General features: G+C 56.1%; 104 protein-coding genes, 1 tRNA gene and 2 pseudogenes (1 of these 107 only partly in view). 61 read left to right on the top strand and 46 right to left on the bottom strand.

All coding sequences use genetic code 11. From position 1 onward, the window contains the following. The 5 genes from GXP72_RS01040 to ghrB all read left to right on the top strand — a co-directional run. Positions 1-249, top strand: the end of a protein-coding gene (locus GXP72_RS01040; RefSeq protein WP_109845849.1) for a LacI family DNA-binding transcriptional regulator. It extends 768 nt beyond the left edge of the window; 249 of the gene's 1,017 nt are visible here — the last part of the coding sequence; its start codon lies off the left edge, out of view; its stop codon occupies positions 247-249. 103 nt (positions 250-352) lie between these two features. Beyond that, positions 353-1,102 (top strand): xylose isomerase, encoded by a 750-nt coding sequence (locus GXP72_RS01035; protein ID WP_032650802.1) that lies wholly within the window; start codon positions 353-355, stop codon positions 1,100-1,102. A 3-nt stretch (positions 1,103-1,105) separates the two neighbouring features. Continuing rightward, positions 1,106-2,044 (top strand): sugar kinase, encoded by a 939-nt coding sequence (locus tag GXP72_RS01030; protein WP_024909078.1) that lies wholly within the window; start codon positions 1,106-1,108, stop codon positions 2,042-2,044. 129 nt (positions 2,045-2,173) lie between these two features. Further along, complete coding sequence (locus GXP72_RS01025; protein ID WP_061716177.1) at positions 2,174-3,454, top strand: MFS transporter; 1,281 nt, start codon at positions 2,174-2,176, stop codon at positions 3,452-3,454. A gap of 26 nt (positions 3,455-3,480) precedes the next feature. Continuing rightward, positions 3,481-4,455 (top strand): glyoxylate/hydroxypyruvate reductase GhrB, encoded by a 975-nt coding sequence (gene ghrB / locus GXP72_RS01020; protein WP_090420459.1) that lies wholly within the window; start codon positions 3,481-3,483, stop codon positions 4,453-4,455. A 58-nt stretch (positions 4,456-4,513) separates the two neighbouring features. On the opposite strand, the gene cspA is transcribed toward ghrB, so the two are convergent. Both cspA and GXP72_RS01010 read right to left on the bottom strand, forming a co-directional pair. Further along, positions 4,514-4,726: an RNA chaperone/antiterminator CspA gene (gene cspA, locus GXP72_RS01015; RefSeq protein ID WP_003860775.1), complete on the bottom strand. Its 213-nt coding sequence runs from the start codon at positions 4,724-4,726 to the stop codon at positions 4,514-4,516. 245 nt (positions 4,727-4,971) lie between these two features. After that, on the bottom strand, positions 4,972-5,682 hold the full coding sequence (locus GXP72_RS01010) for a DUF3053 domain-containing protein (protein WP_024909075.1): 711 nt from the start codon (positions 5,680-5,682) through the stop codon (positions 4,972-4,974). Positions 5,683-6,013: 331 nt separating this feature from the next. On the opposite strand from GXP72_RS01010, the gene GXP72_RS01005 reads away from it, so the two are divergent. Continuing rightward, entirely contained in the window at positions 6,014-6,301 is a 288-nt protein-coding gene (locus GXP72_RS01005; RefSeq protein ID WP_008502755.1) for an HTH-type transcriptional regulator, read from the top strand. Between the two features lie 39 nt (positions 6,302-6,340). On the opposite strand, the gene GXP72_RS01000 is transcribed toward GXP72_RS01005, so the two are convergent. The 4 genes from GXP72_RS01000 to GXP72_RS00985 form a co-directional block, all read right to left on the bottom strand. Then, positions 6,341-7,960, bottom strand: a complete 1,620-nt coding sequence (locus tag GXP72_RS01000; RefSeq protein WP_090420455.1) for an ABC-F family ATP-binding cassette domain-containing protein — start codon at positions 7,958-7,960, stop codon at positions 6,341-6,343. A gap of 229 nt (positions 7,961-8,189) precedes the next feature. After that, on the bottom strand, positions 8,190-10,259 hold the full coding sequence (gene glyS / locus GXP72_RS00995) for a glycine--tRNA ligase subunit beta (RefSeq protein WP_024909072.1): 2,070 nt from the start codon (positions 10,257-10,259) through the stop codon (positions 8,190-8,192). Positions 10,260-10,268: 9 nt separating this feature from the next. Next, positions 10,269-11,180 (bottom strand): glycine--tRNA ligase subunit alpha, encoded by a 912-nt coding sequence (gene glyQ, locus GXP72_RS00990; protein ID WP_003860141.1) that lies wholly within the window; start codon positions 11,178-11,180, stop codon positions 10,269-10,271. A 160-nt stretch (positions 11,181-11,340) separates the two neighbouring features. After that, positions 11,341-11,646 (bottom strand): YsaB family lipoprotein, encoded by a 306-nt coding sequence (locus tag GXP72_RS00985; protein WP_024909071.1) that lies wholly within the window; start codon positions 11,644-11,646, stop codon positions 11,341-11,343. A 183-nt stretch (positions 11,647-11,829) separates the two neighbouring features. Between GXP72_RS00985 and GXP72_RS00980 the strand changes: the two genes are divergently transcribed. After that, complete coding sequence (locus GXP72_RS00980; protein ID WP_061716181.1) at positions 11,830-12,825, top strand: acyltransferase; 996 nt, start codon at positions 11,830-11,832, stop codon at positions 12,823-12,825. Here the strand turns inward: GXP72_RS00980 and GXP72_RS00975 are convergent. The 4 genes from GXP72_RS00975 to xylA form a co-directional block, all read right to left on the bottom strand. Further along, entirely contained in the window at positions 12,818-13,738 is a 921-nt protein-coding gene (locus GXP72_RS00975) for a helix-turn-helix domain-containing protein (protein ID WP_061716182.1), read from the bottom strand. The genes GXP72_RS00980 and GXP72_RS00975 overlap by 8 nt on opposite strands. Then, complete coding sequence (locus GXP72_RS00970; RefSeq protein ID WP_061716183.1) at positions 13,738-14,277, bottom strand: isochorismatase family protein; 540 nt, start codon at positions 14,275-14,277, stop codon at positions 13,738-13,740. Before GXP72_RS00970 ends, GXP72_RS00975 begins: the two co-directional genes overlap by 1 nt. Before the next feature lie 103 nt (positions 14,278-14,380). Continuing rightward, positions 14,381-15,835, bottom strand: coding sequence for a xylulokinase (xylB, locus tag GXP72_RS00965; RefSeq protein WP_208763397.1), 1,455 nt, complete (start codon positions 15,833-15,835; stop codon positions 14,381-14,383). A gap of 60 nt (positions 15,836-15,895) precedes the next feature. Beyond that, positions 15,896-17,218 (bottom strand): xylose isomerase, encoded by a 1,323-nt coding sequence (gene xylA / locus GXP72_RS00960; protein WP_090420479.1) that lies wholly within the window; start codon positions 17,216-17,218, stop codon positions 15,896-15,898. Between the two features lie 371 nt (positions 17,219-17,589). Here xylA and xylF point away from each other — a divergent pair, with 371 nt between their 5' ends. From xylF to xylR, 4 genes are all read left to right on the top strand, one after another. Then, positions 17,590-18,582, top strand: coding sequence for a D-xylose ABC transporter substrate-binding protein (gene xylF / locus GXP72_RS00955; RefSeq protein WP_157188450.1), 993 nt, complete (start codon positions 17,590-17,592; stop codon positions 18,580-18,582). Positions 18,583-18,654: 72 nt separating this feature from the next. Continuing rightward, positions 18,655-20,196: a xylose ABC transporter ATP-binding protein gene (locus tag GXP72_RS00950; protein WP_208763396.1), complete on the top strand. Its 1,542-nt coding sequence runs from the start codon at positions 18,655-18,657 to the stop codon at positions 20,194-20,196. Beyond that, the gene (gene xylH, locus GXP72_RS00945) at positions 20,174-21,355 is read left to right on the top strand and encodes a xylose ABC transporter permease XylH (RefSeq protein WP_090420442.1); all 1,182 of its coding nucleotides are present in this window, start codon (positions 20,174-20,176) and stop codon (positions 21,353-21,355) included. The genes GXP72_RS00950 and xylH overlap by 23 nt, the downstream gene beginning before the upstream one ends. A gap of 33 nt (positions 21,356-21,388) precedes the next feature. Further along, entirely contained in the window at positions 21,389-22,567 is a 1,179-nt protein-coding gene (gene xylR, locus GXP72_RS00940) for a D-xylose utilization transcriptional activator XylR (RefSeq protein WP_021242460.1), read from the top strand. A gap of 39 nt (positions 22,568-22,606) precedes the next feature. On the opposite strand, the gene GXP72_RS00935 is transcribed toward xylR, so the two are convergent. Next, on the bottom strand, positions 22,607-23,431 hold the full coding sequence (locus GXP72_RS00935) for a protein bax (protein ID WP_032645431.1): 825 nt from the start codon (positions 23,429-23,431) through the stop codon (positions 22,607-22,609). 314 nt (positions 23,432-23,745) lie between these two features. Between GXP72_RS00935 and GXP72_RS00930 the strand changes: the two genes are divergently transcribed. From GXP72_RS00930 to GXP72_RS00915, 4 genes are all read left to right on the top strand, one after another. After that, positions 23,746-25,776: an alpha-amylase gene (locus tag GXP72_RS00930; protein WP_208763395.1), complete on the top strand. Its 2,031-nt coding sequence runs from the start codon at positions 23,746-23,748 to the stop codon at positions 25,774-25,776. Between the two features lie 195 nt (positions 25,777-25,971). Beyond that, positions 25,972-27,228, top strand: coding sequence for a valine--pyruvate transaminase (avtA, locus tag GXP72_RS00925; RefSeq protein WP_048992863.1), 1,257 nt, complete (start codon positions 25,972-25,974; stop codon positions 27,226-27,228). A 305-nt stretch (positions 27,229-27,533) separates the two neighbouring features. After that, on the top strand, positions 27,534-28,652 hold the full coding sequence (locus GXP72_RS22510) for a collagen-like triple helix repeat-containing protein (RefSeq protein ID WP_228117547.1): 1,119 nt from the start codon (positions 27,534-27,536) through the stop codon (positions 28,650-28,652). Positions 28,653-28,760: 108 nt separating this feature from the next. Further along, positions 28,761-30,479 (top strand): POTRA domain-containing protein, encoded by a 1,719-nt coding sequence (locus GXP72_RS00915; RefSeq protein ID WP_148770364.1) that lies wholly within the window; start codon positions 28,761-28,763, stop codon positions 30,477-30,479. Here the strand turns inward: GXP72_RS00915 and GXP72_RS00910 are convergent. Continuing rightward, positions 30,463-30,918 (bottom strand): 4Fe-4S dicluster domain-containing protein, encoded by a 456-nt coding sequence (locus tag GXP72_RS00910; RefSeq protein WP_061716192.1) that lies wholly within the window; start codon positions 30,916-30,918, stop codon positions 30,463-30,465. The two genes, GXP72_RS00915 and GXP72_RS00910, sit on opposite strands and share 17 nt — an antisense overlap. Before the next feature lie 3 nt (positions 30,919-30,921). Next, a complete protein-coding gene (gene yiaJ / locus GXP72_RS00905; RefSeq protein WP_021242452.1) occupies positions 30,922-31,740 on the bottom strand; it encodes an IclR family transcriptional regulator YiaJ in 819 nt (272 codons plus the stop codon). A 224-nt stretch (positions 31,741-31,964) separates the two neighbouring features. Here yiaJ and yiaK point away from each other — a divergent pair, with 224 nt between their 5' ends. The 8 genes from yiaK (at position 31,965) to araD (ending at position 39,561) form a co-directional block, all read left to right on the top strand. Next, positions 31,965-32,963 carry a 3-dehydro-L-gulonate 2-dehydrogenase gene (yiaK, locus tag GXP72_RS00900; protein WP_090420430.1) on the top strand — a complete coding sequence of 333 codons (999 nt, stop codon included), beginning with the start codon at positions 31,965-31,967 and terminating at the stop codon, positions 32,961-32,963. Between the two features lie 10 nt (positions 32,964-32,973). Next, the gene (locus tag GXP72_RS00895) at positions 32,974-33,441 is read left to right on the top strand and encodes a YhcH/YjgK/YiaL family protein (protein ID WP_090420426.1); all 468 of its coding nucleotides are present in this window, start codon (positions 32,974-32,976) and stop codon (positions 33,439-33,441) included. 26 nt (positions 33,442-33,467) lie between these two features. Beyond that, positions 33,468-34,394 (top strand): DUF4862 family protein, encoded by a 927-nt coding sequence (locus tag GXP72_RS00890; RefSeq protein WP_090420423.1) that lies wholly within the window; start codon positions 33,468-33,470, stop codon positions 34,392-34,394. A 44-nt stretch (positions 34,395-34,438) separates the two neighbouring features. Continuing rightward, positions 34,439-35,758, top strand: a complete 1,320-nt coding sequence (locus GXP72_RS00885) for an MFS transporter (RefSeq protein ID WP_024909052.1) — start codon at positions 34,439-34,441, stop codon at positions 35,756-35,758. Positions 35,759-35,853: 95 nt separating this feature from the next. Then, entirely contained in the window at positions 35,854-37,359 is a 1,506-nt protein-coding gene (locus GXP72_RS00880) for an FGGY-family carbohydrate kinase (protein ID WP_090420476.1), read from the top strand. Continuing rightward, positions 37,356-38,009, top strand: a complete 654-nt coding sequence (gene ulaD / locus GXP72_RS00875) for a 3-keto-L-gulonate-6-phosphate decarboxylase UlaD (protein WP_090420417.1) — start codon at positions 37,356-37,358, stop codon at positions 38,007-38,009. Before GXP72_RS00880 ends, ulaD begins: the two co-directional genes overlap by 4 nt. Positions 38,010-38,011: 2 nt before the next feature. Beyond that, complete coding sequence (locus GXP72_RS00870; RefSeq protein ID WP_090420414.1) at positions 38,012-38,872, top strand: L-ribulose-5-phosphate 3-epimerase; 861 nt, start codon at positions 38,012-38,014, stop codon at positions 38,870-38,872. Further along, on the top strand, positions 38,866-39,561 hold the full coding sequence (gene araD / locus GXP72_RS00865) for an L-ribulose-5-phosphate 4-epimerase (RefSeq protein ID WP_090420411.1): 696 nt from the start codon (positions 38,866-38,868) through the stop codon (positions 39,559-39,561). The genes GXP72_RS00870 and araD overlap by 7 nt, the downstream gene beginning before the upstream one ends. Here the strand turns inward: araD and GXP72_RS00860 are convergent, their stop codons facing one another. Beyond that, the gene (locus tag GXP72_RS00860; protein WP_208763394.1) at positions 39,562-40,371 is read right to left on the bottom strand and encodes a helix-turn-helix domain-containing protein; all 810 of its coding nucleotides are present in this window, start codon (positions 40,369-40,371) and stop codon (positions 39,562-39,564) included. Between the two features lie 225 nt (positions 40,372-40,596). On the opposite strand from GXP72_RS00860, the gene GXP72_RS00855 reads away from it, so the two are divergent. Both GXP72_RS00855 and GXP72_RS00850 read left to right on the top strand, forming a co-directional pair. Then, complete coding sequence (locus tag GXP72_RS00855; protein ID WP_090420405.1) at positions 40,597-41,997, top strand: MFS transporter; 1,401 nt, start codon at positions 40,597-40,599, stop codon at positions 41,995-41,997. A gap of 10 nt (positions 41,998-42,007) precedes the next feature. Beyond that, positions 42,008-43,957, top strand: coding sequence for a glycoside hydrolase family 127 protein (locus GXP72_RS00850; protein WP_090420402.1), 1,950 nt, complete (start codon positions 42,008-42,010; stop codon positions 43,955-43,957). Positions 43,958-44,026: 69 nt separating this feature from the next. Here GXP72_RS00850 and GXP72_RS00845 read toward each other — a convergent pair whose 3' ends face one another. Continuing rightward, positions 44,027-44,767, bottom strand: coding sequence for a MipA/OmpV family protein (locus tag GXP72_RS00845; protein ID WP_024906593.1), 741 nt, complete (start codon positions 44,765-44,767; stop codon positions 44,027-44,029). A 117-nt stretch (positions 44,768-44,884) separates the two neighbouring features. Between GXP72_RS00845 and GXP72_RS00840 the strand changes: the two genes are divergently transcribed. Then, the gene (locus GXP72_RS00840; protein WP_071994444.1) at positions 44,885-45,850 is read left to right on the top strand and encodes a LysR family transcriptional regulator; all 966 of its coding nucleotides are present in this window, start codon (positions 44,885-44,887) and stop codon (positions 45,848-45,850) included. Here the strand turns inward: GXP72_RS00840 and aldB are convergent. The 6 genes from aldB to GXP72_RS00810 all read right to left on the bottom strand — a co-directional run bounded on the left by aldB (position 45,847) and on the right by GXP72_RS00810 (position 52,999). After that, the gene (aldB, locus tag GXP72_RS00835; protein ID WP_024906595.1) at positions 45,847-47,385 is read right to left on the bottom strand and encodes an aldehyde dehydrogenase AldB; all 1,539 of its coding nucleotides are present in this window, start codon (positions 47,383-47,385) and stop codon (positions 45,847-45,849) included. The two genes, GXP72_RS00840 and aldB, sit on opposite strands and share 4 nt — an antisense overlap. An 86-nt stretch (positions 47,386-47,471) precedes the next feature. After that, positions 47,472-49,319 (bottom strand): selenocysteine-specific translation elongation factor, encoded by a 1,848-nt coding sequence (gene selB / locus GXP72_RS00830; protein WP_208763393.1) that lies wholly within the window; start codon positions 49,317-49,319, stop codon positions 47,472-47,474. Further along, on the bottom strand, positions 49,316-50,701 hold the full coding sequence (selA, locus tag GXP72_RS00825; protein WP_208763392.1) for an L-seryl-tRNA(Sec) selenium transferase: 1,386 nt from the start codon (positions 50,699-50,701) through the stop codon (positions 49,316-49,318). The genes selB and selA overlap by 4 nt, the downstream gene beginning before the upstream one ends. A 103-nt stretch (positions 50,702-50,804) precedes the next feature. Further along, a complete protein-coding gene (locus tag GXP72_RS00820) occupies positions 50,805-51,413 on the bottom strand; it encodes a glutathione S-transferase (RefSeq protein WP_157188431.1) in 609 nt (202 codons plus the stop codon). Between the two features lie 90 nt (positions 51,414-51,503). After that, positions 51,504-52,640 carry an HlyD family secretion protein gene (locus GXP72_RS00815; protein ID WP_024906599.1) on the bottom strand — a complete coding sequence of 379 codons (1,137 nt, stop codon included), beginning with the start codon at positions 52,638-52,640 and terminating at the stop codon, positions 51,504-51,506. Positions 52,641-52,642: 2 nt separating this feature from the next. Then, a complete protein-coding gene (locus GXP72_RS00810) occupies positions 52,643-52,999 on the bottom strand; it encodes a DUF3302 domain-containing protein (RefSeq protein WP_024906600.1) in 357 nt (118 codons plus the stop codon). A 657-nt stretch (positions 53,000-53,656) separates the two neighbouring features. On the opposite strand from GXP72_RS00810, the gene GXP72_RS00805 reads away from it, so the two are divergent. The 9 genes from GXP72_RS00805 to trmL all read left to right on the top strand — a co-directional run bounded on the left by GXP72_RS00805 (position 53,657) and on the right by trmL (position 63,812). Then, positions 53,657-55,564, top strand: coding sequence for a PTS mannitol transporter subunit IICBA (locus tag GXP72_RS00805; protein ID WP_208763391.1), 1,908 nt, complete (start codon positions 53,657-53,659; stop codon positions 55,562-55,564). An 85-nt stretch (positions 55,565-55,649) separates the two neighbouring features. Further along, on the top strand, positions 55,650-56,813 hold the full coding sequence (mtlD, locus tag GXP72_RS00800) for a mannitol-1-phosphate 5-dehydrogenase (RefSeq protein ID WP_208763390.1): 1,164 nt from the start codon (positions 55,650-55,652) through the stop codon (positions 56,811-56,813). Continuing rightward, positions 56,810-57,400 (top strand): mannitol operon repressor MtlR, encoded by a 591-nt coding sequence (gene mtlR, locus GXP72_RS00795; protein WP_047347596.1) that lies wholly within the window; start codon positions 56,810-56,812, stop codon positions 57,398-57,400. Before mtlD ends, mtlR begins: the two co-directional genes overlap by 4 nt. Before the next feature lie 58 nt (positions 57,401-57,458). Continuing rightward, the gene (locus tag GXP72_RS00790) at positions 57,459-57,821 is read left to right on the top strand and encodes a YibL family ribosome-associated protein (RefSeq protein ID WP_024906604.1); all 363 of its coding nucleotides are present in this window, start codon (positions 57,459-57,461) and stop codon (positions 57,819-57,821) included. Between the two features lie 339 nt (positions 57,822-58,160). Beyond that, positions 58,161-59,816, top strand: coding sequence for an L-lactate permease (gene lldP, locus GXP72_RS00785; protein WP_039267048.1), 1,656 nt, complete (start codon positions 58,161-58,163; stop codon positions 59,814-59,816). Beyond that, a complete protein-coding gene (lldR, locus tag GXP72_RS00780) occupies positions 59,813-60,586 on the top strand; it encodes a transcriptional regulator LldR (protein ID WP_023294814.1) in 774 nt (257 codons plus the stop codon). Before lldP ends, lldR begins: the two co-directional genes overlap by 4 nt. Further along, positions 60,583-61,770, top strand: a complete 1,188-nt coding sequence (gene lldD, locus GXP72_RS00775; RefSeq protein ID WP_008502721.1) for a quinone-dependent L-lactate dehydrogenase — start codon at positions 60,583-60,585, stop codon at positions 61,768-61,770. The genes lldR and lldD overlap by 4 nt, the downstream gene beginning before the upstream one ends. A 182-nt stretch (positions 61,771-61,952) precedes the next feature. Continuing rightward, the gene (locus tag GXP72_RS00770) at positions 61,953-63,293 is read left to right on the top strand and encodes an aromatic acid/H+ symport family MFS transporter (protein ID WP_048992829.1); all 1,341 of its coding nucleotides are present in this window, start codon (positions 61,953-61,955) and stop codon (positions 63,291-63,293) included. Positions 63,294-63,338: 45 nt separating this feature from the next. Next, positions 63,339-63,812 (top strand): tRNA (uridine(34)/cytosine(34)/5-carboxymethylaminomethyluridine(34)-2'-O)-methyltransferase TrmL, encoded by a 474-nt coding sequence (trmL, locus tag GXP72_RS00765; protein WP_048992826.1) that lies wholly within the window; start codon positions 63,339-63,341, stop codon positions 63,810-63,812. Here trmL and cysE read toward each other — a convergent pair. The 5 genes from cysE to GXP72_RS00740 all read right to left on the bottom strand — a co-directional run bounded on the left by cysE (position 63,809) and on the right by GXP72_RS00740 (position 66,918). Next, positions 63,809-64,630, bottom strand: a complete 822-nt coding sequence (gene cysE / locus GXP72_RS00760) for a serine O-acetyltransferase (protein ID WP_008502718.1) — start codon at positions 64,628-64,630, stop codon at positions 63,809-63,811. The genes trmL and cysE overlap by 4 nt on opposite strands. A 74-nt stretch (positions 64,631-64,704) precedes the next feature. Then, complete coding sequence (gene gpsA, locus GXP72_RS00755) at positions 64,705-65,724, bottom strand: NAD(P)H-dependent glycerol-3-phosphate dehydrogenase (protein ID WP_024906608.1); 1,020 nt, start codon at positions 65,722-65,724, stop codon at positions 64,705-64,707. Further along, entirely contained in the window at positions 65,724-66,191 is a 468-nt protein-coding gene (secB, locus tag GXP72_RS00750; protein ID WP_003860835.1) for a protein-export chaperone SecB, read from the bottom strand. Before secB ends, gpsA begins: the two co-directional genes overlap by 1 nt. A gap of 32 nt (positions 66,192-66,223) precedes the next feature. Further along, positions 66,224-66,475, bottom strand: coding sequence for a glutaredoxin 3 (grxC, locus tag GXP72_RS00745; protein WP_008502715.1), 252 nt, complete (start codon positions 66,473-66,475; stop codon positions 66,224-66,226). Positions 66,476-66,486: 11 nt separating this feature from the next. Further along, positions 66,487-66,918 carry a rhodanese-like domain-containing protein gene (locus tag GXP72_RS00740; protein WP_023309913.1) on the bottom strand — a complete coding sequence of 144 codons (432 nt, stop codon included), beginning with the start codon at positions 66,916-66,918 and terminating at the stop codon, positions 66,487-66,489. Between the two features lie 247 nt (positions 66,919-67,165). On the opposite strand from GXP72_RS00740, the gene gpmM reads away from it, so the two are divergent. The 3 genes from gpmM to GXP72_RS00725 are packed head-to-tail and all read left to right on the top strand — an operon-like array spanning position 67,166 to position 70,939. Then, complete coding sequence (gpmM, locus tag GXP72_RS00735) at positions 67,166-68,710, top strand: 2,3-bisphosphoglycerate-independent phosphoglycerate mutase (RefSeq protein ID WP_090420381.1); 1,545 nt, start codon at positions 67,166-67,168, stop codon at positions 68,708-68,710. 33 nt (positions 68,711-68,743) lie between these two features. Beyond that, on the top strand, positions 68,744-70,003 hold the full coding sequence (gene envC / locus GXP72_RS00730) for a murein hydrolase activator EnvC (protein WP_024906610.1): 1,260 nt from the start codon (positions 68,744-68,746) through the stop codon (positions 70,001-70,003). 3 nt (positions 70,004-70,006) lie between these two features. Continuing rightward, positions 70,007-70,939 (top strand): divergent polysaccharide deacetylase family protein, encoded by a 933-nt coding sequence (locus tag GXP72_RS00725; protein WP_045907903.1) that lies wholly within the window; start codon positions 70,007-70,009, stop codon positions 70,937-70,939. A gap of 34 nt (positions 70,940-70,973) precedes the next feature. Here GXP72_RS00725 and GXP72_RS00720 read toward each other — a convergent pair whose 3' ends face one another. From GXP72_RS00720 to kbl, 6 genes are all read right to left on the bottom strand, one after another. Further along, positions 70,974-71,888 (bottom strand): capsular polysaccharide synthesis protein, encoded by a 915-nt coding sequence (locus GXP72_RS00720; RefSeq protein WP_244319934.1) that lies wholly within the window; start codon positions 71,886-71,888, stop codon positions 70,974-70,976. A gap of 15 nt (positions 71,889-71,903) precedes the next feature. After that, complete coding sequence (locus tag GXP72_RS00715) at positions 71,904-72,752, bottom strand: glycosyltransferase (RefSeq protein WP_024906613.1); 849 nt, start codon at positions 72,750-72,752, stop codon at positions 71,904-71,906. A gap of 71 nt (positions 72,753-72,823) precedes the next feature. Beyond that, on the bottom strand, positions 72,824-74,083 hold the full coding sequence (locus tag GXP72_RS00710) for an O-antigen ligase family protein (RefSeq protein ID WP_348273148.1): 1,260 nt from the start codon (positions 74,081-74,083) through the stop codon (positions 72,824-72,826). A 66-nt stretch (positions 74,084-74,149) separates the two neighbouring features. Beyond that, on the bottom strand, positions 74,150-75,730 hold the full coding sequence (locus tag GXP72_RS00705) for a phosphoethanolamine transferase (RefSeq protein ID WP_024906615.1): 1,581 nt from the start codon (positions 75,728-75,730) through the stop codon (positions 74,150-74,152). Positions 75,731-75,906: 176 nt separating this feature from the next. After that, positions 75,907-76,932, bottom strand: a complete 1,026-nt coding sequence (gene tdh / locus GXP72_RS00700; protein WP_024906616.1) for an L-threonine 3-dehydrogenase — start codon at positions 76,930-76,932, stop codon at positions 75,907-75,909. 9 nt (positions 76,933-76,941) lie between these two features. Next, positions 76,942-78,138, bottom strand: a complete 1,197-nt coding sequence (gene kbl, locus GXP72_RS00695; RefSeq protein WP_024906617.1) for a glycine C-acetyltransferase — start codon at positions 78,136-78,138, stop codon at positions 76,942-76,944. 215 nt (positions 78,139-78,353) lie between these two features. Between kbl and rfaD the strand changes: the two genes are divergently transcribed. Genes rfaD through GXP72_RS00670 form a run of 5 tightly spaced genes read left to right on the top strand, consistent with a single transcriptional unit; the run spans position 78,354 to position 83,527 of the window. Further along, entirely contained in the window at positions 78,354-79,286 is a 933-nt protein-coding gene (gene rfaD, locus GXP72_RS00690; RefSeq protein WP_024906618.1) for an ADP-glyceromanno-heptose 6-epimerase, read from the top strand. Positions 79,287-79,288: 2 nt separating this feature from the next. Then, on the top strand, positions 79,289-80,335 hold the full coding sequence (rfaF, locus tag GXP72_RS00685; RefSeq protein ID WP_090420369.1) for an ADP-heptose--LPS heptosyltransferase RfaF: 1,047 nt from the start codon (positions 79,289-79,291) through the stop codon (positions 80,333-80,335). A 3-nt stretch (positions 80,336-80,338) separates the two neighbouring features. Beyond that, positions 80,339-81,325, top strand: coding sequence for a lipopolysaccharide heptosyltransferase RfaC (rfaC, locus tag GXP72_RS00680; RefSeq protein ID WP_157188425.1), 987 nt, complete (start codon positions 80,339-80,341; stop codon positions 81,323-81,325). Then, the gene (rfaQ, locus tag GXP72_RS00675; RefSeq protein ID WP_157188424.1) at positions 81,318-82,421 is read left to right on the top strand and encodes a putative lipopolysaccharide heptosyltransferase III; all 1,104 of its coding nucleotides are present in this window, start codon (positions 81,318-81,320) and stop codon (positions 82,419-82,421) included. The genes rfaC and rfaQ overlap by 8 nt, the downstream gene beginning before the upstream one ends. Beyond that, positions 82,418-83,527, top strand: coding sequence for a glycosyltransferase family 4 protein (locus GXP72_RS00670; RefSeq protein ID WP_090420366.1), 1,110 nt, complete (start codon positions 82,418-82,420; stop codon positions 83,525-83,527). Before rfaQ ends, GXP72_RS00670 begins: the two co-directional genes overlap by 4 nt. On the opposite strand, the gene GXP72_RS00665 is transcribed toward GXP72_RS00670, so the two are convergent. Continuing rightward, positions 83,506-84,609, bottom strand: a complete 1,104-nt coding sequence (locus tag GXP72_RS00665; RefSeq protein WP_208763389.1) for a glycosyltransferase family 4 protein — start codon at positions 84,607-84,609, stop codon at positions 83,506-83,508. The genes GXP72_RS00670 and GXP72_RS00665 overlap by 22 nt on opposite strands. Positions 84,610-84,766: 157 nt before the next feature. Between GXP72_RS00665 and GXP72_RS00660 the strand changes: the two genes are divergently transcribed. The 4 genes from GXP72_RS00660 to coaD all read left to right on the top strand — a co-directional run bounded on the left by GXP72_RS00660 (position 84,767) and on the right by coaD (position 88,344). Beyond that, positions 84,767-85,750, top strand: a complete 984-nt coding sequence (locus GXP72_RS00660) for a glycosyltransferase (RefSeq protein WP_208763388.1) — start codon at positions 84,767-84,769, stop codon at positions 85,748-85,750. Between the two features lie 66 nt (positions 85,751-85,816). Continuing rightward, positions 85,817-87,091: a lipid IV(A) 3-deoxy-D-manno-octulosonic acid transferase gene (gene waaA, locus GXP72_RS00655; RefSeq protein ID WP_024906625.1), complete on the top strand. Its 1,275-nt coding sequence runs from the start codon at positions 85,817-85,819 to the stop codon at positions 87,089-87,091. Then, positions 87,091-87,861 (top strand): glycosyltransferase family 2 protein, encoded by a 771-nt coding sequence (locus GXP72_RS00650; protein ID WP_208763387.1) that lies wholly within the window; start codon positions 87,091-87,093, stop codon positions 87,859-87,861. Before waaA ends, GXP72_RS00650 begins: the two co-directional genes overlap by 1 nt. A gap of 3 nt (positions 87,862-87,864) precedes the next feature. Next, on the top strand, positions 87,865-88,344 hold the full coding sequence (coaD, locus tag GXP72_RS00645; RefSeq protein WP_008502695.1) for a pantetheine-phosphate adenylyltransferase: 480 nt from the start codon (positions 87,865-87,867) through the stop codon (positions 88,342-88,344). Positions 88,345-88,346: 2 nt separating this feature from the next. On the opposite strand, the gene mutM is transcribed toward coaD, so the two are convergent. From mutM to radC, 4 genes are all read right to left on the bottom strand, one after another. Continuing rightward, complete coding sequence (gene mutM / locus GXP72_RS00640; RefSeq protein ID WP_032643723.1) at positions 88,347-89,156, bottom strand: bifunctional DNA-formamidopyrimidine glycosylase/DNA-(apurinic or apyrimidinic site) lyase; 810 nt, start codon at positions 89,154-89,156, stop codon at positions 88,347-88,349. A 72-nt stretch (positions 89,157-89,228) separates the two neighbouring features. Further along, positions 89,229-89,396: a 50S ribosomal protein L33 gene (gene rpmG / locus GXP72_RS00635; protein WP_003024094.1), complete on the bottom strand. Its 168-nt coding sequence runs from the start codon at positions 89,394-89,396 to the stop codon at positions 89,229-89,231. A 22-nt stretch (positions 89,397-89,418) separates the two neighbouring features. After that, positions 89,419-89,655: a 50S ribosomal protein L28 gene (rpmB, locus tag GXP72_RS00630; RefSeq protein WP_002436699.1), complete on the bottom strand. Its 237-nt coding sequence runs from the start codon at positions 89,653-89,655 to the stop codon at positions 89,419-89,421. Positions 89,656-89,873: 218 nt separating this feature from the next. Continuing rightward, positions 89,874-90,542, bottom strand: a complete 669-nt coding sequence (gene radC, locus GXP72_RS00625) for a DNA repair protein RadC (protein ID WP_048992806.1) — start codon at positions 90,540-90,542, stop codon at positions 89,874-89,876. A gap of 172 nt (positions 90,543-90,714) precedes the next feature. Between radC and coaBC the strand changes: the two genes are divergently transcribed. The 3 genes from coaBC (at position 90,715) to slmA (ending at position 93,079) form a co-directional block, all read left to right on the top strand. Next, entirely contained in the window at positions 90,715-91,926 is a 1,212-nt protein-coding gene (gene coaBC, locus GXP72_RS00620; RefSeq protein ID WP_024906629.1) for a bifunctional phosphopantothenoylcysteine decarboxylase/phosphopantothenate--cysteine ligase CoaBC, read from the top strand. Beyond that, positions 91,904-92,362 (top strand): dUTP diphosphatase, encoded by a 459-nt coding sequence (dut, locus tag GXP72_RS00615; protein ID WP_008502691.1) that lies wholly within the window; start codon positions 91,904-91,906, stop codon positions 92,360-92,362. The genes coaBC and dut overlap by 23 nt, the downstream gene beginning before the upstream one ends. Positions 92,363-92,482: 120 nt before the next feature. Further along, the gene (slmA, locus tag GXP72_RS00610; protein WP_024906630.1) at positions 92,483-93,079 is read left to right on the top strand and encodes a nucleoid occlusion factor SlmA; all 597 of its coding nucleotides are present in this window, start codon (positions 92,483-92,485) and stop codon (positions 93,077-93,079) included. An 83-nt stretch (positions 93,080-93,162) separates the two neighbouring features. Here slmA and pyrE read toward each other — a convergent pair whose 3' ends face one another. Both pyrE and rph read right to left on the bottom strand, forming a co-directional pair. Then, on the bottom strand, positions 93,163-93,804 hold the full coding sequence (gene pyrE, locus GXP72_RS00605) for an orotate phosphoribosyltransferase (RefSeq protein ID WP_048992803.1): 642 nt from the start codon (positions 93,802-93,804) through the stop codon (positions 93,163-93,165). A gap of 67 nt (positions 93,805-93,871) precedes the next feature. Further along, entirely contained in the window at positions 93,872-94,588 is a 717-nt protein-coding gene (gene rph / locus GXP72_RS00600) for a ribonuclease PH (RefSeq protein WP_024906632.1), read from the bottom strand. A gap of 125 nt (positions 94,589-94,713) precedes the next feature. Here rph and GXP72_RS00595 point away from each other — a divergent pair, with 125 nt between their 5' ends. Both GXP72_RS00595 and GXP72_RS00590 read left to right on the top strand, forming a co-directional pair. Then, positions 94,714-95,577: a YicC/YloC family endoribonuclease gene (locus tag GXP72_RS00595; RefSeq protein WP_032650708.1), complete on the top strand. Its 864-nt coding sequence runs from the start codon at positions 94,714-94,716 to the stop codon at positions 95,575-95,577. Positions 95,578-95,781: 204 nt separating this feature from the next. Then, complete coding sequence (locus GXP72_RS00590; RefSeq protein ID WP_023334014.1) at positions 95,782-96,399, top strand: trimeric intracellular cation channel family protein; 618 nt, start codon at positions 95,782-95,784, stop codon at positions 96,397-96,399. Positions 96,400-96,401: 2 nt separating this feature from the next. On the opposite strand, the gene ligB is transcribed toward GXP72_RS00590, so the two are convergent. After that, a complete protein-coding gene (gene ligB, locus GXP72_RS00585; RefSeq protein ID WP_208763386.1) occupies positions 96,402-98,072 on the bottom strand; it encodes an NAD-dependent DNA ligase LigB in 1,671 nt (556 codons plus the stop codon). A gap of 251 nt (positions 98,073-98,323) precedes the next feature. Between ligB and gmk the strand changes: the two genes are divergently transcribed. The 5 genes from gmk to recG are packed head-to-tail and all read left to right on the top strand — an operon-like array spanning position 98,324 to position 104,190. Further along, positions 98,324-98,947, top strand: a complete 624-nt coding sequence (gene gmk / locus GXP72_RS00580; RefSeq protein ID WP_008502674.1) for a guanylate kinase — start codon at positions 98,324-98,326, stop codon at positions 98,945-98,947. A 54-nt stretch (positions 98,948-99,001) separates the two neighbouring features. Further along, positions 99,002-99,277, top strand: coding sequence for a DNA-directed RNA polymerase subunit omega (gene rpoZ, locus GXP72_RS00575; protein ID WP_000135058.1), 276 nt, complete (start codon positions 99,002-99,004; stop codon positions 99,275-99,277). A gap of 19 nt (positions 99,278-99,296) precedes the next feature. Next, positions 99,297-101,411, top strand: a complete 2,115-nt coding sequence (gene spoT / locus GXP72_RS00570; protein ID WP_024906643.1) for a bifunctional GTP diphosphokinase/guanosine-3',5'-bis pyrophosphate 3'-pyrophosphohydrolase — start codon at positions 99,297-99,299, stop codon at positions 101,409-101,411. A 4-nt stretch (positions 101,412-101,415) separates the two neighbouring features. Continuing rightward, positions 101,416-102,105, top strand: a complete 690-nt coding sequence (trmH, locus tag GXP72_RS00565) for a tRNA (guanosine(18)-2'-O)-methyltransferase TrmH (RefSeq protein WP_024906644.1) — start codon at positions 101,416-101,418, stop codon at positions 102,103-102,105. A 3-nt stretch (positions 102,106-102,108) separates the two neighbouring features. Further along, a complete protein-coding gene (recG, locus tag GXP72_RS00560; protein ID WP_024906645.1) occupies positions 102,109-104,190 on the top strand; it encodes an ATP-dependent DNA helicase RecG in 2,082 nt (693 codons plus the stop codon). A 1-nt stretch (position 104,191) separates the two neighbouring features. Here recG and gltS read toward each other — a convergent pair whose 3' ends face one another. Continuing rightward, positions 104,192-105,394, bottom strand: a complete 1,203-nt coding sequence (gene gltS / locus GXP72_RS00555) for a sodium/glutamate symporter (RefSeq protein WP_061716221.1) — start codon at positions 105,392-105,394, stop codon at positions 104,192-104,194. A gap of 226 nt (positions 105,395-105,620) precedes the next feature. On the opposite strand from gltS, the gene xanP reads away from it, so the two are divergent. Both xanP and GXP72_RS00545 read left to right on the top strand, forming a co-directional pair. Continuing rightward, the gene (gene xanP / locus GXP72_RS00550) at positions 105,621-107,012 is read left to right on the top strand and encodes a xanthine/proton symporter XanP (RefSeq protein ID WP_014881972.1); all 1,392 of its coding nucleotides are present in this window, start codon (positions 105,621-105,623) and stop codon (positions 107,010-107,012) included. A gap of 119 nt (positions 107,013-107,131) precedes the next feature. Continuing rightward, complete coding sequence (locus tag GXP72_RS00545; protein WP_208763385.1) at positions 107,132-108,835, top strand: AsmA family protein; 1,704 nt, start codon at positions 107,132-107,134, stop codon at positions 108,833-108,835. Positions 108,836-108,895: 60 nt separating this feature from the next. Here the strand turns inward: GXP72_RS00545 and yicI are convergent, their stop codons facing one another. Continuing rightward, positions 108,896-111,214, bottom strand: coding sequence for an alpha-xylosidase (yicI, locus tag GXP72_RS00540; RefSeq protein WP_208763384.1), 2,319 nt, complete (start codon positions 111,212-111,214; stop codon positions 108,896-108,898). A gap of 12 nt (positions 111,215-111,226) precedes the next feature. After that, entirely contained in the window at positions 111,227-112,618 is a 1,392-nt protein-coding gene (locus GXP72_RS00535; protein ID WP_208763383.1) for a glycoside-pentoside-hexuronide family transporter, read from the bottom strand. Positions 112,619-112,906: 288 nt separating this feature from the next. On the opposite strand from GXP72_RS00535, the gene GXP72_RS00530 reads away from it, so the two are divergent. Continuing rightward, a tRNA-Sec gene (locus GXP72_RS00530) sits at positions 112,907-113,001 on the top strand. Between the two features lie 3 nt (positions 113,002-113,004). Here GXP72_RS00530 and GXP72_RS22505 read toward each other — a convergent pair. After that, positions 113,005-113,348, bottom strand: a pseudogene (locus GXP72_RS22505) (toll/interleukin-1 receptor domain-containing protein). 194 nt (positions 113,349-113,542) lie between these two features. Between GXP72_RS22505 and rhuM the strand changes: the two are divergent. Then, positions 113,543-113,769, top strand: a pseudogene (gene rhuM, locus GXP72_RS00520) (RhuM family protein); the annotation flags it as partial. A gap of 187 nt (positions 113,770-113,956) precedes the next feature. Here the strand turns inward: rhuM and GXP72_RS00515 are convergent. Both GXP72_RS00515 and GXP72_RS00510 read right to left on the bottom strand, forming a co-directional pair. Next, positions 113,957-114,244 (bottom strand): hypothetical protein, encoded by a 288-nt coding sequence (locus tag GXP72_RS00515; protein ID WP_024906650.1) that lies wholly within the window; start codon positions 114,242-114,244, stop codon positions 113,957-113,959. Continuing rightward, positions 114,241-115,305 (bottom strand): hypothetical protein, encoded by a 1,065-nt coding sequence (locus tag GXP72_RS00510; RefSeq protein ID WP_208763382.1) that lies wholly within the window; start codon positions 115,303-115,305, stop codon positions 114,241-114,243. Before GXP72_RS00510 ends, GXP72_RS00515 begins: the two co-directional genes overlap by 4 nt. Between the last annotated feature and the right edge of the window lie 38 nt (positions 115,306-115,343).

Here is a 115,343-nt window from a genome sequence, read left to right as displayed (position 1 = left end):
CTCCAGGTCGCCCGCTCGCTCAAGCGTATTGGCCTGCACTGGGGCAGCGATATCGGTCTGCTGGGGTTTGATGAGCTGGAGTGGGCGGAGCTGGCCGGCGTCGGCATTACGACACTCAAACAACCCACCTGGCAGATTGGCTATGCTGCTGTTGAACAAGTGGTTCGTCGTATTGAAGGCACCAGCGATGCCGTTCGCGAGCAGGTCTTCTCCGGCGAGCTGATCGTTCGCGGCTCCACCGCACGTTAAATTTCCCTTGTGATAGCGATCATAAATTCAACATCCTGACCTTTTCTTTGGAACCGGTTCCATCTAGCGTAATAGTATTGATATGTTGCGATGGAGTCCGAAGATGGGCAGGAAAATTATGGTGGTCACCGCCGCGTACGGTGCGGAACAGGTGCGACAGGCGGGCGGTCAGCGGGCGATGCTGCCCGTTATTGCAGGCGCAGGGGCAGACGGCGTGGAGATCCGCCGGGAACTGTTCAGCAGCGACGAGCTGCTGGCGCTGCCGGCGCTGGGAGAATCCATTGAGCTGCTCGGCCTGCTGGCGTGCTACTCCGCCCCCGCCGCCCTGTTTATGCCCGACGGCACCCTCAACCCGGACCTGACCCACTATCTCTCTGAGGCCAGCACCCTGAACGCCCTGTGGCTGAAGGTTTCCCTCGGCCATTTCCGCGACGCGCAGCCTCTCGACGCCCTGCGTAGCCTGCTGAACGCAAGCGGCATGGTGCTGGTCGTGGAGAACGATCAGACCGACTGCGGACAGCTCGCCCCCATGCAGCGCTTCCAGGCCGCTTGCCGGGAAATGGCGCTCCCCGTCACGCTGACCTTCGACATGGGCAACTGGCTGTGGGTTGGCGATTCGCCTGAAGAAGCCGCACGTCATCTGGCCCCTGCGGTGAGCTATATCCACGTTAAAGCCGCCGTGCCGCATAAAGATAACTTCCGCGCCGTGGCACCGGACCACGCCGATGCGCGCTGGCTGGATCTGCTCGGCCAGCTCCCTGCCGATGCCCCACGCGGGATCGAGTTCCCGCTGGAAGGGACGGATTTAACCGCCGTTACCCGCCATTACGTCAACCTGCTGCGCGAGGAGTAAATCATGCACAAGACGCTGGATGTCATCACGATCGGCGAAGCCATGGCGATGTTTGTCGCCACTGAAACGGGCGAACTGAGCGCGGTAGAGCACTTTATCAAGCGCGTCGCAGGCGCAGAGCTCAACGTCGCGACCGGCCTGGCGCGTCTCGGCCTGAACGTGGGCTGGGTCAGCCGCGTGGGGGATGACAGCTTTGGCCATTTCGTTCTCGATTCGCTGAAAAAAGAGGGTATCGATGCCGCAGGCGTGACCCTTGACGGACGCTTCCCTACCGGGTTTCAGCTTAAATCCAAGGTCGAAAATGGAACCGATCCCATTGTGGAGTATTTCCGCAAAGGATCGGCCGCAAGCCACCTCTCTGTTGCGGATTACCACGCAGACTATTTCGCCTCCGCGCGCCACCTGCACCTGAGCGGCGTGGCGGCAGCGCTCTCTGCCAGCTCGTATGAACTGTTGGATCATGCGGCAGCCACTCTGAAAGCCCAGGGAAAAACGATCTCGTTCGATCCTAACCTGCGTCCGGTGCTGTGGAAAAGCGAAGCGGAAATGGTCGAGAAACTGAACCGTCTGGCGTTCAGAGCGGACTGGGTTCTGCCGGGGCTGAAAGAAGGGATGATCCTGACGGGTGAAAATACGCCGGAAGGCATTGCTGATTTCTATCTGAATAAAGGGGTAAAAGCGGTAGTGCTGAAGACCGGTGCCGATGGCGCATGGTTCAAGACGGCCAACGGCGAACAGGGCGCGGTCGCGGCGGTGAAGGTTGAGAACGTTGTCGACACGGTCGGCGCGGGCGACGGTTTTGCCGTCGGCGTAATTAGCGCCCTGCTGGAAGGCAAAACGCTGCAGCAGGCCGTCGCGCGGGGCAACAAGATTGGCTCGCTGGCCATTCAGGTGCAGGGCGACAGCGAAGGATTACCCACCCGAGCAGAGCTTAACGAATAAACATTCCCCTCACCCCGCCCCTCTGGGGAGAGGGTTAGGGTGAGGGGGCATAAATCGCACTCAACAAAACAAACCACCGTGTACCCTACAGACAACGGCGGTAACAACCTCAACAACAGAGGCAAGCCTATGAACAGTTCGACCAATGCAGTAAAACGCTGGTGGTACATCATGCCAATCGTGTTTATCACGTACAGCCTGGCGTACCTTGACCGTGCCAACTTCAGCTTCGCGTCCGCGGCCGGGATCACAGAGGACCTTGGCATCACCAAAGGAATCTCCTCCCTGCTGGGTGCCCTTTTCTTCCTGGGCTACTTCTTCTTCCAGATCCCCGGCGCGATTTATGCGGAACGCCGCAGCGTGCGTAAGCTGATCTTCATCTGTCTGATCCTGTGGGGCGCCTGCGCGTCACTGACCGGCATGGTGAACAATATTCCTGCCCTGGCCGCCATTCGCTTTATCCTCGGCGTCGTTGAGGCGGCGGTTATGCCCGCGATGCTGATCTACATCAGCAACTGGTTTACCAAATCTGAACGCTCGCGCGCGAATACCTTCCTGATCCTCGGTAACCCGGTCACGGTACTGTGGATGTCGGTGGTGTCCGGCTACCTGATCCAGTCCTTCGGCTGGCGCGAAATGTTTATCATCGAAGGGGTGCCGGCGATTATCTGGGCCTTCTGCTGGTGGGTGCTGGTGAAAGATAAACCTGCCCAGGCGAAATGGCTTTCCGAAGATGAAAAAGCGGCGCTGCAGGCGCAGCTGGACAAAGAACAGCAAGGTCTGAAGGCGGTACGTAACTATGGTGAAGCCTTCCGCTCGCGTAACGTAATCCTGCTCTGCGCGCAGTACTTTACCTGGAGCATTGGCGTGTACGGTTTTGTGCTGTGGCTGCCGTCCATTATCCGCAGCGGCGGTGAAAACCTCGGCATGGTCGAAGTAGGCTGGCTGTCATCCGTACCGTATCTGGCGGCAACCATCGCGATGATTATCGTCTCCTGGGCGTCGGACAAGCTGCAGAACCGCAAGCTGTTTGTCTGGCCGCTGCTGCTGATTGCTGCCTTCGCCTTTATTGGCTCCTGGGCCGTGGGCGCAAACCATTTCTGGGCCTCTTATACCCTGCTGGTGATTGCCGGTGCGGCCATGTACGCCCCTTACGGACCGTTCTTTGCCATCATCCCGGAGATGCTGCCGCGTAACGTTGCGGGTGGTGCAATGGCATTGATTAACAGCATGGGTGCACTGGGCTCGTTCTGCGGCTCCTGGTTCGTCGGTTACCTGAACGGTGCTACCGGCAGTCCGTCCGCATCGTACGTCTTTATGGGGGTGGCGCTTTTCGCCTCGGTGTGGCTTACTCTGGTTGTTAAGCCTGCTAATAATCAACAACACCCTGTCGGCGCTCGACACGCCTGAATCCTTAAAAATCAACGGAGATTAGCATGAAGCCGTCCGTCATTTTGTATAAAGCACTGCCGGAAGATCTGCAGAAACGTCTTGAAGAACACTTCACCGTCACCCAGGTGAAGAACCTGCGCCCGGAAACCGTGGCACAGCACGCCGACGCGTTCGCCAGCGCCGAAGGCCTGCTGGGTTCAAGCGAGAAAGTGGATGTCGCCCTGCTGGAGAAAATGCCGAAGCTTCGTGCTACCTCTACTGTTTCCGTGGGTTACGACAACTTTGATGTGGACGCCCTTAACGTCCGCAAGATCCTGCTGATGCATACGCCGCATGCCCTGACGGAAACCGTGGCTGACACGCTGATGGCGCTGATGCTCACCACGGCCCGTCGCGTAGTGGAAGTCGCCGAGCGCGTCAAAGCGGGCGAGTGGACAAAAAGCATTGGTCCGGACTGGTTCGGCGTGGACGTTCACGGTAAAACGCTGGGCATTGTCGGTATGGGGCGTATCGGGCTGGCACTGGCGCAGCGCGCGCATTTTGGTTTTAACATGCCGATTCTGTATAACGCGCGTCGCCACCATAGTGAAGCCGAAGAACGCTTCAACGCCCGTTACTGCGAGCTGGATACCCTGCTGCAGGAGGCCGATTTTGTCTGCCTTGTCCTGCCGCTGACGGACGAAACCCGTCATCTGATTGGCAAAGAAGCGTTTAAGAAAATGAAGCAGTCAGCCATTTTCATCAACGCGGGTCGTGGCCCGGTGGTAGATGAGAAGGCGCTGATTGAGGCCCTGCAGAACGGTGAGATCCATGCAGCAGGTCTGGACGTCTTTGAGCAGGAGCCGCTGCCGGTGGATTCGCCACTGCTTTCGCTGCCTAACGTGGTTGCGTTGCCGCACATCGGCTCAGCCACCCATGAGACGCGCTACAACATGGCGGCCACTGCGGTCGATAATCTCATCGCCGCCCTTAGCGGAAAGGTGGAGATAAACTGCGTGAACCCGCAGGTGCAACGATAGAAACGAAAAAACCCGCCAGAAGGCGGGTTTTTGAATTTTGTGCTACTGGGTTGGAAGCTTACAGGCTTACAACGTTACCAGCTGCTGGGCCTTTAGCGCCGCTTTCGATGGTGAAGGACACTTTCTGACCTTCGTCCAGAGATTTGTAGCCATCGTTCTGGATAGCAGAGAAGTGTACGAACACGTCTTTAGAGCCATCGTCAGGAGTGATGAAGCCGAAACCTTTATCAGCGTTGAACCATTTAACCAGACCAGTCATTTTAGCAGACATAGAAATTACCTTATTAACAAATATATTGTGCCTTCCGGCTTGATGGATTGCGTTACAGATTTTTAAGCGATGAAGGAAGGGTCACAACGAAGGGTATCTATGGATAACAATCTGGACTGCTTTACTAAACTGCTTTAGGTCTGTGTAACAAACCGACGGGGATAGTTATACCGATGTGGTAGAGGAATGACAAGCGTTATTTTCGCTATGCATAAAAAACCCCGCCAGAAGCGGGGTTTTTCGGTTTATTCTGTGGCAGTGACTGCGGCACTCCAGGCCTGGCTAAAGGCCTGATGCTGGGAGGCCAGCGGCCCAATCAGCGTATTGTACTGGCTTGCCTGCTGCGAGGTCGGGAACTGAATACCGTTGGCAACAAAGCTCACCTGCGTATTCTGCTGGGCGATAAAGTCACCCACCTGGACCAGCTGCTGCGTGAAGATTTGCGCGGCCGGGATCAGCGGTTGCAGCGCTTCAGACGGCTTGGTCACCACTTTCTCATACACTTTGTCGAAGACCGGTTTGAGATCGTCGCCCTGCTTCAGCGCAGAACGTGACGCGTCAGCCTGCATTTTCGCATTCTGCAACTGCTGGCTCAGCACGCCAAGCGCACCGTTGGACTGGCGAAGCGGTTCACGCTGCGTCATATAATCCTGCGGAACGCGAATGGCGTTCACGCTATCCACCACGGGACGGATACCGGAATCCATCGCCTGGCTCACCTGCTGTGAATAACCATATAGAATGGCGTAATCGGACACGAAGGGGCCAAACTGTTTTTTCTGATCCGCAGTCAGCGTCGGCAACCGTTCGCCGCTGCGCATCACTGTATTCTGCAGAAAATCGATAAACGCTTTGCGCTGATCGCCTTCTTTATCAAAACACCCACTCAGGCTAACAACCATCAACAACGCCGCAATAGGCGCAAACCAGCGAGAGCAGGACTTTCCTGTCGCCATTTTATTACTCCTTTCACCCAAAAAAGCGCACACCGGCACACGCGTGCCCGACGCTGACAAGGATAGTCCAGGTCAGCCTTGCAAGATACTCTTTTCATGCAAAACGGCTATTGCCGATTTATTTCTTACCATTTACAAAAAAATACCTGGCGAAGCCGACATATGACTAATCAGGGAATTAGCATAACTATCCATATTGCTGAATCGGATACAGCGATCGTTACCGCACGATTAATCACACCCGTGACGATCCTGGGTTGGTATTAGGGACTATTCTTAATTGGCTCTCTGATGTTCTTGATCACGATGTGAGATTTAAGAGGAGTCCTCAATGGAATATAAAGATCCTGAGTTTGAACTGCTGAGCAGTCTGGAACAGATCATTTTTAAAGATGTACCGCAGACGATTACCCTGCAACAAAAATCCAATCCCTTTACAGAATATGAGCAATTGCGCAAAGGGACAGGACTGAAAACGGAAGAATTCGCCAGAGCGATGGGTGTCAGCGTGGCTATGGTGCAGGAGTGGGAGTCAAAACGAGAGAAACCCACCCCAACCGAGTTAAGGCTGATGCGCCTGATTCAGGCCAACCCTGCACTCAGCAAACAGATAGCGTAGTGAAGATTGAATGCCCCCGCCTTTGCGGGGGCTTGTGTTTTAAAGGCTATCACAACGCCAGCCCGCCTCTTCCCACACCAGCTCATGCGTTAATGTTAATCCTCTTAGAAAAGCCTCATCGTGTGATACCACCAGCAGAGCCCCGGGGAAACCGGCCAGCGCGGCTTCAATGGCCTGGACCGAGGCCAGATCCAGATGGTTGGTCGGTTCATCCAGCAGCAGAAGCTGCGTGGACTCCGCGCGCCACAGCACGCAGGCCAGGGCGGCCTTAAGACGCTCGCCGCCGCTGAGCTCCGCCAGCGGGAGCATCACTTTGTCAGCTCCCAGTTGAAGCTGCGCCAGACGGGTTCGCAATACCCCCTCTTCCAGAGGCGTATGATTCAGGTTGAGATGCGTCATGACCGACTGCGAAAGATCGAGCCGGGACAGATGTTGGTCGAGATAAGCGCAGCTGACGGATACCTTACAGGTACCCGAACGGGGAGCAATCTCGCCGAGGAGGGTTTTTAACAGCGTCGATTTGCCGCAGCCGTTCGGCCCCTTTAACGCCACGCGCATCGGTCCATCCATCCGCCAGTTGAGCGGAGGAACAGGCACATGCGGCAGCACCAGATCCTCCAGCACCAATACCTGCTTCCCCTCCGGGATCTGACTCCCCGGCAGGGTGAACATGACCGGGTTATCGTCTTCAACGCGTTCACGCGCCTTGTTAACCGCGGCGTTCAGCGCTTCATTTTGCTCGCTGTGCTGTTTTTTCCAGGAGCCGATCCGCTCCTTTGCCGCGCCTTTATATTTGACCCGCTCGAACGACGCGATATTCAGGGTATCGACGGTGCGCAATGTCTTTGCCGAACGCCGCTGGCTGTCGTCATGCTCTTTTTGCATGCGTACCCGAGTGCGTTTTCGCTCGGTTGCAGCATGCTCCAGCGCCGCGCGGGCCGCCTGCTGTTCGGCATCGCGCTGGGTTTGATAATCCGCATAATTCCCGCCGTAGCTGCGCAGACCCGAGGCGCTCAGTTCAAGGATACGCGGCACCTGCTCCAGAAGTTCGCGGTCATGGGAGGCTACCAGCACGCCGCCCTGAAAACGACTCAACTGGTCGCAGAACCACGCCCGGCCTTGTCGATCCAGATGGTTAGTGGGTTCGTCCAGCAGCAGGAAATCCGCTTTCGCCGTAAACGCCCCACACAGCAGGGCGCGAATGCGCTCACCGCCGCTGAGTTCAATGGCGGGCTTATCCGGATCAAACGGTGGGAGCTGCGCATTCATAAACGCCTCGCTCAGGCGCTCGGCGACATCCCAGTGGCCATCGAGCAACGCCAGATCGTCAGGCTGGTAATCGCCGCTGTCGATGCGCTTACGCGCCTTAAAAATCGCGTCATACCCGAGCAGTTCAGCCAGCGTCGTCTGCGGCGAAATAACGTGCTGCTGCGCCACCCAGGCATGCGAGCCAAAGCGTTCAATATGACCGGTAGCCGGTTCTTCCATCCCCGCCAGCAGACGCAGCAGACGCGTTTTCCCGCTACCGTTGCGGCCAACCAGCGCGCACAGGGAGGGTTCCAGCGTGAGATTCAGCGGACCAAAAAGAATATCGCCCGTCGGAAACTGACAGGTGACCTGATGCAAAATAAAAGAAGGGGACTGCGCAAAATGAGCCATAAGCACTCCTGAATGAAATCAAAACATCCCCTGCCGACGCGATGGCGTTTAGCAAGGATCGAAATTCATCAGTCGTGTTTGTTCATTTTTGGGGGGTGCTCCAGCGCGAGAAAGTTAACGGGGATAAGGATAGCGGTAATGGGTTGACCATTTCAAGGTTAAATTTTCAGCAACACACCATAAAAAAACCCGCCGAAGCGGGTTTTTAGCATTTGTCACAACGGGCACATTACTGCAGCAGCGAAATATCCGCCACGCGCAGGAACAGCTCACGCAGTTTCTCGAGCATAGAGAGACGGTTAATACGCAGCTCTTTATCTTCTACGTTTACCATCACTTTCTCGAAGAAGGCGTCGATAACGTCACGCAGCTCGGCCAGCTCCACCAGCGCTTCCTGGTAGCGACCTTCCGCGAAGTACGGCTCGAGCTTGTCGCGCAGCACCACAACCTGCATCGCCAGGGCGATCTCTTCCGGCTCTTTCAGCGTCGCGGCGTTTACGCGCTCGTTCAGCGTCTCGTCGGATTTCGCCAGAATGTTGGATACACGCTTGTTGGCCGCGGCCAGGGCAGATGCTGCTTCCAGCGTACGGAAGTGGGAAACCGCCTTCATACGCGCATCGAAATCAGCCGGACGGGTCGGACGACGCGCCAGCACCGCCTGAATGGTGTCAACGGTGTAACCTTCGTCCTGATACCACGCACGGAAACGACCGAGCATGAAGTCGATCACGTCATCCACCACGTTCGCGTTGGTCAGCTTGTCGCCGTACAGACGCACCGCTTCTTCGGTCAGGGTCTGCAGATCCAGGTTCAGGTTCTTCTCAACGATGATACGCAGCACGCCGAGCGCAGCACGACGCAGCGCAAACGGGTCTTTGTCGCCTTTCGGATGCTGACCGATACCAAAGATACCCGCCAGGGTGTCCATCTTATCGGCAATCGCTACGGCACAGGCAACCGGGTTGGACGGCAGTTCGTCACCCGCAAAGCGCGGCTGATACTGCTCGTTCAGGGCCACAGCCACGTCTTCCGCTTCGCCATCGTGACGCGCGTAGTGCATGCCCATCACGCCCTGGGTGTCGGTAAATTCGAACACCATGTTGGTCATCAGGTCGCACTTGGACAGCAGACCCGCACGCGTCGCGTGGTTAACGTCCGCACCAATTTCACGGGCAATCCAGCCGGACAGCTCCGCGATACGGTCGGTCTTGTCGCGCAGAGTACCCAGCTGCTGCTGGAACAGCACGGTCTGCAGGCGCGGCAGGTTATCTTCCAGACGTTTTTTACGGTCGGTATTGAAGAAGAACTCGGCATCCGCCAGACGTGGGCGCACCACTTTCTCGTTACCGGAGATAATCTGGATCGGATCTTTCGATTCGATGTTCGCCACAAAGATGAAGTTTGGCAGCAGCTTGCCGTCGTTGGCATAGACCGGGAAGTACTTCTGGTCACCCTTCATGGTGTACACCAGCGCTTCAGCCGGTACGGCCAGGAATTTCTCTTCAAACTTCGCGGTCAGCACAACCGGCCATTCAACCAGAGAGGTCACTTCTTCCAGCAGGCTTTCGCTCAGGTCGGCGTTACCGCCAATCTGGCGCGCCGCTTCTTCGGCGTCCGCTTTGATTTTGGCTTTACGCTGTTCGTAGTCGGCAATAACTTTACCGCGCTCCAGCAGGATTTGCGGATACTGGTCGGCATTGTCGATAGTGAACTCAGGCTCGCCCATAAAGCGGTGGCCGCGGATCACGCGATCGGACGCCACGCCCAGAATGGTGGCCGGAATAACGGTGTCACCCAGCAGCAGGGTCACGGTGTGAACCGGACGCACGAAGTGCACGTCAGACGCGCCCCAGCGCATCAGCTTAGGAATCGGCAGCTTCGCCAGAGACGTGGCAATCATGTCCGGCAGCAGCGCTTCCGCGCTTTCGCCCTTCACGTGCGCACGGTACAGCAGCCACTCGCCTTTATCCGTGGTCAGACGCTCGGCCTGATCGACGGTGATGCCGCAGCCGCGCGCCCAGCCTTCAGCCGCTTTGCTCGGTTTGCCTTCCGCGTCAAACGCCTGGGCAATCGCCGGGCCACGTTTTTCGACCTCGCGATCCGGCTGAGACGCCGCCAGATTTGCCACTTTCAGCGCCAGACGGCGCGGTGCAGCAAACCACTCAATGTTACCGTGTGCCAGGCCAGCGTTATCCAGCTCGGCAGTCACGTTCGCAGCGAAAGATTCAGCCAGGCTGCGCAGGGCTTTTGGTGGCAGCTCTTCGGTGCCGATTTCCACCAGGAAAGTTTTCTCAGACATGGCCGCCTCTTATTTGTTTCGGTTGCACATCGGGAAGCCAAGGGCTTCACGGGACGCGTAGTAAGCTTCTGCAACGGCTTTGGTCAGGGTACGAATACGCAGGATGTAGCGCTGACGTTCAGTCACGGAGATGGCTTTGCGGGCGTCCAGCAGGTTGAAGCTGTGGGCGGCCTTCAGAATACGCTCGTAGGCAGGCAGCGGCAGCGGAGTCTCCAGCGCCAGCAGCTGCTGCGCTTCTTTCTCGTACTGCTCGAAGCAGGTGAACAGGAAGTCCACGTCCGCGTATTCGAAGTTATAGGTGGATTGCTCCACTTCGTTCTGATGGAACACGTCGCCGTAGGTGGTTTTACCCAGCGGGCCGTCGCTCCAGACCAGGTCGTAAACGCTGTCTACGCCCTGAATGTACATCGCCAGACGTTCCAGACCGTAGGTGATTTCACCGGTGATCGGCTTACATTCCAGACCACCCACCTGCTGGAAGTAGGTGAACTGGGTCACTTCCATGCCGTTCAGCCACACTTCCCAACCCAGACCCCAGGCACCCAGCGTTGGGTTTTCCCAGTTATCTTCCACGAAACGGATGTCGTGGATGGTTGGATCCATACCCAGCTCTTTCAGCGATCCGAGGTACAGTTCCTGAATGTTGTCGGGTGATGGCTTAATCACCACCTGGAACTGATAGTAATGCTGCAGACGGTTCGGGTTCTCACCGTAACGACCATCGGTCGGACGACGGGAAGGCTGCACATAAGCAGTCGCCATTGGCTCTGGACCCAACGCGCGTAAGCTGGTCATCGGGTGTGAAGTGCCGGCGCCGACTTCCATGTCCAAAGGTTGAACAATGGTACAGCCCTGACGAGCCCAGTAATCCTGTAAGGTCAGGATCAGGCCCTGGAAGGTCTTGGTATCAAACTTTTGCATAGTATTTCGTGCTGGATACGTGTGGTTTTAAATGGAAGGGACCAGTATACCCGCTGGCTGCAAGATATACAGTACGAAACGGGGTTGTTTAGGGAAAATTGGGAAATAAGCCTTCCAGCCAGAACGCTGACGGCGTCTGGCTGTTGATTATACGAGCAGACTAACGCATGGAGAGGTGTAAAAACTGGCCGTCCGCATCAAACGAGCAGACAAAGCCCTCTTTGCGCGACGTATGGCCCCGCAGCTCATAGCTGCCCTGAAAACGTTCGAAGCCGGTAACGTCAATTTTCTGCACGTCCGAGTTATAGCGGCGAGCAGCCCGATCTTTACAGAGCGCTTCCATATTCAGTGAACGTTCCGGGCTCATTTTACCCTGCTGCGCTTTTTGCACAGGGGCTTCCTGTGGCGCACTGCATCCCGCCAGGATCAACAGCAGAAAGAGTGACGCCACACGCTTCATCATCATTTTTATTACCGCCCTGGTCAGTGGCTGTTATTTTTAGTATCAACGCTTTTATAGATTATGGTCCGGCATTCTGCGAATCTCGTGGCCTCCCGACAAGCCTGCGGAATAAAACTCAGAATTTTCCAAACGAAGACATTTGGACAATGGGAGTCACACTCAATTTACAGGGAATACGAGGAACTGATGCAGTCAAAAATTAACTGGATTGATAACCTGCGAGGAATAGCCTGTCTGATGGTGGTCATGATCCACACGACGACCTGGTATGTCACGAATGCGCACAGCATCAGCCCCGTTAACTGGGATATCGCCAATATTCTCAACTCTGCGTCACGCGTCAGCGTGCCGCTGTTCTTTATGATTTCCGGCTTTCTCTTTTTTGGCGAACGCAGCGCGCAGCCGAGGCACTTCATTCGCATCGCGGCCTGCCTGGGGTTCTACAGCGCCGTTGCCTTGCTCTATATCACTCTGTTCACCTCAATAAACGCCGGACTATCGCTGAAATACGTGCTGCAAAAACCGGTGTTCTACCACCTGTGGTTCTTCTTCGCCATTATCGTTATCTATCTGGTCTCCCCGCTCATCCAGGTAAAAAACGTCAGCGGTAAAATGCTGCTGGCCCTGATGGTGGTGGCTGGCATTATTGCCAACCCGAATACGCTCTCACAGAAAATCGACGGATTTGAGTGGCTTCCGGTCAATCTCTATATCAACGGCGATACTTTTTACTACGTGCTTTACGGCATGCTGGGGCGCGCCATCGGAATGATGGATACGCAAAAACGCGGTCTGAACTGGCTCTGCGGGGCGCTGTTTATCGCTGGCGTGGCGGTGATTTCACGCGGGACGCTGCACGAGCTGCAGTGGCGCGGCAATTTTGCCGATACCTGGTATCTGTATTGCGGGCCGATGGTCTTTATCTGTGCCGTCTCGCTGCTCACGCTCGCCAAAAACACCCTGAACGCGCGTCCCGTGCCCGTGCTGAGTCTGATCTCGCGGCACTCTCTCGGGATTTACGGTTTTCACGCGCTGGTGATCCACGCGCTGCGCACGAGAGGCATTGAGCTAAAAAGCTGGCCGGCGCTGGATATCGTCTGGATTTTTGCCGCCACGCTGGCGATCAGCCTGCTGCTGTCGATGCTGCTGCAAAAAATCGACGCTCGCCGCTTCGTCAGCTAATGCTTCGCTGCCGGGCGCGATGGTACTGGCGCGGGGAGGAAAACCCTGCCGCCAGTGAAGCCTGCTCCACGCCGCGCCCTTGCAATAGCCACTGCTCCGCCACCGCCAGACGCAGCTGCTCCAGATAATCGCGAACGCTAATGCCTAAATGTGACTGGAAAAGCCGGGTGAGATGACGCGGGCTAACGTGCGCCAGTGCGGCAATGTCAGGCAAGCTCCACGTTTTATGCGGCTCGGCGGTGAGCGCATCCTGCGCCCGATGAATCGCCGGATGAAGATGATTGCGGTAGCGTAGCCACGGAGATAGCTGGGGATCGTCACCGGAACGGCGGAACCAGACCACCATCTCACGCGCCACGGCCAGCGCCTTTTCGGGGCCGCACAGGCGGTTAATCATATGCAGCGCCAGATCGATGCCCGACGTGATCCCCGCGCTGGTCCAGATGTTCTCGTCCTGCACAAAGATGCGGTTTTCTTTAATCGTCGCCGTGGGAGCTGCGGTGCGTAAACGGCTGATAACGTCATGGTGGGTTGTACACTGCCGGTTGTTCAGCAGGCCCGACTTCGCCGCCAGTAAGGCTCCGGAACAGACGCACATCACCGTGATATCCCGGCGCTGAATGACCGGCTGCAGGCGCATCAGCCAGTGCTGTATCTGTAACGCCTGTGGTGTCGAAAACTGACTGCGGGAGTCGCTCACGCCGGGCAATACCAGCAGGCTCCCCTCAGGAAGCCTTTCCGGTAACGGCTGGATGCCGCTCATCGTCAGGCCTATCGACGTCGGAACCTCCGGTTGCGGGCCGATGTAATGCAGACGAAACGCGTCGCCAGCCAGCACAAAGGTCTCTGCCGGGCCGGTCATGTCTAATGACAGCACACCGGGCAACATCACGAACCAAACGTCGATGCTCATTACAGGGACTCCAGCGTCTCCGCTACCGTTTTAATCTCGGCAAAACGCCCCGAAAGTACCGTCTCGGTACGATGGCGAATTTCCGCTGCGCTAAGGGTAATGCCCCTGTACGTCATCGGAAACGTCAGCGTTGCCTCACTGACAAAGGTCACAGCATAGCCCAGATCGGATGCCACCCGGGCGGTGGTTTCGCAGCATTGCTCAGTGCGAATGCCGCAGATAATCAGCTGGTTGATATCACGCTCGCGCAGCCAGCGATCGAGCCCGGTATCCGTGAAGGCATTATGGACGTGTTTCTGGAAAACTACATCCGGCTGATGACGTAAAAAGGCCATCGGTTTGACAAAGCCGCTCTCCAGGGTAAAGGGACCGTCTTCATCCACATGAAAAATATCAACGACCGGAATATTGCGCGCCTGGCAGCCTTCAATCAGCCCCAGCATCGCCTGCTGAAAGGCAGGAATATCGTCCTCCTGCCAGTAATTGCGATGATGGAACGACTGCTGAGTATCAATATTGATGAGTGAAATGCGTGACATGATGGATCTCCTTGCCAGTGGGTGTAACACCATACTGGCAAGGAAATAAAGGCACGCACAGACCAAAAAAGGACATCCTCGTGCCTTTCACGGACAAGCGTTTTTACGACATCAGCGGCAGCAGCTGCTGGTAGATTTTGCGGAACACGTCGCGCCTTTCCGCGTACCGCGCATGGCGCACCGTATCAGGTACATGCGCCTGTTCAAGGGTAAGCTGCGGCAGCAGTTGCGAAAGCGGTTGTTCCGGATGAATGGCTATTTGAGCCAGACGCGCGGCGCCGAGCGCGGGGCCAACATCCCCTCCTGTGCGGAAATCCAGCTGCAAACCGCTGATATCCGAGAGCATCTGTCGCCAGTAAGGGCTTCGCGCACCGCCGCCAATCAGGGTGACGCTCGTCGGTTTCAGGCCGCAGTCGTGCACCACGTCCATCCCGTCGGCCAGGGCATAGCCCACGCCTTCCAGAACCGCACGCGCCAGTTCTGCCGGGCCATGCTGATGGGTTAAGCCAAAGAACACCCCTTTCGCTTCCGGGTTGTTGTGCGGCGTACGTTCGCCGGAAAGATACGGTAAAAACCAGACGGTACCCGCAGCGTCATCCGCCTGCTGCGCCGCAGAAATGAGCGCCGGCACGTCGGCCATGCCGGTGAGTTTTGCCGCCCAGTCCAGGCAGGACGCCGCGCTGAGCATCACCGACATCAAATGCCATTTACCCGGAAGGGCATGACAGAAACTGTGCACAGCGCTTTCGGGATTACTGCGATATCCGTCGCTGACGGCAAAATAGACGCCAGACGTTCCCAGCGACAGCATCGCCTGGCCCGCCTCAACCATGCCGACACCGACAGCACCCGCGGCATTGTCGCCACCTCCAGCCACCACCGGTACGGCAGGCATATTCCAGCGTTCTGCAACGTCTGGCAGCAGTGCGCCCGTCACCTCACAGCCTTCGAACAGCGCGGGCATGTGTTCACGGGTCAGATGGCAGGCATCCAGCATCGCCTCGCTCCAGTCGCGCTTCGCCACGTCGAGCCACATGGTGCCTGCGGCATCGGACATGTCGGAGGCAAAATCGCCCGTCATACGAAAGCGCAGATAGTCTTTCGGCAGCAGGACTTTCGCCACCTGACGGAAAATCTCCGGCTCGTGTCGCTGCACCCACAGCAGCTTGGGCGCGGTAAAGCCGGGCATCATCAGGTTGCCGGTAATCTCACGAGACGTGGGTACACGCGCCTCAAGAAGCGCGCACTCTTCTGCACAGCGGCCATCGTTCCAGAGAATGGCGGGTCGCAACACGCGATGCTGGCTATCGAGCAGCGTCGCGCCGTGCATTTGCCCGGCAATCCCCAGCGCTTTCACGTCGCGCAGGCTGTGCTGCTCGCCTAAGGCTTTGATTGCGCGATCCGTCGCCTGCCACCACTGCTCCGGATCCTGTTCCGACCACAGCGGATGCGGACGTGAAACCTGCAGCGTTTCCGTCTGCGTTGCTAACACGTCGCCCTGCTCGCTCAACAGGATGGCTTTCACACCCGATGTGCCAAGATCGATCCCGATGTACATATAGTGGATTCCTTAACTGAAAATGCCCGGTGGCGCTGCGCTTACCGGGCCTGGGTGCTGTTATTTATCGAACAGGTAGTGATTGACCAGATTTTCCAGCAGTTCCTGATGCCCGCTCTGGTGCTGCGGCGCCAGCTGATGTTGTTCAGCGTACTTCGCGATCTCCGCAAGTGATAACTGACCTTTCAAAATTTGCTGGCCCAGCTCACTGTTCCAACCGCTGTAACGCTTCGCCACGCGTTTATCGAGCTCGCCGTCTTCAATCATACGTGCCGCCACTTTCAGCGCCAGCGCCATGGTGTCCATCGCGCCAATGTGGCCGTAGAACAGATCGTATTTGTCGGTGCTCTGGCGACGCACTTTGGCGTCAAAGTTCAGGCCGCCGGTAGTGAAACCGCCCGCTTTGATGATTTCGTACATCACCAGCGCATTCTCTTCCACGCTGTTCGGGAACTGGTCGGTGTCCCAGCCCAGCTGCGCGTCGCCGCGGTTAGCATCGACCGAGCCGAAGATGCCCAGCGCAATCGCAGACGCGATCTCGTGGTGGAAAGAGTGGCCCGCCAGCGTGGCGTGGTTGGCTTCAATGTTCACTTTGATCTCTTTTTCCAGACCGAACTGCTTCAGGAAGCCATACACCGTCGCCACGTCGTAGTCATACTGGTGCTTCGTCGGTTCCTGCGGCTTCGGCTCAATCAGCAGCGTGCCGCGGAAGCCGATTTTGTGCTTATGGTCGACAACCATCTGCATAAAGCGGCCAATCTGCTCGCGCTCCTGACGCAGATCGGTGTTGAGCAGGGTTTCATAGCCTTCACGTCCGCCCCACAGGACATAGTTTTCACCACCCAACTGATGCGTGGCGTTCATTGCCGTCACCACCTGCGTGGCCGCCCAGCTAAACACTTCTGGATCCGGGTTGGTTGCCGCGCCCGCGCCGTAGCGAGGGTTGGTAAAGCAGTTTGCCGTGCCCCACAGCAGCTTCACGCCACTTTGCTGCTGTTTCGCCGCCAGTACATCCACCATCTGCGCAAAGTTGTTCAGATACTCTTTCAGCGATGCGCCTTCCGGTGACACGTCCACGTCATGGAAGCAGTAGTACGGCACGTTCAGCTTGTGGAAGAACTCAAACGCGACATCGGCTTTGCGTTTCGCCAGTTCAAGGGCCTCACCCGGCTGCTGCCACGGGCGGTCAAAGGAACCCACGCCGAACATATCGGCGCCGTTCCAGCAGAAGGTATGCCAGTAACAGGCGGCAAAGCGCAGATGATCTTCCATGCGCTTACCCAGCACCAGCTCATCCGGGTTGTAGTGACGAAATGCTAAAGGATTGGTCGTTTTTGGGCCTTCGTAACGAACACGATCGAGTTGGTCGAAATAAGCTTGCATATTGAGCTCCATAATCAGGGTATGCGGCGAGTCGTTGATACAGGAGTAATAGTGAATAGACATTTTGGGTTGCTCAATTACGTTATTTCACACTGCTATTGAGAGAATGCACAACTGTGCGCTGGCTCGCAAAATAATGCGCAGACAAACTATTTCTCGGCGCGTATTCCAGAATCAAATGTAATTAAGGCGTTACGTATTTTAAAATCCGATCGCGGTCATAAATTCAGAAATAAACCAAATATCATAATGGGAAGATAAAAATCTGTAATTGCCAGCCCGCCTTTCCGCGTTAAAAATTTGCTGCGTCTCAGCAGTGAATGTTTCTTTTATCTCAGCAACACATACCCCTACAAAAAGGCCTAATAATTATGAAGATAAAGAACCTGACTCTAACGCTCTGCACTACGCTCCTCCTTACAAGCTTTGCAGGACATGCCAAAGAGGTCAAAATTGGCATGGCGATTGACGACCTGCGTCTGGAGCGCTGGCAAAAAGATCGCGATATTTTTGTTAAAAAAGCAGAATCCCTCGGCGCCAGCGTGTTTGTTCAGTCGGCTAACGGCAACGAAGAAACACAAATGTCGCAGATCGAGAATATGATCAACCGTGGCGTCGATGTGCTGGTCATTATCCCCTATAACGGCCAGGTATTAAGTAACGTGGTGAAAGAAGCCAAACAGGAAGGCATAAAAGTGCTGGCCTATGACCGCATGATTAATAATGCGGACATTGATTATTATATTTCGTTCGACAATGAAAAAGTCGGGGAATTACAGGCGCAAAGCCTGATCGACAAAGTGCCTCAGGGCAATTATTTCCTGATGGGCGGCTCTCCGGTGGATAACAACGCCAAACTGTTCCGTGAAGGACAAATGAAAGTCCTTAAGCCGTATATCGACAACGGGAAAATTAAAGTGGTCGGCGATCAGTGGGCCGACGGCTGGCTGCCAGAAAATGCGCTGAAGATTATGGAAAACGCGCTGACGGCCAACAACAACAAAATTGATGCGGTTGTGGCCTCCAACGATGCCACCGCAGGCGGTGCTATCCAGGCCCTGAGTGCACAGGGGCTGGCCGGTAAAGTCGCCATTTCAGGACAGGATGCCGATCTGGCTGGCGTAAAACGCATTATCGCAGGCACCCAAACCATGACGGTCTACAAACCAATTACCGAGCTTGCCAATACGGCGGCGGAAATCGCCGTAGAGCTGGGCAATGGCAAACAGCCTAAAGCAGACGCAACGCTGAATAACGGGCTGAAAGACGTTCCGGCTCGCCTGCTCACACCGATTGAAGTCAACAAAGAGAACATTGACGCCACCGTGGTTAAAGACGGTTTCCACAAGAAGAGCGAACTGTAATCCGGCGCGCCCCCTGCTCTGCGGGGGCGCATCACGTTGTACTGTTCTTCCCTCGGGTTATGTGGAGCAGTTATGCCTTATTTACTTGAAATGAAAAGCATCACCAAACGCTTCGGCACGGTGAAAGCCGTCGACAACGTCAGCCTCCGGTTGAACCCCGGCGAAGTGGTTTCGCTGTGCGGTGAGAACGGTTCGGGCAAGTCGACGCTGATGAAAGTGTTGTGCGGGATCTACCCGCACGGCAGCTACGAAGGCGAAATCGTCTTTGCCGGTGAAGTTATCCAGGCGACACACATCCGCGATACCGAACGCAAAGGCATCGCCATCATCCACCAGGAGCTGGCGCTGGTGAAGCATCTCACCGTGCTGGAGAACATTTTCCTCGGGGCCGAAATTTCCCGCCACGGCGTGCTGGATTACGACACCATGACGCTCCGCTGCGAAAAGCTGCTGGCGCAGGTGAGCCTCAACATTTCACCGGATACCCGCGTGGGGGATCTGGGCCTCGGGCAACAGCAGCTGGTCGAAATCGCGAAAGCGCTCAATAAACAGGTCAGGCTGCTGATCCTTGATGAGCCAACGGCCTCGCTCACCGAACAGGAAACCGCGGTTCTGCTCAATATCATCCGCGACCTGCAAAATCACGGCATCGCCTGCATCTATATTTCGCACAAGCTGAACGAGGTTAAAGCCATTTCGGACACCATCTGCGTAATCCGAGACGGGCAACACATCGGCACGCGTGAAGCCGCCGGGATGAGCGAAGATGACATCATCACCATGATGGTGGGCCGCGAGCTGACGGCACTCTACCCGAATGAGCCCCACGCAACAGGTGATGAAGTGCTGCGCGTGGAAAACCTGACCGCGTGGCATCCCGTTAACCGCCACATCAAGCGTGTGAATAACGTCTCGTTTTCTCTGCACAGCGGCGAAATTCTCGGTATTGCCGGGTTAGTCGGCGCCGGGCGCACGGAGGCCGTACAGTGTCTGTTTGGCGTGTGGCCGGGACGCTGGGAGGGCACGATTTATATCGACGGCCAGCCGGTGAAAATCGACAACTGCCAGCAGGCAATTGCCCGCGGCATTGCCATGGTGCCGGAAGACCGCAAAAAAGACGGCATCGTGCCGGTCATGGCGGTGGGAAAAAACATTACGCTTGCGGCGCTCGACCGGTTCTCCGGCGCGTTGAGCAGCCTGGACGATGCCGCCGAGCAGCAGTGCATTCTCCAGTCACTTGCCCGGCTGAAGGTCAAAACCTCCTCACCAGAACTGGCCATTGGCCGCCTGAGCGGCGGCAACCAGCAGAAGGCGATTCTGGCGCGCTGCCTGCTTCTCAATCCACGTATTCTAATCCTTGATGAGCCCACGCGCGGGATTGATATCGGTGCCAAATATGAAATCTACAAACTGATTAATCAGCTTGTACAGCAAGGGATTGCCGTCATTGTCATTTCGTCTGAGTTACCCGAAGTGCTCGGCCTGAGCGACCGCGTGCTGGTCATGCACGAGGGAAAACTGAAAGCCAACCTGATTAACCAGAACCTGACGCAGGAGCAGGTGATGGAAGCCGCTTTAAGGAGCGAACGTCATGTCGAAAAGCAATCCATCTGATATCAAAGTCGCCGTTCCGACGCCCGGTGCGTTCGCGGGGCTAAAAGCGCTTAACCTGCAGGTTTTCGTGATGATCGCGGCGATTATCGTCATCATGCTGTTCTTTACCTGGATGACCGATGGCTCGTACTTAAGCGCGCGTAACGTCTCCAACCTGCTCCGCCAGACCGCCATCACCGGCATTCTCGCCGTCGGCATGGTGTTCGTGATTATCTCCGCGGAAATCGACCTGTCGGTTGGTTCGATGATGGGGCTCCTCGGCGGCGTGGCGGCGATTTTTGACGTCTGGTTCGGCTGGCCGCTGCCGCTGACCGTGGCGGTCACGCTGGTATTGGGGCTGGTACTGGGAGCCTGGAATGGCTGGTGGGTAGCCTACCGTAAAGTGCCGTCGTTCATCGTCACCCTGGCAGGGATGCTGGCCTTCCGCGGGATCTTAATCGGCATCACTAACGGCACTACCGTCTCCCCGACCAGTGCAGCCATGTCGCAGATTGGCCAGAGTTATCTCTCAGATAGCGTGGGCTTTACCCTCGGTGTGATTGGGTTACTGGCCTTTGTCGCGTGGCAGTGGCGTGGACGTATGCGCCGTCAGGCGCTGGGGCTGGCGTCGCCAGCATCCACGTCGGTAGTGGGACGTCAGGCGCTCATGGCGGTCATTGTGCTGGGCGCCATCTGGCTTTTAAACGACTATCGCGGTGTCCCGACCCCTGTCCTGCTGCTGGCGCTTTTACTGCTGGGCGGCATGTTTATGGCCACGCGCACCGCGTTTGGCCGCCGTATTTATGCCATTGGCGGCAACCTTGAAGCGGCCCGCCTCTCGGGTATCAATGTCGAACGCACCAAGCTGGCGGTCTTCGCCATTAACGGCCTGATGGTCGCTATCGCCGGATTGATCCTCAGCTCGCGTCTCGGGGCCGGCTCTCCCTCCGCCGGTAACATCGCCGAGCTGGATGCTATCGCCGCCTGCGTTATTGGCGGCACCAGCCTCGCAGGGGGTATCGGTAGCGTGGCAGGTGCGGTCATGGGGGCATTTATCATGGCGTCGTTGGATAACGGGATGAGTATGATGGACGTCCCGACGTTTTGGCAGTATATCGTCAAGGGGGCCATTCTTTTACTGGCAGTCTGGATGGACTCGGCCACCAAGCGACGGGCCTGATAACCGTATTGTGACTTAATTGGGAAGTGAGCCATGTTTGAAAAGCGTCACCGCATTACGTTGTTATTCAATGCCAACAAAGCCTACGACCGTCAGGTGGTGGAAGGCGTGGGTGAATATTTGCAGGCGTCGCAATCCGAATGGGATATTTTTATTGAAGAAGATTTTCGCACCCGTCTGGAGAACATCAAAGACTGGCTGGGCGATGGCGTCATCGCGGACTATGACGATCCCGTCATCGAGCAGCTGCTGACCGACGTCGACGTCCCGATAGTGGGCGTCGGCGGCTCCTACCATTCGCCCGAACACTATCCGCCGGTCCACTATATTGCCACCGATAACCATGCCCTGGTCGAGGCCGCCTTTCTCCATTTAAAAGAGAAAGGCGTCCATCGCTTCGCGTTTTATGGTTTACCCGCCACCAGCGGCAAGCGCTGGGCTGTTGAGCGTGAGCACGCGTTTTGCCAGCTGGTCGCGCAGGAGAAGTATCGCGGCGTGGTGTATCAGGGGCTGGAGACCGCGCCGGAAAACTGGCAGCACGCGCAAAACCGCCTGGCGGACTGGCTGCAAACGCTGCCGCCGCAAACCGGTATTATTGCCGTAACGGACGCCCGCGCGCGCCACGTGCTGCAGGTCTGCGAACATTTACACATTCCGGTGCCCGAAAAGCTGTGCGTGATTGGCATTGATAACGAAGAACTGACCCGCTACCTTTCCCGCGTGGCGCTCTCCTCCGTTGCCCAGGGCACGCGCCAGATGGGCTATCAGGCGGCGAAGCTGCTGCATCGCCTGCTGGATAAAGAATCTCTGCCGCTTCAACGCCTGCTGGTGCCTCCTGTTCGCGTCGTAGAACGTCGCTCAACCGATTATCGCTCCTTAAGCGACCCGGCCGTCATTCAGGCCATGCACTATATTCGCAACCACGCCTGCAAAGGGATTAAAGTCGATCAGGTGCTGGATTCGGTGGGCATTTCGCGTTCGAATCTGGAGAAGCGGTTCAAAGAAGAGGTGGGCGAAACTATTCATGCCGTTATCCATGCTGAAAAGCTGGAGAAAGCACGCAGCCTGCTCATCTCTACGTCGCTGTCGATCAACGAAATCTCGCAGATGTGCGGTTACCCGTCCCTGCAATATTTCTATTCGGTGTTCCGCAAAGAGTATGACACCACGCCGAAGGAGTATCGGGATCGCCACAGCGAGGTGCTGATATAGAAAAGAAAACGCCTTCCAGTGGAAGGCGTTTTTTTGAGATTACATATGGGCGGCGATTAAGCGCTGGTTATCCTGGTACATGGCGAACAGATAGTTGTTATAGCTCTGTCCCTTCGTCGAATAACCTTTCAGCTTGTGGATCATCGTACTGGCCGTCACTTCCTGGTCCGCTTTACGCAGCTGAGCGCGTGATTTACGGAACGATGAGTAGGCCGGGTGCGTATTCAGATTCACCACGTAGGCGCTGACGGAATCCTTCACAGACTCAAACTGCGAATAGCCTTTCACCTTGCCAGGGGCATTGTTACAACGACCTTTCACGCACTTCATGCCGAAAAGGTTGTTGTTGCTACGCGCAAGCTTAGAAGTCCCCCAGCCACTTTCGGCAGCAGCCATGGTCGCAACCATGCTGCCCGGGATGATATCCACACGCTCAAGGAGAGCATTCCACGGCACACGACGCGTGTTACCGTTCCAGCTCAGCTTGTAGCGCTGCGTGATATCTTTCAGACGCGCGCGCTCTGACGGCGACCAGCGGCTATCGTACTGTTTGGAGATCAGCCAGTTACGATCCGCAGTAATCGCGGCATTTTGACTCGTGATGTAAGGCATTACCGTCCGGAGAAACGCTTTTTTCCTTGGTGTTCCGGAAGGGTATTTTCGCAAATCAGGAAGTGAACTACTCTTTGCACTATTGCGAGAATACTCTTGTTTACTGCTAACCTTACTACTTGTCGTCTTTATTACGTGGGCTTTCTTACTCGTTGTATCCGTGTGCGTCTTCGCAAGCACCTCACCCGAAAATGCCGTGGTGAGTAACATGAGTATCGCAGCCCCATATCGTCGAATGGGAGTCGATATCATTAGGTCTCCTGGTCGGATGTAATCATCCCAACACCTTATTTTTTTCACAAATTTGAGAGCGGAATCTCAAATCATATCAAAAATAGACTTCAAGAGCACGTATAGAAATAGTCCAATTCCGAAACTATGTCACCTGAAACTTGCTCATAAAAACATCATTTCCGAAAATATGTGTGCGTTCTCGCAGATAACTGCCTAATTTTGCGCAAGATCACTCATCCTCACGCATCCTCCCGGCAGAAAGCGACAGGGGATGAGTTTTTCCCCTCTGCCTGCTGGCACACTGGTCAAAAATGCCGCGACAGGAAAAAGGAATGAAACGCACCGCATTAGCCTTTCTGATGTTACCCGCACTGGCATATGCCGACTGGTCATCGCCGGGGTTTAGCGCATTTAGCGCCGAAGGCACCGGAGTCTTCACCAGCCAGGCAAAGCTTGCGAAGGGTACGCGTCCTCTTACGCTGAGTTTTGACAAGACGTGCTGGCAGCCCACAGGCGCGATAAAACTCAATGAGATGCTGTCGCTCAAGCCCTGTGACGGCACACCGCCGCAGTGGCGACTTTTCCGCGACGGTGAATACCTGATGCGGATTGATACCCGTTCCGGCACGCCCACCCTGCTGCTGACGATTCAGAGTGCCGCAGAACAGCCGGTTGCAAACGTCATCCGCCAGTGTCCGAAGTGGGACGGTAAGCCGCTGACGCTGGACGTCAGCCATACCTTCCCGGAAGGCTCCGTCGTGCGCGACTACTACAGTAAACAGACGGCGACGGTGCAGAATGGAAAAATAACCCTGCAGCCAGCCGCCAACAGTAACGGCCTGCTGCTGCTTGAGCGCGCCGAAACCGACAAGCCGGCACCGTTTAGCTGGCAAAACGCCACCGTCTATTTTGTACTGACCGACCGCTATGTGAATGGCGATCCGAGCAACGACAACAGCTATGGCCGCCATAAAGACGGCATGCAGGAGATTGGCACATTCCACGGTGGCGATCTGAAGGGGCTGACCAGCAAGCTCGATTACCTGCAGCAGCTGGGGGTGAATGCGCTCTGGATAAGCTCCCCGCTTGAGCAGATCCACGGCTGGGTAGGCGGCGGAACCAAAGGTGATTTCCCGCATTATGCCTATCATGGCTACTACACCCAGGACTGGACAACGCTCGACGCCAATATGGGAACTGAAGATGATTTACGCCAGCTTGTCGACGAAGCGCACAAGCGCGGGATCCGCGTTCTTTTCGATATCGTCATGAACCACGTTGGTTATGCCACGCTGGCAGACATGCAGGAATATCAGTTTGGTGCCCTGTACCTGCAGGGTGATGAGCTGAAAAAGACGCTGGGAGAACGCTGGACGGACTGGAAGCCGGGCGCAGGCCAGACCTGGCACAGCTTTAACGACTACATCAACTTTAGTGACAAAGCCGCATGGGAAAAATGGTGGGGTAAAAAGTGGATCCGCACCGACATCGGTGATTACGATAACCCCGGCTTCGATGATTTAACCATGTCGCTGGCATTTCTGCCGGATCTGAAAACGGAATCCACGACGCCTTCCGGATTGCCAAACTTTTACCAACACAAGCCCGATACCCACGCGAAGGCCATCAAGGGATATACCCCGCGCGACTACCTTACCCACTGGCTCAGCCAGTGGGTCCGTGACTACGGCATCGACGGTTTCCGGGTGGATACGGCTAAACACGTTGAGCTTGCGGCCTGGCAACAGCTGAAAGACCAGGCAAGCCAGGCGCTGGCCGCCTGGAAAGGGGCGAACCCGGACAAAAAGCTCGACAACGCACCGTTCTGGATGACCGGGGAATCCTGGGGCCACGGGGTGATGCAAAGCGATTATTACCGCCACGGTTTTGATGCGATGATCAACTTTGACTATCAGGAGCAGGCGGCAAAAGCGGTGGATTGCCTGGCCGATATGGATCTCACCTGGCAGCAGATGGCGGAGAAGCTGCAAAGCTTCAACGTGCTGAGCTATCTCTCATCACACGATACGCGTCTGTTCCGCGAAGGAGGCCAGCGCGCGGCGGAGCTGCTCCTGCTGGCACCGGGCAGCGTGCAGATTTACTACGGCGATGAATCTGAACGTCCGTTCGGGCCGACAGGCTCCGACCCGCTGCAGGGTACCCGGTCAGATATGAACTGGCAGGACGTCACGGGCAAGCAGGCCCTAACCGTCGCCCACTGGCAAACGCTGGGTCAGTTCCGTGCCCGCCATCCGGCGATCGGTGAAGGCAAACAAACCACGCTGTCGCTGAAAGAGGGGTATGGCTTCGTGCGCGAGCACAAGGGCGATAAGGTGATGGTGGTATGGGCGGGTAATCAATAATTATCCCCCTCACCCTAACCCTCTCCCCGCAGGGGAGAGGGCCGGGGTGAGGGAAATCCCACCAGAACTATTCACTACACAAATCAAACTCTGCCCTATAAAACAACAAATCCGACCACATCACCCGATTTGCACCAGCACGGTGCTAGCGTTATGGTTACCCACTTTCAAAATAAGCTCGACAGATCACCTGCTATGACGTTTTCACTTTTCGGCGACAAATTTACCCGCCATTCAGGCATTACTCGCCTGATGGAGGACCTCAACGACGGGCTGCGCACACCGGGCGCAATCATGCTCGGCGGCGGAAACCCGGCTCAAATCCCGGAGATGACGACCTATTTCCAGACGCTGCTCGCTCAGATGCTGGAAAGCGGCAAAGCAACCGATGCGCTTTGCAATTACGACGGCCCGCAGGGTAAAACCGAGCTGCTGGCACTCCTCGCCGAAATGCTGCGTGACGAGCTGGGTTGGGATATCGAACCACAGAATATTGCACTGACAAACGGCAGCCAGAGCGCGTTTTTCTACTTGTTTAACCTGTTCGCAGGGCGTCGCGCCGACGGCACCACCAAAAAAGTGCTGTTCCCGCTGGCACCGGAGTATATCGGCTACGCTGATTCCGGCCTGGAAGAGGATCTGTTCGTCTCCGCGCGCCCGAATATTGAGCTGCTGCCGGAAGGCCAGTTCAAATATCACGTCGATTTTGAACACCTGCATATTGGCGAAGAGACGGGCATGATCTGCGTATCGCGTCCGACTAACCCAACGGGCAACGTGATCACCGACGACGAACTGATGAAGCTGGATGTACTGGCAAATCAGCACGGCATCCCGCTGGTGATCGATAACGCCTACGGCGTACCGTTCCCGGGCATTATCTTCAGCGAAGCACGCCCGCTGTGGAACCCGAACATCGTCCTGTGCATGAGCCTTTCTAAGCTGGGTCTGCCGGGCAGCCGCTGCGGCATCATCATTGCCAATGAGAAAATCATCACCGCCATCACCAATATGAACGGCATTATCAGCCTTTCACCGGGCGGCATTGGCCCGGCAATGATGTGCGAAATGATCAAACGCAAGGACCTGCTGCGTCTGTCGAATGACGTGATCAAGCCTTTCTATTACCAGCGCGTTCAGGAGACGATTGCGACAATTCGCCGCTACTTGCCGGAAGAACGCTGCCTAATCCACAAACCGGAAGGGGCGATTTTCCTCTGGCTGTGGTTTAAGGATTTACCTATCACCACCGAACTGCTTTACCAGCGCCTGAAAAAGCGCGGCGTACTGATGGTGCCGGGCGATTATTTCTTCCCGGGTCTGGATAAGCCGTGGCCGCATACCCATCAGTGCATGCGCATGAACTACGTCCCCGATCCGGAAAAAATCGAAGCGGGTGTTAAAATTCTCGCCGAAGAGATCGAAAAAGCCTGGCGCGAAGGAAATTGTTAAATAATAAGGCTCTTCAAATGAAGAGCCTTATTTTTCCGTGATCTGAATCTTATATTAAGGATATATCCTGTAGCGTTTAATTTATCATCTCTCTTGAGTTTCCTTAGGAATATTCCTTTAATTTATGCTCACTAACTTCTCCGCCAATAATTAAGCATCAGTTAAAGATCTTAACTTATTGTTATTTTGAAATAACCACCTGCAACACCGCAAAATACCTTATTAAGTCACTTTCATGCATATTTAAAAATACTGCATATACTCACTAATACGCCGCTCGGCGTTCTTTTGCGTGGAGTATTCATATGCTACCTAATAATGTTAGTCGCATCAGCGCTATTGCTGTTGCGGTACTGCTCGCGTTCTCTCTTTCTGCCTGTAGTGGAAGCGGTGGCGGCTCTCATCACTCAACGGCCAAAAATAACCCTGCGACTGGAAGCAGCAGCGGCTCAGGTGATGGAAGTGGCTCGACCGCGAGCAATGGCGGTTCGGGCAGCAACGGCTCGGGTACCGGGACAGGCGCGGGTGGCGGAACGGGTTCTGGATCAGGATCGGGCTCAGGAGGCAATGGCAGCGGAGGAACCGGAACAGGCAACACGGGCGGTGGCGGAACCACTACCGCAGGCGCAAATACCATACTGGGTGATGCCGGTAAAACAGTAACCAGCGTCGGCTCTACGGTGGATGGTCTTGGAAGCCAGCTGCCGACAAATAATCCCGTCACGTCAACCGTTTCAACCACCGTCAGCGGTGTTGGCAGTGCTGTGTCCACCGTGGGGACAGGCGTCACGACTGGCGTTGGCGATCCAAACAACGCGAACGGTGTGGGCACAACGGTCAAAGGCGTGACCACGTCGGTCACCTCCCTTGGCAATACCGTCTCAACGGTAGGCACGGGCCTGGCGAGCTCCACTTCCGGAACACCGGTCAGCGGTGTAACTGGCCTGACGGGCAGCGTGGTCAACAGTACCGGGCAACTGGTCAGTAACACCGGCACGGGTCTCACCAACACGGTAAGCAGCCCTGCGGTCACTCAGGTAACAACCGATACCACGACCGTGGCTAACAAGACGCTGGGCGGAGTACAGGGCGTGACGCAAAGCGTGGGCACCACGACGGGTCTCGGCACACCGGTCAACGGTCTGCTGACCCAGGTGGGTAACACCGTGAGCGGCGTGGGGGCCAACGTCAGCAACAGTAATAGCGGGCTTAACGGCGCGGGTCAGGTCGTCCAGAACGTCGGCCAGACGGTGACGGATAGCGGCACGCTGGTTAAACCCGCCACCTCGACGACCGGAGGAGGATCAGGCGCTCTCACAGCTAATGCAAACGTGGCGGCCACGAACAACAGTCTGGGTGCAACGGTCAATACGACCCTCAATACCCTGACGTCGGGCGTTACGGCCACCGCAACAACACATTAACCACCGGTCAAACAGTAATCTGCTTATTGTCATTCTGCGCCCCTGGTTCAGGGGCGCTTTATACGGCGACACTCCCCCTAACCGGGAATGATGAACAGGGATAGCGCGATGAAACACCACTTCCTTTTTTCGCTGACGGGGCTGGTTGTGCTGAGCATGGCCCGCGCCGATACACTGCCCTCTATTATTAACCCTGATAACCCGGCGCAAGTTTCGCGTAACGTTGCCCCAGAACAAACTGAGGCTGTCCCCCAGCCGAAAGTCAAAATAGAAAAACCGCAGTCAACGCTGACGCCTGAAACGCCCATTACCATTCATCACATTCAGTTTATTGGCGGAACGCGTTATCCCTTGCAGGAATTGCTTCAGCCCTTCAGGCCGTACGCCGGAAAAACCGTGCCGCTAAAAACGCTCACGGGGCTGGTAAATGATATTACGGCGCTCTATAAGGCCGACGGTTTTCCGCTCTCCTATGCCTGGCTGCCGGATGATAATTTCCAGCAGGGCAATATTAAAATTGTTCTGGTTGAAGGGTATGTCGCTCACAGCGACATCACCAGTAATAACCCTCATATCGCCGAGCGTCTTAAACGATTGTCAGAAAAAATCATGGCGGAAAAACCGCTGTCACAGGATACGTTCGATCGCTATAGCCAGCTGATGACCCGTACCCCTAACGTTCCGGTCACGGCCAATGCGCAGCTGCCAACCAATATCTATGGCGCGGCGGCGATGCAGATAACCGGTAATCAGGAGCGGAGCTGGAATATCGCTTCCACCATCGATACCCGTAAAGGGCAAGATTTAATGATGCTGAACGGCACGCTCAGCAACATGACAAGCTATGGCGATCAGCTTGGTGTGGCCACGCTTGTACCGTTAGATAGCAACACGCGAAAAAACTATGTCGGTCTCAACTGGCAGCAGTTTTTAAACGATGAAGGGCTGACCATGCAGCTAAAAGGCAGCTATTACCGTGAAGATCCGCGAGATTTTTCTCCCCTGCTCTCTTTGCCGAACAATATCAAAGTCGATTCGAAGCAAAAAACAACGCAATACAACGGGGGCGTGACGTTTGGCTATCCCCTGCTGCTGACGCAAAAATCACAAATTAATCTGACCGGCGGTTTTGATTACACCGACCGCCAGGATGATTATGCCCTGCAGGCCAGACTGCAGGGCAAAACCTATAGTCTGAACTCCGTCAACCAACACGCGCGTTATCCCGCGCTGGAAGTGGGCATTAATGGTGCACATCAATTCACAACCGCCAGCATCAGCGGCAGGCTCAACGTCCGTCAGGGTATTGATGCGATGGGTGCGGATATCGTCTCAGCTCCTAAACCCGATATGAATTTTACGCTCACAAAAAGCTATCTGGACGCTGCCTGGCTGTTTGCCGACAAATGGCGGCTATCAACGTCCTGGGAGGGAGACTGGTCAAATAACACGTTGCCGGAGCCCGAACGCGTTAGCTTTGGTGCCCAGCGCTTTGGCCGTGGATACCAGGACAGTGAAGCAAGCGGTGATTACGGCTATGGCGGGCAGGTAGAACTGCGCTATATCCAGATGCGAAAAGAGAGCACCTGGCTTGCCACAATCCAGCCCTACATCCTGGCCGATACCGCGCAAACCTGGTTTAACACCTCCGGTTTGCCTCATCAACGGCTCGGGTCAGTGGCGACCGGGGTGATGATAGGCGATACGCGCCACTATAGCGTCACGGTGGAGGCGGCAAGACCCGTCGGGGATGTTCCGACAGACAGTCGCAACAGAGACTGGCGCTACAGTCTGACGTTCACGTGGAATTTCAATAAAATGCAGTAAGCTTTTCAGCCCGAATACTGGCAGGATCAACGCAGCGCAGCGCGTGGGTTGGACAGGCCTCCACGCAGGCCGGTCCGCCTTCGCGATGCGCACATAAATCACATTTCAGCGCCTGCGCTCTATTTCCCTCCAGACGAACCTGCATCGCCCCAAACGGACAGGCCACCACACAGCTTTTGCACCCAATGCAGCGCGTCTGCTCAACGAGCCAGGTGCCCGCCGTACGGCTGATGGCATGGGTTGGGCAGACGTTAGCACAGGGCGCGTCCTCGCACTGATGGCAACCCACCGCCGTAGTGTAGGCGTCCCCCTTCACCACCCGAAGGCGGGAGGTGAAAGTCTGTGCGGTGAAGTCGTCCTGATGCGCAACCGCGCAGGCCACTTCGCAGGTGCGGCACCCGATGCATTTTCCCGCATCCGCCATGATAAATCGGTTCATCAGTTACGCCTCGCGCACGTTAAAACCCAGCTCTTTTGAGATAGCCTCTGCCGTTTCGCGCAGCGGCTTGAGCAAGTTCTTCTCACCCACCTGCTTCATGCGCGACGTCGACAGCGAGATAGAGATCGCATACGGGACGCGGCCGTGGATATCAAACACCGGCACGGCAATACAGGAAACGCCCAGCTCGTTCTCTTCTTTGTCCATCGCCATGCTGCGATCGCGAATTTCCGCCAGCTCATCATACATCGCACTCAACTCAGTGATGGTGTTGCGCGTCAAAGGTTGGATCTGTTCCTGATGGCTCTCCCAGTAGCTCGCCACGTAATCCTGATGACCAAACGCCATGTAGATCTTGCCCATTGCGGAGCAGTAGAGCGGCATATGCTGGCCGATATAGGCGCGCGTGCGCAGCATACCGGTTGTCGGTTCGAGCTTGTAAATCAGGATCGCGTGGTCGTCTTCCCGGCTGGAGAAATTCACCGTCTCGCCGGTGGCAATGTTCAGCGCCTCAAGGTGCGGAGCGGCCACGTGAATGATATTCAGCGACGACAGGGCCTTTTGCCCGACGGCGATAAATTTGGTGGTCAGACGATAGCTGCCCGCTGCGGGTGCCGGGGTCACGTACCCGCACGACTGTAGCCCCTGCAGCAAGCGGTGCACGGTGCTCTTATTCAGCCCCGCCAGTTCCGATAAATGCGCAAGTGGACACCCGTTCGGATAGTTGCTGAGGATCTCAATCAGCATCAGGCCGCGAAACAAGCTCTGGCTGCCTGCTGGCCTCTCTTTCTCTTGCGTCATTTCGCTCTCTTTCATGCTCATTACATGGCTCCTGTTTAGCGCGTCCTGATGGTAGCGCAAAGTGTGGGTCAGTTCACGATCTCAACAGAAAAAACACAACCAGTTGATTTTAATCGATTTTGAAAAACATGAATGTCGTTGATCTGACAAAATTTGATCGCTATATTTGAAATCAGATTTCGCATAGTGAAATTTAGCGATAAAAAAGCACTCGCACTTGCCCTTAAAAGAACAGGAGAACAGGGATGAAAGTGACCTTCGAAGAGTTGAAAGCGGCGTTTAATCGGGTTCTGCTCGATCGCGGCGTGAAAGCGGAAACCGCAGACGCTTGCGCCAACATGTTCGCTCGCACCACGGAGTCCGGCGTCTATTCGCATGGTGTGAACCGCTTCCCGCGCTTTATTCAGCAGCTTGATGCAGGCGATATCATTCCCGACGCTCAGCCCAAACGGGTGATGACATTAGGCGCCATCGAACAGTGGGATGCCCAGCGCTCCATTGGCAACCTGACGGCGAAAAAGATGATGGATCGCGCCACCGAGCTGGCGTCCGATCACGGCATTGGTCTGGTGGCACTGCGTAACGCGAACCACTGGATGCGCGGCGGCAGCTACGGCTGGCAGGCGGCGGAGAAGGGCTACATCGGTATTTGCTGGACCAACTCAATTGCCGTGATGCCCGCATGGGGATCAAAAGAGTGCTGCATCGGCACCAATCCGCTGATCGTGGCTATTCCCTCTAACCCGATCACCATGGTCGACATGTCGATGTCAATGTTCTCCTACGGCATGCTGGAGGTGAATCGCCTGGCCGGGCGCGAGCTGCCGGTCGATGGCGGCTTTGACGACGAGGGCAATCTCACCCGAGAGCCAGGCGTGATCGAGAAAAACCGCCGCATTCTGCCCATGGGCTATTGGAAAGGGTCCGGCTTATCCATCGTGCTCGACATGATCGCCACCCTGCTCTCCAACGGATCTTCCGTCGCGGAAGTGACCCAGGACAACAGCGACGAGTATGGCGTGTCGCAGATCTTTATCGCCATCGAGGTGGATCGCCTGATCGACGGTCCAACCCGCGATGCCAAACTGCAGCGCATTATGGACTTCGTTACCACCGCGCAGCGGTCAGATGAAAACGTTGCCGTCCGCCTTCCGGGGCATGAATTCACGCGCCTGCTGGAAGAGAACCGCCGCGACGGCATCACCATCGACGACAGCGTGTGGGCGAAAATCCAGTCTCTGTAAGGAGTGGGCCATGATATTTGGACATATTTCCCAGCCAAATCCGTGTCGCCTGCCGCAGGGGATTGAAAAAGCGCTTAATTTTCTGCGCACGACGGATTTCACCACCCTGGCGCCAGGCGTAGTAGAAATTGAAGGTCGCAACATTTTTGCTCAGGTTCTCGACCTGACGACAAAGGAACCGCACGTGAACCGCCCGGAAGTGCACCGCCGCTATCTGGATATTCAGTTTTTGGCGTGGGGTGAAGAGAAAATCGGTATCGCTATTGATACCGGCAATAACGAAATAAGCGAATCATTGCTGGAACAGCGCGATATTATTTTTTATCACGACAGTGAAAATGAATCGTTTATCGAAATGATACCCGGCAGCTATGCCCTATTTTTCCCGCAGGATGTACACCGTCCTGCCTGTATTAAAAACAAGGAATCCGCAATTCGTAAAATTGTGGTGAAAGTGGCAATCAGCGAATTAGATTAATTTTCTGATAAATACAGGAATGCGAAATGACCAACACCGGTTTTATTATTGGTGCGTACCCCTGCGCACCCTCGTTTCACCAGAAAGGGGAACAAGAAGAACAAACCTTCTGGCGGGAACTTTCCGACACGCCGAATATTCGCGGGCTGGAACAGCCGTGCCTTGAAAATCTTCATCCTCTTGGCGACGAATGGCTGTTCCGCCATACGCCGGGTGAATGGCAAATTGTGGTCACGGCAGTGATGGAAACCATGCGCCGCCGCGGTATCAACAGCGCATTTGGCCTGGCGTCAGCTGACGAAACGCAGCGTAAAGCATGTATAGACTTTTACCGGCATCTGCACCAGAAAGTTAACGCCGTGAACGCCCGTTATCCGGGCAAAGTGATAGCCCTGGAAATGCAGGCAGCCCCGCAGGCGGGCAATGTTTCCGTCGAACAGGCCACCGAGGCGTTTTCCCGCTCCATCCGTGAAATTACAGGCTGGGACTGGGGCTGCGATCTGGTGCTGGAACACTGCGATGCCATGAACGGCCCAGCACCGCGCAAGGGTTTCCTGCCTTTAGAGCAGGTGCTGGAGGTGGTAAAAGAGACGGATATCAGCGTCTGCATCAACTGGGCGCGGTCGGCCATCGAAGGCCGTAACACCACCCTTCCGCTTGACCATGTTCAGGCCGCACTCAATGCCGGGAAACTGGGTGCATTGATGTTTTCGGGCACGACCACCCACGGGGAGTACGGAGAATGGCAGGATCTGCACGCGCCGTTTTCCTCATTCTGTGCCGACAGTTTGATGACAACTGAACACGCAAAATCACTCTTTACTGCGGCGAGCGCCGCAACGTTGAAATTCTCCGGTATTAAATTACTGGAAATAAATGCTAATGCTGATGTCAGCCATCGCATCGCCATTTTACGCGACGGTATCAGCGCAATGAATAAAGCAACGCAATAACAATAAGAAAATTTTATTCCGGTTACCTTACTGAGAGATTAACTATGAATATTTCTACTCATGCTCTACATGCGGACATTCCGCGCCAGCGCTGGCTAAGAATCATTCCTCCCATTCTTATCGCCTGCATTATTTCATATATGGACCGCGTGAATATCGCATTTGCGATGCCGGGTGGTATGGATGAAGAATTAGGTATTACCGCAACAATGGCAGGCCTGGCGGGCGGGATCTTCTTTATCGGCTATCTGTTCCTGCAGGTTCCCGGCGGCAAGATTGCCGTGCACGGCAGCGGCAAGAAGTTTATCGGCTGGTCGCTGGTTGCCTGGGCGGTGATCTCTGTGCTTACGGGTCTCGTGACGAATCAGTATCAGCTGCTGGTGCTGCGCTTCTTACTCGGCGTGGCGGAAGGCGGGATGCTGCCCGTTGTGCTCACCATGATCAGCAACTGGTTCCCGGACGCCGAGCGCGGTCGCGCCAACGCGATTGTGATCATGTTCGTGCCCATCGCCGGGATCATCACCGCCCCGCTGTCGGGCTGGATCATCACCGCGCTCGACTGGCGCTGGCTGTTCATTATTGAAGGTTTAATGTCCGTCGTTGTGCTGGTGCTGTGGGCGTTCACCGTGTACGACCGGCCGCAGGAAGCGCGCTGGATTTCAGAGGCGGAGAAAAACTATCTGGTGCAAACGCTGGCGGCTGAACAGCAGGCCATCGCTGGCAAAGAGGTGAAAAACGCGTCGCTCGGCGCAGTGCTGTCCGACAAAACCATGTGGCAACTGATCGCCCTGAACTTCTTCTATCAGACCGGGATTTACGGCTACACGCTCTGGCTGCCGACCATCCTGAAAGAGCTGACGCACACCAGCATCGGTCAGGTGGGCATGCTCGCCATCCTGCCTTACATCGGGGCCATTGCGGGCATGTTCCTGTTCTCCACGCTCTCTGACCGCACCGGCAAGCGCAAGCTGTTTGTCTCCCTGCCGTTGATTGGCTTCGCGCTCTGCATGTTCCTCTCCGTAGCGCTGAAAGAGAGTACCTGGCTGGCCTATGCCGCACTGGTGGGCTGCGGGTTCTTCCTGCAATCCGCCGCGGGCGTGTTCTGGACCATTCCGGCGCGACTGTTCAGCGCAGAGATGGCGGGCGGCGCGCGAGGCGTGATCAACGCCCTGGGCAACCTCGGTGGCTTCTGTGGCCCGTATGCGGTTGGGGTGCTTATCACCCTGTACAGCAAAGATGCCGGCGTTTACTGCCTGGCCGTTTCACTCGCCCTGGCGTCGCTGTTGGCTCTGCTGTTACCGGCGAAATGCGATGCCGGCGCAGAGCCCAATCCCACGGTGACTCCGCATAAACGTGCGGCCTGATGCCCTCACCCCAGCCCTCTCCCACGGGGAGAGGGAGAAAACCGAACCGTAGGTCGGGTAAGCGAAGCGCCACCCGGCGAATAAGTGAGATGAAGATGAGTGAAAAAGAGCCCTTCTGGCTGGGTATCGATTGTGGCGGTACTTATCTGAAAGCCGGTTTATACAACAGCCAGGGCAAGGAAGTCTGTATCGAACGTCGCTCCGTTGCCACGCTCAGCCCGCGAGCGGGCTACGCCGAGCGGGATATGCATGAGTTGTGGCAGCACTGCCACGCTACCGTCGCCACGCTGCTCAAACATTCAGGCGTAAACGGCAACCGGATTAAAGGCGTCGGCATTTCTGCTCAAGGCAAGGGACTGTTTCTGCTCGATAAACAGGACCAACCGCTGGGTAACGCCATACTCTCCTCTGACCGCCGTGCGCTGGAGATTGTGCAGCGCTGGCAGCAGGATGGCATTCCCGAAAAACTCTACCCGCATACGCGCCAGACGCTGTGGACCGGGCACCCGGCCTCGCTTCTGCGCTGGGTCAAAGAGAATGAGCCGCAGCGCAATCAGCAGATTGGTAGCGTAATGATGGCGCACGACTATCTGCGCTGGTGCCTGACCGGCGTGAAGGGCTGCGAAGAGAGCAACATCTCCGAGTCCAATCTCTACAACATGAATACCGGGAAATACGACCCACAGCTTACGCGCTGGCTCGGCATCAGCGAGATTGACGGCGCCCTGCCGCCGATTGTCGGTTCAGCAGAAATCTGCGGGGAAATCACCGCTCAGGCAGCCACCCTTACCGGTCTCGCGGCGGGCACGCCCGTCGTGGGTGGACTGTTTGATGTGGTTTCCACCGCGCTCTGCGCCGGACTGCAGGACGAGCACACGCTGAACGCCGTGATGGGCACCTGGGCCGTCACCAGCGGTATCGCCAGTACGCTTCGCGACAGCGAACCCTTCCCGTACGTCTATGGCCGCTACGTGCATCCGCAGCAGTATATCGTTCACGAAGCCAGCCCCACCTCGTCCGGCAACCTTGAGTGGCTCACCGCACAGTGGGGTGACATGTCGTTCAGCGAGATCAACCACGCCGTCGCCAGCCTGCCGAAAGCCGAAAGCGATGTGTACTTCCTGCCGTTCCTCTACGGCAGCAACGCCGGGCTGGAGATGACCAGCGGCTTCTACGGGATGCAGGCGCTACACACCCGCGCGCACCTGCTACAGGCGGTTTATGAGGGCGTGGTGTTCTGCCACATGACCCACCTCAACCGCATGCTTGAGCGCTTTTCTCAGGTGCAGGCGCTGCGCGTGACGGGTGGCCCGACCCATTCGGACGTGTGGATGCAAATGCTCGCGGACGTCAGCGGGCTGGCGATTGAGCTGCCGCAGGTGGAAGAGACAGGCTGCTCCGGCGCGGCGCTGGCGGCGATGGTGGGCACCGGTGTGTTCACCGACTTCCACTCAGCGCAGCGCGCGCTCAAACATGGCATCCGGGTCATCGAGCCCGACATGCGCGCCCATGCGGCCTATCAGCGCAAATATCACCGCTATCAGCTACTGATTTCAGCACTACAGGGCTATCACGCCCGAGTTAAGGAGAACAACCTATGAGCCGACCATTACTGCAGCTGGCGCTCGACCATACCTCTCTTCAGGCCGCGCAGCGTGACGTCGCGATGCTTGCCGATCACGTTGATATCGTCGAAGCGGGCACCATTTTGTGCCTGACCGAAGGGCTAAACGCCGTGCGCGCCCTGCGCGAGCAGTGTCCGGATAAAATCATCGTTGCGGACTGGAAAGTGGCCGACGCCGGAGAAACGCTGGCAGAACAGGCGTTTGGCGCGGGCGCGAACTGGATGACCATCATCTGTGCCGCCCCGCTGGCAACCGTTGAACGAGGCCACGAGGTGGCCCTGCGCTGCGGAGGTGAAATCCAGATGGAGCTCTTTGGTAACTGGACGCTGGACGACGCGCGCGCATGGCATCGCGTCGGCGTGAAACAGGCAATCTACCACCGCGGGCGCGACGCACAGGCGAGCGGTCAGCAGTGGGGCGAAGCGGATCTCGCGAAAATGAAAGCGCTCTCCGACATCGGTTTACAGCTTTCGATTACCGGCGGCATCACCCCCGCCGACCTGCCGCTGTTTAAGCAGATCAACGTTAAAGCCTTTATTGCCGGGCGCGCACTGGCTGGCGCCGTCAATCCGCCGCAGGTGGCGCAGGCATTCCATTCGAATATTCGCGACATCTGGGGAGCGTAACCATGCGTCAGCATCCGTTAGGGATTTACGAAAAAGCGCTGCCAAAAGATCTCTCCTGGCCCGAGCGGCTGGTACTGGCGAAAAGCTGCGGGTTCGATTTTGTCGAGATGTCGGTCGATGAAACCGACGAGCGATTATCGCGCCTCGACTGGCGCACCGCGCAGCGCGCCTCTCTGGTTGAAGCGATGCTGGAAACCGGGGTGTCTATCCCGTCCATGTGCCTGTCTGCCCACCGTCGCTTCCCGTTTGGCAGCCGCGATGAAACCGTGCGCCTACGCGCCCGCGAAATCATGACCAAAGCCATCAGGCTGGCGCGTGACTTAGGCATTCGCACCATCCAGCTTGCGGGTTATGACGTGTACTACGAAGAGCACGACGAAGGCACGCAGCAGCGCTTTGCCGACGGGCTGGCGTGGGCGGTAGAGCAGGCCGCCGCCGCGCAGGTGATGCTGGCGGTGGAAATCATGGATACCGCGTTTATGAACTCCATCAGCAAATGGAAAAAGTGGGACGACATGATCGCCTCGCCGTGGTTCAGCGTTTATCCGGACGTTGGCAACCTGAGCGCGTGGGGCAACGACGTCACCGCCGAGCTGACGCTGGGCATTGACCGCATTGCGGCTATTCACCTGAAAGACACCCAGCCCGTCACCGCGCAAAGCCCCGGACAGTTCCGCGACGTGCCGTTTGGCGAGGGCTGCGTCGATTTTGTCGGCGTGTTTAACACGCTGAATCAGCTGAACTATCGCGGCGCGTTTCTGATTGAGATGTGGACTGAAAAAGCAAAAGAGCCGGTGCTGGAGATTATCCAGGCGCGCCGCTGGATTGAAGCCCGTATGCAGGAAGGAGGCATGACATGCTAGACGAACTCAAAGCCGAGGTACTGGCAGCAAACCTGGCGCTGCCCGCCCACCAGCTGGTGACGTTCACCTGGGGCAACGTCAGCGCGGTTGACCGTGAAAGCGGCATGATGGTGATTAAGCCCTCCGGAGTGGAGTACGACGTGATGACGGCGGAGGATATGGTGGTGGTGAATATCGCTACCGGCGAAGTGGTCGAGGGAAATAAAAAACCCTCTTCAGACACGCCCACCCATCTTGCGCTGTACCGTCGTTATCCGGAGATTGGCGGCATCGTGCATACCCATTCGCGACATGCCACTATCTGGTCCCAGGCAGGACAGGATTTACCCGCCTGGGGCACAACGCACGCGGACTATTTCTACGGGGCGATCCCCTGCACGCGCCTGATGACCGCGGCAGAGATTGCCGGAGAATACGAATACCAGACGGGTGAAGTGATCATTAAAACCTTCGAGGAGCGCGATCTCAGCCCGATGCAGGTCCCGGCGGTGCTGGTCCACTCCCACGGCCCGTTCGCCTGGGGTAAAGACGCTGCCGATGCGGTCCACAATGCCGTCGTGCTGGAAGAGTGCGCCTATATGGGCCTGTTCTCTCGCCAGCTCGCGCCACAGCTTCCGGTTATGCAGCAGGAGTTGCTCGACAAGCATTATCTGCGCAAGCACGGGGTGAATGCCTATTACGGCCAGTGATCAGCCGGAATTGATATGCTCTTTACAGTACCGCCGTTTCCAGACGGCGGGTGTTAGCCCGGTATGCTTCGAAAAGATCTGCCGAAAATAGCCCACGTCATTAAAACCACACCGCGTTGCCACTTCGGTAAGCGAGGCAGAACCATCCAGCAACAGCTTTTCCGCCGCCCTGACGCGCTGGCGATGTATCGCCTCTGTCAGGGTTAAATGGAACGTCCGGCGAAATACGCGCCCGAGATAATTGGCATTGCAGTGCAACGCTTTTGCCAGCTGCGAGGTAGAAAGCGGTAAATGAAACTGCGTGCGAATAAGCTGTTTCGCCTTCCACGCCATTGCCGCACCGGCTTCATCTGCGTTATCTTCATAGCCTGATGAAATAGAAATTTGCTGCAAAATCAGTAATAAAATGATTTCCAGCGCCACGCTTCGCTGTAATTTCTCCTGCTCGCTCAGGAACTGGCGAAAAAGAGAAATTACATACTGTGCATCCCTCACGCGGCAGTGTTGTTCGATTGCCAGATTGGGCAACCGGTGCGAATGATGCTCAACCTCAAAATGCAGCCAGTAAAATTTAAGATCGGCCGGAAAGTCGCCCACGCCCACATGGCGTCGGTCTGGCCAAAGCAGCAAACTCTCTCCTGCTTTTACCTCAAATAACGTGCTTTCTTCCTGGATCGTTAATGTCCCTTTTTCGACAAAAATAATCTCCCACGACGTTAATTTTCGCGCAGGGTGGCGGCCCACGCCCCGGGAGATAAATAACCCGCCATTTTGGACCTTAATCGGAAGCGCTATGGATAATTCAAGCATGGATATTCACCATTCCGCTTTTATTGCCGTTGATATTCAATTTACGCTTTGATTATTAATCAATATTCGAATAACTGTCCGATCGGAATCACATTTTTATCATCAGGTCGGAATCGTCATCTTTTTATACTTTTCCCTTCCCTTGTTGGCCTTTCCGTTCGGTGCAGAATAAATGCGTACCTTGCACAAATACGATAATAAATTCGATTACCGAGGAGTTACTTCATGACTTCCACACCGATTACAGAATCAGACGTGACACAAGGGGCAACAGAGGGCCGCTTGTCCGTGCGCGAAAAAATTGGCTACGGCCTGGGCGACGCGGGCGGGACGGTGATTACCTGCCTGATCATGAATTTTCTGACCTTTTTCTATACTGATGTCTTTGGCCTGACCCCTGCGCTTGTTGGCACGCTGTTTATTGCCCTACGTGTATTTGACGCCATTTCCGATCCGGTAATGGGCATTATTGCCGACCGCACGCAAAGCCGATGGGGTCGCTTTCGCCCGTGGCAGCTGTGGGTCGCCTTCCCGATCGGCATTATCGGTGTGCTGACCTTCACCGTTCCGGAAGCCAGCATGGGCGTGAAAATCGCCTGGGCATTCGGGACCTATCTGCTGTTGTCCGTCGGCTATACCGCCATCAACGTTCCCTACTGTGCGCTGATTAACACCATGACCACTCGCCACAACGAGGTGATCTCCTGCCAGTCCTGGCGCTTCGTGCTGTGCGGCGTGGCGGGCTTTTTGGTCTCCGTGGGCCTGCCGTGGCTGGTCGCGGAGTTGGGCCAGGGAGATGCCGCGAAAGGTTATCAGCTTGGCGTCGGCGTCCTGTGTGCCATCGCCGTGGTGATGTTCCTGTGCTGCTTCTGCTGGGTACGCGAACGTGTTCCGCTGGCGCTGATGGGGAAATTTACCCTGCGCGAGCATCTGGCCGGTCTGCGTAAAAACGATCAGCTGCTGCTGATGCTGGTGATGTCATTTCTGCTGATTAACGTCTTCAACATTCGCGGCGGCGGGTATATGTACTTCATCACATACGTGCTGCAGGGCAGTACCGCCTATACCTCGCTGTTTTTCACCATGGTGACTTTTGCCGCCATTCTGGGGGCGGTCATCGTCAGCCCGCTGTCGCGCCGTATTGATACCGTCAAACTCTATTACTACACCAACCTGGTGCTCGCCGCGCTCGCGGTGGGAATGTGGTTCCTGCCTGGCGGCCCGGCGCACCAGACGCTGTGGCTGATCGTCATTTTGAGCAACGGCGTCATTCTCGGGTTTACCCTGCCGCTGCACTTCTCGCTGATGGCGTTTGCCGACGACTATGGCGAGTGGAAAACCGGCGTGCGCTCTTCAGGGATGAACTTCGCCTTCAACCTGTTTTTCATCAAGCTCGCGTGGGCGTCCAGCGCCGGGATCATCAGCCTGGTGTTTATCGCCGTGGCCTACCAGCCCGGTGCGGGCAACCAGACGCCTGCTTCGCTGCAGGGCATCACCGCCATGGAGACGCTGCTCCCCGCCCTTTTCCATCTGCTGCTGGCCGTCTCTATCCGCTGGTGCAGACTCAACAACCCTATGATGTCGCGCATTGCTACCAACCTGCGCCAGCGTCACGTACCCTCCTGAGGAGAACACGATGTCCATAATGGAAGCCGATCTGCATAAACTGAAAATTAACGACCCGTTTCTCGGGCAGTATCAACGTCTGGTACGTGAGGTGGTGATCCCCTACCAGTGGGATGCGCTAAACGACCGCGTGACGGAAGCCGAACCCAGCCACGCCATCACCAACTTCCGCATTGCGGCGGGTCTGGAGCAGGGTGAATTCTACGGCATGGTATTTCAGGACAGCGACGTGGCGAAATGGCTGGAAGCCGTGGCGTGGTCGCTGTGCCAGAAGCCTGATGTTGAACTGGAGAAAACCGCCGACGAGGTGATTGAGCTGGTCGCGGCGGCGCAGTGTGAAGACGGTTATCTCAATACGTACTTCACGGTAAAGGCGCCGGGCGAACGCTGGACGAATCTGGCCGAGTGTCACGAGCTGTACTGTGCCGGACATATGATAGAAGCGGGCGTAGCGTATTTTCAGGGCACCGGAAAACGCCGTCTGCTGGAGGTGGTGTGCAGGCTGGCAGACCATATCGACAGCGTGTTTGGCCCCGTCGAGAACCAGCTACACGGTTATCCGGGCCATCCGGAAATCGAGCTGGCGCTGATGCGGCTTTACGACATCACGCAGGAGCCCCGCTATCTCACTCTGGTGAAATATTTCATCGAGCAACGCGGCGTTCAGCCTCACTTCTACGATATCGAATACGAGAAGCGCGGCAGAACATCATACTGGAACACCTATGGCCCGGCGTGGATGGTCAAAGACAAAGCCTACAGCCAGGCTCATCAGCCGCTTTCGGAACAACAAACGGCCGTCGGCCATGCGGTGCGTTTTGTCTATCTGATGGCGGGCATGGCGCATCTGGCACGCCTGAGCCATGACGAGGATAAACGGCGGGACTGCCTGCGGCTGTGGAAAAATATGGCGCAGCGCCAGCTGTACATTACCGGTGGAATCGGCTCACAAAGCAGCGGCGAGGCGTTCAGCAGCGATTACGATCTGCCCAACGATACGGTCTATGCCGAAAGCTGCGCCTCCATCGGCCTGATGATGTTTGCCCGCCGGATGCTGGAGATGGAGGCCGACGGCCACTACGCCGACGTGATGGAGCGGGCGCTATACAACACGGTACTGGGCGGAATGGCGCTGGATGGTAAGCATTTCTTCTATGTGAACCCGCTGGAAGTCCATCCGAAAACCCTGGCGTTCAACCATATCTACGATCACGTGAAGCCCGTCCGCCAGCGCTGGTTTGGCTGCGCCTGCTGCCCGCCGAATATCGCCCGCGTGCTGACGTCGCTGGGGCACTACATTTATACCGTCCGCCAGGATGCGCTTTTTATTAACCTTTACGTGGGCAACGATGTCGCCATACCGGTTGGCGACGAAACCCTGGCGCTGCGAATTAGCGGTAACTATCCGTGGCATGAACAGGTAAAAATCGACATTACCTCGCCTGTTCCCGTCACGCATACGCTAGCCCTGAGGCTGCCAGACTGGTGTGCCGCGCTTGACGTTTTATTAAATGGAGAAGCGGTAACGGGCGAGATCTCCCGTGGATACCTTTATCTCACCCGCAGCTGGCAGGAGGGTGACGTCATTACGCTAAAGTTACCTATGCCGGTTCGCCGTGTGTATGGTAACCCACAGGTCCGCCAGCAGGCGGGGAAAGTCGCCCTGCAGCGCGGCCCGCTAGTCTACTGCCTGGAAGAGGCCGATAACGGCGCCAATCTGCATCACCTTTCTCTGCCTGAAAACAGCGAGTTCAGGGTCTTTGAAGGGAAAGGAATTTTCGCGCACAAGATGCTAATACAGGCAGAGGGGATTGGGTGTCACGTGGAGGACACGGATGCGCTGTGGCAGTACGATCGCTCGCCGGTACAACGTCAGCCCCGCACGCTGACCTTTATTCCCTGGTTTAGCTGGGCTAACCGGGGAGAAGGAGAAATGCGGATCTGGGTGGATGAAGGTTGAAATTCTGCGGCCTGTTGCCCTCACCCCATCCCTCTCCCAAGGGAGAGGGAGTAAACAGGCTTTACCGCATCAGAAACGCCAGGTCAGGCCGGTCATCAGCGCGAAGCTGTCGTCGCGGTCGATCATCGGGCTGTTCTTCACGTCGTCAGGCAACACGGTGTAGACCGCGCTGGCGTTAAGGTACAGCTTCTGGGTTAACTGATATTTAGCCGCCAGCCCAACGTATGGCGTCCAGCTATCACCAGCGGTGTATTGATCCAGTCCTGAGCGGCGAGACTCGCTGCCGGATACGCCATAGTAGTAGTCGTTATAGCTTTCGTCGCTGTAGAACACACCAACAGAAGGCGTCAGGGTCAGGCGCTCCATCCTGATTGGACGGAAGTAAGATACCTCGCCGATCACGCCACCGCTTTCATCCATGGCATCACCAGAGACCGCCACTTTTAGCGAACCCCAGCTCTCATGGCGGTAGTACGCGCCACCGAGGAAGGCAGAAGCTTTACGCTCATCCAGCTGCTTCATCTGATGGTCGTCGTTGTCATCAGGATCGAAATGCAGCGGCATCCACGACGCGGTCAGACTGAATTCATTTTTTGCATCTTTCCACAGGATCCATCCGCCAGTGGTCTGACGAACATAGAAACGATCGCCTTCATAGCTAATTAACGGTACTGCGGTAGTATTTTCGTTATAGCCTTTGTAAGGAGACTCATTAAATACAGCCCCCGCTCCAAGTGAAAAGTCACCGGCCATTGCTGAGGATGTTGCAAATAACGTGGCAGCGATGAGTAAATTGTATTTAATAGTCATTACATGTAATCCATTAAAATGCCAAACAAGCGAGGCGCATAATAATGGTTACAAATTTGCCAATGCAACGCTGCGGTTTATATAATATTATATATAAAATCATATAGATGGGTGCGCATGATGAATAAATTACAGCTAAAGCCACGCGAATTAAAAATTATATCCGTCATCGCAGCCACCCACAGCATTGGTGATGCCGCGGCCCTGCTGGGCATGGCGCAGGCCAACGTCAGTAAATATCTGTCTGATTTTGAAACTCGGGTTGGACTGAAGGTGTTTGAGCGCACCACGCGCCAGCTGGCCCTGACCCAGTTTGGTGAAGCGTTACTCCCTTACGTTAATGCCACGCTGGATAAGAACAGTCAACTCGTTAATTTCATTGCTGATTATAAGCATGAAAAGCGCGGAAAGGTCACAATCTATGCCCCCACAGGTATCGTGACCTATCTCGCGCGCCACGTGATCCATCAGATAGAAGACATCGGTGACATTCGCATCTCCCTCAAAACCTACAATCTGGACCGCAATGAATTTTCAGAAGGCGTTTCCTTTCCTGATGACTGCGATATTTTAATTACCTATGCGCAACCGAAAGACGAAAGCCTGGTCGCCAGCGTGTTGACAAAATATTCCGTTACGGCATTCGCAACCGTAGAGTATTTAAATAAACATCCCTTAACGGGACCTGAAGATTTAATTAATCACTCCTGCATTCTTATTGATTCCATGCTGGTCGATGATGCGAACATCTGGCGTTTCCGCGTGCATGGCAGTGATAACGTGCACGACTACCGGGTGACCGGTAATTATATTTGCGACAATACGCAGACGGCCCTGGAGCTGGCAAGAAATAATCTTGGGATTGTTTTTGCACCCAAAGAGAGTCTGAAGAAAGAATTAACGCGGGGGATGCTGGTCCCCTGCTTCCCGCATCAGGAGGAGTGGTGGCTCGATCTGACGGCCATCTTCCGCAAACGTGAATACCAGCCCTGGCGTGTGCAATACGTCCTGGACGGCGTTCTGAACTGCCTGCGCCAGCAAATTGCTCAGGCCGCCCATGGACGGCCTGAGCTGGGCGATTAGAACAGCCCCAGCGGTTTATCGGAGTAGCTGACCAGCAAACATTTCGTCTGCTGGTAATGCTCCAGCATCATCTTGTGGGTTTCACGCCCGATGCCCGACTGCTTATAACCGCCAAAGGCCGCGTGCGCCGGATAGGCGTGGTAGCAGTTGGTCCAGACGCGCCCGGCCTGAATGCCGCGGCCCATTTTATAGGCCAGATTACCGTTGCGACTCCAGACGCCTGCCCCCAGGCCATATGGCGTGTCGTTGGCAATCTCCAGCGCCTCCTCCATCGTTTTAAAGGTGGTCACGGCCAGCACCGGTCCGAAAATTTCCTCCTGGAAGACGCGCATGTTGTTCTGACCGAACAAGATCGTTGGCTCAAGGTAATACCCTTCCTGCAGATCTCCTCCCAGCACTTTACGGCGTCCGCCGGTCAGAATATCCGCCCCTTCTTTCTTGCCGATGTCGATGTAGTTGAGGATAGTCTCCAGCTGTCCGTGTGAAACCTGCGCGCCCATCTGCGTGACGTTATCGAGCGGATTACCGCTGCGGATAGACTCCACGCGGCGAATGGCCCGCTCCATAAAGCGCTCATAGATGGACTCCTGCACCAGCGCGCGACTTGGGCAGGTGCAGACTTCGCCCTGGTTAAACGCAAACAGCGCAAACCCTTCCAGGGCTTTATCGAAGAAGGCATCCTCTTCCTCCATCACGTCCGCGAAGAAGATGTTCGGGGATTTCCCGCCCAGCTCCAGGGTCACCGGAATGATGTTTTGCGTAGCATACTGCATGATCTGCTGGCCCACTTCCGTCGACCCGGTAAACGCCACTTTAGCGATCCGTTTCGAGGTCGCCAGATATTCCCCTATCTCACCGCCAGCACCGTTGACCACGTTAATCACGCCCGGCGGCAGAAGATCGCCAACAATTTCCATCAGCAGCAGCACCGAGAGCGGCGTCAGACGCGCCGGTTTCAGTACAATACAGTTCCCGGCCGCCAGCGCGGGCGCCATTTTCCAGCTCGCCATCAGCAGCGGGAAGTTCCACGGAATAATTTGCCCGACGACGCCCAGCGGCTCGTGGAAGTGATACGCCACGGTGTCGCTGTCTACCTCGCTTATTCCACCCTCCTGAGCGCGAATACAGGAGGCAAAATAGCGGAAGTGGTCGATGGCCAGCGGCACGTCAGCCGCCATCGTTTCCCGGATAGGCTTGCCGTTATCCCAGGTTTCCGCCGTCGCCAGCAGCTCAAGATTTTGCTCCATCCGGTCGGCGATTTTGAACAAAATGGCCGCGCGGTCCTGAACGGAGGTATGAGCCCATTTCTCTTTCGCTTTGTGCGCCGCATCCAGCGCCAGGTCGATATCGCGCTTGCCGGAGCTGGCAATCTCACACAGCGGCTGGCCGGTAACCGGGGTCAGGTTGGAATAGTATTCGCCGTCGACGGGAGCGACCCAGTCGCCGCCAATAAAGTTGTCATAACGGGGCTTCAGCTTGAGGGGAAAACCATACTCGCCGGGCTGGATACGCGATGAGGGAGGATTGTTTGTCATGACCGTCTCCTTGCTGTTGGTGTACAACAAGGGTAGTTCCGGCTGGCGATTTTCTCGCCAGCCGGTAACGGTGTTTACGACGGAGGTCACGGAGTTTCAGGAAATAACAACGAATCTCGCAATAAATGATCGTTACCGCGACGGCGGGTAAAGCCGATGCGGTTGAAATACTCGAGGATCTGAATCGCCAGCTTACGGCCCACGTTCAGCCGGTCGCGGAAATCGGCTGCGCAGGTCGAGCCGCGCTCCTGATCCAGCTCGCGGATGAGGTTAGCAAACGCCACAATACGATCGTTACGGTAATAACGATCTTTCACGATCGCGACTATCAGTCCCTGCTGCGCCGCATGGCGCAATACCTGACGCATCACCTGTTCATCGGTGTTGGTTTCGCGAGCCAGATCGCGAACCCACCACGGCTCATCACCAAACAGCGTGGCGACTTTTTGCCATATCGCCTCTTGCTCTGCGGTGAACCCGGCCTTGTGATCCGGCAGATGCAGCCAGCCGTGGTGGCTTTTAATCACCCCGCTTTCGCGCATGTTTTCAATCAGCAGCAGCACCAGCGCGTCGTCTTCCATCGGCAACGCCATGCGTCGCAGACGCTCACGGCCCGGGCCTGGCTCGTCCTGATGCTGTTCATGGTACGTCGCGAGCGTGTTCAGTATCTTACGCTGCCAGTGTGCCGCAACCGGGGCATTAAGCAGACTGTTTCCAGCCTGAATAAAGCCCGGCTGCTGGGTCAGCTGGATTAGGCCTTCCTCGCTCAGCTGGCGTGCCCATGCAAAATCACGCAGACTTACCGCACCGCGATCGAGATGCACCCGCAGCGCGGCGTTATCATCGCTGGCCTGCGCCAGCGCGGCCAGCCACTGCAGATATTCAGGTTTACGCTTGCCGCGTCGAGGTGGATTCAGCGCGACGACCCGCGCCCCGGCCAGCGTTTCCCGCGCGGAAATATCACGCAGTACCAGACGATCGTTGTCTGCCAGCCAGAGCGGGGAATCGAATACCAGTTCGGCAAGATCGTTTTCCAGCAGCGACACTCGCCCGGTGATATGGCTGGCCGCGTGGTGAATATGCAGCGGCTGCCACTGGGTCAGCGGCATGTGTGTCTGCAGGGAAACAATGACGCGTTCAGACGGTTCCGGCGGGGCATCGGCCAGCAGCCAGTCGCCGCGGTTAAGCTGCTCTTTTTCTGCATCCCCGGCAATGTTCAGCGCGATACGCTGTCCGGCATGGGCACGTTCAGCGGGCTGGTTTTGCGCGTGCAGCCCGCGCACGCGCATCGGTTTGTTCACGCCCGTCAGCCAGAGCGAATCTCCCACGCTGACTTCACCACTCAGCGCCGTACCGGTAACCACCAGACCCGCGCCTTTGACGGTAAACGCCCGGTCAATTGCCAGACGGAAGCGGTGATGGCTGGCATGATCGCGCGACGAAAGCTGCTGCAAGTGGTGGCGAAGTTCCTCGATACCCCGCCCTTCTGTCGCCACGGTGACAAAAAGCGACGCGTCGGCAAAACCATACTCCCGTAAGGTCGCCTGGACCGTTTCGCGCACCTCGCGGACGCGTGCGTCATCCACGCGATCGGCTTTGGTCAGCGCCACGGTCAGCTGCGGGTTGCCGGTCAGCTGTAGGATCGCCAGGTGCTCACGGGTTTGCGCCATGACGCCATCATCGCAGGCCACCACCAGCAGGGCATGATCGATGCCCCCCACTCCCGCCAGCATGTTGGACAGAAACTTTTCATGCCCCGGAACATCTATAAAGCCCAGCACGCGGCCATCAGGCTGGGGCCAGTAGGCATAGCCAAGATCGATGGTCATGCCGCGCTTTTTCTCTTCCGGCAGGCGGTCGGCGTTAATGCCAGTAATCGCCTGCAGCAACGTGGTTTTTCCGTGGTCGACATGACCGGCGGTGGCAATAATCATTTCAACAACATCTCCAGAAATCGCTCTTCATCTTCAAGGCAGCGCAGATCCAGCCACATTCGGCCGTCGTAAATCCGCCCGATAACCGGCGCAGGCAGGCCACGCCAGCGCGACGACAGGGCGTCAAGATGGCTGCCGCGCCCGTCACGCGGCGTGAACGTGAGCGCTTCACTCGGCAGCCGGTCCACCGGCAGCGACCCGCTGCCAATCTGCGACTGGCAGGGCTCAATGCGAACGTCAAAATTGGGGTAGTGTGGGGCGATGCGCGGCAGCAGCAGTTCGGCCTGGGCGCGAATCGAGGCGGCATCGCGGCTTAACAGGCGCAGCGTGGGCAGGCGGTCGGCCAGTTTTTCCGGGTGGAGATAGAGCCGCAGCGTCGCCTCCAGCGCGGCAAGCGTCATTTTATCGGCGCGCAGGGCGCGCTTGAGCGGATGCTGCTGCAGCTGTGCGATAAGCTCGCGCTTGCCGACGATAATCCCGGCCTGCGGCCCGCCAAGCAGCTTGTCGCCAGAAAAGCTGACCAGGCTAACGCCCGCCGCAATCATCTCCTGCGGCATCGGCTCTTTTGGTAGCCCGTACAGGCTCAGATCCACCAGCGAGCCGCTGCCGAGATCGGCAATCACCGGGATATCCAGCTCACGCCCGATTTCCGCTAGCTCCGCCTCGTCAACCGTTTTGGTGAAGCCTTCAATATGGTAATTGCTGGTGTGGACCTTCATCAGCAGGGCGGTATTTTCATTCACCGCCGCGCGATAATCTTTCGCATGGGTGCGATTGGTGGTGCCCACTTCATGTAGCGTGCAGCCTGCCTGGCGCATCACGTCCGGAATGCGAAACGCCCCGCCAATCTCCACCAGCTCGCCGCGGGAAACCACCACCTCTTTGCCGCTGGCGGTGGCCGCCAGCATCAGCAGCACCGCGGCGGCGTTGTTATTCACAATGCAGGCATCTTCCGCGCCGGTCAGCTGGCACAGCAGCTCCGCCAGCGCCCGGTCGCGGTGCCCGCGTCCGGCGCCGTCCAGATCGTACTCCAGCGTCACGGGCGCTCGCATGGCCTGTACAACCGCCTCGACGGCCTCTTCTGCCTGCTGCGCGCGGCCCAGGTTGGTATGCAGTACGGTACCGGTCAGGTTAATCACCGGGCGTAACGCGCTTTGCGCTTTCTCATCCAGCCGGCGTTCAACTTCCTGCTCCCACGCCGTGCACCAGTCGGGCAAGACGTTTTCTGACTGAATAGCGCATCGGGCTTCGTCCTGAAGCAGGCGTAACATCTCCACCGTCGCGGTATGGCCGAAGCGCTCAACAACAGCATGAATGCGGGGCTCGCGAAGGAGACGGTCGATAGCGGGGATCTGGCTGTACAGCGAATGATGAGTAGTCATGAAAGCGCCTGGCGAGTAAATATCTTCCCCCCTCCCGACGGGAGAGGGAGTTAACATGTGGAGGGATTGTACCGCCTCCGACGCCGAAGTGTTATAACCCGCGTCAAGCCTTTGGCGGTTCTGTACGGGCAAAGCTCTCGCGGCTAAACAGCGTGTCTGCCAGTTTCACCAGCAGCGGACGGTCGACGCACCAGCCCGGGGAGACGCGGCGGAAGTTGAGATAGCCGATGGCGCAGGCGATGGCGATGGTCCCCAGGTTCAGGCTGTCGGGGTGAATCTTACCCTCCCGGATAAGCTGCTCGCACCTGTCCAGGCTGCGGCTGATTTTTTCCCGCTGGCGTAACAGTTCCGTTTCCGACTGCTGGGCGGCGGGTCTGGCCTGTTCACGTACGGAGGTTAACGCCGCATCCATAATGCCATCGGCCAGGGCTTCGATTTGCTTCACTGCCAGCGCCGCTTTTGGGTCAGCCGGCAGCATGGCCGGGGCAACGCCCAGCAGCTCGATATACTCGGCAATTATCGGGGAATCGAACCAGTATTCGCCCTCGTCCGTCACCAGCGCCGGGACTTTCCCCAGCGGGTTGTACTGCGCAACGCCGTTTTCCGCGTTGTAGGGCTGTTCATTAATGAATTCAAATTCAATCCCCTTCTCCAGCAGGAGAATCGAGATCTTTCGCACGAAGGGACTGGTGTAGCTACCGATGAGTTTCATTGCCTGATCCTTGATGCTGCAAAAAAGTCAGTATGGATCAAGCGATGAAAAAAGGGCAGGTCTGCGTGTCGCATTCCTGCCCTGGAAGGATTAGTGATCGAGGTAGAGGTAGTGCATCCAGCTGGTCATACGGAGCAGCACTTTACGCATGACCGAGACGTGGGCGAAGTGGTCCGAATAGACCGCCACCTGGGCAAAAATACCGTCTGGCAGCGCATCGACCTCCGCATTGGGGTTCAGCTCAATGATAGCCTGCACACCATCACTACCCGGAGTGACCGTCAGCGACTGCAGCGCGCCCTGCGCCTGATAGGTCCCCCCCGGCACCACCGGCAAAATCGCGGTAAGCTTCCCGGAGAACACCTGGCCCGGCAGCGCGTTAAACACCACTTCCGCTTCATCACCCGGCTTCAGACGCAGCAGCGAGTTCTGACGGAACTGGGCCACAATCTGACGCTTCTGTTCAGGAATAAAGACCATCACCGGGCGCAAAGGCAGCGCGGCGGCATAGGTCCCCGGACGGATCAGCACCTGGGTGATGTAACCATTGCTTGGCGCGCGCACCACGGTTTGATCCAGATTGTATTTGGCTTCGGCAAGCTGGGCGCGCAAGGAGGCAATTTGCGACTGCTCACCGTTCACCATGCTGTCTAACTGGCTTTGGATCTGCACCTGTTCAGCCACGGAGCCTTTCACCAGCGCATCCTGCGCCAGATAGTTCTGCCGCGCGTTGTCGATATCGCTTTCAGAGAACGGATTCACCTTCGCCTGGCTGCCTTTCAGGTAGCGCTGATAATCTTTATAGAGGCGATCGCGTTCAGCGGAGACGCGCGTGGTATTGGCAACGGCTTCCGCCAGCTGCGCTTTCAGATTATCGATATTGTGCGTCGCGGTTACCAGGTCGGCCTGAAGTCTGTCGACCCGCGCCTGATAGCGGCCTGGATCCAGTTTAAATAACACTTCGCCTTTTTTAATGAGCTGATTATTTTTATCGGTCACTTCGCTGACCACACCGGTCACCTGCGGCGTGATTGGAATAGAAATAACCGCTTTTTGCGCCGTAAAGGTATACGGGTGGTTATAGTTCATTAACAGAATAAGTCCGGCAACAATAAATACGCCGCCTAATGTTGCGGTGGCAAGCGTCCACTGGTTGACCGGAATTCGGAATATTTTAAAGATGGCCCAGGCAAATGCCACGTAGGTCAAAATAATCAACAGATCCATGATTAGCGCTCCAGCGTGTTCTTATCAGCAGCAGGCTTTACCGCGGCCAGCTTTTGTTCGAGTTCCGCCACGCGTTTGGCGAGCGCATCCATGCCCGGGACCTCATCAGGCTTTGTAATGTGGTTTTGCATACCCCAGCCACGATCTTCGCGGTACAGGGTGGCCCAAATCCACAGGAACGGCCAGATGGCATGGAGCGTAAACAGGCTAATCCACCCTGCCGTGTGAATTGCATCGGCATGCGGATGGTTACGCTTTTTGGCCATATTGTAAGGGATGTCATGAATGGCGATGATTCCGTAAAACAGAACCAGAAATACAAAAATCAATACGCCCAGCGCAAAATAGTTGAGAAACATATTCTCCTCACTTAAACAACGTCAACTCATTAAATTAATAAAACGGTACGCAACCTAATTAATTTTTATAAACACGGGGTTGTGTTCATTATTCCCAGGGCCGGGAAGTATGTATTTTTATAATATCTCCATGCAAGTTTATAAGCGTGTCAAAATATATCCTGAATAATAATAGACTTAACCTTACAATATGAGCGTAATCCACCTTTTAACTTTTCGCCATACCACACATGAAAAGTGGTTTTTTAGCTTATCGTGTCGTGCAATATCATCCTGGCGCTGAATCGCGAATCAGAGTTTGCCGCCGATCACAGCCGGAGAAATCCGCATAAAAATATTTTGTGAAATCAGTCACAATCCAGAAACAAACACATGAAAACAAAACGTGACAAACATCACAGAAAGTGGTGGTTTTTGCCGTATTTCTCGCCATCGTATTTTTTTTGCACACCTGTTTTGTGATAAAGATCACCTCATTGATGTCAACACCCCCTACATTTAAGTGACGTGCGTCACACAAATTTTCGCTGTCTGGACAGTTGAACGATTCAGTGCCAGATTTCACAGCATCAGAACAGGATCCGGCTACCTCTGCCGCCTCATTAACAATAAACCTCGGGCCACAAGCCTAAGCGTAAACAGAAGAAGGGGTGTTTTATGTCATCCGATTTCAAGATCAAAGTTCAAAGCTTTGGTCGTTTCCTCAGCAACATGGTGATGCCAAATATCGGCGCGTTTATCGCGTGGGGTATCATCACCGCATTGTTCATTCCGACAGGGTGGTTGCCTAACGAAACGCTGGCGAAACTTGTTGGCCCAATGATTACCTATCTCCTGCCGCTGCTCATCGGTTTCACCGGGGGTCGTCTGGTGGGCGGTGACCGTGGTGGCGTCGTGGGTGCTATCACAACCATGGGCGTTATCGTCGGTGCAGATATGCCGATGTTCCTCGGGGCGATGATTGCCGGTCCTCTGGGCGGCTGGGCGATTAAGAAATTCGACGTCTGGGTTGATGGTAAGATCAAATCCGGCTTCGAAATGCTGGTGAACAACTTCTCTGCGGGCATCATCGGGATGATTCTCGCCATTCTGGCGTTCCTCGGCATTGGCCCTGCGGTTGAAGTGCTGTCTAAAATTCTGGCGGCAGGCGTTAACTTCATGGTGGCGCACGAGATGCTGCCGCTGGCGTCTATCTTCGTTGAACCGGCGAAAATCCTGTTCCTTAACAACGCCATCAACCACGGCATCTTCTCGCCGCTGGGTATCCAGCAGTCTCACGATCTCGGCAAGTCTATCTTCTTCCTGATTGAGGCCAACCCGGGCCCAGGTATGGGCGTTCTGCTGGCGTACATCTTCTTTGGCCGTGGCAGCGCTAAACAGTCTGCTGGCGGCGCGGCGATCATCCACTTCCTGGGCGGTATCCACGAAATTTACTTCCCGTACGTGCTGATGAACCCACGTCTGATCCTGGCCGTTATCCTCGGCGGTATGACCGGTGTGTTCACCCTGAGCGTGCTGGGCGGTGGTCTGGTTTCTCCAGCCTCTCCGGGGTCTATCCTGGCGGTACTGGCGATGACGCCAAAAGGGGCTTACTTCGCAAACATCGCGGCGATCTTTGCGGCAATGGCCGTCTCCTTCGTGGTCTCTTCAATCCTGCTGAAAACCAGCAAAGTGAAAGAAGATGATGACATTGAAGCGGCAACCCGCCGTATGCACGACATGAAAGCCGAATCCAAAGGCGCGACGCCACTGGCAGCAGGTGATGTCTCTAACGACCTGAGCCACGTGCGTAAAATCATCGTTGCCTGTGATGCCGGTATGGGTTCCAGCGCAATGGGTGCAGGCGTGCTGCGTAAGAAAGTGCAGGATGCGGGCCTGACCAACATCTCCGTGACCAACAGCGCTATTAACAGCCTGCCGCCGGATGTTGACCTGGTTATCACGCACCGCGATCTGACCGAACGCGCCATGCGTCAGGTACCACAGGCACAGCACATCTCGTTGACCAACTTCCTCGACAGCGGCCTGTACACCAGCCTGACCGAACGTCTGGTTGCCGCGCAGCGTCACGAAGATAACGAAGTGAAAGTGCGCTCCAGCCTGCAGGACAGCTTTGACGAGAGCAACGCCCACCTGTTTAAGCTGGGTGCGGAAAACATCTTCCTCGGTCGTACCGCGGCCACCAAAGAAGACGCGATTCGCTTTGCCGGTGAGCAGCTGGTGAAAGGCGGCTACGTTCAGCCTGAATATGTTGACGCGATGCTGGAACGCGAAAAACTGACGCCAACCTACCTGGGCGAATCCATCGCGGTGCCGCACGGTACGGTTGAAGCGAAAGATCGCGTCCTGAAAACCGGCGTCGTATTCTGTCAGTATCCGCAGGGCGTGCGCTTCGGTGAAGAAGAAGACGACATCGCCCGTCTGGTGATTGGTATCGCCGCTCGCAACAACGAGCACATTCAGGTGATTACCAGCCTGACCAACGCGCTGGATGATGAGTCCGTCATCGAGCGTCTGGCACAGACTGAAAGCGTTGACGAAGTTCTGGCTCTGCTTAACAAATAACGGTACTCCTCCCTCTCCTCCCGGGGAGAGGGCTAGGGTGAGGGGAAAACGTTCCTCACCCCAGCCCTCTCGGGTAAAAACATTGATGAAGGTTAACACTATGAAAGCATTACATTTTGGCGCAGGTAATATCGGTCGTGGTTTTATCGGCAAATTGCTGGCAGACGCGGGCATTACGCTGACATTCGCCGATGTGAATCAGGTCGTCCTGGATGCCCTGAATGCGCGTCATAGCTATCAGGTCCATGTGGTCGGTGAAAACGAGCAGGTCGAGACGGTATCGGGCGTCAACGCGGTCAGCAGCATCGGTGAAGACGTTATCGACCTTATCGCCAGCGTCGATCTGGTCACCACTGCCGTAGGTCCGGTCGTCCTTGAGCGCATCGCTCCTGCGGTCGCGAAAGGCCTGGCAAAACGTAAAGCGCAGGGCATCGACACCCCGCTGAACATCATCGCCTGTGAAAACATGGTGCGCGGCACCACGCAGCTGAAAGGCCACGTTCTTAACGCTGTAGCAGACGAAGATAAAGCCTGGGTTGAAGCGCACGTCGGCTTTGTGGATTCCGCTGTGGATCGCATCGTTCCGCCGTCCGAATCCGCCACCCACGATCCGCTGGAAGTGACCGTGGAAACCTTCAGCGAGTGGATCGTTGATAAAACCCAGTTTAAAGGCGCCCCGCCGACCATTCCGGGAATGGAATTAACCGATAACCTGATGGCATTTGTCGAACGCAAACTCTTCACGCTGAACACCGGGCATGCTATAACCGCGTACCTCGGAAAATTGGCCGGTCATCAGACCATTCGTGACGCGATCCTCGATGAGAAGATCCGCGCGGTGGTAAAAGGGGCAATGGAAGAGAGCGGCGCGGTGCTGATCAAACGCTACGGTTTTGATGCTGAGAAACATGCAGCATACATCCAGAAAATCCTCGGTCGCTTTGAAAACCCGTATCTGAAAGATGACGTTGAGCGCGTGGGCCGTCAGCCTCTGCGCAAACTGAGCGCGGGCGATCGTCTGATTAAGCCGCTGCTGGGCACGCTGGAATACGGCCTGCCGCACGCCAACCTGGTGAAAGGGATTGCCGCCGCAATGCACTACCGCAGCGAGCAGGACCCGCAGGCACAGGAACTGGCTCAGCTGATTGATACCAAAGGCGCACAGGCTGCGCTGGCGCAGATTTCCGGTCTGGACGCCAACAGCGACGTGGTTGTGGAGGCGGTTAACGCATACAACGCAACCAAATGATGCAGAATGCGGCGCAGGTTAGCCTGCGCCCAGATAACAGATTGTCAGATATGCAGGCAATAATGGAACAAACCCAGGCCTTTGAAAATCGTGTGCTTGAGCGTCTGAATGCTGGCAAAACCGTACGAAGTTTCCTGATTGCCGCCGTCGAGCTGTTAACCGAGGCGGTGAATATCCTGGTGCTTCAGGTGTTTCGCAAAGACGACTACGCGGTAAAATATGCTGTAGAACCGTTACTGGACGGAGACGGACCGCTGGGCGATTTATCCGTGCGTCTGAAGCTGATTTATGGTCTTGGCGTGCTGAACCGACAAGAGTATGAAGATGCGGAGCTGTTAATGGCGCTGCGCGAAGAACTCAATCATGACGGTAACGAATACACCTTTACCGATGATGAGATCCTGGGGCCCTTCGGCGAGCTGCACTGCGTCACCGCGCTGCCCCCTGCTCCCCATTTTGATAACAGCGACCCTGAGCTCTACGCGATGCAAAAGCTGCGTTATCAACAGGTTGTCCGTTCCACGATGGTTCTCTCCCTGACTGAGCTGATTTCACGAATCAGCTTAAAAAAAGCGTTTCAGAAGTAAGCCTGCTCACATTGGTGTATCCTCCCCTGTAAATTCCCCGTTTTCAGAGTTATTTGTCATGAAAGAAGTCGAAAAGAACGAAATTAAACGCCTGAGCGACCGCCTGGATCTGATCCGTCACCAGATGGCGGGCCTGTCACTGGTCGATTCCGCCGAGAAGTACGCCGAGCTGGAAAAAGAGGTCGCCACGCTGGAAACAGAAATCGAGCGCCTGCGCGAAGTGAAAGGCCAGAAGCTGAGCAAAGAAGCGCAGAAACTGATGAACATGCCGCACCGTCGCGCGATCACCAAAAAAGAACAGGCCGACATGGGCAAGCTGAAGAAAAGCGTCCGTGGTCTGGTGGTGGTACACCCGATGACCGAGCTTGGCCGCGAAATGGGCCTGAAAGAGATGACGGGTTTTTGTAAGACCGCGTTCTGATACTTATCCCCCTCACCCTAACCCTCTCCCCAAAGGGGCGAGGGGACTGTACGGTGCGGTTTTCTCCCTCTCCCCGTGGGAGAGGGTCGAGGTGAGGGCATCAGGCCCCACCCCCCGCCTCAAATTGGCCCAACCAATCCCCCTTTTCTTTCTCCCCTGGTTCACAATTCCATTATTTCCGCTCACAAAATCATTGCTAGCTCATAACATCTGGTTAACCATTCATTGTCATTAACCCTACAACACAATATTGGCAGGACCACTTTTACACAGACTGTGATGCAGAGATGAGCGGAGACTCACCCGCAGCGCAGGCTGTCTGGTCCCCAGGAGACCTGCATGAGCCTCTGGCAACAAAACTACGACCCGGCCGGCAATATCTGGCTGTCGAGCCTGATCGCATCGCTTCCGATCCTGTTCTTCTTCTTTGCGCTGATTAAGCTCAAACTGAAGGGCTACCTTGCCGCGACGTACACCGTCGCCATCGCCCTGCTGGTGGCGCTGTTCTTCTACAAAATGCCGGTCGATCGCGCGCTGGCCTCCGTCGTCTACGGTTTCTTCTACGGCCTGTGGCCGATTGCGTGGATCATCATCGCGGCGGTCTTTGTCTATAAAATCTCGGTGAAAACCGGGCAGTTCGACATTATCCGCTCGTCAATCCTCTCCATCACGCCGGACCAGCGCCTGCAGATGCTGATTGTCGGCTTCTCCTTCGGGGCGTTTCTGGAAGGTGCGGCAGGCTTTGGCGCACCGGTGGCGATTACCGCCGCGCTGCTGGTGGGTCTGGGCTTTAACCCACTCTATGCTGCGGGCCTGTGCCTGATTGTGAACACCGCGCCGGTGGCGTTTGGCGCGATGGGTATTCCGATTCTGGTGGCCGGGCAGGTCACCGGGCTGGACAGCTTCGAGATCGGCCAGATGGTCGGTCGCCAGCTGCCGTTCCTGACCATTATCGTCCTGTTCTGGATCATGGCGATTATGGACGGCTGGCGCGGCGTGAAGGAGACCTGGCCTGCGGTGATGGTGGCGGGCGGTTCGTTCGCGATTGCCCAGTACCTCAGCTCGAACTTCCTCGGCCCGGAGCTGCCGGACATCATCTCTTCGCTGGTTTCCCTGGTCTGCCTGACGCTGTTCCTGAAACGCTGGCAGCCGGTCCGTATTTTCCGCTTCGCCGACATGGGCGCCTCGCAGGTCGATCAAACCCTGGCCCGCACCGGTTATACCGCAGGACAGGTGATCCGCGCCTGGTCGCCGTTCCTGTTCCTGACCGCCACGGTTACGCTGTGGAGCATCCCGCCGTTTAAAGCCCTGTTCGCCCCGGGTGGCGCGCTGTACGACATGGTGATTAACGTTTCGGTGCCGTTCCTCGACAAGATGGTCGCCCGTATGCCGCCGGTGGTGCACGCCGCCACGCCGTATGCCGCGGTCTATAAATTCGACTGGTTCTCCGCCACCGGGACCGCCATCCTGTTTGCCGCTATTCTTTCCGTGGTGTGGCTGCGCATGAAACCTGCGGCTGCGGTGCAGACTTTTGCGGCGACCGTTAAAGAGCTGATGCTGCCGATCTACTCCATCGGCATGGTGCTGGCGTTCGCGTTTATCTCGAACTACTCCGGCCTGTCATCGACGCTGGCACTGGCGCTGGCGCATACCAGCCACGCCTTCACCTTCTTCTCGCCGTTCCTTGGCTGGCTGGGGGTGTTCCTGACCGGGTCAGATACCTCGTCTAACGCCCTGTTTGCCGCGCTGCAGGCCACGGCGGCCCAGCAGATTGGCGTGTCGGACGTCCTGCTGGTGGCCGCAAATACCACCGGCGGCGTGACCGGGAAAATGATCTCCCCACAATCCATCGCCATTGCCTGTGCGGCGGTGGGACTGGTCGGTAAAGAGTCGGATCTGTTCCGCTTTACCGTGAAACACAGCCTGATATTCACCTGCATGGTCGGGGTGATCACCACCCTGCAGGCCTATGTCTTAACCTGGATGATCCCATGATAGTGATGCCCAGACGCCTGTCCGACGAGATTGCCTCTCGCGTGCGGGCGCTGATTGAAGAACAACAGCTTGAAGCGGGCATGAAGTTGCCCGCCGAACGCCAGCTCGCCGCCCAGCTTGGCGTGTCGCGCAATTCACTGCGCGAGGCGCTGGCGACGCTGGTCAGCGAAGGGGTGCTGGTAAGCCGTCGCGGCGGCGGCACCTTTGTACGCTGGCAGCATGACGACTGGTCCGAGCAAAACATCGTTCAGCCGCTGAAGACGCTGATGGAGAACGACCCGGACTACAGCTTCGACATCCTTGAAGCGCGTCACGCCATCGAAACCAGTACCGCCTGGCACGCGGCCATGCGGGCAACCGACGCCGACAAAGAGAAACTCATCGCCTGCTTTGAGGCCACGCAAAGCAGCGACCCGGACATCGCCTCCCAGGCGGACGTGCGTTTTCACCTGGCGATTGCCGAGGCGTCGCACAACGTCGTGCTGCTCCAGACCATGCGCGGGTTCTTCGACCTGCTGCAATCCTCCGTGAAGCAGAGCCGCCAGCGTATGTATCTGGTTCCGCCGGTGTTTGCCCAACTGACCGAACAACACGAGGCGGTGCTCAACGCCATTCTGGCCGGTGATGCCGAAGCCGCGCGCAAAGCGATGATGGCGCATCTCGGTTTCGTGCATACCACCATCAAACGATTCGATGAAGACCAGGCCCGACAGGCGCGTATTACCCGTCTGCCTGGCGACAGTGATATTTCCAGGGAGAACAAAGCATGATCATTTCAGCAGCCAGTGACTATCGCGCCGCGGCGCAGCGCATTTTGCCCCCGTTCCTGTTCCACTACATTGACGGCGGGGCGTATGCCGAATACACCCTGCGCCGCAACGTGGAAGATCTGTCGGAGGTGGCTCTGCGCCAGCGCGTGCTGAAGAATATGTCTGACCTGAGCCTTGAGACAAAACTGTTTAACGAAACGCTTTCCATGCCGGTCGCGCTCGCACCTGTCGGTTTATGCGGCATGTACGCCCGTCGCGGTGAAGTGCAGGCCGCCGCCGCCGCAGATGCTAAAGGCATTCCGTTTACCCTTTCCACCGTGTCCGTCTGCCCGATTGAAGAGGTTGCCCCAACCATCAAGCGGCCGATGTGGTTCCAGCTGTACGTCCTGCGCGATCGCGGCTTTATGCGTAACGCGCTGGAGCGCGCTAAAGCGGCGGGCTGCTCCACGCTGGTCTTTACCGTTGATATGCCGACCCCCGGCGCGCGCTACCGCGATGCGCACTCCGGCATGAGCGGCCCAAATGCGGCGCTCCGCCGCTACTGGCAGGCGGTAACGCATCCACAGTGGGCGTGGGACGTCGGCCTGAACGGTCGCCCACACGATCTGGGGAACATCTCGGCCTACCTTGGCAAACCGACCGGGCTGGAAGATTACATCGGCTGGCTGGCGAATAACTTCGATCCGTCCATCTCCTGGAAAGACCTGGAGTGGATCCGCGAATTCTGGGATGGCCCGATGGTGATCAAGGGGATCCTCGACCCGGAAGATGCCCGCGATGCGGTCCGCTTTGGCGCAGACGGGATTGTGGTCTCTAACCACGGCGGACGCCAGCTTGACGGGGTGCTCTCCTCCGCCCGCGCCCTGCCAGCTATTGCCGATGCGGTGAAAGGCGATATCGCCATCCTGGCCGACAGCGGGATCCGCAACGGGCTGGACGTGGTGCGTATGATTGCGCTGGGTGCCGACAGCGTGCTGCTGGGACGCGCGTATCTGTACGCCCTGGCGACGGCCGGCCAGGCAGGCGTGGCGAATCTGCTTAACCTGATCGAAAAAGAGATGAAGGTGGCGATGACGCTGACCGGTGCGAAAACCATTAGCGAAATCAGCAGGGATTCCCTGGTGCAGGAGTTAAGCAAACTACCTGCAGCGCTGGCTCCCCTTGCTCAGGGAAACGCGGCCTGAATCCCCCCTCGTTAACGCCTCTTTCTCACGCGTCCGATCTCCCCCTCGGGCGCTTTTTTATGCCGAAAATAACATCCAGATAACATATTGGATAAGAAAATTTGACATCCACCTGCCGTCCGCAATTGTATAGACAAGCAAAGACAAGAACACAAAAACAACATCACATCAGAGGGGAGCGTATGACCTATTCAGGTAAGGTGGATATTCAGCAGGTGATCGACGACAGTCGCTTTTCAGGGTTTCACTGGCTGCTCATTGTGCTGGGCTTTCTGGTTCTGGCGATCGATGGCTTTGATACGGCAGCGATGGGTTACATCGCGCCTACGCTGTCGGCAGAATGGGGGATACACAAACAGGATCTGGGGCCGGTGCTGAGCGCAGCGCTGCTGGGGCTGTCGTTGGGCGCGCTGATCGCAGGTCCGGTATCGGACCGGATGGGGCGCAAGCGGGTGCTGGTCTTTTCGTGTCTGTTCTTCGGCCTGGCAAGCCTGGGCACGGCCTGGGCGCAAAGCATCAATACCCTGACGCTGTGGCGCTTTCTGACGGGCCTGGGGCTCGGCGCCGCCATGCCGAACGCCATTACGCTGATCTCCGAGTTTGCCCCCCAGCGCTGCCGCGCCATGGCGATTAATACCATGTACTGCGGCTTCCCTCTGGGCGCGGCGGGCGGCGGCGCGATCTCGTCCTGGCTTATCCCCCACCACGGCTGGCGAAGCGTGCTGCTGACCGGCGCGATTGCGCCGCTGATTTTAACGCTGCTGCTGGCGCTGTTTTTACCGGAGTCCGTGAAGTTTCTGGTGCAGCGCGGGAGAGACGTCATGCAGGTCCGCCGCATTGCCAGCCGGTTCGCCCGCGGCACGCTGGAGAGCGTCTCGGGCTTTTTCCTGGCGGAGGAGAAAATCGCGTCTAAAAAAGGGAGCGTGTCGCAGCTGTTTTCCATGCCCTGGCTGCCCGGCACCCTGATGCTGTGGGTGACCTATTTTATGGGGCTGGTCATCTACTACGTCCTGCTGAGCTGGATGCCGACGCTGATGCAGGGGATGGGTTATGCGCTGGCTGAATCCGCCTGGCTCACCTCGCTGTTCACCTTCGGCGGCACCGCCGGCATCCTGCTTGCAGGTTGGATGATGGACCGCTGGGAAGCGCACAGGGTGGTTGCGTGTGGTTTCGTGCTGACGATGGGCCTTATTCTTTTGCTCGGCATTGAGCATAACCATATCGCCCTGTTTGGCGGGTTGATTTTCCTGATGGGGATCGCGATGAACGGCGCGCAGTCGGGCATGCAGACTCTGGCCGCCACCTTTTACCCCACCGAGTGCCGCGCGACGGGCATCGCCTGGATGCAGGGGATCGGCCGCTTTGGCGGCGTGGCGGGTACCATGACCAGCGCCCAGCTTCTTTCGATGCAGTGGCAGGCAGACAGTATTTTAATGATCCTCAGCGTGCCCGCTCTGGTGGCCGCTGCGGCAACCGTCTACAAAATGCTGTACAGCCGCTCGCAGGAACCCGGCGTCGCGTAGTTCCTCTCTTTTCTGCTATTCTGCCCCCGTAATTAAGGGGGCAGCATGCTTAACATCGTTTTATTCGAACCAGAAATTCCGCCGAACACCGGCAATATCATCCGCCTGTGTGCCAACACCGGTTTTCGTCTGCACATCATTGAGCCGATGGGCTTTACGTGGGACGACAAACGTCTGCGTCGCGCAGGGCTGGATTATCATGAATTTACCGCCGTCGTTCGCCACCACGATTACGCCGCGTTTCTGGAAGCCGAGCAGCCGCAGCGCATGTTCGCCCTGACCACCAAAGGCACGCCAGCACACAGCGCCGTGAGCTATCAGGCAGGTGACTATCTGATGTTTGGCCCGGAAACCCGCGGCCTGCCGGCCACGATCCTGGATACCCTGCCCGCCGAGCAGAAAATCCGTATTCCGATGATGCCGGACAGCCGCAGCATGAACCTGTCGAACGCGGTGTCGGTCGTGGTGTATGAAGCCTGGCGCCAGCTGGGTTACCCGGGCGCCATTCTCAGAAGTTAAATGCCGTCACCATACTCGAAGGTATGGTGAATGCCGTTGAAGTGCTGATCCATGTCCATGGACGGCTTATCGCTGTCTGGTTTACCGACGATGCGCGCCGGTACGCCAGCGGCAGTGGTATGCGGTGGCACAGGCTGGAGCACCACGGAGCCTGCACCGATCTTCGCGCCGCGCCCGACTTCGATATTGCCGAGGATCTTGGCGCCCGCGCCAATCATCACCCCTTCACGAATTTTTGGATGGCGATCGCCGCTGGTTTTACCGGTACCGCCCAGGGTGACCGACTGCAGGATCGAGACGTCATCTTCAATCACCGCCGTTTCCCCGACGACAATCCCGGTAGCGTGGTCGAGCATGATCCCACGGCCAATCTTTGCCGCCGGGTGAATATCGACCTGGAACGTCACGGAAACCTGGTTTTGCAGGAAGATCGCCAGCGCGCGGCGGCCTTCATTCCACAACCAGTGGCCGATGCGGTAAGCCTGCAGGGCGTGGAAGCCTTTCAGGTACAGTAGCGGCGTAGAATATTTATCGACCGCCGGGTCACGCGTGCGCACGGCCTGAATATCGCAGGCGGCAGAGGCGATCATTTCCGGGTCTGCGGCATAAGCCTCTTCCACCACTTCACGAATGGCGATAGCTGGCATGATCGAGGAAGCCAGCTTGTTGGCGAGCATATAGCTCAGCGCGCTGCCAAGATTTTCGTGCTTGAGTAGCGTTGCGTGGTAGAAACTGGCCAGCATAGGCTCACAGTCGGCCAGCGCCCGGGCTTCGGCTTTAATATTGTTCCAGACGATATCCAGTTCTTCACACGGCATTGCTTACTCCAGACGATAGTTAATGACCAGCCAGTTCTGCGCTGGCTGGGTCATTCAGATGACAACGGTTCCGACTAGTTACTGCTGCGCTCGTCCTTGCGCGCACGACCTAATAAGGTCAATGCTGCCTCGCGCGCATTTTTTCCGCAATACAATACCTGATAAATTTCCTCGGTTATTGGCATTTCGACACCGAAACGGTGTGCCAACTCGCGGACTTCTTTGGTATTGCGGTAGCCTTCAACCACCTGACCAATCTTCTCCTGCGCGCCTTTTACATCGCTGCCCTGTCCGAGCATCATGCCAAAGCGGCGGTTACGAGACTGGTTGTCGGTACAGGTCAGCACCAGGTCGCCCAGGCCTGCCATCCCCATAAAGGTGGCCGGATCGGCACCCAGCGCTTCGCCCAGGCGGGACATTTCGGTCAGCCCGCGGGTGATCAGCGCCGTACGCGCATTGGCACCAAAACCAATGCCGTCGGACATCCCGGCGCCAATCGCAATCACGTTCTTCACCGCCCCACCCAGCTGCACGCCGATAAAATCGGGGTTGCTGTAGACGCGGAAGCTCTTGCCGCAGTGCAGCAACTGTTGAAGATCGTCGGAGAAGGCCTGGTCGGTTGAGGCCAGCGAAATCGCCGTCGGCAGGCCAGCGGCCAGCTCTTTGGCAAAGGTCGGGCCGGAGATGACCGCCAGCGGGATCGCATCACCCAGCGCTTCGCGGGCAACGTCCTGCAGCAGGCGTCCGGTTTCGGCCTCCAGTCCTTTTGTCGCCCAGACAATGCGCGCATCCGGGCGCATCAGCGGCTTAATCTGACGCAGTACGTCGCCAAAGACATGGCTCGGAACCACAATCAGAATGTTGCGGCTGGCCGCCAGCGCGGTCGCAAGGTCGCTTTCAAGGTGCAGGGAGTCAGGGAACGGAACGTCCGGGAGAAACGCAACGTTGCAACGATCGCGCTGCAGCGTGGCGATATGTTTTGGGTCGTGGCCCCACAGGACCACGTCGTGACCATTTCTTGCCAGCGTGATAGCAAGAGCGGTGCCGTATGAGCCGGCACCGATCACAGTCATTGACGCATTAACAGTGCTCATCAGGCATCCTGATGTTGTTCAGCACCTTCGCCAGCCTGCTGCTGCAGATAGTTCATGAACAGCGCATCAAAGTTAACTGGCGCAAGGTTCAGTTGCGGGAATGTACCGCGAGAAACCAGGCTGGTGATGCATTCACGCGCATACGGGAACAGAATGTTCGGGCAGTACGCACCCAGGCAATGCGCCATCTGGTTGCCTTCGATACCGCCGATAGAGAAGATGCCGCCCTGCTGTACTTCACACAGGAATGCAGTTTCTTCGCCCAGAGACGCGGTAACGGTCACACGCAGCACGACTTCATACACGTCATCTGCCAGTTGGGTAGATGCGGTATCCAGATCAAGTTTAACCTCTGGCTGCCAATCTTTCTGGAAAACGTGTGGCGCATTTGGCGCTTCGAAAGAGACGTCCTTGGTGTAGATACGCTGGATCTGGAAAGTCATTTCGGTGTTGTTTTGTTCTGACATGGAAATACCCTTTTTAATTGTCCTAAAGTCTCTTAGCTCAGCAGCGGATCGAGTCCACCACGGGCGTCGAGCGCATACAAGTCATCACAGCCGCCAATGTGCTGCGCATCAATAAAAATCTGTGGAACCGTCGTACGACCACTACGTTGGATCATCTCTTCGCGTTTAATCGCGTCACCGTCGATCGGCAGTTCCTGGAACGTGACGCCTTTGCTGTTCAGCAGCGCTTTCGCACGATGGCAGAACGGGCACGTCGCTTTGGTATAGATCTCAATATGGGCCATGACTGAACTCCTTATTTACCGCGCACCAAAGGAAGATTTTCCCCGCTCCAGCCGGAAATACCTTCTTTCAGCACCGTTACGTTTTCGAAGCCTGCTTTATGAAGCGCGCTGGCAGATTCCTGTGCCTGCATGCCGGTCGCATCCACAACGATAATCGGCTGGGCTTTGTGTTTTTCAAGCTCACCGACGTTGTTCGCTTTGATTTCAGCTGGCAACAGGTTGATTGCGCCCGCAATGTGACCTTTGCGGAAATCGTCACGCTGACGCAGATCGACAACGACGGCATCTTCTTTGTTAATCAGACGCGTCGCTTCACCACGGGTGATAACCTTAATCTTAGACGTCAGGCTCTTAAACGTGGTGAACAGCACAGCAGCCAGCAGGCCAATCCACGCGATGCTCAGAACCGGATGGCGGCTAACGAATTGCATAATTTCTTGCATGGAGGGTAACTACTCCCGACTAAGTGATAAAAAAAACCAGGACAGGAGTATACCTGTGCGTTCTGGCAAATACAGCCAGCGACCCTAACCTAATCCATTTTCTGCGGCATGCCACCTAAAAAAATGCCTCAAAATGGTCTGGTCAGCACCTTGCCCCAGCGCTTTCTTTGATCTTCTGCGGCTATTTGATCGATTCAGCTGTAGTAAAATTACGCAAATTTTGACTCTTGAGCATGAGGTTGTCGCAATGTCGGTTTCTAAAAAACCTATGGTACTGGTGATTCTGGATGGCTATGGCTACCGTGAAGACAGCCAGGATAACGCTATTTTCAACGCCAAAACCCCGGTCATGGATGCCCTGTGGGCAAAACGTCCGCATACGCTGATTGACGCGTCTGGCCTGGAAGTGGGCCTGCCGGACCGTCAGATGGGCAACTCTGAAGTCGGTCACGTTAACCTGGGCGCCGGGCGTATTGTGTACCAGGACCTGACGCGTCTGGACGTTGAAATCAAAGAACGCACCTTCTTCTCCAACCCAACGCTGTCTGGTGCGGTTGATAAAGCCGTTGCCGCTGGCAAAGCCGTTCACATCATGGGCCTACTCTCTGCAGGCGGCGTTCACAGCCACGAAGATCACATCATGGCGATGGTTGAGCTGGCCGCTGAACGCGGTGCGGAAAAAATCTATCTGCACGCCTTCCTGGACGGTCGCGACACGCCACCACGCAGTGCAGAAGGCTCCCTGAAAGCCTTCGAAGACAAATTCGCCGCGCTGGGTAAAGGCCGCGTTGCCTCCATCATTGGTCGTTACTACGCCATGGACCGCGACAACCGCTGGGATCGCGTTGAACAGGCCTATGACCTGCTGACCCTGGCAAAAGGGGAATTCCAGTTCGCGACCGCCGTTGAAGCGCTGGAAGCGGCTTATGCACGTGATGAAAATGACGAATTCGTGAAAGCGTCCGTAATCCGTGCTGAAGGCCAGGCTGATGCCGCCATGGAAGACGGCGATGCGCTGATCTTCATGAACTTCCGCGCAGACCGCGCGCGCGAAATCACCCGTGCGTTCGTCAACAGCGACTTCGACGGTTTTGCCCGCAAGAAAGTGGTGAAACTCGACTTCATCCAGTTGACCGAATACGCGGCAGACATCAAAGCCCCATGCGCGTATCCACCCGCCTCGCTGGCCAATACCTTCGGCGAGTGGATGGCGAAGAACGACAAAACGCAGCTGCGTATCTCTGAAACCGAGAAGTACGCGCACGTCACCTTCTTCTTTAACGGCGGCGTTGAAGAGCCGTTCAAAGGCGAAGACCGCATTCTGATCAACTCCCCGAAAGTGGCCACCTACGATCTGCAGCCAGAGATGAGCTCTGCAGAATTGACTGAAAAACTGGTTGCGGCCATCAAGAGCGGTAAGTACGACACCATCATCTGTAACTACCCGAACGGTGACATGGTCGGTCATACCGGGGTGATGGAAGCGGCAGTGAAAGCGGTTGAAGCGCTGGACCACTGCGTTGAGCAGGTTGCGAAAGCGGTTGAATCCGTTGGCGGCCAGCTGCTGATCACCGCGGATCACGGAAACGCTGAACAGATGCGCGACCCGGCGACCGGCCAGGCGCACACGGCCCATACCAACCTGCCTGTTCCGCTGATTTATGTGGGTGATAAATCACTGAAAGCAGTGGAAGGCGGCAAGCTTTCTGACATCGCGCCAACCATGTTGTCGCTGATGGGGATGCCGATCCCTGAAGAGATGACTGGTAAGCCGCTGTTCATCGTGGAATAATCGCTCCCCATGAGGGGAAAGGCGATTTTTTCAATCACATGGGTCGTGAAGCCGCTTAGGTTATCAGTCAGACCTCTGTTTTACGCCAGCGCACTCAGCGCTGGCGTATTGCTGTGCGCCGCATCCGCCCATGCGGATGACCGCGACCAGCTGAAATCTATTCAGGCCGATATCGCCGCCAAAGAGCGTGCGGTGCGCCAGCAGCAGCAGCAGCGCTCCACCCTGCTCGCCCAGCTCAAGCAGCAGGAAGAGGCGATCTCCGCCGCCACGCGTAAACTCCGTGAAACGCAAAACACCCTCGCCCAGTTGAATAAACAGATCGACGAGATGAACGCGTCAATTGCCAAACTGGAGCGCCAGCGCGATGCGCAAGAGCGCAATCTTGCCGCACAGCTTGATGCCGCATTCCGCCAGGGTGAACATACCGGACTCCAGCTGATCCTCAGCGGCGAAGAGAGCCAGCGCGGCCAGCGCCTGCAGGCCTACTTTGGCTATCTCAACCAGGCGCGTCAGGAGACGATCGCGCAGCTGAAGCAGACGCGCGAAGAGGTCTCCACACAAAAAGCCGAGCTGGAAGAGAAGCAGAGCCAGCAGCAGACGCTGCTCTACGATCAGCAGGCCCAGCAGGCGAAGCTGGAGCAGGCCCGCAACGAACGTAAGAAAACCCTTTCCGGCCTTGAATCCTCCATTCAGGAAGGTCAAAGCCAGCTAAGCGAAATGCGCGCCAACGAATCCAAACTGCGTAACAGCATTGCCCGGGCAGAAGCGGCGGCGAAAGCGCGCGCCGAAAAAGAGGCTCGCGAGGCGCAGGCCGTTCGCGATAAGCAGCAGGAAGCGTCCCGCAAAGGGACCACCTACAAGCCAAGCGAGAGCGAACGTTCCCTGATGTCGCGTACCGGCGGTTTAGGCTCGCCTCGCGGTCAGGCTTTCTGGCCCGTTCGCGGTTCAATTCTGCATCGCTATGGCGAACAGCTGCAGGGTGAGCTACGTTGGAAAGGGATCGTTATCGGTGCGTCTGAAGGTAGCGAAGTGAAAGCCATTGCCGATGGCCGCGTGATTCTGGCCGACTGGCTGCAGGGTTACGGACTGGTGGTGGTGGTCGAACACGGTAAAGGTGATATGAGTCTTTACGGCTACAACCAGAGCGCGCTGGTCAGCGTCGGCACACAGGTGCGCGCCGGCCAACCCATCGCCCTTGTGGGCAGCAGTGGCGGTCAGGGCCGCCCGTCACTCTATTTCGAAATTCGTCGTCAGGGTCAGGCGGTCAATCCACAGCCGTGGTTGGGAAGATAAGTTTTGCTTCAATTTCGTCGAATCGTTTTCTCCGTCGTCAGCGCGCTGGCGCTGGCTGCACCGGTATACGCAGGTAAACTCGCTATCGTGATTGATGACTTCGGTTATCGTCCACACTATGAAAATCAGGTGCTGGCGATGCCGTCGGCCATCTCTGTCGCCGTCCTTCCGAATGCCCCTCACGCGCGTGAGATGGCGACCAAAGCCCACAGCAGCGGTCATCAGGTTCTCATCCACCTGCCCATGGCACCGCTCAGCAAGCAGCCGCTGGAAAAAGATACCCTGCGCCCGGATATGAGCAGCGAGGAGATCGAGCGCATCATCCGCGACGCCTACAACAAAGTGCCGTACGCCGTTGGGCTGAACAATCACATGGGCAGTGCGATGACCTCCAGCCTGTACGGGATGCTCAAAGTGATGCAGGCGCTGGAGCGTTATAACCTCTACTTCCTCGACAGCATGACCATCGGCAACAGCCAGGCGATGCGCGCCGCTCAGGGAACGGGCGTAAAGGTGATTAAGCGTAAGGTGTTCCTGGATGATACCCAGAACGAAGCTGATATCCGCATGCAGTTTAATCGCGCGGTACAGCTGGCCCGCCGTAATGGCTCGGCCATTGCCATCGGTCACCCGCACCCGTCTACCGTTCGCGTCCTGCAGCAAATGCTGCCGACCTTGCCTTCCGATATCACGCTTGTACGTCCGAGCGATCTGCTGAACGAGCCGCAGGTGGATACCTCCACACCGAATTCTGCGCAGCCCGTCCCTACAGCGCCGCGTAATCCGTTCCGCGGCGTGAAGCGCTGTGTACCGAAGCAGCCGCTTGAACCGGTCTACGCGACCCGCTTCTTCTCTGTTATCGGAGACAGCATCAGCAACAGCACGCTGGTGAAATACGTCCAGCAGCAGTGGCAGGGATGGGGTAAGAAAGCCTGACGATAAAAAAGCCACCGTCATGGTGGCTTTTTTATCACTTCAGTTCGAAAGAACCGTCGAGGATCTGGCTATACAACGTCGGCTGGCCGTTGTCTGTAGTTTGGTATTGTTCTTTGTGCGAGAGCTTATAAATGCCCACGGGATCATTATTTAGCATCGCCATGGTCGTCAAATCAGGTTTCGCTGAGATGAACTGGCGAATCAGAAAGCGATTATTCCCGGTGACCGGCTGTTGATCCATGATCTGACGAAACTGCGGATAGCACTCGCGCGCATATAAGAAACTGTAATCAATCAGGAAGTATTCAATCAGGATATCGTGGTGTTGCCAGTAGCGATACAGAATATCCCGAACCGTCTTTACCAGTGAGCATCCCTTTTGGGCTGCAAGAAAATAGGCCGTCCAGTAACCCTGGCTCAATGCGTTTTCAGGTGAATCAAAACGTAGTGATGAGAAGGTGTTCTCAAAAAATGTTTCCGGCACCGGCTTCGTCATGAACACCGTGGCGTCCATCCAGATCCCGCCATATTGATACAGCAGAGAACAGCGAACAATATCAGAGTATTGCGCCTTACTAATCAGCCCCGCCTGGTATTTCGTTTTGATGTGTTTAGGGAGAGTAAGGTAGTCAGGGATATTCTCATCCGTCAGGATAATGACCTGCGCATCCGGCGTGTTTGCTTGAACAGATGCAATGCATCGTTTCACCAACTCAGGCGCGCTATCGAGCCCCTGGAACCAGCAGATCCAGATGACGCGTGATTGTTCCGATTCAGTTAGTTGCGCAGCGTCAGGCTGAACATGCAGATCATCAATAACGCTAAAAATTGTCTCTTTTTTCTTCCGCTCAAAATGGCTGGCCGCACGCTGAAAAAGAGAAAAACCCGTTTTTTTGTGCCAGCGTCGGGTTTTCTTGATGAGCTTATTCGTTGCATTGAGATTCATCATTTCACCTTAATAAATTCAGAATAGCTCTTTTAGCGTACGGCGAAGCAGTTTCATTTTTAACTTAGCGTCTTTTTTACGCCCTCGTAATAAACAATTCATACGAGTCGATTTAAACCCACGAAAAGACATGAGCTGGAACAAGTTATTACTGCGAGTAACTTCAGACATGTACTGTCGATATTTAAAATAGAGCTTACGGTACGCATTGTATTTTTTAACTTGCGACGTAATCCGATCGCTCCCGTGTTCAGCATCCACCATCGCAGTACTGAAACTGTACTTGATACCTGGACCATATTTCAGAATTAATTTAATCCAGACGTCGCGATCTTGCTGTTGTTTAATTTCAGGAGAAAATCCGCCTACCCCTAATAGTTTTTCTTTAGTGGTCAAGACCTGATTGCCCACCACGTTTTCGCACAAAATATCCTGTAGCGCAATTATCCTTTTATCATCAGTATCCGGATAAGTGCGGTGGGTCTTATCAAGCCGGGCGGGGGTATCCGTCACAAAGGCATACTTATCATCATACCGCTCAGCGAGTTTCGTCAGACGTTCTGGCAGGAAATAATCGTCATCATCCAGCCCCGTCACAAACACGCCGTGCGATAGCGCATAACCCCGGTTACGGCTGAAGTTAGAACCGCTGTTCTTTTCGTTACGTTCGTAGATGAAATGCACAAAACGCGCTTCACACTCCGCGCGCATACGCTCGATAAGTTGAGCGGTTTGCTCATTAGAACAATCATCAACAATAACCAATTCTACCGCAGGGTATGTCTGAGCAATAACTGAACGAATTGCGCGCTCCAGCAACGCCTCTCTGTTGTAGGTGGTGATGATTACTGAAATCAGTTCGTTCATGGCATGCTCGTCTGGTAAAAGGTATTTCTCCATCGGGAGAATACCTTTTTCCCGATGGAGAATCAAAACGATTACTTAATGACCTTATGGTGTTTGTTCTGTTCAAGGAAAACAATCGACATTATCAACGTCAGCATCCAGGCTACAGGGGTTGTTTTTGAATAGAACATCACGCCACCTACTCCGAACATAACAATCGAGACCAGGAAAGCGAAAAGAATAATACTTTTACGGATACGTAATGCATACCAGCCAAGCGATATAACAAACAGAATATAGAGAATAACGCCTGAAGGACCTTTTACAGAAAGCGTTTCAACGATTTCATTATGAAGATGACCACGAATGTGATCCAGTGCACCTGACAGGCTTGGATCTTTATTAACTTCATCAATTATCTTTGCGTTTCGCTCATCAGTAGACTGCCATAAATAACTATTTTTAGATGCAGCTAATCCCACCTTCCACATAGCAAAACGAGCCCCAACAGAAGTGGCACTGTTCGCTTTATCATAGGAAGCGATGTCATTATTAAAGTCATTATAACGCTGTGTCAGACTGTCTTTCATCATAAATGCGCCTGCCAGCAAAGCGATCAGAAAAACAGACACCCCCTTCCACGGAATATGCTTGTCCCGGTACAGCTTAAACACCATCAAGCCGAAGAAAATAATCGGATAGGTCAAAATAGCTGCCCGCGTTTCTGTCGCCACCAGTACCAGGAAGGTAATAAAGAAGTGCGCGAGTATAAACAGCTCTTTCCATCGACTTGAACTGTGTTGTAGCACCAGAATCGTATAGAACGAGATAAACGCAATGGTATAGGCAGCTCCTGTTGCATCAGCTCCACCAGCAAGGGAGAGCGTTACCCTTTGGTTTTCAAGAAACAGGTGTTGGTACCCGGCGTAGACAATAATCATCACCTGCAATGCGATAGCCAGCAGCATATGAATCTTATTGCTACCTACTTTGAGCTGATTACGGTTCACAAACACGAAGATGGAAAATGCTCCGAACAGGCAGATTTTCCCGACTTCAAGATAAGCGCGATATGAGTTGATCGCCGCACTATCAACCTTATACATTCGGTACCAGACCAGATCGCAAATCCCGATGATCAACAGGACCAGACAAAGCCAGAATGCATCATTCTTTCTGAAATTTTTAATATCCAACAAGAAAATAACGAATGCGGTAACACCCGCCAGGCCCAAAATTTTGGCAGATAAATTGGGTGAAACAACTACGCAACCAAAAGCGATAGCACACAGTCCAAAGAGTAATTGCAACAACGCAAACTGGACCTTATCTCGTTCTACATTAATCATCATTATTCCATTTACTAAGAAGGCAAAGCAGGCTAGCACACTGCTAAATGCAAGTTTATCGCACCAGTGTTAACGAATATTACGCCAGTCATAGGACTTCCCGGTCGTGTCCAGCACGGAAACGTTCTTATTGTAACCGGTAAGCCAGGACTGTACCGACTGGACAGGCTCCCCCTGGCGATGGATCCCAAGCCACAGCTCTGCCAGCGTATTAATATCATCAGCTGACCATACGGTATTGTAATCTCCGGTATATTGCTTACCAGAATCCACCTGATGTCCGTACCAGATAAACACCGGGATATGCAGCGCCTCTCGCGGAGGATTAACGTTACCGTGGGAGTAAGCGACTGCACGCTTCGGATCGCGAATGAGGCCATGATCGGAGAAATACATGACGGATGAGCGCGAGTTTTCCAGAAGGCTAAAGACCTTGCCCATCAACGTATCCGTATATCGCACAGAGTTGTCATAACAGTCATCGGCTTCATTATCACCGTGCAAAACCGCCTGGCTGGCAGGGAAGCGTCGACAGGAAGGTTCGTGACTTCCGTACAAATGCAGAACAATTAATTTCTTGCCCGGCGCTTTAAGCGCATTCTGCAACAGCGGCAAAAGGTCTTCGTCGTAGCCCCCGTCAATCCATTCATGCTGTTTCGTGTTCAGAGCAATGCCGGTAATGACGTTATTATGCGCCCCTCCTTTACCCTGACGACTAAACCAGTACGTATCATATCCCGCTTTATTAGCGATATTGATGACGTTATCGCCATACTTACGCGGATCGCGTGCATTCACAGTATCCGCGGTTAACGCCAGCGGTACCGCCATAATCGTGACCGGTGCAGGCGTAACGGCATTGCGGAACAGTAAGAGCTGCGATTTTTGCTTTTCCAGCTCTGGAGTAGTATCTCGTTGATAACCATAGATACTCATATTTGCCGTACGCTCAGACTCACCAATGATCAGCACATAGTTTTCGATGCCGGTATCGGATAACGTGATTTTATAATCAGGAATATTTTTGCCGATATTGGCCACCACGGCATTATCTTCAATGGCCTGCATAAAGACTTTTGATGTGCTAACAGGCGTCGCCTGAACCACGCGCTGTGCCAGGCTTTCGACGCTGCTTTTCCTGAGTTGATGCTGCAAGGCCTGACCATAAAAAGCCAGCAGCGTGACGGCAAGCGCAACGGCGGGCCAGCGACGAAAACGCGGCGCGACAGGCCATTTGCCGGTATTCGCGGTATAAATGAACAACGCGGACAGGGCGATAAAGATCAGGCAATCGCGCCAGTACAAACCGAGCATCGAACTTGCTTCACCCGGTGTCGTATTGAGTACGCTCAGCGCAAAACCATAACTAAACGCAGAATTGAAATTACTCCAGGCGTATAGCTGTAAAGTAATATCTGCTGCAACCGGAATTAATAAAATAATCGCCAGTACATTCCTGATTAATTTATTGTTTATACATTTTAATGTCAGCAATATCAGCGCGAAAACCAACGTGCGGTTAATCACCGCATTATATTTAGCATGTATAATATTAACGCCAATGACTATTAGCAGAGAAATAACGACAGTAAAGAAAGCGGTAAATCGCGAAGGTGTCTCAACCAACTTCTGTGAAAACAGTGTGGACATAATGACCTGATTAGCCTGGCAATATCTTTCCTGACGAAATCATTTTGATTGCAAGAATGAACGTGCGGAGAAGACAGAATGGATGAAATTTCGCCAGAAGTTAACAAGTAACTTCTGGAAAGTCAAACCGCTAAGAAAGAGTGCTGGCACCCGTAAAAGCGATGCCAGCAGACAGGTTACTCCCAGCTCAGGATCACCTTCCCTGACTGGCCGGAACGCATCGCGTCAAAGCCCTGCTGGAACTCATCGATGGAGAAACGGTGAGTAATAATCGGGGACAGATCCAGACCGGACTGAATTAATGCCGCCATCTTGTACCAGGTCTCAAACATCTCGCGGCCATAGATGCCCTTGATGAACAGCCCCTTGAAGATCACTTTGTTCCAGTCGATAGACATATCCGACGGCGGAATGCCCAGCATCGCGATACGACCGCCGTGGTTCATGGTGTCGAGCATGGTGCGGAACGCCGGCGGTGCACCGGACATCTCCAGGCCCACGTCAAAGCCTTCGGTCATGCCCAGCTCTTCCATCACGTCGGTCAGGCTCTCTTTCGAGACATCCACCGCGCGGGTGACCCCCATTTTGCGCGCCAGAGACAGACGGTATTCGTTCACGTCGGTGATCACAACGTTGCGCGCACCCACGTGCTTCGCCACGGCTGCCGCCATAATGCCGATTGGGCCCGCGCCGGAGACCAGCACGTCTTCACCGACCAGGTCGAAGGAGAGCGCGGTGTGTACCGCGTTGCCGAACGGATCGAAGATGGAGGCCAGATCGTCAGAAATATTGTCCGGGATTTTGAAGGCGTTAAAGGCCGGGATCACCAGGTATTCCGCGAAGCAGCCCGGACGGTTCACGCCCACGCCGATGGTATTACGGCACAGGTGCGTACGTCCGCCGCGGCAGTTACGGCAGTGACCACAGGTAATATGGCCTTCACCGGAGACGCGGTCGCCAATTTTAAAACCTTTTACTTCCTGGCCGATGCCCACCACTTCGCCGACATATTCGTGACCGACAACCATCGGTACCGGAATGGTTTTCTGCGACCACTGGTCCCAGTTGTAGATGTGAACGTCAGTACCGCAGATAGCCGTTTTACGAATTTTGATCAGCAGATCGTTATGACCGACTTCCGGTTCCGGCACGTCGGTCATCCAAATCCCTTCTTCCGCTTTCAGTTTGGATAACGCTTTCATCACACGTCCTCAGGCAATGACGCCCAGCTGTTTGCCGATGCGGGTAAAGGCTTCCACCGCACGTTCAATTTGTTCAGGCGTATGCGCCGCAGACATCTGGGTGCGGATACGCGCCTGACCTTTTGGCACCACCGGGAAGAAGAACCCGGTGACGTAAATACCTTCTTTCTGCAGTTCGCGGGCAAATTGCTGCGCGACGACCGCATCGCCCAGCATCACCGGAATGATCGCGTGGTCAGCACCGGCCAGGGTGAAACCTGCGGCGCTCATTTTTTCACGGAACAGACGGGCGTTGGACCACAGACGGTCGCGCAGCTCAGCGCCAGACTCCACCATCTCCAGCACTTTGATGGAGGCGGCAACAATCGCCGGCGCCAGGGAGTTGGAGAACAGATACGGGCGAGAGCGCTGACGCAGCCACTCAACCACCTCTTTGCGCGCGGCGGTATAGCCGCCGGATGCGCCGCCAAGCGCTTTGCCCAGCGTACCGGTGATGATGTCCACGCGGCCCATGACGTCGCAGTATTCGTGGGAGCCCCGGCCGTTTTCGCCGACAAAGCCCACCGCGTGAGAGTCATCGACCATCACCAGCGCGTCGTATTTGTCTGCCAGGTCGCACACGCCCTTCAGGTTAGCGATCACACCGTCCATGGAGAACACGCCGTCGGTGGCGATCAGTACGTGGCGAGCACCCGCTTCACGAGCCTCTTTCAGGCGCGCTTCCAGTTCAACCATGTCGTTGTTGGCGTAGCGGAAACGCTTCGCTTTACACAGGCGTACGCCGTCGATGATGGAGGCGTGGTTCAGGGCGTCGGAGATAATCGCATCTTCTGCGCCGAGCAGGGTCTCAAACAGACCGCCGTTGGCGTCGAAGCAGGAGGAGTACAGAATCGCGTCTTCCATTCCGAGGAAGCTCGCCAGCTTTTGCTCAAGCTGCTTGTGGCTGTCCTGGGTACCGCAGATAAAGCGTACGGAGGCCATGCCGAAACCGTGGGTGTCCATGCCGTTTTTTGCAGCGGCAATCAGCTCAGGATGATTCGCAAGACCTAAGTAGTTGTTCGCACAAAAGTTAATCACATGGCTGCCGTCGGCAACGGTGATGTCCGCCTGCTGGGCAGACGTGATAATACGCTCTTCCTTGAACAACCCTTCCGCACGTGCGGTGTCGAGGTCGCTGTTTAACTGTTTGTAAAAATCACCACGCATTGCAATTCTCCAGACTCGGCAAATTTCGGGACATATTACCCAAACCTATAGTTCATGACGAGATGACACGTCATCTCTTATCGTTTTTGCAGCATAAATCACGCGTACCCCTGCGCTGTGAAGGTGAATGGCTGAAGGGCAGCCATACTAATGATATGATAGAGACATTAGCGTCCGGGATTGTCCCCGGGCTCCACACTTCAAAGGTTACAGTTATGATCATCGTTACCGGCGGCGCAGGCTTTATCGGCAGTAATATTGTTAAGGCTCTCAATGACAAAGGCATCACCGACATCCTGGTGGTTGACAACCTGAAAGATGGCACTAAGTTCGTCAACCTGGTGGATCTGAACATCGCTGACTACATGGATAAAGAAGACTTCCTTATCCAGATTATGGCAGGCGAAGAGTTCGGCGAGATCGAAGCCATCTTCCACGAAGGTGCGTGTTCTTCCACCACCGAGTGGGATGGTAAGTACATGATGGACAACAACTATCAGTACTCTAAAGAGATCCTGCACTACTGCCTGGAGCGTGAGATTCCGTTCCTGTACGCCTCCTCCGCGGCAACCTACGGCGGCCGCACCTCGGACTTCATCGAATCCCGCGAATATGAGCAGCCGCTGAACGTCTACGGTTATTCTAAATTCCTGTTCGACGAGTACGTGCGTCAGGTTCTGCCAGAAGCGAACTCACAGATCGTTGGTTTCCGTTACTTCAACGTCTATGGACCGCGTGAAGGCCACAAAGGCAGCATGGCAAGCGTGGCGTTCCACCTGAACACCCAGTTGAATAACGGAGAAAGCCCTAAACTGTTCGAAGGCAGCGACGGCTTTAAGCGCGACTTCGTTTACGTGGGCGACGTGGCGGCCGTAAACCTGTGGTTCTGGGAAAACGGCGTGTCCGGCATCTTCAACCTCGGTACCGGCCGTGCGGAATCCTTCCAGGCAGTGGCTGACGCCACGCTGGCGTATCACAAAAAAGGCAGCATCGAGTACATTCCGTTCCCGGAAAAACTGAAAGGCCGTTATCAGGCGTTCACGCAGGCCGATCTGACCAACCTGCGCGCCGCAGGCTACGACAAGCCGTTCAAGACCGTTGCCGAAGGAGTAACGGAATATATGGCCTGGCTGAACCGCGACGCGTAAGTATGAGAATTCTGGTGATCGGCCCGTCATGGGTGGGCGACATGATGATGTCGCAAAGTCTCTATCGCACGCTCAAGGCGCGTTATCCCCAGGCGATAATCGACGTGATGGCACCCGCATGGTGCCGTCCGCTGTTATCGCGTATGCCGGAAGTGAATGAAGCCATCCCGATGCCACTCGGCCACGGGGCGCTGGAAATCGGCGAACGCCGCAAGCTCGGTCATAGCCTGCGCGAGAAGCGCTACGATCGCGCGTATGTCCTGCCAAACTCCTTTAAATCCGCCCTGGTGCCCTTCTTTGCGGGCATCCCACATCGCACCGGCTGGCGCGGTGAAATGCGCTACGGTCTGCTGAACGATGCGCGGGTGCTGGATAAAGAAGCCTGGCCGCTGATGGTGGAGCGCTATGTGGCGCTGGCCTATGACAAAGGCGTGATGCGCAGCGCGAAAGATCTGCCGCAGCCGCTGCTCTGGCCACAGCTTCAGGTTAACGACGGTGAAAAATCCCAGACCTGCAGCACGTTTGGTCTTTCGTCTGAACGCCCGATGATTGGCTTCTGCCCAGGCGCCGAGTTCGGCCCGGCAAAACGCTGGCCGCACTATCACTATGCGGAGCTGGCGAAACAGCTGATTGACGAAGGCTACCAGATTGTCCTGTTCGGTTCGGCAAAAGATCACGAGGCTGGCAACGAAATTCTCGCCACGCTGAGCAACGAGCAGCAGGCCTGGTGCCGCAATCTGGCAGGAGAAACGCAGCTTGAACAGGCTGTTATCCTGATTGCCGCCTGTAAAGCGGTGGTCACTAACGACTCTGGCCTGATGCACGTCGCCGCTGCGCTCAACCGCCCACTGGTGGCGCTGTATGGCCCAAGTAGCCCGGACTTCACGCCCCCGCTTTCTCATAAAGCGCGCGTCATCCGCCTGATCACCGGCTACCACAAAGTGCGCAAAGGCGATGCCGCAGAAGGCTACCATCAGAGCCTGATCGACATTACGCCAGCGCGCGTTCTCGAAGAGCTTAACGAGCTGCTGTTGAGCGAAGAAGGATAACGAATGCGGGTACTGATCGTTAAAACTTCTTCGATGGGCGATGTTCTGCATACGCTGCCGTCACTGACGGACGCCATGCGGGCCATTCCCGGCATTCGTTTTGACTGGGTGGTGGAGGAAGGCTTCGCGCAGATCCCCACCTGGCATGAAGCGGTTGACCGCGTGATCCCGGTGGCGATTCGCCGCTGGCGCAAAGCGTGGTTCTCCGCGCCGATTAAAGCCGAACGCAAAGCCTTCCGTGAGGCGGTGCAGGCACAGCGTTACGACGCCATCATCGACGCCCAGGGGCTGGTAAAAAGCGCCGCGCTGGTAACGCGTCTGGCACACGGCGTAAAGCACGGGATGGACTGGCACAGCACCCGCGAACCGCTGGCGAGCCTGTTTTATAACCGTCGTCATCACATCGCAAAGCAACAGCATGCCGTCGAACGTACCCGCGAGCTGTTTGCCAAAAGCCTGGGCTATGCGAAACCGGAAACCCAGGGCGACTATGCAATTTCCCGGCATTTCCTGCACGCCTCATCGCAGAAAAGCGACCCTTATTTGATTTTCCTTCACGCGACAACCCGCGATGACAAGCACTGGCCGGAAGCGTACTGGCGCGAACTGATCGGCCTGCTGGCAAGCGCGGGGCTGCGTATTAAACTCCCGTGGGGCGCACCGCACGAAGAGGCACGGGCCAAACGTCTGGCAGAAGGGTTTGATTACGTGGACGTTCTGCCACGCATGAAACTTGACGGCGTCGCTCAGGCGCTGGCAGGCGCTACGGCTGTGGTCTCCGTGGATACGGGCCTCAGCCACCTGACGGCGGCGCTGGACCGTCCTAACATCACGCTTTACGGCCCAACGGACCCGGGCCTGATCGGCGGCTATGGAAAAAATCAGTATATCTGCCGCCCGGAACACTCATCGCAGTTGAGCGATCTCAGCGCCGCTGCGGTATTTGCGCAATTAGAGCCTTTGCTGGCAGCAGAGAGAGCCTATGTCTGATTTTTTCTCAGCGGAGCGCCCGCCAAAGCGCGTGCTGATTATTAAGCTGCGTCACCACGGTGACGTTCTGCTTACCTCGCCGGTTTTTACCGTGCTGAAAAAGAACTGGCCGAACGTGGAGGTCGACGCGCTGGTCTATGACGACACGCAGGCGATGCTGACCAGCCACCCGCATATCGACCAGGTCCATACTATTGGGCGCAACTGGCGCAAAAAGGGGTGGTTTGAACAATTCCGCCTCTACCGCGCCCTGCTGAATACCCTGAAAGACCGTCAGTACGACGTGCTCATTAACCTGACCGAACACTGGCACGGCGCGCGTCTGGCGCGTCGCCTGAAGCCGCGCGTCTCCGTCGGCTTTAAGCCGGATAAACGCGGGGGCCTGGCACGTCGTCGCTGGGTGAAGTCGTTCACCACGCTCTACCCGGCGATTCAGGACAACAGCCGCCATATGGTGGAAGTCAATCTGGATGCCCTGCGCCGGATCGGTATTCATCCCCAGTCCGACGAAGACAAGCATACGCTTTTTGTGCCTGGTGACGCGGCAGAAGCCTCTGTTGCCGAAAAACTAGCCGGGTTTGGGCTCACGAGTAAATCCTATATCCTGGTTCACCCGACCTCGCGCTGGATGTTTAAGGCCTGGGATATCAAAAAGCTGGCAGCGACCATTGATAACCTGGCGGCGCGCGGCTTGCCAATTATCCTTTCCGCCGCACCGTCAAAAGAAGAGAAGGCCTACATGGACGAGCTGCGCGCTGCGCTCACCCAGCCGGTCTTTGATTTGAGCGGTCAGTTGAACCTGAAAGAACTGGGCGCGCTCATGAAGCACGCGCGGGTCTATTTCGGTGTGGACTCCATGCCGATGCACCTTGCAAGCGCCGTCGGTACCCCGACCGTCGCCATCTTTGGCCCTACCGGCGCCATCAAGTGGGCACCGTGGGGGGTGAACTATCGCGTAATCGTTGCCGGGTTTACCTGCCAGCCGTGCGGTAAAGCGGGCTGCGGAGACAGCGGTGTCTCAGACTGCATCACAGCCATCACCCCACAGCAGGTGCTGAGCGCCATCGACACGATGCTCCTGGAAAATCCTGCATGAAGCTGGCGATAGTCCGACAAACCTACAACCCCAACGGTGGTGCAGAGCGTTTCGTCTCGCGCGCGCTTAACGTGCTGTCGCAGGACACGTCCCTGGACGTGACGCTGATTGCCCGCCAGTGGGAAGACGCCACCGGCTGGAAAACGCTGACGGTCAATCCGCCGTTCCGTAACCGTATCGCCCGTGAATCCGGCTTTGCCACCGAAGCCGCTTCGCATTTTGCGCAGTTTGATATTGTGCAAAGTCACGAGCGCATACCGGGAGCGACCATTTTCCGGGCCGGGGACGGGGTTCACGCCGCCTGGCTTGAGCAATATGGCCGCATCCTCTCGCCACTGGCGCGCTGGGCGCAATCTCTGAGCCGCTATCACCGCTACATTCTGCAGGCTGAGACGCAGATGTTTACCCATCCGCAGCTGCGCAAGGTGATCTGTAATTCGAAGATGGTGCGCGATGATATTGCCCGTCGCTTCGGGCTGTCGGAAGACAAGCTGACGGTGATCTACAACGGCGTAGACACCGTTCAGTTTAGCCCTGAGGTCCGCGCCCTTTCGCAGCGTGATGCACTGGGCATTCCCCGTAACGCACCGGTACTGGCGTATGTTGGGTCAGGTTTCAGCCGTAAAGGTGTCGCCACCGCGCTACGCGCCATTGTGCCGCATTCTGACGTCTGGCTGCTAATTGCCGGACGCGATAAACATGCGCGGAAGTTTGAAAAACTGGCACAGGCTCTGGGGGTTTCCTCACGCGTGAAGTTCCTGGGACCCGTTGCCAACGTGCGCGAAGTCTATGGGACGGCTGATGCTCTGATCCTGCCGACGCTTTACGATCCCTTCCCGAACGTCTGCGTGGAAGCGCTGGCCTGCGGTCTGCCGCTGCTTACCAGCCACGGCTGCGGTGCGGCGGAGTGGATAAACGAGGGTAAAAACGGCTGGGTGCGTGATGCGCTGGATAGCGAAGGCTACCAGCAGGCCATATCTCAATGGCTGAAAGGCCGTGAACAGGGTGTCGATTACTCCGCTGCTGCGCGTGCAACTGCAGAGCCCTTCACCCTGGACAGAATGGCGAAAGAGCTGCAGGCACTTTATCGCGATCTGCTGCGCTGAGCCGCATCGGAGAAGACCTTCTCCATCGCGTCCAGCATACATTCGCGGGTAAAATGTGTACTCAGATAGTCATACCCCTGTTGCGCGAGCGTCTCGCGAAGGGCTGAGTCGTCATAGAGTTTCATTATGGCATCGTGCAGTGCGTTTTCGTCGCGCTGCGCGATTAAAATGCCCGTCTGCCCGTTAATCACCGCATCTCCCGTTCCACCGGCGTCCGTCGCAATAGTTGCAATACGAGTGGCTAATGATTGCAGTACGCCCTGCGGAACACCTTCCATATCGTGCGAAGGACTCAGCGCAATATCAAAGGCCGGAAACCAGCGTTCCGGATCGGGTTGATGTCCCGCCATGATCACGCGCTGCTGTAATCCCAGCGCGGCGATTTCCTGTTCCAGCGTCGCCTTGTGCGGGCCTTCGCCGACAATCGCCAGCTTGATGTGTGGATTGTCGATTTTCGCCAGGGCGCGCAACAGTACGCTATGGCCTTTGTTCGGGCGCAAATGCGACACCACACCCAGCCAGAAATCGTCTCCGGACAGGCCACAATGCGCGCGGGCTTCGTGCTTATCTCTCGGGTGAAAACGCTGCGTATCGACACCGCTTGGCACCGAGGTACTCTGGGACATCGGCACGCCAATATTTGCCACCTGATGACGCAACGCCTCCCCCGTGGTCACGATATGCGCACAGGCCGTGCGGAACAGCCAGCGGGTCGTCCAGTTGTTGCGCGGTACGCCTGACGCATGACGGGTGCGGACCAGCGGCACAGGGTTGGCGAGCGTCAGATTCGCCAGCGCCACCAGCCATGTATCGGCAGAGTTGTGACTGTTGATAACGTCAATCGACTGACGGTTATCCTTCAGCCAGCGACGCAGCAACCGCAGATTTTTAAGGTTCTTGCGCTTCAACGGCATCGTGACAACCGTCAATCCGGCATTGCGCGCCAGCGCATGCAGCGGCGCGGTTTCCGGACAAAGGAGAGTAACCTGATGGCCACGCTGAATCATCCCAAGCGATTCGTTGATAATGCGCAGAGGCTGTCCGCCTTTGCCACCGTCTGCTTCAGTGTGAACAATATGCATACATTTCCTGTTAAGAATCTCGTCCGCGTGACGCTAATTTGCCGCCTGGCAGGATCTTTGTCCCTCCAGGCATATGTTTTTAGTATCCACCAGATATAATACAGCACGAATGGTATCACCATATTGGGTGGCCTGCCCTGAACACAACGGAGAAAGCATGTCCGACACACCTTTATTGAGCCTTGTAGTCGCCGTCTATAACGGTGAAAAATTCCTCAGCGCATTTTTCGACAGTATCAAAGCTCAACATCTGGACAGTCTGGAACTGGTCGTTGTGAACGACGGGTCAAGCGACAACTCCTCGGCCATCATTGCGCAGTACGCCGGAGAATTCCCGTTCTACAAGGTCATTGACCAGGCGAACCAGGGCGTCTCGGCGGCCCGTAATACGGGTCTGGCGCAAGCGACAGGCGAGTACGTCGCGTTCCCGGATATCGACGATGTCATTTATCCGGGCATGTATCCGCGACTGCTTGAAATGGCCAAAAATAACAATCTCGATGTGGCTACCTGCAACGGCACGTATATCTACGATGACGGCAGGCCGTCGAAGAAAATCTTCCCGTCCGACAAACTGCAATCTACAGACGTGCTGGATGGCCCAACGTGGCTACAGCACGCGCTGGCGTCGCGTAAATTCCTGCACGTTACCTGGCTGAATATTTATCGCCACGCATTTATTAAAGAGCAGGGTTTCACCTTTGAGCATGGTCTGCGTCATCAGGATATCCCGTGGACCACTGAAGTGCTGCTTACTGCAAAACGCGTGCAGTACACTGACGAAACGTTCTACGACTACCTGATTCATTCCGCCTCCGTCTCGCACACGCCAGGAACGGATGACACGCGTATGCGTAACGCCCGTCACTACATGAAAATCCTGGAAATGCTGGATGTTATCAACCAGCGCTACCCGGAGGCCGTGCGCCGGGTGCCGGCCTGCAGGTGGCAAATTGCAAAAGAGGGGCTGGGCATTCTGCACGCTATTAACAACATCGGCGATCTCAGCAAAAAACGCGAAATCATCCGTGAACTGTTCGACCGCGGTATCTGGGCACTCATCTGGAAAAATGCCCGTGGACTGCGCCAGCACTGGCGGCTGGGTCGCCGTTATTTCCGTTTGAAACGGTATCTGGCATAAGAGATAGCTTTACCTGGCTTAAATGCTTAGAATTTGCCCGCCGAAACTAAAAAAACGGATAATCGCTTGGAATTGTTGTATACCGCTCTGCTCTACATCATTCAGCCACTGGTGTGGCTGAGGCTGTTGCTTCGTAGCCGTAAAGCGCCTGCGTATCGTAAACGCTGGGCTGAACGCTATGGCTTCTGCCGCAATAAAGTCGCTCCGGACGGTATTTTGCTGCATTCCGTTTCTGTCGGTGAAACACTGGCGGCAATCCCGCTGGTTCGCGCCCTGCGTCACCGCTACCCGTCGCTGCCAATTACCGTCACGACGATGACGCCAACCGGCTCGGAGCGCGCGTTATCCGCTTTTGGCAAAGACGTCCATCACGTCTATCTCCCTTACGATCTGCCCTGCGCCATGAATCGTTTCCTCAACACCGTGCGCCCGAAGCTGGTGATTGTGATGGAAACCGAACTGTGGCCGAACATGATTTCCGCCCTGCATGCCCGTAAAATTCCGCTGGTGATTGCCAACGCGCGCCTGTCAGAGCGCTCGGCGAAAGGCTACGGCAAGCTGGGTAAATTTATGCGCCGCCTGCTGAGCAAGATCACGCTGATCGCCGCGCAGAATGAAGAAGATGCGGCACGCTTTGTCTCTCTGGGCCTCAAACGCAACCAGCTCGCGGTGACGGGCAGCCTGAAGTTCGATATTTCTGTTACCCCTGAGCTCGCTGCCCGTGCGATCACGCTGCGTCGCCAGTGGGCCCCGCGTCGTCAGGTCTGGATTGCGACCAGTACCCATGACGGTGAAGAAGAGATCATCCTGCAGGCTCACCGCAAGCTGCTGGAAAGCTTCCCTGATTTACTGCTGATCCTCGTGCCCCGCCATCCGGAGCGTTTCAAAGATGCCCGTGAAATGGTGCAGAAAGGCGGTTTCAGCTTCACGTTGCGCAGCAGCGGTGAGATCCCTTCCGGCAGCACCCAGGTGGTGATTGGCGATACGATGGGCGAGCTGATGCTTTTGTACGGCATTGCTGACCTCGCGTTTGTCGGTGGCAGCCTGGTCGAGCGTGGCGGACATAACCCGCTGGAGCCAGCAGCCCACGCCATTCCGGTGCTGATGGGGCCGCACACGTTTAACTTCAAAGATATCTGCGCGAAATTACAGCAGGCCGATGGTTTGATTACCGTGACCGATGCAGATTCAGTAGTCAAAGAGGTATCGACCCTTCTGACTGACGAAGATTATCGCCTGTGGTACGGGCGCCATGCGGTCGAAGTGCTGCACCAGAACCAGGGTGCTCTGACCCGTCTGCTGCAACTTCTGCAACCTTACCTGCCCCAGCGGAGCCACTAATGTCAACGCGTCTGTCGGTCGTGATGATCGCCAAAAACGCCGCCGACCTGCTTCCGGACTGCCTGGCCTCCGTTGCCTGGGCTGACGAGATAGTCATTCTTGACTCCGGAAGTACGGACAACACGGTGGACGTTGCCCGGGCAGCGGGAGCAAAAATCTTTGTCGACGCTGACTGGCAAGGCTATGGCATCCAGCGCCAGCGCGCGCAGGGGTATGCCACCGGTGAGTATGTCCTGATGCTCGATACTGACGAGCGCATTACGCCAGAACTTCAGCAGGCCATTCAGGCGGTACTTTCCTCGCCCCAGCCTGGCGCCGTATACAGCATTGCCCGCCGCAACTACTTCCTTGGCCGTTTTATGCGCCACAGCGGCTGGTATCCTGACCGCGTGATGCGCCTCTACGAGCGCGAGCGGTATCAGTACAACGATAATCTGGTGCATGAATCCCTGAGCTGCGATAACGCCCAGGTGATCCCCCTGACGGGCGACCTGTTGCACCTGACCTGCCGCGATTTCGCCAGCTTCCAGCGTAAACAGCTCAACTATGCCACCGCATGGGCGCAGGAGCGTCACCAGCGCGGCAAGAAGGCCTCGCTGACGGGTATCTTTACCCACACGCTGGGCGCGTTCCTGAAAACGCTGCTGCTGCGCGGCGGCGTACTGGACGGTAAGCAGGGCTGGTTACTCGCGGTAGTGAATGCCCAGTATACTTTCAACAAATACACCGAGCTGTGGGCGCTCTGCCGCGGCTACTCAGAGAAAACGTGAGCCATGAGCACAAAAGCGATTTATCCGGGTACCTTCGATCCGATCACCAACGGTCATCTCGATATTATCACCCGTGCAGCGTGCATGTTCGACAAGGTGATCCTGGCCATTGCCGCCAGCCCCAGCAAAAAACCGATGTTTGACCTCCACGAGCGTGTGCAGCTCGCCACCGATGCCATTTCGCACCTGCCGAACGTTGAGGTGGTCGGGTTTAGCGACCTGATGGCTAACTTCGCCCGCGCTCAGCAGGCAAACATTCTGATCCGTGGTTTACGCGCGGTGGCAGACTTCGAGTATGAGATGCAGCTGGCGCACATGAACCGCCACCTGATGCCGGAGCTGGAGAGCGTGTTCCTGATGCCCTCCAAAGAGTGGTCGTTTATCTCGTCCACGCTGGTAAAAGAGGTGGCGCGTCATCACGGGGACGTTACCCATTTCCTGCCGGTTAACGTCCACCAGGCGTTGATGGAAAAGCTAAAGTAGCCCTATTTCTGGCACTGACGGCAGTAGAACGTGGCGCGCTGGGCGTGCTTCGTGGCAATAACTGGCGTGCCGCAGACTCTGCACGGTTCGCCCTTACGGCCATACACCTGAAGCTCCTGGGCAAAATAGCCCGGCTTACCGTCACTTTGCAGGAAGTCCTTCAGCGTTGTCCCGCCCTGCTCAATCGAGCGAAGTAATACGGCTTTAATCACCCGGACCAGCAGCTCACACTCCTGCGCCGACAGCGAAGAGGCCAGCCGATCGGGATGGATCCCGGCGGCAAACAGCGATTCGCTGGCATAAATATTCCCCACGCCGACCACCAGCTTGTTATCCATTAGCCAGGGCTTAATCGGGCTTTTCTTCTTCGCGCACTTCGCCTTAAGATATTCCGCGTTAAACGCGTCTGAAAGCGGCTCCGGGCCCAGATGCGCCAGCACGTTATGTCCTTCCAGCTCCTTCGTCCACAGCCACGCGCCAAAGCGCCGTGGGTCGGTGTAACGGAGCACTTTGCCGTTGCTCATCACCAGATCGACGTGGTCGTGCTTTTCAGCAGGCAGTTCTTCGGTAAGGATGCGCAGGCTCCCGGACATCCCCAGGTGGATAATAATCCAGCCGTCGGGCAGCTCCAGCAGCAGATATTTCGCGCGACGCTGCACGCTAAGGACGGGTTGATCGCTCAGGGCATGGATCTCATCGGACACCGGCCAGCGCAGACGTCCGTTGCGGACCACCGCGTGAAGAATCGTCGCGCCGACCAGATGGGGCTCAATGCCGCGACGGCTGGTTTCTACCTCAGGTAATTCAGGCATGGTTCCTCCGTTGAGATACAGAATGCAAAAAACCCCGCAGTTGCGGGGTTTTTCGATACAAGGAGACTAAAATTATTTGATTTTAGCTTCTTTGTACAGTACGTGCTGGCGTACAACTGGATCGAACTTTTTCAGTTCCAGTTTTTCCGGCTTAGTACGTTTGTTCTTCGTGGTGGTGTAGAAGTGACCTGTACCAGCAGAAGAAACCAGCTTGATTTTCTCGCGAATACCTTTAGCCATGATTTATTTCCTCTTTAAGTACTTAGTACTTTTCGCCACGGGCACGCAGTTCAGACAGAACTGTATCGATGCCTTTCTTATCGATTACACGCATACCTTTAGCAGATACGCGCAGGGTGACAAAACGCTTCTCGCTCTCAACCCAGAAACGGTGAGAGTGCAGGTTCGGCAGGAAACGGCGTTTAGTCGCGTTCAGTGCGTGGGAACGGTTGTTACCGGTCACCGGACGCTTGCCAGTAACTTGGCAGACTCGGGACATGTCTATTCTCCAAAAATCAAATTAGCTCGAGCTTCGTATGGGGTATCGGCGCCTCGTCAGGCTTTACAGCCCGGTCATCGCATAGTTCTAAGTGAACTCTCGATTGCCAGGCCCAAATGCCAAACCCGAGATTCTCAAAGGTGGCGTAGTATACGCTGACTCGGCGGTGTGCTCAAGTCCCGAACAGACAAAGATCCCGATGGATCGCGAGAAATAGCCTAAATCCAGCCATGTTCTGCGAAAGAAATGTACTCACCGCGGCCAATTATCAGATGGTCCAGCACACGAATGTCCATGAATTGACAGCATTTGATAATGCGTTCGGTGATTTCTTTGTCCGCTCTGCTCGGTTCTGCACAGCCAGAGGGGTGATTATGCGCGAGGATCACGCCCGCTGCATTCACTTTTATCGCTTCCCGCACAATTTCACGCGGATGCACCTCAACGTGGCTCAACGTGCCCGCAAAGAGACAGCTATGTTTCAGCACCCGATTTCTGTTATCAACAAAGATCACCATAAAGATCTCGCGTTCAATATCGGTTAACTGGCTTTGCAGGAATTCGCGCGTCATCGCGGGCGTCAGGATCGGATCGTCCTTCTCCATGCGGACATTGTAAAAACGACGGGCAAGTTCGGCAATGGCCCGCAGCTGGGCATATTTCGCCACGCCGATCCCCTCAACGTGCGTAAACTGCGCCAGATCGGCGGTCAGTAAACTGTACAGCGAACCGAAACGTGCTATCAGCTCTTTTGCCAGCGTAAATACCGTTTTGCCGGGCGTTCCGGTACGTAAAAAGAGCGCCAGCAGTTCGTCATCTTTTAACAAGGTGACGTCGTAGCGCAGCAGTTTTTCACGCGGCAGCAGCTGCTCATCCTCTTCTTCCATGCTCTTTCTCCCTTTTTTAACCGCATGCTGCCACACGCCAATCCGGCGCTCGACGGCCACGTTGCGTTCTTGCGTAGCGCCTCGCAAAGTGGTCGAAGGACAAAATCACCCCGCTTTGGGGATTGTGATAAAATGCCTCCTCTCTGGTGAAACCCAACAGGAAAGAATCATGATGAGCCTGGCCGGTAAAAAAATCGTTCTTGGCGTGAGCGGCGGCATTGCTGCCTACAAAGCGCCGGAGCTGGTGCGTCGTCTGCGCGAGCGCGGGGCAGATGTGCGGGTCGCGATAACCGAAGGCGGTAAAGCCTTTATCACTCCCCTGAGCCTGCAGGCCGTTTCAGGATACCCGGTATCTGACAGCCTGCTCGATCCGGCCGCCGAAGCCGCGATGGGCCATATTGAGCTGGGTAAATGGGCTGACCTGGTTATCCTTGCCCCCGCCACGGCTGATTTAATCGCCCGGGTGGCGGCCGGTATGGCAAACGATCTGGTCTCTACCATTTGTCTGGCCACGCCTGCCCCTGTTGCCGTCGTTCCTGCCATGAACCAGCAGATGTACCGTAACGCGGCCACCCAGCACAATCTGGAGACGCTGGCCTCACGCGGCCTGCTTATCTGGGGTCCGGACAGCGGCAGCCAGGCCTGCGGCGATGTTGGCCCGGGTCGCATGCTTGACCCGCTGACGATTGTTGATATGGCCGCAGCCCATTTTTCGCCTGTCAACGATCTGCAACATCTCAACATCATGATTACCGCGGGCCCCACGCGCGAGCCGCTGGATCCGGTGCGCTACATCACCAACCACAGCTCCGGTAAAATGGGCTTTGCGATTGCCGCCGCCGCTGCGAAGCGTGGCGCGAACGTCACGCTGGTGAGCGGCCCGGTCTCACTGCCTACCCCTGCGTTTGTGAAGCGAATTGACGTTACTACCGCGCTGGAGATGGAAGCCGCCGTACAGGCTCATGCGCAAAGCCAGCAGATTTTTATCGGCTGTGCGGCCGTCGCAGACTATCGTGCCGAGACGATCGCCGAGGCTAAAATTAAAAAGCAAGGCGATGAATTAACACTAAAAATGGTAAAAAACCCGGACATTGTTGCCGGTGTCGCCGCACTAAAAAGCCACCGTCCATACGTTGTTGGGTTTGCCGCAGAAACGAATAATGTGGAAGAATATGCCCGGCAAAAACGTACCCGCAAAAACCTCGATTTGATTTGCGCGAACGACGTATCGCTGGCCACACAAGGATTTAACAGCGACAGCAACGCACTGCACCTTTTCTGGCAGGATGGAGATAAAGTCTTACCGCTTGAGCGCAAGGAACTCCTGGGCCAACAATTACTCGACGAGATCGTTACCCGTTATGATGAAAAAAATCGACGTTAAGATTCTGGACCCGCGTGTTGGCGAGCAATTCCCGCTGCCAACCTATGCCACCTCCGGCTCTGCCGGTCTTGACCTGCGCGCCTGTCTCGATGACGCCGTAGAACTGGCTCCGGGTGCCACTACCCTGGTTCCAACTGGCCTGGCCATTCACATTGCTGACCCGTCGCTGGCGGCGGTGATCCTGCCGCGTTCTGGTCTGGGCCATAAGCACGGCGTTGTGCTGGGGAACCTGGTCGGCCTGATCGACTCCGACTACCAGGGTCAGCTGATGGTCTCCGTCTGGAACCGTGGTCAGGACAGCTTCACCATTGAACCGGGTGAGCGTATCGCACAGATGGTCTTTGTACCGGTGGTACAGGCAGAATTTAACCTGGTGGCAGACTTTGACGCCACCGACCGCGGCGAAGGCGGCTTCGGCCATTCCGGGCGCAAATAACGGCCCGACAGACACGTATCTCACAGCGTCATAATGCAATAACAAACCGCAAACGCCCGTTTGCGGTCGCTGTGTGGATGCCAGCCTGGCAAGTGCTTATTTTCAGGGGTATTTTGTAACATGGCAGAAAAACAAACCGCGAAAAGGAATCGTCGCGAAGAAATACTTCAATCTCTGGCTCTGATGCTTGAATCCAGCGATGGCAGTCAACGCATCACCACCGCTAAACTGGCCGCCTCTGTGGGCGTGTCTGAGGCGGCGCTGTACCGTCATTTTCCGAGCAAGACCCGGATGTTCGACAGCCTGATCGAGTTTATTGAAGACAGCCTGATCACGCGCATCAACCTGATTCTGAAAGACGAAAAAGACACCACCGCGCGTCTGCGTCTGATTGTGCTGTTAATCCTGGGCTTCGGTGAACGCAATCCGGGCTTAACTCGTATCCTCACCGGCCACGCGCTGATGTTTGAGCAGGACAGACTACAGGGCCGCATTAACCAGCTTTTCGAACGCATTGAAGCTCAGCTGCGCCAGGTACTGCGCGAAAAGAAAATGCGCGAAGGCGAAGGTTACAGCATTGATGAAACGCTGCTGGCAAGCCAGATTCTGGCGTTTTGTGAAGGGATGCTCTCTCGCTTTGTGCGCAGCGAGTTCAAATACTGTCCAACGGACGATTTTGACGCCCGCTGGCCGTTAGTGGCTGCTCAGTTGCAGTAACACCGTTGCCGGGTGGCGGCTTCGCCTTATCGGGCCTACGAAATGCGCAGGCCCGTTAAGCGTAGCGCCACCGGGCAATTTAACTACACCCCGAACGCTTCCCGGTACGCACGTACCGCTGCCAGATGGTCCGCCATCTCAGGCTTCTCTTCCAGATACGCAATCAGGTCTTTCAGAGTGATAATCGACGTCACTTTGCAACTGTAATCGCGCTCGACTTCCTGAATAGCGGAAATTTCCCCGCGACCACGCTCCTGACGATCAAGAGAAATCAGCACGCCAGCAAGCGTCGCACCGTTGGCCTGAATAATCTCCATCGATTCGCGGATCGCCGTACCGGCGGTGATCACGTCGTCCACCAGCATCACGCGGCCCTGCAGCGCGCTGCCGACCAGATTCCCGCCTTCACCGTGGGTTTTAGCCTCTTTGCGGTTAAAGCAGTATGGCACATCGCGGTCATGGTGTTCAGCCAGCGCCACCGCGGTGGTGGTCGCAATCGGAATACCTTTATAGGCCGGGCCAAACAGCAGGTCAAAATCAATCCCGGAATCCACCAGCGCTTCGGCATAGAAACGGCCTAACAATGCCAGATCGCGCCCGGTATTAAACAGCCCGGCGTTGAAGAAATAGGGACTCTTACGCCCGGATTTCAGCGTAAATTCGCCAAACTTGAGTACCTGCTTGTTGAGCGCAAACTCAATAAACTGGCGCTGATACGATTTCATGGATTTGCTCCTTTGGTTTTTCTGTCTTATAGGCAAAAAAAAGGCGACTCATTGGTCGCCTTTAAAATCAATTTTCTAACGCCGCTTTCTGCGTCGTTACAATAGATTCGATTCCCCCTCGGGCCAACGCCAGCAGAGAGAGAAGCTCTTCGTGAGTGAACGGCTCGCCTTCCGCCGTACCCTGTACTTCAATGATGCGACCGTCTTCGGTCATCACCACGTTCATGTCGGTTTCGGCTGCGGAATCTTCAACGTATTCCAGATCGCAAAGCGCTTCGCCGTTAACGATACCGACTGAAACCGCCGCAACCATGCCTTTCATTGGGTTGGTTTTCAGCTTGCCGGCCGCAACCAGCTTGTTCAGAGCGTCCGCCAGCGCCACGCAGGCACCGGTAATGGATGCGGTACGCGTACCGCCGTCTGCCTGAATTACGTCGCAATCGAGAGTGATGGTGAATTCGCCGAGGATTTTCAGGTCAACGGCGGCGCGAAGCGCGCGCGCGATTAGACGCTGAATCTCCATGGTACGACCGCCCTGCTTCCCCTTTGCCGCTTCACGGGCATTACGGGTATGGGTCGCACGCGGCAGCATGCCGTATTCTGCGGTGATCCAGCCCTGACCCTGACCTTTCAGGAAGCGCGGAACACCTTCTTCGATGGAGGCAGTGCACAGCACTTTAGTGTCACCAAACTCAACCAGCACGGAGCCTTCAGCGTGTTTTGTATAGTTACGGGTCAGGATGACGGGACGCACCTGGTTGGCGCTACGACCTGATGGACGCATGATGGATTCTCCGGCTTGAAACGAATGTGGCTGCGCATTATACGGATAAAGGACGCTTATTCCTATCCTGAGAAGCCCCCGAAAGCTATAATCCCCCCATCTCTCCTTTAAAAACGGGAATGTCTATGATCCGCAGTATGACCGCCTACGCCCGGCGTGAAATCAAGGGTAGCTGGGGTAGCGCCACATGGGAAATGCGCTCGGTAAACCAGCGTTACCTGGAAACGTATTTCCGTATGCCGGAGCAGTTCCGCAGCCTTGAGCCTGTTGTACGCGAGCGTATTCGTACGCGTCTGACGCGCGGTAAAGTGGAATGTAACCTGCGCTTTGAGCCTGATGCCAGCGCACAGGGCGAGCTGATCCTCAACGAAAAACTGGCGAAACAGCTCGTGAATGCGGCGAACTGGGTCAAAATGCAGAGCGATGAAGGTGAAATCAACCCGGTTGATATTCTGCGCTGGCCTGGCGTCATGGCAGCTGGAGAGCAGGATCTGGATGCCATTGCCGCTGAAATCCTGGCAGCCCTCGACGGCACGCTGGACGACTTTATCGTTGCCCGCGAAACCGAAGGTCAGGCGCTGAAAGCGATGATTGAGCAGCGTCTTGAAGGTGTGAGCACCGAAGTGGCGAAAGTCCGCGCCCATATGCCGGAAGTGCTGCAGTGGCAGCGCGAACGCCTTGTCGCCAAACTGGAAGAAGCGGAAGTTCAGCTGGAAAACACCCGTCTGGAACAAGAGCTAGTGCTGATGGCGCAACGTATCGATGTCGCTGAAGAGCTGGACCGTCTGGAAGCGCACGTTAAAGAGACCTACAACATTCTGAAGAAGAAGGAAGCGGTGGGCCGCCGTCTGGACTTTATGATGCAGGAGTTCAACCGTGAGTCGAACACCCTGGCGTCTAAGTCGATCAATGCTGACGTGACGAATTCAGCGATTGAGTTGAAAGTGCTGATTGAGCAGATGCGCGAGCAGATTCAGAACATCGAGTAATGCCTTTCGGGTGGTGTCGACGGCACCACCCATTATTATTTCTAATCCATATCAACATCCGTTTTTACGTTTTACCGCCTATCATCAAGCCTGCTCAAGATAAATTAATAAAATTTTTTAGGGCAACCTGACTCGCCTTAGAAAATCTCAATCGTGATCTTGCGCACAAATCGCTAACCTCCCCGCGTTCACACCGGAGGGTCTATGCTGCTTCACATCCTTTATCTCATTGGCATCACCGCAGAAGCCATGACCGGCGCGCTTGCCGCCGGACGTCGCCGTATGGACACCTTCGGCGTAATCATTATTGCTACCGCGACCGCGCTTGGCGGTGGTTCCGTGCGCGATATCCTGCTTGGCCATTACCCGCTCGGCTGGGTTAAACACCCTGAATACGTGATTATTGTGGCGACTGCTGCCGTGTTAACCACCATCGTGGCGCCCGTTATGCCCCATCTTCGCCGCCTGTTCCTGGTGCTTGATGCGCTGGGGCTGATCGTCTTTTCGATCATCGGTGCGCAAATCGCGCTCGATATGGGGGAAGGACCGGTTATCGCTACCATTGCCGCCGTGGTCACGGGCGTATTCGGCGGTGTGCTGCGCGATATGTTCTGCAAGCGCATTCCTCTGGTCTTTCAAAAAGAACTGTATGCCGGCATCTCCTTTGCGGCAGCGGTGCTTTATATCGCCCTGCAGCATTACGTTTCTAACCATGATGTGGTGGTCATCTCGACGCTACTGTTTGGCTTTACGGCCCGCATGCTGGCGCTGCGCCTGAAGCTCGGGCTGCCCGTTTTTCATTACAAACACAGCGCACACTAGTTTCAGAACCCGTTGATGTGCTGTTCAGCGAGCCATTTCGCCAGCACATCAATCTGAGGCGCGAGCATCCAGTTAACGATTTGTCGCGCTTTTTCCTCTCCCGTTCCCGGCAGGGCCTGCCAGTCCTTTGCGTTGCGCCCGTTCATCTTCTCCCACGATACGTCTCCCATCGCCTTCAGCGAAGCCTGCGTCATTGGCACACCCAATGCCATGAGCCAGCGGATAAACGGCTTCTCGCGCACCAGATTAAATCGGTGCCAGAGCGCCAGCCCGCGTGCTGAGGAAAACCCCGGTGTAGACTGCAGCTGCGCCTGAGTTAATAACAGCCATGAAAAGAGATGTTCAAAATGATGCGCCTGCCAGAGGGTACGCCAGCCTGACTCGCCTAATCCTTCAATATCAAGCACCTGCTTTGAACTGAGCCAGGTCAGCCGGGCAAAGAACTGCTCCATACACTCCGGGGAAGCGTAGAAACAGCTAAGCGAATGATAACGCGAGGCCGGAGGCTCTGGTTTATGTCTGTCCGTCCCGCGCCAGAGCACTTTATCAAACCGGGGGATACCCTGCCCGGCCAGGCTGATCTGTATCTGATCCCCCGGGGCAATATCCAGTCTCTGCCAGCGCCCAACCGAGCCCAGGCTCACCCGCTGCACCTGTTTATCATCCAGTTGCACGGGTTCCAGCGCGGCTACAACGGAAATTTTGCCCGTTCGCCCCACGGAAAAATGAATATTACTCACCTCAGCAACCTGGGCTGTAGGCGCATATTTCCACGCAACGACCCAGTTGCCTTCTCCCGGTAACCAATCTTCGCCAGCAGGTTCATCCTCCGAACGCACCACAATGCCATCCGTGGCAAAGGGTAATGCGGTCACGTGCCAGGCCGCGCGCTGTTTCTCGACGCCATCAACAGATTCGGCGGGAAGCGTATACCGTGCCGACAGCGTAAAACCAGCCTGAGACAGTTCAGCTAAAGAGGTCTGCATATCTTTCGGTCCGTCCGGCCAGGCCCAGATGAATACGCCGATCTTGCTCAATAGCGAGTTATCCTTTTGCCGCATCATCGCCCCCGCCACCTTTGCACGAGCGTTCATTCCGCCCATCTGCTGCTGAATGTGGTTGTCGCGCAACCAGAAGAGTTCGCCCTGTAAGACGCTGTTCGCCAGCTTGCCGGTGAGCTTTTGCGGAACAGACGGGACTAAACGCACCTTCCCGGTCCAGTCTTCCCCTTTCAGGCCATCACCACGACTGATGGCCTGGGTTAACTTCCCGTCACGATAGACCAGCGTCACCGCCACACCGTCAACTTTCGGCTGCAGCCACAGATGTTGCCGCGCACGCATCCACTGTCTCAGTTCCTCTTTGCTGGCCACCTTATGCACGCCCGTGTGGGCAACAGGATGTTTTACGCTCCCCGTCAGCGCGGGGAGTTTCTCTTCTGAAGGCTCACTGCCAAAACAGCGCTGCCACTGCGTTAAACGCCCGTGAAGCTGGTCGTAAACCTCGTCGTTGATCTCGCTCACGCCCTGCTTCCAGTAAGCCTCATCCCAGCGTTTGATTTGCGCGCTTAACGACGCCATCTCTTTCTCTGCTTTTGCCTGCGACCACACCGGACACATCGCCGCGCCATAACCGCACCACAACAGCATTAACCCGCTTATCCATCGCCACATCGCTACCCCTCCTTTGCGTTGCAGGAGGTATACCCGGATGCCTGAAACAACGCTAACGGCAACGTTTCGCATTGCGAGACGCTATCCAGTATTTCTTTTGGTTGCTGAAAACCACAGATAAAACCTGAAAACGGCACGCAAAATTCAATAATCGAGGGGAAAAAGTGTGACAAAGGCTACGTCACACGGCGGTGACGTGTATAATAAGCCCGTATGTAGGACTTCTTCGTTAACACATACAAAAGACTCTCATGGCTCAAGGCACGCTTTATATTGTTTCTGCCCCTAGTGGCGCGGGTAAATCCAGCCTTATTCAGGCACTGTTAAAAACCCAACCGTTGTACGACACACAGGTTTCTGTTTCTCACACCACGCGCCAGCCGCGTCCGGGTGAAGTGCACGGTGAACACTATTTCTTTGTGGATCACGACGAATTCAGAGCGATGATCGGCAGAGACGCGTTTCTTGAACACGCTGAAGTATTTGGTAATTACTACGGTACTTCGCGTGAAACCATTGAGCAGGTTCTGGCCACGGGCGTGAATGTGTTCCTGGATATCGACTGGCAGGGCGCACAGCAAATTCGCAAGAAAATGCCTGACTCGCGCAGTATCTTTATTTTACCGCCATCGAAAGATGAGCTGGATCGCCGTCTGCGTGGCCGCGGTCAGGACAGCGAAGAAGTGATCGCAAAGCGTATGGAACAGGCTGTTGCAGAAATGAGCCATTACGCGGAATATGATTACCTTATTGTGAATGATGATTTTGATGCCGCACTGAGCGATCTCAAAACCATTCTTCGTGCAGAACGTCTGCGTATGAGCCGCCAGAAGCAGCGACATGACGCATTAATCACCAAACTGTTGGCAGACTGAACCCACTTTCAGTATCATGCCCAGTCATTTCTTCACCTGTGGAGCATTTTAAGTATGGCACGCGTAACTGTTCAGGACGCTGTAGAGAAAATTGGTAACCGTTTTGACCTGGTGCTGGTCGCCGCGCGTCGCGCTCGTCAGATGCAGGTAGGCGGTAAAGATCCGCTGGTACCGGAAGAAAACGATAAAACCACCGTTATTGCACTTCGCGAAATCGAAGAAGGTCTGATCAACAACCAGATCCTCGACGTGCGTGAGCGCCAGGAGCAGCAAGAGCAGGAAGCCGCAGAACTGCAGGCCGTAACCGCTATTGCTGAAGGTCGTCGTTAATTAAACCTGCGGGTCGCCCTTGTATCTGTTTGAAAGCCTGAATCAACTGATTCAAACCTACCTGCCTGAAGACCAGATTAAGCGTCTTCAGCAGGCGTATCTCGTTGCACGTGACGCTCACGAGGGCCAGACACGTTCAAGCGGTGAACCCTATATCACGCACCCGGTAGCGGTGGCCTGTATTCTGGCCGAGATGAAACTCGACTACGAAACGCTGATGGCCGCTCTACTGCACGACGTGATCGAAGATACCCCTGCCACTTACCAGGACATGGAACAGCTGTTTGGCAAAAGCGTTGCCGAACTGGTGGAAGGGGTCTCTAAGCTTGATAAGCTGAATTTCCGCGACAAGAAAGAGGCGCAAGCCGAAAACTTCCGCAAGATGATTATGGCGATGGTGCAGGATATCCGCGTCATTCTCATCAAACTCGCTGACCGTACCCACAACATGCGCACGCTGGGCTCACTTCGCCCGGATAAACGTCGCCGCATTGCCCGTGAAACCCTCGAAATCTACAGTCCGCTGGCGCACCGTTTAGGTATTCATCACATTAAAACCGAGCTGGAAGAACTGGGTTTTGAAGCGTTGTACCCGAACCGCTATCGCGTGATTAAAGAGGTGGTGAAAGCCGCACGCGGCAACCGTAAAGAGATGATTCAAAAGATCCTCTCTGAAATCGAAGGGCGTTTACAGGAAGCGGGGATCCCGTGCCGCGTCAGCGGTCGCGAGAAACACCTGTACTCCATCTACTGCAAAATGGTGCTCAAAGAGCAGCGTTTTCACTCGATCATGGATATCTACGCCTTCCGCGTCATTGTCCATGACTCGGACACCTGCTATCGCGTGCTGGGGCAGATGCACAGCCTCTACAAACCGCGTCCGGGGCGCATGAAAGATTACATCGCCATTCCAAAAGCGAACGGCTATCAATCTTTACACACCTCGATGATTGGTCCGCACGGTGTACCTGTTGAGGTGCAGATCCGCACCGAAGACATGGACCAGATGGCAGAGATGGGGGTTGCCGCACACTGGGCGTATAAAGAGCACGGTGGCGAAAGCAGCACGACCGCACAAATCCGCGCCCAGCGCTGGATGCAGAGCCTGCTGGAGCTTCAGCAGAGTGCGGGCAGCTCGTTTGAATTTATCGAGAGCGTTAAATCCGATCTCTTCCCGGATGAGATTTACGTTTTCACCCCAGAAGGTCGCATTGTCGAACTGCCTGCGGGCGCAACGCCGGTCGACTTCGCTTACGCCGTGCATACCGATATCGGGCATGCCTGCGTCGGCGCGCGCGTCGACAGACAGCCTTATCCGCTGTCTCAGCCGCTCTCCAGCGGCCAGACGGTAGAAATTATTACCGCGCCGGGTGCACGTCCGAACGCGGCCTGGCTGAACTTTGTCGTGAGCTCCAAAGCACGTGCCAAAATTCGCCAGTTGCTGAAAAACCTCAAGCGTGATGATTCCGTCAGCCTGGGGCGTCGTCTGCTCAACCACGCGTTGGGCGGCAGCCGTAAGCTGGCTGAAATTCCGCAGGAGAACGTCCAGCGTGAGCTGGAGCGCATGAAGCTTACGTCGCTTGACGACCTGCTGGCAGAGATTGGCCTCGGCAACGCCATGAGCGTGGTGGTGGCGAAGAACCTGCAGCAAGGCGATACAACAGCGGTGCCTGCAACGACGCAAAGCCACGGACACCTGCCGATTAAAGGCGCGGACGGGGTGCTGATCACCTTCGCAAAATGCTGTCGTCCAATTCCTGGCGATCCGATTATTGCGCACGTCAGCCCAGGCAAAGGGCTGGTTATCCACCACGAATCCTGTCGTAACATTCGCGGCTATCAGAAAGAAGCCGAGAAGTTTATGGCGGTCGAGTGGGATAAAGAGACCGCGCAGGAATTTATCACCGAAATTAAGGTGGATATGTTCAACCACCAGGGTGCCCTGGCGAACCTGACGGCAGCGATCAACACGGCCTCTTCCAATATTCAGAGCCTGAACACGGAAGAAAAAGATGGCCGCGTGTATAGCGCCTTTATTCGTCTGACCGCTCGCGACCGCGTACATCTGGCGAATATTATGCGCAAGATCCGCGTCATGCCGGACGTGATTAAAGTCACCCGAAACCGAAACTAGGTTTATGAATTCACAACGTTATGCACGTATCTGCGAAATGCTCGCCAGGCGTCAGCCTGACCTGACGGTCTGCATGGAGCAGGTGCATAAACCTCATAACGTCTCTGCTATCGTTCGTACCGCCGATGCCGTCGGTGTGCATGAAGTGCACGCCGTCTGGCCGGATGGCCGTATGCGCAATACGGTCTCGGCGGCAGCAGGCAGCAACAGCTGGGTGTCTGTTAAAAATCATCACACCATTGGCGAAGCCGTATCGCACCTGAAAGGGCGCGGGATGCAGATCCTGGCCACTAACCTGTCCGCTAAAGCCGTAGATTTCCGCGAGATCGACTACACCCGCCCGACCTGCATTTTGATGGGTCAGGAGAAAACCGGGATCACCCAGGAAGCGCTGGATCTGGCGGATCGGGACATCATCATTCCGATGATCGGCATGGTCCAGTCTCTTAACGTCTCCGTGGCGTCCGCGCTCATTCTGTATGAAGCGCAGCGCCAGCGTCAGAACGCCGGGATGTACGAGCGCAGCAACAGCATGCTGCCGGAAGAGGAACAGCAGCGCCTGCTGTTTGAAGGTGGCTATCCGGTGCTGGCTCGCGTTGCGAAGCAGAAAAAATTGCCTTATCCCCACGTCAACGCGCAGGGCGAAATTGAAGCCGATGCCGAGTGGTGGGCCACCATGCAGTACGCCGGGTAAGCGATGAAAGGCCGCCTGCTGGATGCCATCCCGCTTAACAGCCTGACGGGCGTGGGCGCGGCGCAAAGCAATAAGCTGGCAAAAATTGGCCTGCACACGGTGCAGGATCTCCTGCTTCACCTCCCCCTGCGTTACGAAGACCGCACCCAGCTATACAAGATTGGCGATCTCCTTCCTGCCATTTACGCCACCGTTGAAGGCGAAGTCCTGAACTGCAACATCACCTTCGGCGGGCGCCGGATGATGACCTGCCAGATCAGCGACGGCACCGGCATTCTCACCATGCGTTTTTTCAACTTCAGCGCGGCGATGAAAAACAGCCTGGCGACGGGCCGCAGGGTGCTGGCCTATGGCGAAGCCAAACGCGGGAAATACGGCGCAGAGATGATCCACCCGGAGTACCGCGTGCAGGGCGATCTCAGCACGCCGGAGCTGCAGGAGACGCTCACCCCGGTTTACCCGACGACCGAAGGAATCAAGCAGGCGACGCTGCGTAAGCTCACCGATCAGGCGCTGGAGCTGCTGGATACCTGCGCCATTACCGAGCTGCTGCCACCCGAGCTGGCGCAGGGCATGATGAGCCTGCCCGAGGCGCTGCGCACCCTGCACCGCCCGCCGCCAACGCTGCAGCTCAGCGACTTAGAAAGCGGCAAACACCCCGCTCAACAGCGTCTTATCCTTGAGGAATTACTGGCCCATAACCTGAGCATGCTGGCGCTCCGCGCCGGCGCGCAGCGTTTCCACGCCCAGCCCTTAAGCCAGAATGATGAACTCAAAGATAAGCTGCTGGCCTCGCTGCCGTTTAAGCCCACCGGCGCGCAGGCGCGCGTCACCGCCGAAATCGAACGCGATATGGCGCTCGACGTGCCGATGATGCGCCTGGTGCAGGGCGACGTGGGTTCCGGCAAAACGCTGGTTGCCGCGCTGGCCGCCCTGCGTGCGATTGCCCACGGCAAGCAGGTCGCGCTGATGGCACCGACCGAACTGCTGGCGGAACAGCACGCCAACAATTTCCGCGCCTGGTTCGCGCCGCTGGGCATTGAAGTGGGCTGGCTTGCCGGGAAGCAAAAAGGCAAAGCGCGCCTTGCGCAACAGGAGGCTATTGCCAGCGGGCAGGTGCAGATGATTGTCGGCACGCACGCCATCTTCCAGGAGCAGGTGCAGTTTAACGGCCTTGCGCTGGTGATTATCGACGAGCAGCACCGCTTCGGCGTGCACCAGCGTCTGGCATTATGGGAGAAAGGCCTGCAGCAGGGCTTCCACCCGCATCAGCTGATCATGACCGCTACGCCGATCCCGCGCACCCTGGCGATGACGGCCTACGCCGATCTGGATACCTCCACCATCGACGAACTGCCGCCGGGCCGTACGCCGGTCACAACGGTCGCCATTCCTGACACGCGCCGCAGTGATATCATCGACCGCGTACGCAACGCCTGCACCCACGAAGGGCGTCAGGCCTACTGGGTTTGTACGCTGATAGAAGAGTCGGAACTGCTGGAAGCGCAGGCTGCCGAAGCCACGTGGGAAGAGCTTAAGCTGGCGCTGCCGGAGCTGAACGTGGGCCTGGTTCATGGACGCATGAAGCCTGCCGAAAAACAGGCGGTGATGCAGTCGTTTAAGCAGGGCGAGCTGCATTTGCTGGTCGCCACGACGGTCATTGAAGTGGGCGTGGACGTCCCGAACTCCAGCCTGATGATCATCGAAAACCCGGAGCGCCTGGGCCTTGCCCAACTCCACCAGCTGCGCGGGCGCGTTGGCCGTGGCGCGGTAGCGTCCCACTGCGTCCTGCTCTACAAAGCCCCGCTCTCAAAAACAGCCCAGATGCGGTTGCAGGTGCTGCGCGACAGCAACGACGGTTTTGTGATTGCGCAAAAAGACCTGGAGATCCGCGGCCCGGGCGAACTGCTGGGCACGCGTCAGACGGGGAACGCGGAATTCAAAGTGGCGGATTTGCTGCGCGACCAGGCTATGATCCCCGAGGTTCAGCGCCTCGCCCGCCACATTCATGAACGCTACCCCGAACAGGCGGCAGCGTTAATTGAGCGCTGGATGCCGGAAACCGAACGCTATTCCAACGCCTGATTCAGGCAAACATCGGCAGCATCAGGTACAGCTTAATCACCAGCGCGTTGACGATATCAATAAAGAACGCCCCGACCATCGGGACCACCAGAAACGCCATGTGCGAAGGCCCGAAGCGTTCGGTGATCGCCTGCATGTTGGCGATAGCCGTTGGGGTGGCCCCCAGACCAAACCCGCAGTGACCCGCCGCCAGCACCGCCGCATCGTAGTTTTTGCCCATCATCCGCCAGGTCACGAACATGGCGTACAGCGCCATAAACAGGGCCTGCACCGCCAGAATCGCCACCATCGGCAGCGCCAGCGAGGCCAGCTCCCACAGCTTGAGGCTCATCAGCGCCATCGCCAGGAACAGCGACAGGCAGACGTTGCCGAGCACCGACACCGCCCGTTCAAACACGCGGTAGAAGCCCATCAGCGCCAGGCCGTTGCTCAGGATCACCCCGATAAACAGCACGCAGACAAACGTCGGCAGTTCAAACGCTGAGCCCGCCAGCCATTGCGCAACCACTTTGCCCACGGTCAGGCAGATGGCGATCGTCGCGATGGTTTCAATCAGCACCAGCGAGGTAATGCTGCGCCCGACGTCCGGCTTTTCAAATGCGGTCGGCACCAGCTCATCGTCCGGCCTGCCGTCCGGCGTGGTGGAGTGCTTCACCAGATAGCGTGCCACCGGGCCGCCAATCAGGCCACCCAGCACCAGCCCAAAGGTCGCGCAGGCCATCGCCACCTCCGTCGCGTTTTCAAACCCGTAGCGCTCGATAAACAGCTTGCTCCATGCGGCCCCGGTACCGTGGCCGCCCGAAAGGGTAATTGACCCCGCCAGCAGCCCCATCAGCGGATCCAGTCCCAGCAGCGTCGCCATCCCGATGCCGATAGCGTTTTGCATCAGCAGCAGCCCCACCACCACAATCAGGAATACGCCGAGCACTTTACCGCCCGCCCGCAGGCTCGCCAGGTTGGCGTTCAGGCCGATGGTGGCAAAGAAAGCCAGCATCAGCGGGTCCTTCAGGGACATATCAAAATCGATTTCCCAGCCCATGCTTTTTTTCAGTATCAGCAGGGCCAGCGCCACCAGGAGACCACCGGCGACAGGTTCAGGAATGGTGTATTTCTTCAGAAGGGAAACGCTATGTACCAGCTTACGGCCAAGCAGTAAGACCAGCGTTGCGGCAACAAGTGTCGACAACGTATCGAGATGAATCATAGAAGGCTCCTGTTTTGCGCGTGTTCCATACACACGCGGCGTTATCCTGGGCCGGTTTGCGCTCTTCATGAGCTCCCGGCGCGAAAAAGTGTAATTTTTTTTCCCGATACGTTGTAGAAAACCTGCTCACAGCGGCAGATTTTCTTCCCTTTTTTTGCTGGCAATCGTTTGCTTTTACCAGGTGGTCAGATAAAATGCCCGCTTTTCCACCGTGGGATTGCCGCCGATGTCCGTTAACACTATAGAGTCGCCTGATGCGCAACCGATTGCGCAGAAGCAAAATAGCGAACTGATTTACCGCCTTGAAGACCGCCCGCCGCTGCCGCAAACGCTGTTCGCCGCCTGCCAGCATCTTCTGGCGATGTTTGTTGCGGTGATCACCCCGGCGCTGCTGATTTGCCAGGCGCTCGGTTTACCGGCGCAGGACACGCAGCACATTATCAGCATGTCTCTTTTTGCCTCCGGCGTTGCCTCTATTATTCAAATTAAAGCGTGGGGGCCGGTGGGGTCGGGATTATTGTCGATTCAGGGCACCAGCTTTAACTTCGTGGCGCCCCTGATCATGGGCGGTACGGCGCTGAAAACCGGCGGTGCGGATGTCCCGACCATGATGGCGGCGCTGTTCGGCACGCTGATGCTGGCCAGCTGTACGGAGATGGTGATCTCCCGCGTTCTGCATCTGGCTCGCCGCGTTATCACCCCGCTGGTTTCCGGCGTCGTCGTGATGATTATCGGCCTGTCGCTGATTCAGGTGGGTCTTACCTCCATCGGCGGCGGCTATGCCGCAATGAGCGACCACACCTTCGGCGCGCCAAAAAACCTGCTGCTGGCAGGCGTCGTGCTGGCGATCATTATTCTGCTTAACCGTCAGCGTAACCCTTACCTGCGCGTGGCCTCGCTGGTGATCGCCATGGCGGCGGGTTACCTGCTGGCGTGGGCGCTGGGCATGCTGCCGGAGAACACCGCGCCGACCAACAGCGCGCTGATCACCGTTCCTACGCCGCTGTACTACGGTCTGGGCATTGACTGGGGTCTGCTCCTGCCGCTGATGCTGGTCTTTATGATCACCTCGCTGGAGACCATCGGTGATATCACCGCCACCTCCGACGTCTCCGAGCAGCCGGTGTCCGGCCCGCTGTACATGAAGCGCCTGAAAGGCGGCGTGCTGGCGAACGGCCTGAACTCGTTTGTCTCTGCGGTATTCAACACCTTCCCGAACTCCTGCTTCGGTCAGAACAACGGCGTGATCCAGCTGACCGGCGTGGCCAGCCGCTACGTTGGCTTCGTGGTGGCGCTGATGCTGATCGTCCTCGGCCTGTTCCCGGCGGTAAGCGGCTTTGTGCAGCACATCCCTGAGCCGGTGCTGGGCGGCGCAACGCTGGTGATGTTCGGGACGATCGCGGCCTCCGGCGTGCGTATTGTCTCCCGCGAGCCGCTGAACCGCCGCGCGATCATGATTATCGCTCTGTCGTTGGCCGTCGGTCTGGGCGTTTCCCAGCAGCCGCTGATCCTGCAGTTTGCACCTGACTGGGTGAAAAACCTGCTCTCTTCCGGCATTGCCGCAGGCGGTATCACCGCTATCGTGCTGAACCTCGTTTTCCCGCCTGAGAAAAATTGATTTCTCTCACGGCAGGCAGTCAATGCCTGCCGTGACATCTAATTACACCATTCCCGCCTTGAGGATTGCGCATAAATCGTGCATAACTCCCTTATGTGCGTTTTGCGGGATGGAAGACCATGAAATTTATTGGAAAGCTACTCGTCTATCTTCTGGTAGCCCTGCTCATTGTGATGCTGGCGCTCTATATTCTGCTCCAGACCCGCTGGGGTGCGGCTCAGGTCAGCAGCTGGGTAACGGTGAATACCGACTACGAACTCAGTTTCGACAAGATGAATCACCGCTTTTCGTCGCCTTCCCACCTCATTCTGGAAAACGTCATCTTTGGTCGGGACGGTAAACCCGCCACGCTGGTCGCCAAAAAAGTCGATATTGGCCTGAGCAGCCGCCAGGTAACCGATCCGCTGCATATGGACACCATCACCCTGTTCGACGGCACGCTGAATCTCTCGCCGCAGACGGCGCCGCTGCCTTTCCAGGCGGATCGCCTGCAGCTGAATAACATGGCCTTTAACAGCCCGAATACCGAATGGGACCTGAGCGCGCAGAAGGTGACGGGCGGCGTCAGCCCGTGGCAGCCGGAGGCCGGCAACGTGCTGGGGAACAACGCGCAGATTCAGATGAGCGCAGGCTCACTGACCCTGAACGGCGTACCGGCCACCAACGTGCTAATCGAGGGCCAGCTTAACGGCAAGGAGGTGGTGCTGAAAACGATTGGCGCCGATATGGCCCGCGGCTCACTCACCGGCTCCGCCCTGCGCAACGCCGACGGGAGCTGGATTATCGACACCATGCGTCTGAACGAAATCCGCCTGCAGAGCGATAAAACGCTGACGGCGTTCTTCGCGCCGCTGGCCACCATTCCCTCTCTGCAGATTGGTCGTCTGGACGTGACCGACGCCCGGCTTCAGGGCCCGGACTGGGCGGTGACCGATCTCGATTTAAGCCTGCGCAACCTGACTCTCAGCAAAGGCGACTGGCAGAGCCAGGAAGGCCGCCTGTCGATGAACGCCAGCGAGTTTATCTACGGCTCGCTGCATCTTTTCGACCCGATTCTGAATGCAGAGTTTTCCCCGCAGGGCATGGCGCTGCGTCAGTTCACTTCCCGCTGGGAGGGCGGCATGGTGCGCACCTCCGGTAACTGGCTGCGCGACGGTAAAGCGCTGGTGCTGGACGATGTCGCCATCGCCGGGCTGGAATACACCCTGCCGCAGAACTGGAAGACGCTGTGGATGGAGCCTCTGCCGGAATGGCTGAACAGCGTCACGTTGCAAAAATTCGGCCTGAGCCGCAACCTGGTGATCGACATCGATCCCGCCTTCCCGTGGCAGATCACCTCTCTGGATGGCTATGGCGCAAACCTGCAGCTGGTGAAAGATCGCCAGTGGGGCGTCTGGGGCGGCAGCGCGACCCTGAACGGCGCGGCGGCGACCTTTAACCGCGTGGACGTGCGCCGTCCGTCGCTGGCGCTGAATGCGAACGCCGCCACGGTGAACATTACCGACCTGAGCGCGTTTACCGAAAGAGGTATTCTGGAAGCAATAGCGACGGTTTCTCAGCTTCCGCAGCGGCAGACTACGGTGAGCCTGAACGGGCGCGGCGTGCCGCTCAACGTACTGCAGCAGTGGGGCTGGCCCGCGCTGCCGATTGCGGGCGACGGCAATATTCAGCTCACCGCCAGCGGCAGCGTGCAGGCGAATGCCCCGCTTAAGCCGACGGTGAACGGCAAGCTGAACGCGGTGAATATGGATAAACAGCAGGTGCAGCAGACGATGGCGGGCGGTGTAGTTTCAACACCACCCTCACCCCAGCCCTCTCCCTGAAAGGGAGAGGGAGCAAACCATTCCCTCGCCCCTTTGGGGAGAGGGTTAGGGTGAGGGGAATTAAAGGTGAACCACCACCTCATTCCCCTCCGCTTTCACCAATACGCCCCACTCGCTGCCCGCCTGTGAGCCGCCTTTCACGCCATTCACCTTCTGCACGTTGCGCAAGCACACCGACCAGTTTTTCGAGTCTCCCGCGCCGGTAAAGGTCACGATATCGCCCTGACGCGATGCCTTCAGCGTAAACGCCACCGCGCCGTCCGCCGCAGGCACTTCGCTCACCGCCGTTGCGCCGTCGCTCAGGTTAAACAACTGGAAGGCCGTCCCCTCATTCCACGCGTAGTCCGGCTTCTGGTTGTTGCTGCCCAGCGCCAGCAGCGTATTGTCGCGCACGTAGACCGGCAGGCTCATGAAATCGTGCTGCTGCTTATGCCAGCGGCTGCCCTGAATTTCGTCGTTGTGCCACAGGTGCGTCCAGCGGCCTTCCGGCAGATAGAACTGCACGTCCCCCGCCTCGGAGAACACCGGTGCCACCATCATTGCATCCCCCAGCATGTACTGACGATCGAGGTAATCGCACGCCGGATCGTCCGGGAACTCCAGCATCATCGCCCGCAGCATCGGCGTACCGAACTCGCGGGCCAGCGCCGCCTGACGGAACAGGTACGGCATCAGCTGACACTTCAGCTGCGTGAAGTGGCGCACCACGTCGCAGGACTCGTCATCGTAGGCCCACGGCACGCGGTAGGATTTACTGCCGTGCAGGCGGCTGTGGCTGGAGAACAGCCCGAACGCGCACCAGCGTTTGTAGACGTGCGCCGGGGCGGTGTTTTCGAACCCGCCAATATCGTGGCTCCAGAACCCGAAGCCGGACAGGCCAATCGACAGCCCGCCGCGTAGGCTCTCGGCCATGGATTCATAGTTGGCGTAGCAGTCGCCACCCCAGTGCACCGGGAACTGCTGCGCCCCGACGGACGCGGAGCGGGCAAACAGCACCGCTTCTTCTTCCCCCACCGTCTCTTTCAGCACGTTCCACACCAGCTCGTTATAGATGTAGGCGTAATGGTTGTGCATCTTCTGCGGATCGGACCCGTCAAACCACTGCACGTCCGTCGGGATACGCTCGCCGAAGTCGGTCTTGAAGCAGTCGACGCCGATCTCCACCAGGCCTTTCAGCTTGTCGGCATACCACCGGCACGCGTCCGGGTTGGTAAAGTCATAAATCGCCAGCCCCGGCTGCCATTTGTCCCACTGCCACAGGGAGCCGTCCGGGCGCTTGAGCAGGTAGCCCTTCGCTTTCAGCTCCTGGAAGATCGGGGATTTCTGTCCGATGTACGGGTTAATCCACACGCAGACCTTCAGCCCTTTCTCCTTCAGGCGGCGGATCATGCCTTCCGGATCCGGGAAGGTCACCGGGTCCCACTCGAAATCGCACCACTGGAAGGCCTTCATCCAGAAGCAGTCGAAGTGGAAGACGTGCAGCGGCAGGTCGCGCTTGGCCATGCCGTCGATAAAGCTGTTTACCGTCGCTTCGTCGTAGTTGGTGGTGAACGAGGTGGTGAGCCACAGGCCGAACGACCAGGCAGGCGGCAGCGCCGGACGCCCGGTGAAACGGGTATAGCGGTTTAATACCTCTTTTGGCGTCGGGCCGTCGATCACGAAGTACTCAAGATATTCGCCTTCCACGCTGAACTGCACTTTGGAGACCTTCTCGGAGCCGACTTCAAACGAGACGTTCTCGGGATGATTCACCAGCACGCCGTAGCCGCGGTTGGTCAGGTAGAACGGGATGTTTTTGTAGGACTGCTCGGTGCTGGTGCCGCCGTCGCGGTTCCAGGTTTCGACCGTCTGGCCGTTGCGCACCAGCGCGGTAAAGCGCTCGCCCAGACCGTAGACCGTTTCCCCCACGCCCAGATCCAGACGTTCGAACACGTAATTGCGGTCGGCGTTGGTATCCTGCACGTAGCCGTTGTTTTTCAGCTGGCTGCCGGTAATACGCTGGCCGTTGCGCAGGAAGTCCAGCGCCCAGAACTCGCCTTTGGTGACGCGCACGCTGACGCTGCCGCTTTTAAGCTCGGTAAACTCGGCGTTGTTTTCAATCTCTACCTTCACGTCCTTCAGAACGTTCAGCGGATAGTGCGGGCCGTTGTTCAGCGCGCCCTGGAAATGCTCGATGCGCACCCCGACAATCCCTTCCTGCGGGGCAAACAGGCGCACCGTGAACATCAACGTGTCGAGCTGCCAGGTGCGTTCGCGCACGTCGCGCGGTGCAACAAACACCACCAGGTCATTGCCCTGCTGCTCCACGTCGAACACCTGAACCGGATACGTCACGTTCAGGCCCGGTTGAATAAGCCAGTTTCCATCACTGATTTTCATACTCTCGTCCTCTTAGTTCTGTAATTCTTTGCTGACCGGCAGGGTTTCAAACTCCTGCTGATTACGGCGCGCGCCCTGCGCCAGCTCGCCCAGGATTTTGGTCAGGAAGGGGGTTTTCAGCGTGTAGTAGCGTTTGGCGATGATGGCGCTCAGCACGTAGCAGACCGCCGGGGCCAGGGTAAACAGGCCGATAATGATGCTGATGGTCGCGCTGTTCTGGGTTTTAGCTGCCGCGTCGTAGCCTCCGCCTGCCAGCATCCAGCCGATCATCGCCCCGCCCAGCGCCAGACCCAGCTTCAGCACGAACAGCGTGCCCGCAAAGCTGATGCCGGTCAGGCGCTTGCCGTTGGTCCATTCACCGTAGTCGACGGTATCGGACATCATTACCCACTGGATCGGCGTCACCAACTGGTGCAGCACGCCGATGACGAAGATAAAGGCGAACATCAGCATGGTGGCATGCATCGGGACGAAGAACATCGCCACGCTGACCACCGCCAGCGCGGCGTTGGTCCACCAGAAGATGCTGACCTTGCACTTCCAGTCGGTGAGCGGTTTCGCCAGCGCGGAGCCGATCAGGTTGCCAACGCAGTAGGTGGTGAGGAACGCGACGAACACCTCCGGCGAGCCCATGATCCAGGTGCAGTAGTACATCATCGCGCCGCCGCGCACGCAGACGGCGAGGATATTGAGGATGGTGAGCACGCCGACGATGCGCCACTGGTCGTTTTGCCAGATGTCGCGCAGGTCTTCCCGCATGGAGGTGGTGCTCGGCGGCACCTGGATGCGCTCTTTGGTGGTAAAGAAGCAGAACGCCAGCATCAGGAACGCGACCACCGACAGCACGGCGATGCCGCCCTGGAAGCCGAACGCCTTATCGTCACCGCCAATCAGCTTCACCAGCGGCATCATCAGCACCGTAGAGAGCATGCCGCCCGCCGTCGCCAGCACAAAGCGCCAGGACTGCAGGGAGATACGCTGCGTCGGGTCGTTGGTGATCACACCGCCCAGTGCGCAGTAGGGGATGTTGACCACGGTATAGAGAAGGGTCAGCAGGGTGTAAGTAATGGCGGCATACACCATTTTGCCGTTGAGGCTGAGGTCCGGCGTGGTGTAGGCCAGCACGCAGACGATGCCGAACGGGATGGCACCAAACAAAATCCACGGACGGAACTTACCCCAGCGGCTGCGGGTGCGGTCGGCGATCAGCCCCATGCACGGGTCGGAGATCGCATCCAGCGCGCGCGCCAGCAGGAACATGGTGCCGACAAACCCGGCGGGAATGCCGAAAATATCGGTGTAGAAAAACATCATGTACAACATAACGTTATCAAAAATGATGTGGCTGGCGGCGTCACCCATGCCGTAGCCAATCTTCTCTTTTACTGACAATACTTCGCTCATCTTTTTTTATCCTTCACGCTGTAGGGGGCGCTGAGACCGGTTACAGAGTTTTAAACCATTGTTTCAGGAGCGGGTATTGCGTTTTCTGATTAGCAGATTACGTTTCTTGTTTTTTGTGATCGCGGTAAATGTTGGGAAGCAGAAAGGCTAACATGAGGATTTTCTTAGGAATTACCTGAAACAGGGGGGTACAGGTCAAAAGAGAGGTGAAAAAAGTGGTGTGGGGTATGTGGTAAATGCCTGAAAGTAGCTATAATGCGCCCCGCCTCCATGTAGCAATCGAGGCGCGGAAGATCGTCATCTCCGGTGAGGTGGCTGGACTTCAAATCCAGTTGGGGACGCCAGCGTTCCCGGGCAGGTTCGACTCCTGTGATCTTCCGCCAAAATCATTCCTTTTTATACAAACTTTCTAGTGCTGCCAATAAGTCCCTTAATCCACTGTTAAAATCATTTCTAAAATCTGCGTATTTTTTTGTTTTTAACAACTCAGGTATTTTGCAATCTTTCAAAAGTAAAGGAAGCACATGAATACAATTGTGTTGAATTTCATTCCAATATTTTGTTTGCCATTCTCTTTCTACCCATTTTGATGAAACCGTATTTTCAGAAAGAATAACAATTACAAAATCAGCTTCTTCTAGTCCGTCTGAAATTCGCTCGGGAATACTTCCCCCACTTTTATGTCCCATTCATCCAACCAAGGAGCATACCCATTTTCTTCAAGGTCCATACATAACATCTTTGCAAACGGTTTATCTAATGATGAATGAGAGATGAAAATTTTTGCCCCGTTAGGTTTATTCATATAGCGCTGCTCCACAATTTGGTCCAGAAGAGTAGTTTCAATGTAATGTAATTCTGAAAAATAACTGCACAATTTCTTATATGATATTTTATTGTATGGAGAGCACAGTTTAGTGAGTTCAGCTTTACGATTTATTACGAGACAGGCAAACCAAACTCGAGCAGTTCCTGCAATTTAACGACCGGACGTTTTAGAAGGGGCAGGCAAGATCAGCAAGAAAGTGGCTGATGAAAAGGCGTGCTCAGAATACATTGAGTTTGAAAAAAAGCAGCGCCTGCTGAAAGAAGCCGAGGGTGAGAAAGATATCGTCGGCTTATTAAAATGGGATAAGCAGGCTAAACGCTAATCCCGGTCCCCCGGCTCGCATCATCCACAAACAGCATTTCAATGCGGTTTCATCCATGCCTAAAAAGCCGTGAATAACGCCTGCGTCATCCAGGGCTGAGCGCGACGATTAACTCCGTGTAACTGCCGGTGGGCAGCAGGACAGGGCTGATATTCAGCCCTGTGACAGTTATTTTCAGCGACATCTTTCAGATATTACGCACTGAGATCTCTGCTTTTATTAAGCTGTATAGCTTATCTGATAACTCATTAAGGGTATTGTTTTCAGCTTGCAGCATTTTGCCGTTATTTTGCAATATTAAGTCGTTAAAGGAACCAGCCCCTCTGAAAATAGACCTAATACCTAACACGACCTGGTCATAATCAGAATCCAGGTGCTCACGATAATAAATTAGTCTTTTTGACCAAACACTTTCATCACAAGAGACAAGTAATTCAATGATTTGATTAAGTAACGTATGTATTTCTGATTTCATTTCAATCCCCCAAAATTAACCGTCTCTACGCCTGGAATATTCCAGGGCGCAGGGATTACGACTTGCTCAGTACCTCCAGGGAAAATATCAGACTGGTAGCCCACCTCTCCGACATATACCTTCGATCCTGCAGGAATTTTTATCTCATAAAAACTATCGATCACAGATTCAGAACCGTCAGGCCATTTTGGTAACACAGCCTTATCGACACGCGTCTGTAGTACTCCTAAAGGTCGTTCATAACTGAAAAATCGACCCAACTCTGTGCCGCTTTGACCACCTCTAAAAAATGTGGTGTCCTGGGACAATGTTATTTCCTTGTAAGCTCCGCCTGAGAATGTTTCGGCAAAGCGCTCATTTAATGGTCCGGGCTTTATCATCGAGTATTCACCCTCGACTTTTCCCAGAACATGGAGATTGTTAAGCTCACTCGCCGCCCCCAGTCTGCCAAGGCCAAGACCCGCAGCAACAGAAGCGCCAGCAATAACCAGCCCTTTATTGTCCATAACCTGATTGTAACCCGCTGGCGCATCGCCACCGAGCTGCTGCGCGGTCTGATGGAATCCCTCGATATTGCCATTATAGATCCCGCCCGCGGCCAACAAGCGACCAGCAGTTTTGCTGTTGATGATTTTTGCAGCCTGAGCATGTTGCGCAGGTGCCGCCGGGCGAACGTGATATCCCGGGCGTTTCAGTTGCCGGGACAGGAGATGGCTGAGCCGGGTATGAAGGAACAGCGGCAGATCATTGCGAAGGTCACCGGATGTCGTCAGCACTCCCGAAATAGCATGCCCGGTTATGTCTTTTCTCAGCAGAACGAGCTTCCCAGATTTGATGTCGGCAAGAGTGTCACGGTATGCCATCCACGGATGCTGCCAGTGAAACGGTTGATAACGGCTGACAAACCGGGTGTAGCCCTGTGGTAAATTCCACTCCTGAATTATGCGGTTGGGCAGTGCAGTTTCTGCGAGATCTCCTGCCGCAGTGTCCGGATGGATAATGTGAGGAATGTCCTCAAGGTAGATGTCGTCCAGTGACATTGCCTGACTGTGATGAAGCATAGTGTCCCTTTTACGCTGCCGTTATACGCCCAATTATT

Source organism: Enterobacter sp. SES19, assembly GCF_011765665.1.
GTDB classification, from domain to species: domain Bacteria; phylum Pseudomonadota; class Gammaproteobacteria; order Enterobacterales; family Enterobacteriaceae; genus Enterobacter; species Enterobacter pseudoroggenkampii.
Note: the sequence above shows the minus strand (reverse complement) of the source record. Positions and strands in the feature narration are given on the sequence as shown.

Bases quoted from the DNA above. Each gene is read 5' to 3' on its own strand.
- GXP72_RS01035 (WP_032650802.1), top strand. From the start codon at position 353: ATGGGCAGGAAAATTATGGTGGTCACCGCCGCGTACGGTGCGGAACAG.
- GXP72_RS01030 (WP_024909078.1), top strand. From the start codon at position 1,106: ATGCACAAGACGCTGGATGTCATCACGATCGGCGAAGCCATGGCGATG.
- GXP72_RS01025 (WP_061716177.1), top strand. From the start codon at position 2,174: ATGAACAGTTCGACCAATGCAGTAAAACGCTGGTGGTACATCATGCCA.
- ghrB (WP_090420459.1), top strand. From the start codon at position 3,481: ATGAAGCCGTCCGTCATTTTGTATAAAGCACTGCCGGAAGATCTGCAG.
- cspA (WP_003860775.1), bottom strand. From the start codon at position 4,726: ATGTCTGCTAAAATGACTGGTCTGGTTAAATGGTTCAACGCTGATAAA.
- GXP72_RS01010 (WP_024909075.1), bottom strand. From the start codon at position 5,682: ATGGCGACAGGAAAGTCCTGCTCTCGCTGGTTTGCGCCTATTGCGGCG.
- GXP72_RS01005 (WP_008502755.1), top strand. From the start codon at position 6,014: ATGGAATATAAAGATCCTGAGTTTGAACTGCTGAGCAGTCTGGAACAG.
- GXP72_RS01000 (WP_090420455.1), bottom strand. From the start codon at position 7,960: ATGGCTCATTTTGCGCAGTCCCCTTCTTTTATTTTGCATCAGGTCACC.
- glyS (WP_024909072.1), bottom strand. From the start codon at position 10,259: ATGTCTGAGAAAACTTTCCTGGTGGAAATCGGCACCGAAGAGCTGCCA.
- glyQ (WP_003860141.1), bottom strand. From the start codon at position 11,180: ATGCAAAAGTTTGATACCAAGACCTTCCAGGGCCTGATCCTGACCTTA.
- GXP72_RS00985 (WP_024909071.1), bottom strand. From the start codon at position 11,646: ATGATGATGAAGCGTGTGGCGTCACTCTTTCTGCTGTTGATCCTGGCG.
- GXP72_RS00980 (WP_061716181.1), top strand. From the start codon at position 11,830: ATGCAGTCAAAAATTAACTGGATTGATAACCTGCGAGGAATAGCCTGT.
- GXP72_RS00975 (WP_061716182.1), bottom strand. From the start codon at position 13,738: ATGAGCATCGACGTTTGGTTCGTGATGTTGCCCGGTGTGCTGTCATTA.
- GXP72_RS00970 (WP_061716183.1), bottom strand. From the start codon at position 14,277: ATGTCACGCATTTCACTCATCAATATTGATACTCAGCAGTCGTTCCAT.
- xylB (WP_208763397.1), bottom strand. From the start codon at position 15,835: ATGTACATCGGGATCGATCTTGGCACATCGGGTGTGAAAGCCATCCTG.
- xylA (WP_090420479.1), bottom strand. From the start codon at position 17,218: ATGCAAGCTTATTTCGACCAACTCGATCGTGTTCGTTACGAAGGCCCA.
- xylF (WP_157188450.1), top strand. From the start codon at position 17,590: ATGAAGATAAAGAACCTGACTCTAACGCTCTGCACTACGCTCCTCCTT.
- GXP72_RS00950 (WP_208763396.1), top strand. From the start codon at position 18,655: ATGCCTTATTTACTTGAAATGAAAAGCATCACCAAACGCTTCGGCACG.
- xylH (WP_090420442.1), top strand. From the start codon at position 20,174: ATGTCGAAAAGCAATCCATCTGATATCAAAGTCGCCGTTCCGACGCCC.
- xylR (WP_021242460.1), top strand. From the start codon at position 21,389: ATGTTTGAAAAGCGTCACCGCATTACGTTGTTATTCAATGCCAACAAA.
- GXP72_RS00935 (WP_032645431.1), bottom strand. From the start codon at position 23,431: ATGATATCGACTCCCATTCGACGATATGGGGCTGCGATACTCATGTTA.
- GXP72_RS00930 (WP_208763395.1), top strand. From the start codon at position 23,746: ATGAAACGCACCGCATTAGCCTTTCTGATGTTACCCGCACTGGCATAT.
- avtA (WP_048992863.1), top strand. From the start codon at position 25,972: ATGACGTTTTCACTTTTCGGCGACAAATTTACCCGCCATTCAGGCATT.
- GXP72_RS22510 (WP_228117547.1), top strand. From the start codon at position 27,534: ATGCTACCTAATAATGTTAGTCGCATCAGCGCTATTGCTGTTGCGGTA.
- GXP72_RS00915 (WP_148770364.1), top strand. From the start codon at position 28,761: ATGAAACACCACTTCCTTTTTTCGCTGACGGGGCTGGTTGTGCTGAGC.
- GXP72_RS00910 (WP_061716192.1), bottom strand. From the start codon at position 30,918: ATGAACCGATTTATCATGGCGGATGCGGGAAAATGCATCGGGTGCCGC.
- yiaJ (WP_021242452.1), bottom strand. From the start codon at position 31,740: ATGAGCATGAAAGAGAGCGAAATGACGCAAGAGAAAGAGAGGCCAGCA.
- yiaK (WP_090420430.1), top strand. From the start codon at position 31,965: ATGAAAGTGACCTTCGAAGAGTTGAAAGCGGCGTTTAATCGGGTTCTG.
- GXP72_RS00895 (WP_090420426.1), top strand. From the start codon at position 32,974: ATGATATTTGGACATATTTCCCAGCCAAATCCGTGTCGCCTGCCGCAG.
- GXP72_RS00890 (WP_090420423.1), top strand. From the start codon at position 33,468: ATGACCAACACCGGTTTTATTATTGGTGCGTACCCCTGCGCACCCTCG.
- GXP72_RS00885 (WP_024909052.1), top strand. From the start codon at position 34,439: ATGAATATTTCTACTCATGCTCTACATGCGGACATTCCGCGCCAGCGC.
- GXP72_RS00880 (WP_090420476.1), top strand. From the start codon at position 35,854: ATGAGTGAAAAAGAGCCCTTCTGGCTGGGTATCGATTGTGGCGGTACT.
- ulaD (WP_090420417.1), top strand. From the start codon at position 37,356: ATGAGCCGACCATTACTGCAGCTGGCGCTCGACCATACCTCTCTTCAG.
- GXP72_RS00870 (WP_090420414.1), top strand. From the start codon at position 38,012: ATGCGTCAGCATCCGTTAGGGATTTACGAAAAAGCGCTGCCAAAAGAT.
- araD (WP_090420411.1), top strand. From the start codon at position 38,866: ATGCTAGACGAACTCAAAGCCGAGGTACTGGCAGCAAACCTGGCGCTG.
- GXP72_RS00860 (WP_208763394.1), bottom strand. From the start codon at position 40,371: ATGCTTGAATTATCCATAGCGCTTCCGATTAAGGTCCAAAATGGCGGG.
- GXP72_RS00855 (WP_090420405.1), top strand. From the start codon at position 40,597: ATGACTTCCACACCGATTACAGAATCAGACGTGACACAAGGGGCAACA.
- GXP72_RS00850 (WP_090420402.1), top strand. From the start codon at position 42,008: ATGTCCATAATGGAAGCCGATCTGCATAAACTGAAAATTAACGACCCG.
- GXP72_RS00845 (WP_024906593.1), bottom strand. From the start codon at position 44,767: ATGACTATTAAATACAATTTACTCATCGCTGCCACGTTATTTGCAACA.
- GXP72_RS00840 (WP_071994444.1), top strand. From the start codon at position 44,885: ATGATGAATAAATTACAGCTAAAGCCACGCGAATTAAAAATTATATCC.
- aldB (WP_024906595.1), bottom strand. From the start codon at position 47,385: ATGACAAACAATCCTCCCTCATCGCGTATCCAGCCCGGCGAGTATGGT.
- selB (WP_208763393.1), bottom strand. From the start codon at position 49,319: ATGATTATTGCCACCGCCGGTCATGTCGACCACGGAAAAACCACGTTG.
- selA (WP_208763392.1), bottom strand. From the start codon at position 50,701: ATGACTACTCATCATTCGCTGTACAGCCAGATCCCCGCTATCGACCGT.
- GXP72_RS00820 (WP_157188431.1), bottom strand. From the start codon at position 51,413: ATGAAACTCATCGGTAGCTACACCAGTCCCTTCGTGCGAAAGATCTCG.
- GXP72_RS00815 (WP_024906599.1), bottom strand. From the start codon at position 52,640: ATGGATCTGTTGATTATTTTGACCTACGTGGCATTTGCCTGGGCCATC.
- GXP72_RS00810 (WP_024906600.1), bottom strand. From the start codon at position 52,999: ATGTTTCTCAACTATTTTGCGCTGGGCGTATTGATTTTTGTATTTCTG.
- GXP72_RS00805 (WP_208763391.1), top strand. From the start codon at position 53,657: ATGTCATCCGATTTCAAGATCAAAGTTCAAAGCTTTGGTCGTTTCCTC.
- mtlD (WP_208763390.1), top strand. From the start codon at position 55,650: ATGAAGGTTAACACTATGAAAGCATTACATTTTGGCGCAGGTAATATC.
- mtlR (WP_047347596.1), top strand. From the start codon at position 56,810: ATGATGCAGAATGCGGCGCAGGTTAGCCTGCGCCCAGATAACAGATTG.
- GXP72_RS00790 (WP_024906604.1), top strand. From the start codon at position 57,459: ATGAAAGAAGTCGAAAAGAACGAAATTAAACGCCTGAGCGACCGCCTG.
- lldP (WP_039267048.1), top strand. From the start codon at position 58,161: ATGAGCCTCTGGCAACAAAACTACGACCCGGCCGGCAATATCTGGCTG.
- lldR (WP_023294814.1), top strand. From the start codon at position 59,813: ATGATAGTGATGCCCAGACGCCTGTCCGACGAGATTGCCTCTCGCGTG.
- lldD (WP_008502721.1), top strand. From the start codon at position 60,583: ATGATCATTTCAGCAGCCAGTGACTATCGCGCCGCGGCGCAGCGCATT.
- GXP72_RS00770 (WP_048992829.1), top strand. From the start codon at position 61,953: ATGACCTATTCAGGTAAGGTGGATATTCAGCAGGTGATCGACGACAGT.
- trmL (WP_048992826.1), top strand. From the start codon at position 63,339: ATGCTTAACATCGTTTTATTCGAACCAGAAATTCCGCCGAACACCGGC.
- cysE (WP_008502718.1), bottom strand. From the start codon at position 64,630: ATGCCGTGTGAAGAACTGGATATCGTCTGGAACAATATTAAAGCCGAA.
- gpsA (WP_024906608.1), bottom strand. From the start codon at position 65,724: ATGAGCACTGTTAATGCGTCAATGACTGTGATCGGTGCCGGCTCATAC.
- secB (WP_003860835.1), bottom strand. From the start codon at position 66,191: ATGTCAGAACAAAACAACACCGAAATGACTTTCCAGATCCAGCGTATC.
- grxC (WP_008502715.1), bottom strand. From the start codon at position 66,475: ATGGCCCATATTGAGATCTATACCAAAGCGACGTGCCCGTTCTGCCAT.
- GXP72_RS00740 (WP_023309913.1), bottom strand. From the start codon at position 66,918: ATGCAAGAAATTATGCAATTCGTTAGCCGCCATCCGGTTCTGAGCATC.
- gpmM (WP_090420381.1), top strand. From the start codon at position 67,166: ATGTCGGTTTCTAAAAAACCTATGGTACTGGTGATTCTGGATGGCTAT.
- GXP72_RS00720 (WP_244319934.1), bottom strand. From the start codon at position 71,888: ATGATGAATCTCAATGCAACGAATAAGCTCATCAAGAAAACCCGACGC.
- GXP72_RS00715 (WP_024906613.1), bottom strand. From the start codon at position 72,752: ATGAACGAACTGATTTCAGTAATCATCACCACCTACAACAGAGAGGCG.
- GXP72_RS00710 (WP_348273148.1), bottom strand. From the start codon at position 74,083: ATGATGATTAATGTAGAACGAGATAAGGTCCAGTTTGCGTTGTTGCAA.
- GXP72_RS00705 (WP_024906615.1), bottom strand. From the start codon at position 75,730: ATGTCCACACTGTTTTCACAGAAGTTGGTTGAGACACCTTCGCGATTT.
- tdh (WP_024906616.1), bottom strand. From the start codon at position 76,932: ATGAAAGCGTTATCCAAACTGAAAGCGGAAGAAGGGATTTGGATGACC.
- kbl (WP_024906617.1), bottom strand. From the start codon at position 78,138: ATGCGTGGTGATTTTTACAAACAGTTAAACAGCGACCTCGACACCGCA.
- rfaD (WP_024906618.1), top strand. From the start codon at position 78,354: ATGATCATCGTTACCGGCGGCGCAGGCTTTATCGGCAGTAATATTGTT.
- rfaF (WP_090420369.1), top strand. From the start codon at position 79,289: ATGAGAATTCTGGTGATCGGCCCGTCATGGGTGGGCGACATGATGATG.
- rfaC (WP_157188425.1), top strand. From the start codon at position 80,339: ATGCGGGTACTGATCGTTAAAACTTCTTCGATGGGCGATGTTCTGCAT.
- rfaQ (WP_157188424.1), top strand. From the start codon at position 81,318: ATGTCTGATTTTTTCTCAGCGGAGCGCCCGCCAAAGCGCGTGCTGATT.
- GXP72_RS00670 (WP_090420366.1), top strand. From the start codon at position 82,418: ATGAAGCTGGCGATAGTCCGACAAACCTACAACCCCAACGGTGGTGCA.
- GXP72_RS00665 (WP_208763389.1), bottom strand. From the start codon at position 84,609: ATGCATATTGTTCACACTGAAGCAGACGGTGGCAAAGGCGGACAGCCT.
- GXP72_RS00660 (WP_208763388.1), top strand. From the start codon at position 84,767: ATGTCCGACACACCTTTATTGAGCCTTGTAGTCGCCGTCTATAACGGT.
- GXP72_RS00650 (WP_208763387.1), top strand. From the start codon at position 87,091: ATGTCAACGCGTCTGTCGGTCGTGATGATCGCCAAAAACGCCGCCGAC.
- coaD (WP_008502695.1), top strand. From the start codon at position 87,865: ATGAGCACAAAAGCGATTTATCCGGGTACCTTCGATCCGATCACCAAC.
- mutM (WP_032643723.1), bottom strand. From the start codon at position 89,156: ATGCCTGAATTACCTGAGGTAGAAACCAGCCGTCGCGGCATTGAGCCC.
- rpmG (WP_003024094.1), bottom strand. From the start codon at position 89,396: ATGGCTAAAGGTATTCGCGAGAAAATCAAGCTGGTTTCTTCTGCTGGT.
- rpmB (WP_002436699.1), bottom strand. From the start codon at position 89,655: ATGTCCCGAGTCTGCCAAGTTACTGGCAAGCGTCCGGTGACCGGTAAC.
- radC (WP_048992806.1), bottom strand. From the start codon at position 90,542: ATGGAAGAAGAGGATGAGCAGCTGCTGCCGCGTGAAAAACTGCTGCGC.
- coaBC (WP_024906629.1), top strand. From the start codon at position 90,715: ATGAGCCTGGCCGGTAAAAAAATCGTTCTTGGCGTGAGCGGCGGCATT.
- dut (WP_008502691.1), top strand. From the start codon at position 91,904: ATGATGAAAAAAATCGACGTTAAGATTCTGGACCCGCGTGTTGGCGAG.
- slmA (WP_024906630.1), top strand. From the start codon at position 92,483: ATGGCAGAAAAACAAACCGCGAAAAGGAATCGTCGCGAAGAAATACTT.
- pyrE (WP_048992803.1), bottom strand. From the start codon at position 93,804: ATGAAATCGTATCAGCGCCAGTTTATTGAGTTTGCGCTCAACAAGCAG.
- rph (WP_024906632.1), bottom strand. From the start codon at position 94,588: ATGCGTCCATCAGGTCGTAGCGCCAACCAGGTGCGTCCCGTCATCCTG.
- GXP72_RS00595 (WP_032650708.1), top strand. From the start codon at position 94,714: ATGATCCGCAGTATGACCGCCTACGCCCGGCGTGAAATCAAGGGTAGC.
- GXP72_RS00590 (WP_023334014.1), top strand. From the start codon at position 95,782: ATGCTGCTTCACATCCTTTATCTCATTGGCATCACCGCAGAAGCCATG.
- ligB (WP_208763386.1), bottom strand. From the start codon at position 98,072: ATGTGGCGATGGATAAGCGGGTTAATGCTGTTGTGGTGCGGTTATGGC.
- gmk (WP_008502674.1), top strand. From the start codon at position 98,324: ATGGCTCAAGGCACGCTTTATATTGTTTCTGCCCCTAGTGGCGCGGGT.
- rpoZ (WP_000135058.1), top strand. From the start codon at position 99,002: ATGGCACGCGTAACTGTTCAGGACGCTGTAGAGAAAATTGGTAACCGT.
- trmH (WP_024906644.1), top strand. From the start codon at position 101,416: ATGAATTCACAACGTTATGCACGTATCTGCGAAATGCTCGCCAGGCGT.
- recG (WP_024906645.1), top strand. From the start codon at position 102,109: ATGAAAGGCCGCCTGCTGGATGCCATCCCGCTTAACAGCCTGACGGGC.
- gltS (WP_061716221.1), bottom strand. From the start codon at position 105,394: ATGATTCATCTCGATACGTTGTCGACACTTGTTGCCGCAACGCTGGTC.
- xanP (WP_014881972.1), top strand. From the start codon at position 105,621: ATGTCCGTTAACACTATAGAGTCGCCTGATGCGCAACCGATTGCGCAG.
- GXP72_RS00545 (WP_208763385.1), top strand. From the start codon at position 107,132: ATGAAATTTATTGGAAAGCTACTCGTCTATCTTCTGGTAGCCCTGCTC.
- yicI (WP_208763384.1), bottom strand. From the start codon at position 111,214: ATGAAAATCAGTGATGGAAACTGGCTTATTCAACCGGGCCTGAACGTG.
- GXP72_RS00535 (WP_208763383.1), bottom strand. From the start codon at position 112,618: ATGAGCGAAGTATTGTCAGTAAAAGAGAAGATTGGCTACGGCATGGGT.
- GXP72_RS00515 (WP_024906650.1), bottom strand. From the start codon at position 114,244: ATGAAATCAGAAATACATACGTTACTTAATCAAATCATTGAATTACTT.
- GXP72_RS00510 (WP_208763382.1), bottom strand. From the start codon at position 115,305: ATGCTTCATCACAGTCAGGCAATGTCACTGGACGACATCTACCTTGAG.